We start from the raw sequence: 115,343 nt of genomic DNA on the forward strand, positions 1-115,343 counted from the left end.
TCGGCGGTGTCCACGACCACCTGCCACTGCCGCCCGTGGTCGACCGGCACCACGAACTCCAGCTCCTTGGGGGAGGCGTTGAACAGCAGCAGGAACGAGTCGTCGGTGATCCGCTCCCCGCGCGGGCCCGGCTCCGAGATCGCGTTGCCGTTGAGGAACACCGACAGCGCCGAGGCCTGCGCCCGCTCCCAGTCCCGCTGGGTCATCTCCCCGCCCTCCGGGGTGAACCAGGCGATGTCCGACAGCTCGTCGTGGGTGCCCTCCACGGGCCGCCCGTGGAAGAAGCGCCGCCGCCGGAAGACGGGGTGCTCGCGGCGCAGCCGGGTGAGCGCACGGGTGAAGTCCAGCAGCCCGCTGCCCTCCTCGGGCCAGTGCACCCACGCCAGCTCGCTGTCCTGGCAGTAGGCGTTGTTGTTGCCCCGCTGGGTCCGCCCGAACTCATCCCCGTGGCTGATCATCGGCACGCCCTGGGACAGCAGCAGCGTGGCGACGAAGTTGCGCATCTGCCGGGCCCGCAGCACCCGTACGCGCGCGTCCTCGGTCTCGCCCTCCGCGCCGCAGTTCCAGGACCGGTTGTGGCTCTCGCCGTCCCGGTTGTCCTCCCCGTTCGCCTGGTTGTGCTTGTCGTTGTACGCCACCAGGTCGTGCAGGGTGAACCCGTCGTGGCAGGTCACGAAGTTGATCGAGGCCAGCGGACGGCGGCCGTCGTCCTGGTAGAGGTCGGAGGAGCCGGTCAGCCGGGAGGCGAACTCCGCCAGGGTGCGCTGCTCGCCCCGCCACAGATCGCGCACGGTGTCCCGGTACTTGCCGTTCCACTCCGTCCACAGCGGCGGGAAGTTGCCCACCTGGTAGCCGCCCTCGCCCACGTCCCAGGGCTCCGCGATCAGCTTCACCTGGGAGACGACCGGGTCCTGCTGCACCAGGTCGAAGAACGACGACAGCCGGTCCACCTCGTGGAACTGCCGGGCGAGCGTCGCCGCGAGGTCGAAGCGGAAGCCGTCCACATGCATCTCGGTCACCCAGTACCGCAACGAGTCCATGATCATCTGGAGGACGTGCGGCGACCGCATGAGCAGCGAGTTCCCCGTGCCGGTCGTGTCCGTGTAGTAGCGGGCGTCCTCGGCCAGCCGGTAGTACTTCTGGTTGTCGATGCCGCGGAAGGACAGCGTCGGGCCCAGATGACTGCCCTCGGCGGTGTGGTTGTAGACCACGTCGAGGATCACCTCGATGCCCGCCTCGTGCAGTGCCCGCACCGCCGACTTGAACTCCAGCACCTGCTGGCCCCGGTCGCCCCAGGAGGCGTACGCGTTGTGCGGGGAGAAGAAGCCGATCGTGTTGTAGCCCCAGTAGTTGTTCAGGCCCATGTCGACCAGCCGGTGGTCGTTGACGAACTGGTGCACCGGCATCAGCTCCAGCGCCGTCACCCCGAGCCCGGTCAGATGCTCGATCACCGCCGGGTGCGCGAGGCCCGCGTAGGTGCCGCGCAGCTCCTCCGGCAGCCCCGGATGGAGCATCGTCAGCCCCTTCACATGGGCCTCGTAGATCACCGTGCGGTGGTACTCGGTGCGCGGCGGCCGGTCGTCGCCCCAGTCGAAGTACGGGTTGACCACCACCGACGTCATGGTGTGCGGCGCGGAGTCGAGGTCGTTGCGCTTCTCGGGGGAGCCGAAGGGATACCCGTACACCTCCTCGCCCCAGCGGACCGCGCCGGCGACCGCCTTCGCGTACGGGTCGAGCAGCAGCTTCGCCGAGTTGCAGCGCAGCCCGCGCGCGGGGTCGTACGGGCCGTGCACCCTGAAGCCGTAGCGCTGGCCGGGCATCACGCCCGGCAGATACGCGTGCCGGACGAACGCGTCGCTCTCCCGCAGTTCCACCGCCGTCTCCGAGCCGTCGTCGTGCAGCAGACACAGCTCTACTCGGTCCGCGGCCTCCGTGAAGACCGCGAAATTCGTGCCGGCGCCGTCGTACGTGGCACCGAGGGGGTACGCCTCTCCAGGCCAGACCTGCATGAACCGACTCTTTCAGGTGTGCCGCCGAGCCGGGGGCGCCTCGGCGCCCGAGTCTCGCGGAAACTGATGGAACCGCATTCGACTTACTGCCCTCTTACCTGTCGACCAGTGCATACGCCGGGCATACGGCGTACGCCGCATTCAGTGGGGCAGACAGACGTACTCCCGGCAGCAGGGGGAGTAGGGGGCAATTGTGCGCACGACAGTGCGCCGCCACCTGGGCAAGGTGGTGGCGGGTACGGCCATCGCAGTGGCTTCGACAGCCGTGATGGTCGCGATCACCCTGCCGGGCACGGCGGGGGCGGACGACAAGACAGGGCAGGGCGGGACCGGCCAGAGCGCCGGGCAGGCGGCCGCGGCAGGCGACAGCGCCGCGGTGGCGCCGGGCGTCGTCCAGGCCGCGCCCGACGAGGGCGAGAAGGGCAAGGGCAGCGACCCGCTCACGGACGACGAGATGAAGCGGGCCGAGAGCGTCGCGCTCAGCCGGCAGGCGTTCAACGCCGCGCAGAACGTCGAGGGCGAGCGCGGCCCGCAGCGCCTCGGCGTGGAACTCGCCGCGCCCGACGCCGACGAACTCGACGACCCGGACGCGCCCCGGCGCGCCGACGTCACGTTCTACGACTACAAGACCGACACGGTCGTCACCAAGACCGTCAACCTCGACACCGGCAAGGTGGAGAACACCGGCACCCAGCGCGGCGTCCAGCCGCCGCTGAGCCGCGACGAGCAGAACGAGGCGGCGCGGGTGCTCATCGCCGACCCGCTCGGCGCCGGCCTCAAGGCCGACTACAAGGACGCCACCGGCAAGGAGCTCACCTCCGCGGACCAGCTGGAGCTCTCCAGCATGATCTACCACTCGGTGCCCGGCGCCCAGCCGGCCGCACTCGACACCTGCGGTGAGCACCGCTGCGTCCGGCTGCTGCCGAAGGTGAAGAACGGTCCCTGGATCGACGCCCGGTCCCTGGTGATCGACCTCAGCGCCGGCAAGGTCACCAAGCTCAACGGCTGACACGGCCCGTATCTCCACTCTTCCCACCCGTCACCTCCTGTCAGGGAGTCATGTCCTCATGCGCGTCACCAGAATGAGCCGTACCCAGAAGGGGGCGGCCTTCGGCCTGTCCCTGGCCGCGCTGGCCGCCGGCGCGACCGCCGGGGCCGGCCCCGCCGTCGCCCAGGCGAAGGCCGCCCCCGCGGCGGCGGCCGCCGCCGACTGCAGCGCCGCCTACCGCATCGAACAGAAGCTCTCCACCGGCACCACCTGGCGCATGTGCTGGCGCTACGAGGCCAAGTCCGGGCTCGTCCTGGAGAAGGTCACCTACCAGCCGCCCGGCGAGCCCAAGCCGATCCGCGTCCTCACCAGCGCCAAGATCGCCCAGATCCATGTGCCCTACGACGACGGCAAGAACGAGTACAACGACGTCACCGACTTCAACTTCGGCTCCGGCCTGGTCAATCTGAAGCCCGCCGAGTGCCCCGGCGGCACCATCAAGACCATCAAGGTCCCGGAGACCGCCCCGGCCGACTCGAACGTCAAGGGCATGTGCACCACGACCCGTTCGCGCGGTCACGCCTACCGCATGCAGGCCGACAACAACAAGGTCTACCAGGCCCAGGGCAAGGACCTGCTGATCTACACGGTCAACAAGGTCGGCTGGTACGAGTACATGACCGAGTGGCGCTTCTCCGACGACGGCACCGTCAACATGAACGTCGGCGCCACCGGCAGCCTCTCGCCCTTCGACTACGACGCCGGCGACGGCCGCGGCTGGCCGATAGGCAACGGCGCCCAGGCCAAGGCCACCAGCCACAGCCACAACGTCTTCTGGCGGCTGGACTTCGGCCTCGACGGCTCCTCCGCCAACAAGATCGAGCAGTACGACTCGAAGGTCAGCGCCCCCGCGAGCGGCCAGCAGGGCCCGACCAACAAGACCACCCGCACCGCCGTCACCAAGGAACTCGCGGGCGACGCCAAGAACATGCGCTGGTGGCGCGTGGTCAGCAACATCGGCAAGAACAAGGACGGGCACGCGCGCAGCTACGAACTCGTCCCGGGCGCCACCACCAAGTACTCCGGACGCAGCTTCACCAAGCACGACGTCTACTTCACCGAGTACAACAAGTGCGAGATGTACGCGAGCAACAACCCCCTCAACTGCGGTACGGGACACCCGAAGGCCGTCGACGGCTGGGTGAACGGGCAGACCCTCAAGCACCCCGTGGTCTGGGTGAACGTGGGCTTCCACCACATCGCCCGCGACGAGGACCAGCAGCCCATGCCGGTCCACTGGCAGGGCTTCTCCATCGCCCCCCGGGACGTCACGGCCATGAATCCGCTCACACCGTCCGCGCTCCAGGACGAGAACGGCATCCCGCGTAACGGCGGTTGAGAAACGACCTGCCCATCCGGCTGCACCGCCGACCGGTCCCGGAGTACCCTTCCTTGATCGTTGAGACGGGGAGAGCTCGGGGGAGCGGAAGGCGGTGCTTGGGTGGGCTCGGGAGGGCTGGAGCTGCCCCCTGGTGACGAGGGTCACGAGGGGAACTCCACAGAGGTCCCGCCCGGAACGGTGTCCCTGGCCCGGCCGATGGAGACCAACGCCATCGGCCCGGAGCTGGACTGGGACGCCGACGCCTGGCGCGAGGTGCGCACCCGCGCCCAGCGGGCCGGCCGGGCCTACATATGGCTGAACCTCGTCGAACAGCGGCTGCGCGCCGTGGTGGCCGCCGTGCTGCGGCCCATCTACGAACCCGTCCACGGCGACGAATGGGTGGTCGCCGCGGCCGGCCCCGCCGGCCAGGAATGGGTGCAGCGCGCCGTCGCGGTCCGTGAAGTCAGCCGCCGCAAGGGCTACTTGCTCGACCCGGCCGACGACAACGTCATCTCCTTCCTGACGTTGCCCCAGCTGCGCGAGCTGATGGTGCAGCACTGGCCGTGCTTCGAGCCCTACCTCGACGACCGCCGGGACGTCGAACTCGCCCTGGACGAGCTGGAGGTGACCCGCAATGTCGTCTCCCGCAACCGGGCGCTCTCCGAGGCCGTCCTGGGCCAGGCCGAGCGGGCCTCGGCGCGGCTCCTGGAGATGCTCGGCACCGGCGGCGACGTGCCGTCCGCGCGCCGGCTGCCCGTGGACGCGGTCGAGGACCTCGTCGGCGACCGGTACGCGGACGTGGTCGCCGTCCACCCCGACCGGGTCCGGCTGCTGCGCCAGTTCCCGGCCGAGGACATCTTCGACGGCTCGCGCCGCATCGACGCCATCGGCATCGGGCTCAACCTGCTGGTGCAGAACTTCTCCGGCCGCCGTCTGGTCCGCCTCGCCGAGGCGGGCGCCCGGGTCCGGCTGCTCTTCCTCAACCCGGCCTCCAGCTCGGTCAAGCGCCGGGAGCGCGAACTCGGGATGAAACGGGGCGAACTCAGCCGCTCGGTGGAGATGAACATCCTCCACATGCGGCGCGTCCGCTCCCGGCTGCGCGACCCGGGCGCCTTCCAGATCCAGGTGTACGACGAGACGCCCCGCTTCACGGCCTACCTCGTGGACGGCGACGGCACCGACGGCGTCGCGGTCGTCCAGTCCTATCTGCGGCGCATGCGGGGCATGGAGGCGCCGGTGCTGGTGCTGCGCGGGGGCAACCGGGTGGTCAAGCCGGGCGAGGTGGACGAAGGGGGCCTTTTCGCCGCCTATCGCGAGGAGTTCGAACTGGCCTGGGCGGATTCGCGGCCTGTGTCCTGAATCATCCGACGGCCCGGCGCGGACGGCGGAACGCGGTCCCCTGATTGTCAGTGCCCCGTGCGAAGGTGGAGACCACAGGGGGAAAGCACCACCGAGAAGGGGGGCCGTCATGGCCTGGTACCGGGAGCTGCTCGTCGGCTTCGACCTGGAGACGACCGGGACGGATCCGCGCGAGGCGCGCATCGTCACGGGCGCCGTGATCGAGGTCGGGGACGGACAGGTCCTCGGGCGCAAGGAGTGGCTGGCGGACCCGGGCGTGGAGATCCCGGCCGACGCGGTCGCCGTGCACGGGATCAGCAATGAGCGGGCCGCCGCCGAGGGCAGCCCCGCCGACCGGGTCGCGGACGCGATCGCCGACGTCCTCACGGGCTACTGGCGCACCGGCGTCCCGGTCGTCGCCTACAACGCGACCTTCGACCTGACCCTGCTCTCCGCCGAACTGCGCCGCCATGGCCTGCCCTCCCTGCGCGACCGGCTCGGCGGACTCGACCCGGCGCCGGTCGTCGACCCGTACACCATCGACCGCTGGGCCGACCGCTACCGCCGCGGCAAGCGCAACCTCGAAGCGGTCTGCGCCGAGTACGGCGTCACCCTGGATTCCGCCCATGACGCCTCCGCCGACGCCCTCGCCGCCGCCCGGCTGGCCTGCGCGATAGCCGTCCGCCACCCCAAGGTCGGCGCCCTCGGCCCGGCGGAGCTGCACCGCCGCCAGATCGAGTGGTACGCGGACTGGGCGGCGGACTTCCAGAGCTTCCTGCGCCGCAAGGGCGAGACGGACGCGGTGGTGGACGCCTCCTGGCCGGTCCGCGAACCGGCCGACAGCGGCGCCAAGTAGGACCGGCTCAGAAGGGGTACCAGCGCACTGCCGCATCCCCGTCTCGCAGCGATGCCACCCTCCGCTCGAACTCCGTGAGCGCCTTGGGGTTGGCGGGCGCGTGCTGGGCGACCCAGGCGCAGCTCGCCGTCTCCCGGGCGCCCCGCAGCACCGCACAGCCCTCCCACTCCCGTACGTCCCAGCCGTAGGCGGCGGTGAAGGAGTCATAGGCGTCCGCGGGCAGGCCGTAGCGGTCGCGGGAGAGGGCCATCACCACCAGGTCGTGCTCCCGCAGGTCCGCCGAGACGGTCTCCAGATCGACCAGGACCGGACCGTCGGGGCCCACGTGCACATTGCGCGGCAGCGCGTCGCCGTGGATCGGGCCCGGCGGCAGCTGGGGGACCAGAGCGCCGGCGGCCGCCGCGAAGCCGTCGCGGCGCTCGCGCAGATACGCCGCGTCCGCCGGGTCGATCGCGTCACCGGCGAGCCGCAGCCAGCGCTCCACCCCGGACAGCAGATCCCGGGGCGGCAGACCGAAGGAGGGAGTGGGCAGGGCGTGCACCGACCGCAGCAGTTCGGCCAGATCCCGCGGCTCGGCAGGCCGTACGGCATCGGGCAGCCGGTGCCACACCGTCACCGGATGCCCCTCCACCAGCAGTGGCTCGGGCCCGGCCGCCCTTACGGCGGGGACACCGGCCTCGGCCAGCCAGGCGGCGATGTCCAGCTCGCGCCGCGCCCGGTCCAGCAGTTCGGCGTCCCGGCCCACCTTCACCACCAGGTCACCGGCGGCGAACACCGCGTTCTCCCCCAGGGCGAGGAGCCGAGCGTCCCGCGCCGGACCGGGCAGTACCTCCGCCCCGGCCAGTACGTCCCGCGCCCTTGCCTCGTCCACCGTCCGCCTCCTCGGTCGATTCCGGCCAGTCTCGCATTCCCCCAGGCCCCGGCCTTTCAGGAGTACTGCGGCGGAGCCGTCGACCTCGACGGACCGCGCACCCGGCCGCAGCGGGACGGCAACCTCGCGCTCGCCCGCTACCGGCGCTGACCCGCACTGTCGTAATCGAGGCCAGACCCCGCGCCCGCGACATGATCCGAACGACAGGCCCTGGTCCGCGCGGACACACGAGGAGGGCCCGTCGGTTCCCCTGTGACCGACGGGCCCCCGGATCGTGCAGCCGGGATCAGACGGGCAGCCGCTCGCCCTCGTCGTCGCGCGCGGCCCCGCCCGCGACGGCCTCCGCGGACTCGTCGTGCGTCATGTCCGGCAGCCAGCCCAGCCAGCCGGGCAGGTACCAGTTGCGCTCGCCGAGCAGGGCCATCACCGCCGGGAGCAGCACACCCCGGATGATCGTCGCGTCGATCAGCACGGCCGCCGCGAGGCCCACGCCCATCTGCTTCATGGACTGCATGGACAGCGTTCCGAAGATCGCGAACACGGCGACCATGATCACGGCGGCGCTGGTCACGACACCCGCCGTGGTGACGACACCGTGCTGGATGGCCTCGTTCGTGCTGCGCCCCCGCATCCGCGCCTCACGGATCCGCGACACCACGAACACGTGGTAGTCCATCGACAGACCGAAAAGGATCACGAAGAGGAACAGCGGCAGCCAGGTGATGATCGCGCCGACGCCCTCCGCGCCCACCAGCGAGGCACCCCAGCCGTGCTGGAAGACCGCGACCAGGATGCCGTAGGCGGCCCCCACCGACAGCAGGTTGAGCACGATCGAGGTGATCGCGACCGTCAGCGAGCGGAACGACAGCAGCATCAGCAGGAAGGCGAAGACCACCACGAACGCGAAGACCGGGACGACCGAGCCGATCAGCTGGTCGTTGAAGTCCTGGTTGCCCGCGACCTGACCGGTGATCGGCGCCTGCACCCCGTCGACCTTGCCGAGCGTGGCCGGCCGCACCTCGTCGCGCAGGATGTCCAGGCTCGCGCCCGCCTTGTCCTGGTCGGAGCCGCCGACCAGCGGGACGTAGACGAACGCGACGTTCTGCGCGTCGTGCAGCTTGATCTCCACCGGGCCGCGCGAGGCGCCCGAGCTGACCGCCTGCTCCTTGAACGCGGCGAGCGCGTCCTTCACCTCCGAGGAGTTGATGTCGTCGGCCTTCACCACGACCGTGGCCGGCTCGGAGCCGCCCGGGAAGGCCTCGTTGACCCGGTTGTACGTCTGCACGATCGGCAGCGAGTCGCCGAACTCCTGGTCCAGGGTGAGGTTCTGCGTCTTCATGCCGAGCGCCGGAGCCGCGACGGCCAGCAGCGCGCCGGCCGCGACCAGCACGGAGACGACGGGCTTGGCGAGCACCCCCTTGAGGACGGCCGACCAGAACCGGCTGCCCTGCTCGCCGGTCTGCGCGCGCCGCCGCTTCAGGAACGGCAGACGGCCCTTCTCCACCCGCTCGCCGAGCAGCGACAGCAGCGCGGGCAGCACGGTCACCGAACCGACCATCGCGACCGCCACCACCATCAGCGAGGCCAGTCCCATCGCCTCGAACGTGGCGAGCCCGGTGAACAGCATGCCCGCCATCGCCACACACACCGTGACACCGGAGACGATCACGGCCCGGCCGCTGGTCGCCGCCGCGATCCTGAGCGCGGTCCCCGCGTCCCGCCCCGCGGCCCGCTCCTCACGCTCCCGGCGCAGATAGAACAGGCAGTAGTCGACCCCCACGGCCAGACCCACCAGCAGCATCACCGAGCTGGCGGTGTCGTCCATCGGCTGGAAGTGACTGACGATCGCCATCAGACCGGTCGTCGCCATGATCGCGGTGAGCGCCAGCGCCACCGGCAGCAGCGCGGCCACCAGCGCGCCGAACGCGATCAGCAGAATGCCCAGCGCCACCGGCACCGCGGAGAGCTCGGCCTGCTGGAAGTCGTCGCCGAACGCGTCGTCGAACGTCTTCATCATGCTGGCGCCGCCGATCTCCTCGATCCGCAGCGAGGAGTGCTCCTTCTGCACCCCGGCGACCGCCTTCAGCACCGGCTCGACCCGCTCGCCGGCCGTGTCGGAGTCACCGCGCATGTCGAACTGCACGAGCGCGCTGCGTCCGTCCTTCGAGATCGTGTCCGTGTCGTACGGCGAAGTCACGTCGGTGACCTTCCCGGTCCCCTCCACTGCCGTGACGACCGCGGCGACCGCGGAGCGGAACTCGGCGTCGGTCGCCTTGAGCGACCCGCCCTTTGCCTGGACCAGCACGGTCTCGCCGGCCGGCTCCTCGATGCCCGCGTCCTCGATGATCTTCGCCGCGGTGTGGGTCTCGCCCCCGAGCTGGTCGCTCTCCTTGACGTCGACCGTGCCCACCGCCGACCCGATGCCCATGGCCAGGACGACGAACAGCACCCAGATGCCGACGGCGGCCCATCGGTGGCGTGCGCTCCAGCCGCCGGCCCGGGCCGCCAGGCCCCGTACCCGCGTATCTCCATGTGCCATGACGGGCCTGCCCCCTCGTGAGCGGTGGCAGCCCCCTGCCGCCACCTTTCGATTCGAAGGTATGGGCCGGATAAAGCCTTCTCGTCGTGCTCCCCGGTGAAGTGCGGGCGGGCGGGGTCCTCCCCTCGGAGCGGGCCGACTCACCGCAGGGGAGGAGGTGGCCCCCTACATCTATCTTGTGATCTCGGGGACGGGCACCAGGGTTCGGCTCCGCCGCCACCGCCTGCGGACCCTAGGGTGAGAGGCATGACGACGACGTACGCGGCCCTGCTGCGCGGGATCAACGTGGGCGGAGCCAGAAAGCTCCCGATGGCCGACCTCCGCACCCTCATGCAAGGGCTCGCATACGGCGACGTCCGCACCTATCTCCAGAGCGGCCAGGCCGTCTTCTCCTCGGCCCACGGCGACGAGGAGAGCCTCGCCGCCGAACTGGCCGCGGCGATCGCGCAGGAGTTCGGCTTCGACGTCGACGTCCTCGTCCGCGACCACGCGTACCTGAAGACGATCGCCGAGGCCTGCCCGTTCCCCGCCGCCGGCCTCCAGCCCAAGCAGCTCCACGTGACCTACTTCTCCGCGCCCGTCGACGCCGAGCGCTTCGCGGAGATCGACCGGGCCGCCCATCTGCCCGAGGAGTTCCGCCTCGGCGACCGCGCGCTGTACCTGTACGTCCCCGACGGCCTCGGCCGCTCCAAGCTCGCGGAGCTGCTGTCGAGGCCCCGCTTCACCAAGGGCCTGGTGGCGACCAGCCGGAACTGGAACACCGTGCTGAAACTGGTGGAGATGACGGAACCGTAGGCTCGTCCCATGCGCTACATCATCATCGGGGCAGGGGCGGTCGGCGGCACCGTCGGCGGACGGCTGGCGGAGGCCGGACAGGAGGTCGTCCTGGTCGCCCGGGGCGCCCACGCGGCGGCGCTGAAGGAGGGCGGGCTGCGGCTGAGGGTGCCGCAGGGTGAGCTGACACAGCGGCTGCCCGTCGTCGGCGGACCGCGGGAACTCGGCGTACTGCGCGCCGACGACGTCCTCGTCCTCGCCGTGAAGACCCAGGACAGCGAGGCGGCCCTCGGCACCTGGGGCCCGGCCCCGGTCGAGGGCGGCGGCACGGCCGCCGAGCGGCTGCCCCTGGTCTGCGCGCAGAACGGGGTCGAGAGCCAGCGCCTGGCCCTGCGCCGCTTCCGTCAGGTGTACGGCGTCTGCGTCTGGCTGCCCTCCACCCATGTCGAACCCGGCGTCGTCTCCGCCGCCGGCAGCCCGCTCACCGGCATCCTCCACCTCGGCCGCCACCCGCACGGCACCGACGACACCGCCCGCCGGATCGCCGCCGACCTGGAGAAGGCCCACTTCGAGGCCCCGGTCGTCGAGGACGTGGCCCGCTGGCAGTACGCCAAGCTGCTGTCCAACCTGGGCAACGCGCTGGAGGCGGTCGCCGGCGGTCTGGGCGGCGACCCGCTGGCCGAGGCGCTGTTCGCCCGGGTCCGGGCGGAGGGCGCGGCCGTGCTCGACGCGGCGGGCATCGCACACGCGAGCCCCGAGGAACAGCGCGCCGTGCGCGGCGACAAGGTCACCCTCGTCCCCCTCGACGGCGTCCCGCGCGGCGGCGGCTCCTCCTGGCAGTCCCTGAGCCGGGGCGCCGGCACCATCGAGGCCGACTACCTCAACGGCGAGATCGTCCTCCTCGGCCGGCTGCACGGCGTACCGACCCCGCTGAACGAACTCCTCCAGCGGCTGGCGAACGCATCCGCACGGGAGCGGAAGGCACCGGGGGCGCTGTCGGTGCAGGAGCTGGTACGCCTGGCCGACACCGTCAGCGGCTGAGCAGCGCCGCGCCCACGCTCGGATGCCGCAGATAGTCCAGGACGCCGTGCGGCCACCACGGCGCGATGCTGACGTCCGGCAACTGCTCCACCTCCGGGAAGACCCGGGCGAGTTCACCCTTCGGTACGGCGACGAAGTCCCCGACGTCGGCGAGGTTCACCCACCGCCGCACATTGCCGGGCTTCGCGCCGAACCCGCCCTGTGGCGCGGGGTCGAGCCGATGGAAGATCGCATGGGGGAGGGCGAGGGGCGAACCGAGGGTGAGCAGCAGCTGTACGTCGAGCGCTTCGCCGAGGCCGTGCAGTGCCTCGTAGGCCACGACACTGCCGAGCGAGTGGGCGACGACGACTTCGGGGCGGTGGCGCAGCAGGGCTTCCCGCACCCGCTCCAGCACGTGCGCCCGGCGGTCGGCGAAGTACCGGGCGACTTCCGGGAACACCAGCCGCACGCTCTTCTCGACCACCGCGGGCCTCTCCCCGCTGCGCCGGGCGACCTCCCCGCAGATCCACCGCAGCCAGCCGGTGGCCCGCCCCTGCACCCCGTCGGGCGCGACGCCCCAGGCGGCCGCCCAGTGCTCCACCAGCGCCACCTCGGCGTCGCTCAACTCCTCTCCCTGCCGCTCGCTGCGCAGCAGGTCGGCGTAGTAGGCGGCCTCCAGGTCGAGCGAGGGGACCGCGCCGCCGAGCGCACCCTGCCAGTCGGCACGCAGCCGGGCGGCGCCGAGGGCGGGGGTGAGGTCGGCGGCCTTGTAGGTGCGGACGCCGTGGATGCCTAGGGTGCGGGTCATGCGGGGGTGTCCTTCGGGGGGTTGGCGGTCAGGGAGTAGGTGGCCAGGGCGCCGTTCAGCACGACGTAGAGGTGGTCGGGGCCGGCGAATCCGTAGGCCTCGGGCTCATCGGCGAGGGGAACGCGTGAGCAGGGGCGCAGGGTCGAGGTGTCCCAGACCGTGAGGACGGGTGCGGTCTCGTCCCTGAACGCGAGGGCCATGAGCTTGCTGTCGGCGGAGAACATCAAGGGAAAACGGCGTCCGGGATCGCCGATGTGAACGGTCTCGGGTGAGGGAAGTTCATCGGCAGGCCCTCGGCGGAAGACGTACATCTCAGGGGATGCCATCGCTGCCAGGACACTGCCGTCGGGTGAGAAGACGAGCTCTTTCACACGGCGGTTCAGTCTCCCCTCGGTGAGCACTCGGCCGGTGGCGGGATCGCGGAGGGTGAGCCGTCCGCTCCCGCGTTCATGGACGGCGATGAACCGCCCCTTGGGGCAGCCGACGACGGTCTCCCCGTCGAAGTGCGGCAATCGCGGAGTCCGTGCTTCTCGGCCGAAGTCCTTCCACAGTTTCAGGCCCCGGTTCTGCTCGGCGCTGACGAGCACCCCGGTGGCCGGGTGGACGGCGATGGAGGTGAATTGGTTATCCGCCTCCAGCCGGTTGACCACCCGGGCTTCCTTCACGTCCACGATGTTCAGTGACCGCCAGCAGCCCAGGGCCAACAGAGAACCGTCGGGAGTGAAGGCGATGTCGATGTCGATGTCGCTGTCGGTACCGGTACCGATGTGCGCAACGATCTCCCGCGTGGCGACGGACCGCAGCGACACACTGCCGGGGGAGGCGGTGGCCAGGAAGCAGCCGTCCGGCGAGAACGCGACCGCGGAGGACGGCGTGCGCGTCAGAGGCGTCCACCGGTCCTGTGCGGGCTCCCACAGGGTGACTCCGGCGGTGCCGCACACGACCAGGAACGATCCGTCAGGGCTGAAGGCCACGTCGCGCACCTCCTCCACATCGTCGACCTCCTCGCCCGCCTCCCGGCGCGTGCGTTCCGTCGGCCGGCCGTCGACGATGTCCCACACCGATACGCCGTGCTCCTTGCTGCCCACTGCGAGCCGACGGCTGTCCGGCGAGAAGGCCAGCGCGGTGGCGGCGCCGGTTCTGCAGTCCCAGGGCGGTCCGGCGAACACCTGGTTGTGTACGTCCCAGAGCTGGATGCTCCGCCTGAACGACGGCCTGGCGAGGGCGATCAGCCGGCCGTCCGGAGAGAAGGCGACCCTGTTGACGATGTCGACTCCCGGCCGATTGAGCTGGGGGATGACCGGCTTCCAGGTCTCCGTCTCCAGCAGGCCGATCCCGCTCCAGGTGGCGAGGGCCAACAAGCCCCCGTCAGGCGAGAAGGCGAGGTGCTGAACACCGTTCCTGGCATCGACGAATCGACTCCCGGACACGGGCGGACCACCCTCGGCCCACCGGAGGGCGTGCCCCGCGGCCTCCGGTCGTACCGCCGACCGGCGGGCGATCCCGGTGAACTCCCGCCGGAGGTCGGCGAGTCCCAGCCGCTCGGCGTCGAAGGCGAACACGGCCGCCCTGTCGGACGCGCTGCGCAGCCGGGCGTGCGTGCGCCAGGAGGCGCTGAGCAATGTCAGACAGTTCGTCGCCTGTTCGGAACGGACGAGGTCCATCGCCCGGTGGTCCTCCCTGGGATCGAAGCGGACCAGGAAGCAGGGGTCGGTGAGGAGCGCCTCGGCATGGGCCACCGAGCCGGCCTGTGCGGCATGCCCCAGCGCGTGCCGCAGGACGTACGGCTCGTCCTCGGCCGCCTCCCAGAGATCCTCGCCCTGCTCCGTGCCTCCCGCGAAGGGGCCGACGAGCTCGGCGAGCAGCTGCCGCTCCAGGCCGGTCCCCTCCGCCTCGTCCAGGGGATCCTCGCTCACGGGGTGGTCCCGCAGATAGTCGACCAGCCCCTGGTGGAAGAGCCGGTACAGGGTCTCCCCGCTCTGCGGGTCGGTGCCGTAGCGCAGGAACGGCGAGGCCTCCCACAGCGTGTCGCGCAGACCCTCGTCGGCGATGTCCTGGGCGTCCAGGGCGCGCAGACAGCGGTGCAGCACCGTGCGGGGCATACCGGCGCCACGGGAGCGGGCCAGCACCGCGAGCACGGCTCGCAGGGCGGGAAAGTCCTGACGCCGGGTGGTCAGGATCGATTCGAGCAGGGAGGGCAGGTCGGCCGAGGCCGCCTTCGCGTAGGTGGCGGCGCCCGCCTCGTCCCGGGGCGGGTGCTTCAGCGTCAGCAGGAAGTGGACGTACAGACCGGCGAGGAGGAACGGCCCCCAGGGCCCGTTCGGGCGGCCGCCGCGGACGATGTACTGCGCGCCCCGCTTCGCCAGCACGTCGACGAAGTCCGCCGGGCCACCGGAGACGTAGGGCTCCCTGGCCCGGAGCATCGCGTGGATGTAGCGCTGCACGTCGTGCTCCACCATGACGGGGGCGGCCGTGTCGAGGTCGATGCGCTCGCTCGTGACGTCCGCCGTCTGTTCGAGCGCGTGCAGCGCGGTGACGACCTCCTGTCGGCCCCCGAGCAGGATCCTGCACGGCCTCGTCCCCTTGCCGCGGCCCGAGGACAGGAGGTCGGCCACCAGATGCAGCACCTCCTGGGGCTCGCTGCTCTCGTCGACCGCGTCGATCACGAGGAGACGGTCCTCGCCCTCCTCGGCGAGTGCTGTGCCCAGCCGCCGCGCGTTCCAGGGCAGCACCCCCGGTCCCCCCGCCGACCGGGGAGTGGCGATCAGCTTCCCGTCGCGCGTCGGCCGCTCCAGCCCCACGAGGGAGGCGACGGCCTCCACCACCTGCTGAGCCGTCCGCTGCCGCGCATGCACCGCCACCACCCCGGGTACCTCGGGCAGTTCCCGCCCCGCCGACTCCCACAGCTCCCGGTACCGCTGCCGCAGCGCCGGATCGGCGGCGCAGACGATCACCCCGAGCAGTCCGGACTTGCCCGCCCCCGCCGCGCCCGTCACCGTCAGCAGCCGGCCGTCCCCGGCCAGCCAGGTGGTGTACTGCTCCAGCTCCGCCGCCCGGCCGGAGAAGAACCCGGCACCGGTGTCGGTCGGGACGAGTCCACGTCCCGAGGCACGGTCGGCGAAGTAGGCCGAGTCGTCGACCTGTTGGTCCCCCGAGCCGGAGGGGTTCGTGACGCCTTCGCCGGGCACATGCCCCAACGACCGCTGCCGCAGCCGCCGTTGCTCATCCGTCAGCCCCACCAGCCGAGGGTTCGGCAGGAACGGCCAGTCCGCGTCGCCCTGTTCGAGGTGGAAGCCCAGCGACAGCCGCAGCCCCGCCGCGTCCTTGCGGTTGACCCGGATCACCTCGTGCACGAACCGGCCGAACGGGACCGACTCCTCGTCGAGGGCGAAGTCCCGGTCCGCCAGCCGGTGCAGCGCGGCGGCGACCCAGCCGCTGAACCGCCCCCGCTCGGTGGGGGTGTCGGCGACGCACGCCCCCAGCGCCCACACCCCCCGCTCCACGTCCAGCTCGGTGAACGGCTGGCGTCCCGTCGCCGTCCCCGCCGAGCAGGTGTCCACCAGGAAGACGACCCGCCGCCGGTTCCCGCCCCGCTCCACCTCCTGCTGGGCCTTCTCGATCCAGCGGTCGACGTCCACCTCACGGTCGTCCCGCGCGACGAACGACAGCCGCGCTCCACGGTCCACCCGTCCATGCCCCACGAGGTGGACGACGATCACCTCGGCGGGGGGCGGCTCCTTGACCAGACGTCCGCGCAGCAGCGTCTCGATCTCGTCCTCGTCCAGGTCGAGTGCGGTCTCCACCTCGGCGTTCAACCGCTCGAAGGCCTTGGCGACCTCCTCCACCCGTCCGGCGACGAAACCGAGCTCCTCCTCGGTGCCGCCCTCGTCGAAGCTCCCGACACCGATCGACAGCAAGAACACCCGGGGGGTACGGCGGTCCTCGGCCGTCCCGCCCACCGACTCGTCCACCACGTCTCCCCCGCGCACCGTACGGACCCACGACCGCCCGGAGGGTCACACCCCCCCGGCACGACCTCCCGACGCTATCGGATCGCGTGGCACCCCACACGCCGTCAGCCGGAATGCGCACCCTCAGGTGCCGGAACGCCCCGCGGCGGTCGTTCAGGCCCCGACCGCCGCGAGGGCCGGCCGCCGTGCCGCGTCGTACCGGTCCAGCAGCAGCCGCGCCACCTCGGGCGCCGGGCCCAGGACCTCGGCCAGGACGTCCGCGTCGGCCGCGCCGCGGGCGATGCGGTCCGGGAGGCGGCCGGGCGCCAGGACGTACGGCGCGACGGCGACGCGGGCGCAGCCCAGCTCGCGCAGTGCGCGCACCGCGTCCTCGGTGCGCGGCAGGGATGCGGAGGCGAACGCAGGCCGCACGGCGCACCAACCGGTGTGCCGCCACTCCCGCGCGATTGCTGCGATCACTGCGATCGCCTCCGGGTCCGTGGACCCCGCCGAGGCCAGCACGACCCCGGTCGAGGACTTGTCGGCGGGCGTCAGGCCCGCCTCGTACAGCCGCCGGTCCAGCGCCCGCAGCAGCAGCGGCGACGGACCGAGCACCTCGGCCTGCCGGATCCGCAGCCGCGGCGGCGCGTCCCGCAGGACCGCCGGGATGTCCGCCTTCGCGTGGAAGGCGCGGGTGAGCAGCAGCGGGAGGGCGACGACGTCGCGTACGCCCTCGGCCGCCAGGGACTCCAGCACCCCGTGCACGGAGGGGAGGGTGAAGTCCAGGAAGCCGGTCTCCACGCGCAGCCCCGGCCGCAGCGACCGTACCCGCCGCACGAGGGCGTGCACGGTCGCGGCGTGCCGCGGATCGCGGCTGCCGTGGGCGACGACGAGGAGGACCGGCCCGGTGCGCATCCTGAGGATCAGCCCTTCACCAGCAGGCCGCGGCTGCGCAGCACCCAGCGCTCCAGCGGGCTGAAGATCAGCAGGTCGATGGCGATGCCGACGAACAGGATGAGCAGGATCGCCTCGAACACCATGCCCATGTCGCTGGCGTTGCGGCCGTTCTCCAGGAGCTGGCCCAGGCCCACGCCGAGGTCGGGGAAGGAGGCGATGATCTCCGCCGCCATCAGCGACCGCCACGAGAACGCCCAGCCCTGCTTCAGACCGGCCACATAGCCCGGCAGCGCGGCCGGCAGCGTGATGTACACGGTGCCCTTGACGCCCGTCGCGCCCATGGTGCGGCCGGCCCGCAGGAACAGCGGCGGCACCTGGTCGACGCCGGACACCAGCCCGTTGGCGATCGAGGGGACCGCGCCCAGCAGGATCACCGCGTACATCATCGAGTTGTTCAGACCCAGCCACAGCACGGCCGGCGGCACCCACGCCACCGACGGCAGGGACTGGAGCCCGGACAGGATCGGACCGATCGCCGCCCGGACGAACTTCACCCGTGCCACCAGCAGCCCCAGCGGGGTGCCGATGGCGAGCGCGAAGAGGAAGCCGAGCAGACCGCGCGAGACGCTCGTCCAGATGTAGCCGAGCAGCGTGCCCTCGAGCCAGGCCGTCTTCAGCGTCTGCCAGACGTCCCCGGGCGCCACCAGCTTGGTCGGGTCGTCGACGACCTTGAACGCGATCTGCCAGACGACCAGCAGCAGCAGGGTCGCCAGGATCGGCGGCAGGATCTTGTCCACGAAGGTCCGCGCGAACGGCGTCCGGCCGGTGGCGGTGACCCCGTCCAGCGCGTCGAGACCGGCCTCGACGCTCCCGGAGTCGGCGGACTTCGTCTCAGTGCTGGCCATGACGGCGGATCTCCCCACGCAGGACATCGGTGATTTCCAGGGACAGTTCCGCCACGGGGGCGTCCTCGATACGGCGCGGCTGCGGGATGTCGACCACCCACTCGCGCGCGATCCGACCCGGCCGGGACGACAGCAGGATCACCCGCTGGGCGAGCCGCACCGCCTCGCGCACATTGTGCGTGACGAACAGGACCGACAGGCCCGTCTCCGTCCAGATCCGGGTCAGCTCGTCGTGCAGCACGTCCCGGGTGATGGCGTCCAGCGCCGCGAACGGCTCGTCCATCAGCAGCAGCTGGCTCTCCTGGGCGAGCGCCCGGGCCATCGCCACCCGCTGGCGCATACCGCCGGACAGCTCGTGCACCCGCTTGCCGTACGCGCCCTTCAGCCGGACCAGCTCGAGCAGCTCCTCGGCGCGGCCGCGCCGGTCGTTCTTGGCGACTCCCCTGAGCTTCAGGGCGAGTTCGATGTTCTTGCCGGCGGTGAGCCAGGGGAACAGGGCGTGCTCCTGGAACATCAGCGCCGGACGGCCGTCGGTCGTGATGGACCCGGCGGTGGGCTGGTCCAGCCCGGCCACCAGGTTCAGCAGCGTCGACTTGCCACAGCCCGAGGCCCCCAGGAGGGTGACGAACTCGCCCGGTGCGACATCGAGGGTGATGTCGTCCAGGACGAGCTGCTGCCCGCCCGGTCCCGCGAAGGACTTCGATACGTGATCGAGGCGTGCCGCGTACTCCACCGTTTCGGCGGCCTTGGCGAGGGTCGTGCTCATGGTCGTCACCTCCTGGGAACTCATCGGGACTTCGGTCAGCTGCCGCTCACGCCGAGACCGGCGTCGTCGACCGCGGTCTCACCCTCGGCCTTGAGGACCTTGTTCAGGATCGACAGGTCGTAGATGCCCTTGAGGTCGGGCTTCTCCAGCAGACCCGCCTTGACGGCGTGCTCCGCCTCGGTGTTGAGGGTGGAGGCCAGCGGGTCGTTGATGAACTGGATCGACTTCCACGCCGGGTCCAGGACGTCCGTCGGCAGCGCCTTGCCGGAGTCCGCCTCCAGCTGCTTGTTCGCCGCCGCCTTCGCCTCGTCCGGGTTGGCGTTGATCCACTTGTTGGTCTCGACCGAGCCCTTCAGCACGGCCTCGACGACCTTCGGGTGCTCGGTGAGGAACTTCTGCGACACGATGATGTTCGTGATCACGAACTTCTTCTCGGGCCACAGCGTCGACTCGTCGAGGAGCACCTTGCCGCCCTCGGCGACCAGCTTCGACGCGGTGGGCTCGGGCACCCACGCTCCGTCGATCGAGCCCGCCTTGAAGGCGTCCGGGGTCACCTTGTTGTCGCTGCGCACGACGGTGACGTCGCCCTTGCCGCTCTGCGCGTCGACCTTCCAGCCCTGGTCCGCGATCCAGTTGAGGAACGCCACGTCCTGCGTGTTGCCGAGCTGAGGCGTGGCGATCTTCTTGCCCTTGACGTCCTTGAGGGACTTGACCTTGTCCGGGTTGACGACGAGCTTCACGCCGCCGGAGGCCGAACCGCCGATGATCCGCAGGGACTTGCCGTCGGACTTGGCGTAGCCGTTGATCGCGGGGGAGGGGCCGATCCAGCCGATGTCGATGGACCCGGCGTTCAGCGCCTCGATCTCCGAGGGGCCGGCGTTGAAGGTGGCGTAGGAGGCCTTCGTGGCGCCGAGCGCCTTCTGGAAGATGCCCTGCTCACGGCCGACGAGCGCGGTCGCGTGGGTCAGGTTGCCGAAGTAACCGATCTTGACGGTGTCGAGCCCGTCGATCTTCTCCGCCCCGGCGGCGACCTTCTCGTTCTTGTTGGTGTCCTTGGCCTCGGACCCGTAGCCGCAGGCGGCGAGGGCGAGGAGGGGGAGTGCGGCTACGGCGGCGAGGCCGCGGCGAAGGGTCGTCGAGCGGGCTGAACGGCTGGCAGGCACGGGAGGGGTTCCTCTCGTTGGCCCGGCGGTCACGGTCTTTCAGGTCGTGGCCGGGTAATCGGCAAAGGGTCTTCGTCGCTTCCGGGACGTCGGGTGGGGGGACGGGGCGCGCAGGCAGTGCGCGTACGTCAGCGCACACATCGCGCCACTCCGCCCTGTCCGCTGCCGAGGGCGCCGCTGCCGACCCGGCCGCCCTCCTTCGCGAACGACCCGTAGAAATCCGTGGAGTTCATGCTCAGAAGTCCCAGCCGTCGTCGTCGGACTCGTCCTTGACGGGCTCGGGGGAGGCGAACGACTCGCCGACCATGCCGGCGGTCAGCGTGGTGCCGTCCGCCGGGTCGATCAGGATGAACGATCCTGTCCGGCGCGAATCCGCGTAGGAGTCCACCGGCAGGGGCTCCGCGGTGCGGATCTTCACCCGGCCGATGTCGTTGGCGGCGAGCTGTCCCGGGTGCGGGTGCAGGGACAGGTCGTCGAGGGTGAGCCGGGACGGGATGTCCTTGACGATCGCCTTGACCGTGCGGGTGCCGTGCTTGATCAGCACCCGGTGGCCGACGGTCAGCGGCTGGTCGGCCACATGGCAGACGGTCGCCTCCACGTCCTGCGTGGTCGGGGGCGCGTCCTTGCTGGGCACGATCAGATCGCCGCGCGAGACGTCGATGTCGTCGGCGAGCAGCACGGTCACCGACTGCGTCGTCCACGCCACGTCCACCGGCGCGCCCAGCAGGTCGATCCCGGAGATCGTGGAGGTGCGGCCGGACGGCAGGACCGTGACCGGGTCGCCCACCCGGAAGGTGCCGGCGGCGATCTGGCCCGCGTAGCCCCGGTAGTCGGGGTGCTCGGCGGTCTGCGGCCGGATCACGTACTGCACGGGCAGCCGGGCGTGGCAGTGCGCCAGGTCGTGGCTGACGGGGACGGTCTCCAGGTGCTCCAGGACCGTCGGGCCGCCGTACCAGTCCATGGTGGCGGAGGGCTCCACCACGTTGTCGCCAGCGAGTGCGGAGATCGGGATCGCGGTGACCTCCGGGACGCCCAGCTCGGTCGCGTACGCCGTGAACTCCTCGGCGATCGCGGCGAACACGGACTCCTTGTAGTCGACCAGGTCCATCTTGTTGACGGCGAGGACGACGTGCGGGACGCGCAGCAGGGCCGCGATCGCCGCGTGCCGGCGGGTCTGCTCGACGACGCCGTTGCGGGCGTCGACCAGGATCACCGTCAGCTCGGCCGTGGAGGCACCCGTCACCATGTTGCGGGTGTACTGCACATGGCCGGGCGTGTCGGCGAGGATGAACCGGCGCTTCGTCGTGGCGAAGTAGCGGTACGCCACGTCGATGGTGATGCCCTGCTCGCGCTCGGCGCGCAGCCCGTCGGTGAGGAGGGCGAGGTCCGGGCCCTCCTGGCCGCGGCCGGCCGAGGCGCGCTCCACGGCCTCCAGCTGGTCGGTGAGGACCGACTTGGAGTCGTGCAGCAGCCGGCCGACGAGGGTGGACTTGCCGTCGTCGACGGAGCCGGCGGTGGCGAACCGCAGCAGGGTGGTGGCCGAGAGCTCCTCGGCGGTGATCGTGCTCATGGCTAGAAGTACCCCTCGCGCTTGCGGTCTTCCATCGCGGCCTCGGACATCTTGTCGTCGGCGCGGGTGGCGCCGCGCTCGGTGAGCCGGGAGGCGGCGATCTCGGTGATGACCTGGTCCAGGGTCACCGCGTCGGAGTCGACGGCACCGGTGCAGGACATGTCACCGACGGTCCGGTAGCGCACGAGGCGCTTCTCGACGGTCTCGCCGTCCTTGGGCCCGCCCCACTCACCGGCGGTGAGCCACATCCCGGACCGCTGGAACACCTCCCGCTCGTGCGCGAAGTAGATGTCGGGCAGTTCGATGTCCTCGCGGGCGATGTACTGCCAGACGTCCAGCTCGGTCCAGTTGGACAGGGGGAAGACACGGACGTGTTCGCCGGGGGCGTGGCGGCCGTTGTACAGGTTCCACAGCTCGGGCCGCTGGCGGCGCGGGTCCCACTGCGAGAACTCGTCGCGCAGCGAGAACACCCGTTCCTTGGCGCGGGCCTTCTCCTCGTCGCGGCGGCCGCCGCCGAAGACGGCGTCGAACTTCTCCGCCTGGATCCTCTCGGTGAGCGGGAGGGTCTGGAGCGGGTTGCGGGTGCCGTCGGGCCGCTCGCGCAGCACCCCGCGGTCGATGTAGTCCTGTACGGAGGCGACGTGCAGCCGCAGTCCGTGCCGGGCGACGACGCGGTCGCGGTACTCGAGGACCTCGGGGAAGTTGTGCCCGGTGTCGACGTGGAGGAGGGAGAAGGGGATCGCGGCCGGGGCGAACGCCTTCAGCGCGAGGTGCAGCATGAGGATGGAGTCCTTGCCGCCGGAGAACAGGATCACCGGGTTCTCGAACTCGCCCGCGACCTCGCGGAAGATGTGCACCGCCTCGGACTCCAGCGCGTCCAGGTGGCTGAGGGCGTACGGACTGGCCGTGCCCTCCTCGGCCGTGGCGACGGTCGTCACACCAAACCCCTCTCGCTGAGCAGCGCGTACACCGACGCCGCGGACTCCTGCACGGTCTGGTTCTGGGACTCGATCCGCAGATCGGGCGACTCGGGCGACTCGTACGGGTCGTCGACACCGGTCAGCCCGCTCAGCTCGCCCGCCGCCTGCTTGGCGTACAGGCCCTTCACATCGCGTACGGAGCACACCTCGACCGGAGTCGCCACATGCACCTCCAGGTACGCTGCCCCACCCTTCTGGTGACGCCCCCGGACCGCCTCCCGGCTGTCCGCGTACGGCGCGATCACCGGCACGAGCGCCTTCACGCCGTTGCGGGCGAGCAGTTCGGCGAGGAAGCCGATGCGCTGCACGTTGGTGTGCCGGTCCTCGCGGCTGAAGCCGAGGCCCGCGGAGATGAACTCGCGGATCTCGTCGCCGTCGAGCACCTCGACGCGGTGGCCCTCCTCGCGCAGCCGGCCGGCCAGCTCGTACGCGATGGTGGTCTTGCCGGCACTCGGCAGACCCGTGAGCCAGACGGTGGCTCCGGTCGTCACGTGGTTCTCCAATGTCGTAGGCACAGTGGGCTCGGTCATGGGGGTCAGCCGTGCAGTCCGCACTCGGTCTTGGCGCGTCCCGCCCAGCGGCCGGAGCGTGCGTCCTCGCCCTCGAGGACCCGGCGGGTGCAGGGGGCGCAGCCGACGGAGGCGTAGCCGTCCATCAGCAGGGGGTTGGACAGTACGCCGTGCTCGGTGATGTACGCATCGACGTCGTCCTGCGTCCAGCGGGCGATTGGCGAGATCTTGACCTTCTGCCGCTTCTCGTCCCAGCCGACGACCGGGGTGTTCGCCCGGGTCGGGGACTCGTCGCGCCGCAGGCCGGTGGCCCAGGCCTGATATCCCGCGAGCCCCTCCTCCAACGGCCGCACCTTGCGCAGCTTGCAGCACAGGTCGGGGTCGCGGTCGTGCAACTTCGGCCCGTACTCGGCGTCCTGCTCGGCGACCGTCTGGCGCGGGGTGAGCGTGATGACGTTGACGTCCATCACGGCCTCGACCGCGTCGCGGGTGCCGATGGTCTCCGGGAAGTGGTAGCCGGTGTCGAGGAACACCACGTCCACGCCCTTGAGGACCCGGGACGCCAGATGGGCGACCACCGCGTCCTCCATGGAGGAGGTCACACAGAAGCCCTTGCCGAAGGTGTCCACCGCCCACTGGAGGATCTCCAGCGCGGAGGCGTCCTCCAGCTCACGGCCCGCCTGCTCGGCGAGCGCCTTCAACTCCTCGGTCGTACGGCCTTCCTGAACCGTCGTCATATCCGGTCCCCTCCCGTGTCGGTGCGCTGAACGCCCCGGGCCAGCAGCCCGAGGAACTTCAGCTGGAATGCGCGGTTGCATGCCGCGCATTCCCACGCGCCGTGGCCCTGTTCGTTCGGTCGCAGGTCCTCGTCGCCGCAGTAGGGGCAGTGGAAGGGGGCGGCCCGCTCGCTCATGAGAGGGCCTCCTCACCGGCGCGAGCGGCCCAGACGGCGAACCGCTCGCCGTCCTCGCGCTCCGCCTGGAAACGCTTGAGCACCCGCTCGACGTAGTCGGGCAGTTCCTCCGAGGTCACCTTCAGACCGCGGACCTTGCGGCCGAAGCCGGCCTCAAGGCCCAGGGCGCCGCCCAGGTGCACCTGGTAGCCCTCGACCTGTTCGCCTGCGTCGTTCAGGACCAGCTGACCCTTGAGACCGATGTCCGCGACCTGGATACGGGCGCAGGCGTTCGGGCAGCCGTTGAGGTTGATGGTCAGCGGCTCGTCGAACTCCGGGAGGCGGCGCTCCAGCTCGTCGATGAGCGTGCTGCCGCGCTGCTTGGTCTCGACGATGGCGAGCTTGCAGTACTCGATGCCGGTGCAGGCCATGGTGCCGCGCCGGAACGGGGACGGCTTCGCGGTCAGGTCCAGCGCCTCGAGCGCCTCGACCAGCGACTCGACCTGCGCCTCCTCGACATCGAGGACGATCATCTTCTGCTCGACCGTGGTACGGACCCGGCCGGAGCCGTGCGCCTCGGCGAGGTCGGCGATCTTCGACAGCGTGGAGCCGTCGACGCGGCCGACGCGCGGCGCGAAGCCGACGTAGAAGCGGCCGTCCTTCTGGCGGTGCACGCCGACGTGGTCGCGCCAGCGCTCGACGGGCTGGGCCGGGGCCGGGCCGTCGACCAGCTTGCGCTTGAGGTAGTCGTCCTCCAGGACCTGGCGGAACTTCTCCGCGCCCCAGTCGGCGACCAGGAACTTCAGCCGGGCGCGGGTGCGCAGGCGCCGGTAGCCGTAGTCGCGGAAGATCGAGATGACGCCCTCGTAGACGTCCGCGACCTCGTCCAGCGGGACCCAGGCGCCGAGCCGGACGCCGATCTTCGGGTTGGTGGACAGACCGCCGCCGACCCACAGGTCGAAGCCGGGGCCGTGCTCGGGGTGGTCGACGCCGACGAACGCGATGTCGTTGATCTCGTGCGCCACATCGAGGAGCGGCGAGCCGGAGATCGCGGACTTGAACTTGCGGGGCAGGTTCGAGAACGCCTTGTTGCCGATGATCCGGCGCTGGATCTCCTCGATGGCGGGGGAGCCGTCGAGGATCTCGTCCTCGGCGATGCCGGCCACCGGCGAGCCGATGACCACACGGGGGGTGTCGCCGCAGGCCTCGGTGGTCGACAGACCGACCGCCTCCAGCCGCTGCCAGATCTCGGGCACGTCCTCGATGCGGATCCAGTGGTACTGGACGTTCTGCCGGTCGGTGATGTCCGCCGTACCGCGCGCGAACTCCTGGGAGATCTCCCCGATCACCCGCAGCTGCTGCGTGGTCAGCCGGCCGCCGTCGATGCGCACCCGCAGCATGAAGTACTTGTCGTCCAGCTCCTCCGGCTCCAGGATCGCGGTCTTGCCGCCGTCGATCCCGGGCTTGCGCTGGGTGTACAGCCCCCACCAGCGCATCCGGCCGCGCAGGTCGTTGGGGTCGATCGAGTCGAAGCCGCGCTTGGAGTAGATCGTCTCAATGCGTGTCCGCACATTGAGACCGTCGTCGTCCTTCTTGAACTGCTCGTTGCCGTTGAGCGGGGTGTGGTGCCCCATGGCCCACTGCCCCTCGCCGCGGTGACGGCTCACCTTGCGGCGGGGCGCGGAGGCGGCAGGGTTCTGTGGGGTGGCGGCCATCGTGAATACGTCCTTCGGGACAGGCGGAAAGCGGCTCTGACCTGCGCGTACGGGCGCATGGGGGGATATGTGCGCGTCGTTGCGCGAGGGAAAGGCAGGGGAAAGCGGAGGGAAGGCTGGCTCAGGAGACGCGGCGGCGCTGTGCTGTCAGCCCGCCGGACAGATGGCGCTGGACATGCGGCCGAGGTCGACGTGCCGCCGACTCACCAAGGCAATTCCAGTTCCAGACATGACGGAAGCGTGGCACGGCGATCTGGACACAGTCCAGCTTTATCCGCCATGTGGACACCCTTGTCCCGAGATGTGAGACGCGGGTGTCCTCGATCACATGGCGCGCACGGCCCCTTGTCCCCGCAGGTCAGAACCGGTATGCACGGCCCGGTCAGCCGGCCTGCGCACCAGGCCAGGGGCCCGGCGCGGACACTTCGGGCTGCTCCTCCACCTTGGTGTCGAACAGCTGGAAACCCCGCCGCTGGTAGTTCGCCATGGCATGCTCGCCGTCCAGGCTGCAGGTGTGCAGCCACACCCGCTTGGTCTGCGGCAGGCCCGGCCAGCGGTCCCCGAGGTCCCAGGCGCGGGCGGCCCCGTACGACAGCAGGTGCCCGCCGATCCGCCGCCCCCGGAAGGCGGGGAGCAGCCCGAAGTACACGATCTCCACGACCCCGTCGTCCTGCGGCTCCAGCTCCACGTACCCGGCGGGCGTGCCGTGGTCGTGGGCGACCCAGGTCTCGACCCCCGGGCGCGCCAGATGCTCGGCCCAGCGCGCGTACGGCCAGCCCAGCCGGTCGATCCAGCGGATGTCGCCGCCGACGGAGGCGTAGAGGAACCGGCTGAACTCGGGTGAGGGCACCTCGGCGCGGACGATCCGGACGTCACCCTCCGGCGCGGCTGCCGGGAGGAGATCGGTCGGCGCGGTCTGCTCCAGGGACCAGGTGGTCACGGGGATGTTGGTCATGCGGCCAGGGAATCATCGCGGCCGAGGGTCTGTCGATCGCGGTCCACGGGCCGACCGCCCGACCACCGGCCCGCGGCGGTCCGCCCCGGCCGGGCCTGGGCCGACCGCTCCCGCCTCCTACTGGGCCGGCATGCCCGCAGGATGGTCCACGGCCGTGCTCGCGAGCGTGGACAGGGGTGTGGCGAACAGCACGCGGCCGGACTGGGTCCAGACCTCGCCGGTCTCCGCCCAGTAGGAGAGGGACTCCGTGCGGGTGCTCCAGCAGTGGTGCGACCCGTGGGCGCCGCACTCCGCGGCCCGCGCCCCGTCCTCCTCGGCGGTGGTCTGCCGCCACAGCACACCGTGCCGGTCCCCGGCCCCGGCCGCCCGGCTCACGTACCAGGCGCCGCCGTACGACAGCACGCCCCGCACTCCGGTGAGCTTCGTCTGGTACGCCTCCGACACCCGGGCGCGTCCGTCGGCGCCGTCGGCGAGCAGGCCCGTGCGTCCGGCGGCCGTGCTGAACGGATAGCGCCACAGCCGGGCGACCCGGTCACCGCCGTCGAGGGTCCACTCGCCGGCGACCAGCGTGTCCGGGGCGGTGCTGCGGTCGAGGGAGATCGTCGTGGGCCGTGGGGCGTCCGCGCCGTCGAGCCGGTAGGAGCCCACGGCCGGCAGGACGAACCGGTAGCCGTGCGCCGACCAGCCGCCGTCGATGCGGCCGACGGCCTCGCCGAGGACGTCGGCGCGCTGGACGCGGTTCATGTCGTACACGTACAGCGCGGCCGTGTCCCCGTCGTCGGCGGTGACCAGCAGCTTGTCCTGGTACCAGACCATCCCGGAGACATGGGAGACCAGCCCCCGGTAGTCCCGGCCGCCGTCCACCGGCACGGCCAGCAGCACCCAGGTGTACGAGAGGCGGCCGAGGTCGTTGGCGTCGACGAACGCGACCCGGGCCAGGCCCTGGTCGGCCGGGGTGCCGCCGGTGTCCGACCAGGCGGAGAGCACCACCCGGTTGCTGCCCCAGACGCCGTCGTCGTCCGCGTCGCCCGACGTGGTGACCGCGCCCGGCTCCCAGCCCTCGGTGTCGCCGCTGTTCCAGCAGTACGCCCGGGTGGCCGCGGGGGAGACCGGAAGGTCCGCGCGTTCGGCCGTGGAACAGTCGTCCGCGTCGCGCAGCGCGCCGTCGGCGTGGGCGAGCACGGCGCCCACCCCGACCGGCTCACCCATCGCGCCCGCCAGCCGGTTCAGATCGGCCTGCGGCACCATGTCCTGCGTCAGGCCCGGCCGCCCCGTCCCCGCGGCGGCCAGCGGCTTCAGGGCCCCGGGGCCCTCGTCGGTGACCGTGGCCTGGGAGGCGCTGATCATGGTGGCTGCGGCGGTGAGGGCGAGAGCCGTCCCGGCCAGGAACGCCCGTACCGCCCTGCCCCGCCTGCGCCGGCGATGTCGGCCGCGATGTCTCATTCGTCCTCCCGAGGCGGGCCAACTGCGCCTGATGATCCGTACGTTGACCGAGGAGCAGGTGGGGTGACCCGTAGAGGGATGCTACGGCAGAGGGGGGCCGTCCCGGACGAAGACCTCGCAAATATGCGGAAGATGCCACCGAGTGCAGCATTCTCGCTACAGTGAGCCATCACGGCGTGCCGGCCCGGTCCCGCAGGACCGCGGGCGCCGTCGAGTGCGGCAACAGCCCCGCCCGGTCGGCCGGAAGGAGCACCTCGACCTCCGCCTCCTCGCAGAAACGATACGGCCGGTGTTCCAGGAAACCCCCCAGATACCGCCGTACCCGCGACATCTCGGCCCGCACCGTCACCGTGCGCGCCGGATCGCCGAACATGTCCTCCGCCAGCCCCGACGCACTGCGCCCGCCCCGGTGCGCCGCCAGCACATACAGCAACTCCGCGTGCCGCGGACTGAGTTCGTGCGACCAGGTGCCCGCCCCGCCCGACACCGTCACCGACCAGCGCCGCGCCCGGCTCACATCCAGCACGATCCGGGTCGCGTCCCCCGGCGCCCGCCCGCCCGCCTCGTCCACCGGGCGCACCAACCAGCCCCCGGCCAGCGGCTCCAGCGTGCACAGCCCGAGCGCCGGCAGCCACCGCCGCCCCGCCGAGGGCGACTTCGGCAGCGCGATCCGGGCGGCGTACGGCATCCCGCTCACCGCCGCCGTCCAGCCGTCCCCGTCCACCACCACCGCCCGGCCGCCCAACCGGGCCAGCACCGGCGCCGCCACCGCCCGCAGCCGCTCCAGCGACCCCACGTGCACCTCCCGCAGCCGCGCCTCGGCGAGCTTGGCCACCGACTCCACCCACGCCAGCGTCGCCGGATGCATCGTCTCCAGCGGCCCGCTGACATCGACCACCCCGAGCAGCCGCCCGTCGCGCGGATCGCAGATCGGCGCCCCCGCACACGTCCAGCTCCCGTGCGACCGTACGAAATGCTCACCGGCGAACACCTGCACCGGCCGCCGCACCACCGCCGGCGTGCCCACCCCGTTGGTGCCGACCACGCCCTCGCCCCAGTCCGCGCCCGGCTCCAGCCCCAGCCCGTCCGCCCGGCGCAGCACCGGCGGACAGCCCTCCCGCCACAGCACCCGGCCCGCCCCGTCGGCGACCACCATGATGTGCTGCGCCACGTCCGCCACCGACAACAGCCCCTCGCGCAGCACCGGAAGCACCTCCCGCAGCGGCGACTCCTCCCGCAGCCGCCGCACTTCGTCCGCGCCCAGCGTCCCCGGCGGGAAACCGTGCTCCGGATCCACCCCGCCGCGCAGCACCCGCTCCCAGGACTGCTCGATCACCGGACGCGGCGCCACCCGCGCCCGCCGGCCGGCCAGCCGCGCGTCCCGCATCTCGTTGAGCACCCGCGCCGCCCGCGCGGCGTCGACGGCCGCCAGCCGGGACACGTTCATCGGCGAGTGGGCCACAGGAGCCTCCCGGGGGACACGGAGTGATGCAACCGACAGTTTCCGACCGGTCGTTTCCGGCCGATGGTCTCCGACCGACTGTTTCCAGTCGTGCCGAAGGCCCCCATCTTGCCGCCCGCCCCGCCCGGAGGGGTGCACTCCGGTCACAACCGCCCACAAGTTGCAACCCCTTGCAACCCTGGTGAACATCCACAGCGTGTCCGAAACTTGAGCCACGCCGTCCCGAGCGGCGATTCTGGCCTCGCAGGGCCAAAGCCGCGGGGGTGGTGCCGTGTCGGCGCAGCACCACCCCCGCACCTGTCCGCCCAGCTCAGACCCCGGGTGCGGCCCGCTCCACCAAGGCCCCCAGCGCAAGGCTGTGCGGCAGCGTGCCGAACGCCGCACCCCCGTCCCCGCCGAGCCGCGACGCACAGAACGCGTCGGCCACCTCCGGCGGCGCGAACCGCACCAGCAGCGCCCCCTGGAGCACCAGTGCGAACCGCTCCGCCAGCCGCCGCGCCCGCGCCTGGACCCCGTGCAGATCGGCCAACTCCGTCAGCAGCCCCCTGATCGCCCCGTCCAGCCGGTGATCCGCCCCGCGCGCCCGCCCCACCTCCCGCAGATACGCGTCCAGCGCCCCCGGCTCCCGCTGCAACGCCCGCAGCACATCGAGCGCCTGCACATTGCCCGCGCCCTCCCACACCGAGTTCAGCGGCGACTCGCGCACCAGCCGCGGCATCCCCGACTCCTCCACGTACCCGTTGCCGCCGAGGCACTCCGCCGCCTCCACCACCAGCGGCGCACAGCGCTTGGTCACCCAGTACTTCGCCGCCGGCACCGCGATCCGCAGGAACGCCCGCTCCTGCTCGCCCCCGTCGTCACAGGCCGCCGCCAGCCGCAGCCCCAGCGTCGTCGCCGCCTCCGACTCCACCGCCAGATCCGCCAGCACGTTGCGCATCAGCGGCTTGTCGAGCAGCCGCCCTCCGAACGCCTCGCGGTAGGTGCAGTGATGGACCGCCTGCGCCACCGCCTGCCGCATCAGCCCCGCCGACCCCAGCACACAGTCCACCCGGGTCGCCGCCACCATGTCGATGATCGTGCGCACCCCCCGCCCCTCCTCCCCGACCCGGCGCGCCCACGTCCCGTCGAACTCCACCTCCGCCGACGCGTTCGACCGGTTGCCCAGCTTGTCCTTCAGCCGCTGCAGCCGGAACACGTTGCGGTCCCCGTCCTGAAGCACCCGCGGCACCAGGAAGCACGTCAGACCCTCCGGAGCCTGCGCCAGCACCAGGAAACCGTCCGACATCGGCGCCGAACAGAACCACTTGTGCCCCGTCAGCGCATACGTCCCCGCCTCCGCCAGCGGCACCGCCCGCGTCGTGTTCGCCCGGACGTCGCTGCCCCCCTGCTTCTCCGTCATCCCCATCCCGAACAGCGCCCCCGCCTTCAGCCGCGCGGGCCGCAGACCGCGGTCGTAGACCTGGGACGTCAGCCGGGGCTCCCACTCCGCGGCCAGCTCCGGATCCGTCCGCAGCGCCGGCACCGCCGCGTGCGTCATCGACAGCGGACAGCAGGTGCCCGCGTCCACCTGCGTCCACACCACGAACGCCGCCGCCCGCCGCACCTGCCCGCCCGGCCGCGTCCACGCCGCCGTCAACCCGGCGCCCACCCCCTTGCCCAGCAGCCGGTGCCACGACGGATGGAAGTCCACCTCGTCCACCCGGTGCCCGAACCGGTCGTGCGTGCGCAGCCTCGGCGGATGCGTGTCCGCCTGCACCGCCCACTCCCGCAGCTGCTCCGACCCGGCGGCCCGCCCCAGCCCGGACAGCTCGCCGTGCGCCTCCTCCACCAGCGCGGGATCCAGATGCCGCTCCACGGCCGACACCAGGGCCCGGTCGGCGCCGTAGACGTCGTACCCGCTCAGTTCGGGGGGCTGGTTGGTCACCGTGTGCGTGCTGCCTGCCATACCGCGAACCTACCCCCGGGTACGCCCCCGACGCCGACCCGAGACCCGCGCGCCGCGCCCCGACCAGGCGATGTGGCCTTGCCGGAGGTGAGTGCAGACCCGAACGGCGGATACCTTTAGGGCGTGCAGCCAGCAAGTCAGTCACCCGAGCAACCCGGAGGCCCCACGGGACGCCTCCACCGGGCGCGTGCCCTCTACCGGAACGTCTCCAAGCGCCGGACCGCCTGGCTGCTGTTGAAGGACACCGTCAACTCCTGCATCGAGTACCGCATCCTCGGCCTCGCCGCCGAAGCCGCGTTCTTCACCCTGCTGTCCGTGCCGCCCCTGCTGCTCAGCCTCATCGGCCTGCTCGGCTACGTCGACGACTGGACCGGCACCGACTCCATCAGCAGCCTGGAGAGCAACCTCCTCGAAGCCTCCCGCACGGTCCTGTCCGACAAGGGCGTCGCACAGATCGCCCAGCCCATCCTCGACGACGTCATGAAGGGCGGCCGCCCCGACGTCATCTCCATAGGCTTCCTGTTCGCCCTGTGGTCCGGCTCCCGCGCCGTCAACGTCTTCATCGACACCATCACCGTCATGTACGGCCTCGACGGCGTCCGCGGCATCGTCAAGACCCGGCTGGTGGCGTTCCTGCTGTTCCTCGCCGCCCTGCTGATCGGCTCCGTCGCCCTGCCCCTCATGGTGGCCGGACCCGACGCCGTCGTGCGGATCGTGCCCTGGTCGACCACCCTCGTCCAGATCCTGTACTGGCCCGTGGTGATCGTCCTGTCCGTGGCCTTCCTGACCACCCTCTACCACGTGTCCGTGCCCGTGCGCTCCCCGTGGATCGAGGACGTCCCCGGCGCGCTCGTCGCCCTCGCCATGTGGGTCCTCGGCAGCTTCCTGCTGCGCATCTACCTCACCCACACCATCGAGGGCGCCTCCATCTACGGCTCCCTCGCCGCCGCGGTCGCCGTCATGCTGTGGATCGGCGTGTCCGCCTTCGCCGTACTGGTCGGCGCCGCCGTCAACGCCGCCATCGACCGGGTCTGGCCCGCCGCCGCGACCGCCGCCGCCCGCGCCGCCAACGAACGCGTCCGCGAGGAGGAGGCCGCCGAGTACGTCGCCCGCATGGCCGCCGCCCGCACCCACGACGACGACCCCGACGACCCCGACATGCCCTCCGAGTTCCCCGAACGCTGGTCCCGCTTCCTGCCCCCCGACGACGTCACCGCCCGGCTGCGCACCCACGCCAGGACCTCCCCGAAGCAGAACGGCACGACGGGGACCCACGGGGAGGAACCGGGGCCGGGGGAGAACGGGAAGTGAGCACGGGCGGCCCGGTGACGCCCCGCGACGACGCGTGACCTCGGGTGACCCCCGGCCGGGGCGGCGTAGCCTGGCACCCGTGTACCAGGAACGGCCCTCCCGGCTGGCCGGCGCGGTGGTCTGGACGAACGCACCCGTGCCCGGATCCCACGCGCTCCCCGTCCTGCCCGACGGCTGCATGGACCTGCTGTGGAACGACGGCCGCCTGCTGGTCGCCGGCCCCGACACCCGCGCCCATGTCCCCGACGGACCGCCCACGGCCTGGGCCGGCGTCCGCTTCTACCCCGGCACCGCGCCCGCCCTGCTCGGCGTACCGGCCCACGCGCTGCGCGACCGCCGCGTGGACCTGGCCGACCTGTGGCCGGCGGCCCGCGTACGGCGTCTGACCGCCCGCGTCGCCGCCGCCCCCGACCCCGCCACGGCCCTGGAGGACCTGGCCCTGGAGCGGGCCGCGCCGCCCGACCCCGAACTGCGCCGACTGGTCACCGCGCTCGCCGGGGGCAGCTCCGTCGCCGCCACCGCTGACGCACTCGGCCTGGGCGCCCGGCGGCTGCACCGCCGCTCCCTCGCCGCCTTCGGCTACGGCCCGAAGACCCTCGCCCGGATCCTGCGGCTGCGGCGCGCCCTCGACCTCGCCCGCGCCGGAGTGCCGTACGCGGACACCGCGGCCCGCGCCGGATACGCCGACCAGGCCCATCTCGCCCGTGACGTACGGGAGTTCACCGGCACCACACTGAGCGGCCTACTGAGGCCCTAGCGGCGCGAACAGATCGACGCCGTTGCCGTCCGGGTCGTGCACCACGGCGTACCGCTGGCCCCAGAACGCGTCCCAGGGCTTCAGCTCGCCGTGGTGGCCGGCGCCCACCAGCTCCTCGTACACCGCGTCGACCTCGGCCGGCCCGTCGCAGCGCAGCGCGAGCGAGGCCCGGCCGCCCCCGGACGGCGCACGCCAGCCCGGATGGAAGGACCGCACGGTCTCCTCGGTGTCCAGCAGCAGCCGCAGCCCGCCCGGCAGCTCCGCCTCGGTGTGCGGCTCCCGCTCGGCGCCGTCGGGGAACGCGAACCCCAGCCGGCGGTAGAAGGCGACGGCGGCGGCCATGTCGGAGACCACCAGCCCGATGGCATCGAATCGTGTACGCATACGGCCACCGTAGGCGCGGCGGGGTGGCCGGTCTTGAAGGAAACGGACAGCCCGGCCCGAACGGGCCGGTGCCCCCGTCAGCCGAAGCGCACCGGCCCGTTCGGGCTGTCCACCGTGAAGGAGAACGCCGCCGGGCCCTCCGTGAGGCGCAGGTCCGTGCCGAGGAGCGCCAGCAGCGGACGGAGCTCCTCGGGGTCGGGGGCCGTGGCGGTCAGCTCCCGCAGCGGGGTCACCGGCAGCCCGGACGCCGACGGGTGGGGCGCCGCACCCCAGTCGATGAGGAACGGCACCAGACCGGACGGGTGCGGGCGGCCGCCGTCGGTCAGCCGCCACCGCAGCAGCGTGCCGTCGGGCCGCCGCCGGCTCATCTCCCGTACGTCACCCGGGTCGTAGCCCCCGGCCCGGGCCGCCGCGACCGTCGCGTCCAGGTCCGCCGGGCCGATCGCCCAGGTGAGGACCCGCGCCCGGTCGAGACCGTCCACGCCGAACGGGCGCGGACCCGCCGGTGCGGGCCGCTCCGGATCGGGGCCGAGGATCTCCAGATACGCGCCACCGCCCAGCCCCACCAGATGGTTGCGGGTGCCGTGCTCCGGATGCACCCCGCCCGGCGCGGGCGCCACTCCCGTGCGCCGGGTGAACTCCGCGACCGTCGCCGTCAGTTCGGGGGTCGCGAGGACGATGTGGTCGAGACGTGCAGGAATGGTGTTCATCCCGGCCGAGCCTACGCGCCCCGCCGCAGGCAACGCCCGCGCCTGTGGAACGCCGGTGCGGCACGACGGCGCCGTGACCCCCACCCCGCGCCCCCTGCGCGGACCCCGCCGAACCGACCGCCCGGGCCCAGGCGTTGGGGATCGCCCCCCGAACTCGTCCGCACCACCGACGTCGACGGCCACACCCTCGCCCGGCAGTCCGTCGGCGTGTACGGCGACGACGGCTTCTCCGCCTCCTGGTTCTCCCGGAAGGCCGGCGCCTCCTTCCGGCTCGCCGTCGACCGCGCCACGTTCACCGCCGCCGACTGCCCCGACCAGCCGGTCCCCGGCACCGACGGCCCCTCCACCACCTGCGTCCGCGACGGTGACGCCTGGTACCGCACCACCGACGGACACAGCGAGTACGCCCTGCCGGAGAAGGGCCTGGTCGTCCGGGTCAGCGGCGACGGCGTACCGCGCGCCGACCTGCCCCCGGAGGGCGACGGCGCCCCCGACAACCACGTCGGCACGGGCGGCTGAAAGTTTCGCTCGACGATCTCTCTGGGACACCGCCGCCCACGGCCATAGGCTCGACGGCATGACCGCCCGCCTGCTCGTGTACACCCGCACCACCGCCTACCGCCACGACTCCATCCCGGACGCCGTCACCGCCGTACGGACCCTGGACGGCTTCACCGTCGACCACAGCGAGGACCCGGCGGCCCTGGAGGCCCCCCTGGACGCGTACGCGGCCGTGGTCTTCCTCTCCACCAGCGGCGAGGTCCTCACCCCCGCCGGACGCTCTCGCCTCACCGCGTACGTCGGCGCGGGCGGCGGCTTCGTCGGCGTGCACGCGGCGGCCTGCACCGAGTACGACTGGCCGTACTACGGCGAACTCCTCGGCGCCCGCTTCGATCGCCACCCCGCCCACCAGCCCGGCAAGGCGGTCGTCGAGGACCACGACCACCCCGCCACCCGGCACCTGCCCACCGTCTGGGACTTCACCGACGAGTGGTACGACTTCCGCACCAACCCCCGCGGCCGGGTCCGCGTCCTCGCCTGCGCCGACGAGTCCTCCTACGAGGGCGGCGGGATGGGCGCCGACCACCCCCTGGTCTGGTGCCGCGAGGAAGGCGCGGGCCGTGTCTTCTACACCGCTCTCGGACACGCCTCCGAGGCCTACCGCGACCCCGGCTTCCTGGCCCATCTGCGGGGCGGGATCGCCTGGGCGGCCCGGGTGGGCCAGGACGCCCAGTGACGTTTCTGCGGTGAACCGCTTCCGCCATCGGGGTGAGTGACCCCCGCGCCGGGAACGGTCCGCACCAGCCCGCCGGAGATCCTCCTGTCCGGTGGCAGGAACCGTCAGGAGGAGCCGGACGTTGACTTACGGGACCAAGCTGCGGGAGCGGATCGCCGCACCGGGGACCACCCCGCTGATCGGCGTGTACGACATGTACTCGGCGTCGATCGCCGCGCAGCACTACGACGGGATGTTCGTCTCCGGGTTCGGCTTCGCCGCCTCCTACTACGGACTGCCCGACATCGGCTTCATCGCCTGGCCCGACATGATGGCGTTCGTCCAGCGGCTGCGCGGCGCCTTCCCCGGCCACCATCTGCTGGTCGACATCGACGACGGCTATGTCGACCCCGAGGTCGCCTGCCACGTGGTGGAGGGCCTCGAACGGATCGGTGCCTCCGGTGTGGTCCTGGAGGACCAGAAACGGCCCCGCCGCTGCGGCCACGCCGACGGCAAACAGGTGCTGCCCCTGGAGGAGTACCTCGCCAAGCTGGAGATGGTCCTCGCCACCCGCCGGGACCTGCTCGTCGTGGCCCGCACGGACGCCACCGACGAGCACGACATCCTGCACCGCGCGGAGACGCTCGCCGCCACCGACGCGGACGTGGTCCTCGTCGACGGCGTCCGCAGCGTCGACTGGATCCGCCGCATCCGGGCCGTCACCGGCGGCAAGCCACTGCTGTTCAACCAGATCGCGGGCGGCAAGTCCCCCCGGCTCTCCCTCGGCGAACTCGACGCCCTCGGCGTGGACGTCGCGATCTACAGCACGCCCTGCCTGTTCGCCGCCCACGAGGCCATGCACGCCGCCCTCACCGAACTCCGCCGCGCGGACGGCCGGTTGCCCGAGAAGGGCAACGCCCCCGACGGGGTGGGCGTGGACACCGCGACCCGCCTCCTGGAACGCAACATCACCCGCAGCCGCGACCAACGGACGGCCACAGCCACCCCGGGCCCGCGCACCGGCACCCGACATCCGGCCGACCTGGAGGCCTGACCAGTCACCGCCCGACGACGAGCCCGGCCACTCCGGGCCCGTGTGCCGGTGCCGGGCAGCCGGTCGACCTGGAGGCCTGACGGGTCGCCGCCTGACGGCGAGCTCGGCCACTTCGGGCCCGTGTGCCGGTGCCGGGCAGCCGGTCGACCTGGAGGCCTGACGGGTCGCCGCCTGACGACGAGCCCGGCCACTTCGGGCCCGCGCACCGGCACCCGACAGACGGCCGACCTGGAGGCCTGACGGGTCGCCGCCCGACGACGAGCCCGGCCACTTCGGGCTCGTGTGCCGGTGCTGGGCAGCCGGTCGACCTGGAGGCATGACCGGTCGCCCCCTGACGACGAGCCCGACTCCTCCGGCTCCACGCGTCGGCGCCGAGCGGTCGGCCGAGTCTGTGGGGGGACCGCGCCGCCCCCTAACGGCGGGCACCGACTCCCTGGCATGCCCCGACTGATCGCAGCGCGACCCAAGGGCCGAGCCGCCTAAGGGAGTTACCCCGCATCCCGCCAGGCTGCTCGGCGACATCCTCCCGCCCGGTCCGACGTCGCACGTGCCGCCGACCGCGACCTGCTCCTCGTACGCGTCGGCGGCCGGTGAACCCCTGCCGCGCCGGACACCTCTCTCAACGCCGCGGCGGAGCCGTGCTCGCCCGCTCCACCAGACGGGTCGACAGCTCCGTCCGGGTGCCCTCCGGGCGCTCGCCGTCCATCATCCGCACCAGCAGTCGCAGCGCCGTCGCCGCCATCTCCGCCAGCGGCTGGCGGACGGTGGTCAGGCCGGGGGTCGTCCAGCGGGACTCCGGCAGATCGTCGAACCCGACCACGCTGATGTCGTACGGGATCCTCAACCCCCTTTCCAGCGCGGCCCGGTAGACCCCGAGGGCCATCGCGTCGGAGCACACGAACACCGCCGTCGGCGGCTCGGGCAGGTCGAGGAGCTCCCGCATCCGTCGGTGCGCGGTGGACTCGTCGAAACCACCGTTGCGCACATACTCGGCCCGCTGCGGCAGCCCCGCCGCCGCCAGCGCCGAACGGTACCCCGCCACCCGCGCGCTGCTGCACATCTTCCGGCGCGGCCCGGCGATCACGGCGATCCGCTCATGCCCGAGCGCCAGCAGATGCTCGGTCGCGGTCACCCCGCCCTGCCAGTTCGCCGCCCCCACCGACACCACGTCCGACGGCGGCTCCACCGCCGGATCGATCAGCACGAACGGCGTACGGTGCTGCGCCAGCCACGCGTACTGGGAGTCCGTCAACTCGGCCAGATTGAACAGGACTCCGGCCGAACCGCGCACGGTCAGCTTGTCCAGCCAGCCCCGCTGCGGACGGCCGGCCCGGGTCCGGGACAGCGCCGCCGAGACCACCACGTCCAGCCCCGCGTCGTGCGCCGCCTCCTCCACCCCGTGCAGCACCGCCCCCGACCAGGAACTCTCCAGCGAGTGCACGACCAGATCGACCAGCCGGGGCGGCTTCGAGGCGTCGAAGCGCGGTCTGCGCACATAACCGAGCCGGTCCAGCGCTTCGGTGACCCGGCGTCTGGTCTCGGGCGCGACGTCCTCCCGCCCGTTGACCACCTTGGACGCGGTGGGTACGGACACCCCCGCCTCGCGGGCCACGACCGCCAGCGTCGGCCCGGCCGTCGCACTCGCACCCGCCGTGCGCACCATGAGGAACCACCTCTCCGGCCCGCCCGAGGGCCAGCGAAAGCTCGACCAGCGCCCTTTCGGAGCCGATCCGAACAGGCGGCTCGCAGAAAGCGCTTGCTATCCTAGGGGCGGGGCGGCGAGAGGTGAAGACATCGGGGGCCGCGGGGTCCCGGCGGGCGGAACTTTCGAAAACCGGCGTCGACCGCGGAGTCAGCCGACCGCCGTGCACGTCAGCCGGAAGTCCCGGAAGTCCGCCGTGAACGCCGCGTCGACGAGATCCCGCACGTGCACACCGGCCAGCGTGCCCGTGAAGCGCAACCGTCCGCCATGATCGTCGGACAGCCGGGCGCAGTCCAGCGGCGGACCGACGGGCGTGCGCACCGTCTCCTGCGCCTCCCGGCTCTCCCGTGCGTACCAGAAGCGCGCTTCCGCCCCTTCCACGGTCACCCCCAGCGTGACCGGCGCGCTCGCGTCGATCTCCACGACCGCCGCCTGCCGCGTCCCCGTCTCGTCCCGCTCCACCAGGCTCAGCACGGTCCGGCCCCCGCCCTGCCACTGCTGGCCGCGCTGCGGCTCCCCCGGAGGCTCCGCCCAGGTCAGGTCGAGCGAGAGGTACGCCTCCGCGTCGTACCGCAGGATCAGACCCGCGGCCTGGGTGTAGGTGAACGGCCGTGCCTCGACCGTGACGTGGGCGGTCGCCCGGTGCTCCGTGAGGCGCTGGGCGAGCAGGCTCTGCGCCCAGCGGGACTCCGGTCCCTGACGGCCGCGGAGCCGGATCCAGCCGGGGCGGGAGACGACGTCCGCCCAGGAGGGGTCCGGGGGTTCCCGCAGAGTGCTCCAGGGCCAGCCCAACGGGGTTTTGGGGGAGGGGGGTTGGCTCTCCGGCCCGGAGACCGGCCGCTCGGTCGTCCGCACGGCTCGCGGGACGGCGACCTCGACCGCCGGGTGCCAACCGCCCTGCCGGAGCCGGGGTCTTCCCTCGTCGTCCCAGACCACCGCCTGGATCGCGGTCTCCCGGCCCAGGGTGCAGCGCGGGCCGTCCGGGGTGCGCAGCGGACGGGCCGTGAGATGGCTCAGGAACCACTCGCCCTCCGGCGTCCGGACCAGCTCGCCGTGCCCCGCCTTCTGCAACGGCAGTTCCGGGTCGTCGCGGGAGGTCAGCATCGGGCGGTCGTCGAGTGCGTACGGGCCGGTGAGCGTGCGGCTGCGGGCGGTGCGGACACCGTGCTCGAAACCGGTGCCGCCCTCGGCCAGCAGCAGGTGGTACCAGCCGTCGTGACGGAGCAGCTTCGGCCCCTCGATCAGCCGCTCGTGCTGGAGCAGCAGGTGGGTGCCGCCGAGCGGGGCGAGGGTGTCGCGGTCCAGTTCGGTGAGGACGATGCCGGCGAAACGCCGTCCGCCGGGGCGGTGGTCGTTCTGCAGATTGAGCAGCCAGAGCCGGCCGTCCTCGTGGAAGAGGGCGGGATCGAACCCATGACCCGGGACGCGGCGCGGCGGCGCCCAGGGCCCGCTCACCTCGGTCGCCGTGGTGACGTAGGTGTCCTGGTCGAAGTACGGCGTGCCGACCGACCGTACGACGGAGTACACCACCCAGAAACGTTCGCCGTCCCAGCTCAGCGACGGCGCCCAGATGCCGCCCGAGTCGGGGACACCGGCCAGCGTCCCACCGGGAGCCGCGCCCTCCACATGGCCCGCGTACTCCCAGTGCGCCAGATCGCGGGACCGGTGGACCGGGATCGTCGGGAACCATTCGAAGGAGCTGGTCGCCACGTAGTACCAGTCGCCGGCCCGGATGAGGGAGGGGTCGGGGGCGAAGCCGCGGAGGACGGGGTTGCGGGCGACGGTCGACTGTACGGGGGTGGCGGTCGACTGTATGCGGTCGCCGGTCGCCCGTAGAGGGTCAACGGTTGTCTGTATACCGTCGCCGCCGGCGTTCGGCACGGTGCTCACTTCAGCGCCCCCAGCGTCACTCCGGTCCGCCAGTACCGCCGCATCGCGACCATCACGACGGCCATCGGCACGATCGACAGCAGGGCCCCGGTCAGCACCAGCCCCGTCAGGTCGACACCGGACTCCATCCGCTTGCCGCTCCAGTTGTACAGGCCCAGGTTCAGGGTCCAGTTCTCCTCGCCGCGCAGGACCGTCAGCGGGAGGAAGAAGGCGTTCCAGGTGTTCACGAAGGCCAGCAGGAACACCGTGGCGCCGCCCGTGGTCATCATCCGCATCACGATGCTGAAGAAGATGCGCAGTTCGCCGGCGCCGTCGAGGCGGGCCGCCTCCAGCAGTTCGTAGGGGATCGTCGCCTCGGTGTAGACCTTGGCGAGATAGACGCTGAACGGGTTGATCAGACAGGGCACCAGCATCGCCCACGGGGTGTCGACCATGCCGATCGCCGAGAACAGCAGATAGAGCGGCAGGGTGAGCAGGGCGAGCGGGATCAGGAACGACCCCACCACGCAGGCGAAGACCAGATTGCGGCCCGGGAAGTCGAAGCGGGCGAGGCCGTAGCCGGTGGCCAGCGCGATGATCGTGCCGCCGAGGGAGCCGACACCGGCGTAGAGCAGGGAGTTGGCGGTCCAGCGCAGGAAGATGCCGTCCTCGTACGTGAACAGCTGGTGCAGGTTGTCCCACAGGTGCCAGCCGGAGAACCACAGGCCGTTGCTCTGGTAGAGCCCGATGCGGTCCTTCGTCGCGGCGATGATCAGCCAGTAGATGGGAAACAGACTGTAGACACTGGCCAGCACCAGGCCGATCAGCACGAACCGCTGGCCGCCCCGGCCGCGCGCGGCCGGATCGGGACGGTTGAACCTGCGCACGGCACGGGTCTTCGGGCGGTCCTCGGTGAGCGTCATCAGTCGGCCTCCTTCGAAGTGAGCCGGTAGAAGAGGAAGGAGGCGACACCGAGGATCAGGGCCAGCAGGACGGACAGGGCGGCGGCGTAGTGGTAGTTGCTCGCGTTGAACGCCTGGTTGTAGATGATCATGATGGGGGTGAAACTGTCGTTCACCGTCTGCGGGGTCACGTTCCGGAACAGCGCGGGCTCGTTGAAGATCTGCAGCATCTGGATGATGGAGAGCAGACCGGTCAGGACCAGCGCCCCGCGCACATACGGCACCTTGACGCTGCGCGCGATACGGATCTCGCCCGCCCCGTCCAGCCGGGCCGCCTCGAACAGCTCGCGCGGCACAGCCTGCAACGCGGAGTAGATGATCACCATGTTGTAGCCGATGCCGTGCCAGGTGAGCAGGTTGCCGATGGACGGCCACACCATGGACGGCGCGAAGAAGTTCCAGTCGAACCCGAAGGCCCTGCCCAGCGTGGTCAGCGGGCCGACCTCGGGGCTGTAGAGGTTGACCCACACGATCGCGGCGACCACACCGGGGATCATGTAGGGGACCAGCAGCATGATCCGGAAACGGCTCGCCGCACGGGACGCGAGCGTGTCGAGGAGCAGCGCCAGCACCAGGCTGATCAGCAGCATCAGCGGGATCTGCACACAGGCGAACAGCACCACGCGCAGGATCGAGCCGAGGAACGCGGTGTCCGTCAGCCCCTGCCGGTAGTTCGCCAGGCCGGCGAACTCGTCCGTGGAGCCGCCGAGCCCGAGCCCGGACTGCTGGGTGCGGTACAGCGACTGGTACACGGCGTAGCCGATCGGGACCAGGTACAGGAACACGAAGCCGAGCTGGAAGGGCACCGTGAACGCGGCACCCTTCCAGCGCAGTGAGCGAATCATCGGTCGGCGCCTCAGCCCTCGACGCTGATGCCGCGGGACTTCAGGTCGTCGACCGTCCACTGCTGCATGTGGGCGAGGAGGTCGGTGACCTTCTGCTGCTTGGCCACCACCTTGCCCCACTGGGCCTGCAACTCGGTGAACATCGCGGTCCAGTCGGGGCCGAAGGTCCAGTCGGTGGTGGCGGTGCCCAGGCTGTCCGTGACGATCTTCTTGGCGGGCTCGTAGTGGTCACCGAGCAGCTTCTCCGAGATCGCCTTGTCGACATAGTCCGCGCTGTCGGTCAGGCCCGGCATGACACCGCTGCCGGTCTCCGGGTTCGCCATGCTGTCCACCGCCCCCTTGTTGGTGGACAGCCACAGCGCCGCCTCGGCGGCCTGCTTCTTGTACTTGCACTGCGAGGTGACCAGATTGATGTTGGCGCTCTGGTTGGTGCCCGCGGGTGTCCTGGCCGCCTCGCCCTTGTACGTCGGCCACGGAGACAGCGCCCACTGACCGAAGGACTTGGTGAAGCTGTTCACCATGCCGCCCATCTGCCAGGTGGAGATCTGCCGGGTGACGGTGCCGGCGTCGTCGAAGTTGCGCTGCAGGGCGGCGTAGTCGGCGAACGACAGCTTCGAGTTGAGGTCGTTGTCGATGACCTGCTGGATCACGTCGGCGGCCTTCAGACTGCCCGCGTCCTGGAAGTCCACCTTCCAGGAGTTGCCGTCGATGGAGTACCAGTGGGCGCCCGCCTGCATGGCGAGCACCTCCAGGGTGCTGGGGTCCTCACCGGCGTAGTTCGTGACGTGGATGCCGTGCTTCTTCAGCACCTTGCCCGCGGCGATGAAGTCGTCCCAGGTCGCCGGCGGCTCCAGGCCGTACTTCTTGAAGATGTCGGTGCGGTAGATGGTGAAGGCCGGTGCCGCGCTGGTGGGCACGCCGTAGACCTTGCCCTGCACCTGGGCCCCCGCCCACGCGCCGGGCAGGAACTCGTCCTTGCTGGAACCGACGTACTCGCTGATGTCGGCCAGCGCGCCCTGCGAGACCCAGCTGGTCACGTACTCGGCGGTGTTCTGGAGCAGACACGGCGCGTTCTTCGCCTTGACGGCGTTCGCGAGCTGCTTCTGCATGGTCAGCTGGTCGGTGACCTTCGTGTACTTCAGCTGGATGTCCTTGTGGGACGCGTTGAACATCTTGACGACCGTCTCCTGGCCGTTCGCCCAGCCCCAGAAGGGGAGGGTGACCGGGCCGGAGGCCGAGGAGTCCCCGTCGTCGGAACCGCCGCAGGCGGTGAGCAGACCTGTCAGTGCGAGACCCGCGACGGCGGCGTGGGCGAACCTTCTCCGGGGGCTGGTGGAGTTCATCTGACCGTGATCCTTCGGGAAGTAGGCGTCTCGGAAGAGCCGAGAACGGCGGCTCGGTACTGGCCGGGAACGGCGGCCGGCACATCGGCTGCGGCAGCGGCTCGCGCTCGTGGGGGTTCGGCCGAAGCGGAAGGGCGAGAGATGTAGAAACCGGTTGCCGAGGACGGTAGGGCGTCTGGTCCGGGCTTATCAAGGGGCGTGCGGGAAAAAGTTGTCGAGAGGGAGATTGGGAGCATTATTTGTGCAGGTCAGAGTGGGGAAACCGTTTACGGTCAGCCGGAATCGATCGAGCTGCGCGCTCGGTACCCCCGGCCTCGGCGGGATGCGTGACGAGGCCGTCCTGACCGGTACCGGTGAGCGGGACCCCTCGCCGTGCCGGGCGCGCGACCTGGGTACGGGTCGGCGCCGGCGCCACGGCGCGGGGGCCGACAGGGCCGTGCTCCACCGCGCCCACGCGCGCGTGGCGAACGGCCCGCTTCCCCCGCTCCGTACGTGGGATCCCGGTCAGGCCACCCGGGCGAGGTCCGCGTGGCGTACTTCGTGGGCCAGGGGCAGGTCGTCGGCCAAGCGCTCCAGTTCCTCCACCACGATAAGCCCGAGCCGTTCCAGCTCATTGCCGAGGGAGCCGGCGATGTGAGGGGTCAGGAAGACGTTGGGGAGGCGGTACAGGGGTGAGTCGGCGGGCAGCGGCTCCGGATCGGTGACGTCGAGGACCGCGTGCAGCCGGCCGGAGACCAGTTCGTCGGTGAGTGCCACATGGTCGACGAGAGCGCCGCGGGAGGTGTTGATCAGCACACCTCCGTCGCGGATCAGGGCGAGACGGGGGCGGTCCAGCAGGTGATGGGTCTCGGGGATGTCGGGGGCGTGCAGGCTGACGATGTCGCTGTGCCGCAGCAGGTCCTCCAGCGAGACGAGCCGGGCGCCGAGCGCCGCGGCCTCGGACGCCTCCACGTACGGGTCGTGGAGGAGGACCTCGAGGTCGTACGGGCGCAGTAGTTCGAGCAGCCTGCGGCCCACCCGGGAGGCGCCGATGACGCCGATCCGGCGGCCGAGGTTGCCGGTGGCGGCCGTCTCGGCGGGGGTCGGCTGGGCATGGGTCCGGCGGTAGCGCTCACGGTGGGCGAAGGCGTCCTTCCCCGCGAGCAGGATCATCGCGAGCGTGTACTCGGCGACCGGTACGGCGTTGCCGGTGACCGCGCTGGAGACCTTCACCCCGCGTTCCCACAGGGCCTCGCCGACCAGTGAGCGCACGGAGCCCGCGGCGTGCAGGACCGAGCGCAGCCGGGGCAGCGCGGCGAGCGCCTCCGCGTCGAGATGGGGGCAGCCCCAGCCGGTGATCAGCACATCGGCGCCGCCCAGCGCCGACGCGGCGGCCGGGTCGGCGAAGTCCCGCACGACGAGGCCGGGATCGATCTCGGCCGTCCGCCGCAGCCGGGCCAGGAGTGGGGCGGGGAACAGCAGCGGGAGGTGCACCGGATCCATGGCGAACACGGCCCTGGGCAGCTGGGCGCTGGGCATGACTCTCCTGAGGTGCGTAGGAAACGTTTTCTGGAAGCGCTCCCTACGGTAGATCCGTCCTGGAGGCAGGGTCAATCGGTCGGACTGATCGCTCTGTCGTAAATATTTCGGGCTGTTTCTGCGGTAAAGCGCCATTTCAGAGAGGTTGTTGGCGGCTGGGGGAGGAGGTGTGCCGCTCGGTGGCGGGAGCGGCGGGAGCGGCGGGAGTGTGCGGCAGCGGCGCGACTTGTTTCCGGCCGTTTCCGGTGCAGGGGGTGCAGGGGGTGCAGGGGGTGAAGGGGAGGGTGCGGTGTCCGGCCGGATGGCCGCAGGGCGTGAGACGGGTGGCCGTACCCCGCCCGGCGGCGGCGTCCCCGAAAACGGTCCCGGGGACATGCGCCCGTGCCGGGCCGGGGTGGAGGGGGTCCGTCGAGCGCTCCGGCCTGCCCCGATCTCCGAATGTGTGCAGGTCGGGGACTTGTGCGGTGAGTCTGGCGGGCGACCGCGGGGCGAGGTGAGGTCGGCGGCGTGCCGTGCACAGGATTTTCGAAAGTCTGTGAGGACCCTTGACGTCCCCCGGAGAGCGGAACAAGCTCTGGCCACCTACTTATGGCAACCGGTTGCTATCCGTTGTCTCCCGCCGTTTCAGCCATTTCCGCCGTTTCAGCCGCCCCCGCTGTCCGGCCAGCCCTGCCCGTTCGGGATCAGCCTCCCCCCTGCCGCCGCGAGGAGCCCCGCTTGACTTCGTCCCCCGCCTGAGGGCGGGAGATTCCAGCGGTCGCCCGCTGGGTTTCCTGCTTCACCGACGACCGCCCCGTCCGGGAGGACTCCCGTTGAGGTCTTGCACCGTCTCCACAGGCAGACGTCGGCCCGCCCTGGCGGCGAACCGGCCTTCCCCGCCCTGCCCCGCAGGAGCTTCGTTTCCTCCCCGGCTGAAGCCGGGGGTATCCACGAAGGAGAGTCCTGATGGACACGCCCCTGTCCCGCCGTACCGCCCTCCAGGCCGTCGGCGCCACCGCGCTCGCCGCCGGACTGTCCGGCGGCCTGACGGCCACGGCGGCGCACGCGGACGACGACCACTCCGCCCCGAAGCTGCTCACCTACCCCCGCCCCGCCGCCGTGCCCACCAACACCAGCTTCAGGGTCCGCGTCCGCACCGCCCCCGACGGCGCGTGGCAGACCCTCGACGTCTACCGGCCGCAGCTCGAGGAGATCAACCCGACCACCGGCTCGGGCAAGGTCTACAACTCCTCCTTGGTCTACTTCGACTTCCAGGGCTCCGTGGAGATCGAGGTGACGTATCTCAAGGGCGGCACCACCAAGGCGCGGGTGAGACCGGACTCGTACGGCATCACGCCCGAACTCGGCGGTGACACCCTGGTGTTCACGCTCGACGAGCCGAAGGACCTGGTCGTCCAGATCAACGACGAGATCTTCGACTGTCTGCACGTCCTCACCAACCGCGTCGAACACCACCCGTGCGCCGCCGACGACCCGGACGTCATCTACTTCGGCCCCGGTGTGCAGACCGTCCCCGGCGGCACCCTCACCGTCCCCAGCGGCAAGACCGTGTATCTCGCCGGCGGCGCCGTCCTGAAGGCGACGGTCCTCTTCAGGGACGTGGAGAAGGCCGCCCTCAAGGGGCACGGAATGATCTGGGCGAGCCCCGGTCAGGGCGTGCTGTGCGAGGGCAGTACGAACATCCGGGTCGAGGACGTCATCATCATGAACCCGGGGAACTACATCACCACCCTCGGCGAGGCCCGCAACGTCCGGATGAGGAAGGTCCGCGGCTTCAGCTCCAAGGGCAACGGCGACGGCATCGACATCTTCTCCTCCAGCGACGTCGTCCTCGACGGCTGCTTCCTGCGCAACTCCGACGACTGCATCGCCGTCTACGCCCACCGCTGGGACTACTACGGCGACACCCGCGACATCACCGTCCAGAACTGCACCCTGTGGGCCGACGTCGCCCACCCGGTCAACATCGGCACGCACGGCAACACCGACGCCCCCGAGGTCATCGAGAACCTGCTGATCAGGAACATCGACATCCTCGACCACCGCGAACCCCAGATGAACTACCAGGGCTGCATCGCCCTCAACCCCGGCGACTCCAACCTGATCAGGAACGTCCGTATCGAGGACGTACGGATCGAGGACTTCCGCTGGGGCCAGGTCATCTACATGAAGGTCATGTACAACACGAAGTACAACACCTCGGCCGGCCGCGGTATCGAGGACGTCTACATCAAGAACCTCACCTACACCGGCACCCACGCCAACCCCTCGCTCTTCCTCGGGTACGACGCCGACCACGCCATCAAGAACGTCACCTTCGAGAACCTGGTGATCAACGGGGTCGTCATCGCCGACTCGATGAGGAAGCCGAGCTGGTACTACACCACCGACACCATCCAGTGGTTCGCCAACGAGCATGTGACGAACCTGAAGTTCCTCACGACCGCCGAGGCGGCCGCCCTGTGAGCCCGATCAGCCGCCGCGGTCTGCTGAAGTCCTCCACGGCGCTGCTCCTCGCCGGGGGCGCCGGCACCCTGTTCGTACCCGCCGCCCGGGCGGCGCAGGACGGGACCGGGAGCACGGCGGGGAGCGGGGCGGCGTTCGCCTTCGCCCACCCCGGGCTGCTGCACAGCGCCGCCGATCTGGCGCGGATGAGGTCGGCGGTCGACGGTATGCGGTCGCCTGTCTACGACGGATTCCTCGCGCTGACCGCACACAGTCGATCGAAGACCGCATACACCATCCAGAACACCGGCCAGATCACCTCCTGGGGCCGCGGACCCGCCAACTACCAGAACCAGGCCGTCGCCGACTGCGCCGCCGCCTACCAGAACGCCCTCGTCTGGGCCGTCACCGGCGACCGCGCCCACGCCGACAAGGCCCGCGACATCCTCAACGCCTGGTCCGCCTCCCTCACCATGGTCACCGGCGCCGACGGGCCCCTCGGCGCCGGCCTTCAGGCCTTCAAACTCGCCAACGCCGCCGAACTCCTGCGCCACACCGGCTACGACGGCTGGACCGACTCCGACATCGCCCGCTGCGAACGCTCCTTCCTCGACGTCTGGTATCCCGCGATCTCCGGCTACATGCTGTACGCCAACGGCAACTGGGACCTCACCGCCGTCCAGTCGATCCTCGCCATCGCCGTCTTCTGCGAGGAACGCACCCTCTTCGAGGACGCCCTGCGCTACGCCGCCGCCGGCACCGGGAACGGCAGCGTCCCCCACCGTGTCGTCGCCCCCGGCGGCCAGGGCCAGGAGTCCGGCCGCGACCAGGGCCACGAGCAGCTCGCCGTCGGCCTGATGGGCGACGCCGCCCAGGTCGCCTGGAACCAGGGCGTCGACCTGTGGGGCTTCGACGGCCACCGCATCCTCGCCAACGCGGAGTACGCCGCCCGCTACAACCTGGGCGGCGACGTCGATTTCACCCCCGACCTCGACCGCACCGGCAAGTACATCAAGACCGCCGTCTCCGCGACCGCCCGCGGCAGCCTCCCCCCGATCTACGAGATGTACTACGCCCACTACGCCGGAGTCCGCGGCCTCGACGCCCCGTACGCCGAGGCCGCGATCTTCCGCGGCACGGGCGGGACCCGGGTGGTCGAGGGCAGCAACGACGACCTGCCGGGCTTCGGCACCCTCACCTGGGCCGGGAGCACGGCTCCCGCGCCCACCGCCCCGACCGCGCCGGCGGGCGTCACCGCGGTGGGGGAGGGGAAAGCGGTTGCTGTGGCGTGGCTGCCGTCCGCCTGGGCCACCGCATACACCCTTCTGCGTGCCGACGACCCCGCGGGCCCCTACGAGGAGCTCGCCTCCGGGATCACGGATCCGGCGTACACCGACACCCGGGTCCGCGTGGGACGGACGTACCACTACACGGTCACCTCCTCCAACTCCCTCGGAGAAAGCGTGAGTTCGGCGATCGCCTCGGCGGCCGCCGGTCTGCCCTCGCCCTGGGCGACCGCCGACACCGGCGCGGTGCGTATCCCGGGGGCGGCCGCGTTCGACGGGGAACGGTTCGTGCTGGAGGCGTCCGGTACCGCCGACGCCTACCGCCTCGCCCATCTGCCCCTGCGCGGCGACGGCACCGTCACCGCCCGGATCGTCTGGCCGCTCGGCTCCCAGTACTCCAAGATCGGCGTCACCCTCCGCGCCTCCCTCGACGCCGACGCCCCGCACGCCTCGATGCTCCTCCAGGGGCTGCCCCTGCACACCTGGAGCGGTGTGTGGACCGTACGCCCGTCCGCCGGCGCGCAGACCTCGGCCACCGGCAGCACCCCCGTGCCCCCGTCCCAGCAGGAGGCGATCACCGCCAAGGCCTCGTTCCCGATCTCGAACCTCGGCGCGCTGCCCGAGTCGGCGACACCGCTGGAGGCGCCGTACGTCGAGGGCGCGGGGGACGGGTACCGGCTGCGGGCCCCTTACTGGGTGCGGGTGACCCGCGAAGGGCGGCGCTTCACCGGCTCGATCTCCGCGGACGGTGTGCGGTGGACCGTCGTCGGTACGACCGAGGTCGACGGTATGCCGCATATCGCATACGCCGGTCTCGCCCTCACCTCCTGCCTCGGCATCGACCAGGACTACGCCGAGACCGGCACCGGCGCCTTCGACAACGTCAGCGTGACCGGCCCCGCCGGCGACATCTGGCGCACCCCCCGCCCCACCCGCAGGGTCACCGACCTCCACGCGGCACCCGACCCCGACGGAATCCGCCTGACCTGGACCGATCCCGACCTCTCCGCCCGCTACACCGTCCGGCGGGCCTCCCGCCCGCACGGCCCGTACCGCACCCTCGCCACCGCCGTCGGCCCCGTCGGCTTCGGCGCCCGCATCCGCTACACCGACCCGACCGGCACACCCGGCACGACGTACCACTACACCGTGGCGAAGACCAACTGCACGGGACGAGGGCCGCGTTCGGAAGCGGTCGAGGCCGTCGCCCCGGCCGTCACCACCCCGTCGGACGCCTCGACCGCCACTGGCGACAACGCACGCGCGGCCCTCCCCGAGCCGTGGACGAACGGCGACCTCGGCGACGTCATCGGCGACCGCCGGGACCACGGCACCCTCGGCGTCGTCGCCGTCCTCACCCCCGGCAGCGCCACCTACGACGACGGCACCTTCGTCGTCAACGGCGCCGGCGTCGATCTCAACGTCAACTCACAAGGAATGACCGGCCAGTTCGTGCGGCGCACCGTCACCGGCGACTGTGAGATCACCGCCCGGCTGCTCTCCCGTGAAGGCGCGACCGCCGACCGGATCGGGCTGCTGATGACCAAGTCCCTGTCGCCCTTCGACCAGGCGGCCGGAGTGATCGTCACCGGCGGCACCGGCGCCCAGCTCATGCTGCGGCCGACGGTGGCCGGCGCCTCGGTCTTCTCCGGGACGACCACCGTCCCACAACTCCCCCTCCTCCTGCGGCTGAAGCGCACCGGGACCGCCTTCACCGCCTCCGTCTCCACCGACGACGGCGCCACCTGGACCCCCCTCGCCCAGGGAACGGTCCCCACCTTCGGTGACGCCCCCTACCACGTGGGCCTGGTGGTCTGCTCCCGCAACCAGACGGCCCTCGGCACCGCACGGTTCGGCGAGGTGATCGTCACCTCGCCCTAGAAACGGGGATCCCCCACGGATCCCCCCCCCACGATGGGAGCCCACACCCATGAGCCGCACCTCCCCCCACCACCCGCCTCACCACCGGCTTCACGATCCGGGCGACATGAGCCGCCGCGGTCTGCTCCGGACCGCCGGCGGTCTCACCGCGGCCCTCGCCCTCGGCGCGGGCGCCGCCTCGGCGGCCGGCACCGCCGACGCCGCGCCCGCCGCCTTCACCCACCCGGGCATGCTGCACAACGCGGGCGACATCAACCGGGCCAGGGTCCGGGTCGCCGCAGGCACCGACCCCTGGCTGTCCGGCTGGAACAGGCTGACCGCCAACTCCCACTCCCAGTCCACCTGGACGCCCCGCGCGACGGCCACCGTCGTCCGCGGCGGCACCGGCGAGAACTACGGCCTCCTCTACAACGACATCGCCGCCGCCTACCAGAACGCCCTGCGCTGGCGAGTCGCCGGCACCGAGGCCCATGCGCAGTGCGCCGTGAACATCCTCAACGCCTGGGCGACCACCCTGACGTCGATCACCGGCAACGCCGACCGCTTCCTCGCCGCCGGCATCTACGGCTGGCAGTTCGCCAACGCCGCCGAACTCATGCGGGACCACGACGACTTCGACCTCGCCGCGTTCCAGAGCATGATGGAATCCGTCTTCTACCCGCTCAACGACAGCTTCCTGACGCACCACAACGACGCCTGCATCACCAACTACTGGGCCAACTGGGACCTGTGCACCATGGCCTCCGTCCTGGCCATCGGCATCCTCAACGAGGACTCCGCCAAGTACGACCAGGCCGTCACGTACTTCAGGTCGGGCGCCGGAAACGGCTCGCTCGCGCACGCCGTGCCGTACCTGTACACCGACGACGACGGCTACGCGCTCGGCCAGTGGCAGGAGTCCGGCCGCGACCAGGGACACACCGTCATGGGCATGGGGCAGATGGGCGCGATCTGCGAGATGGCCTGGAACCAGGGCGACGACCTGTACTCCTACGACAGCCGCCGCTTCCTGAAGGCCGCCCAGTACGTCGCCAAGTACAACCTCGGCGACGACGTCCCCTTCACGACCTACACCTGGGGAACCGGGCAGAACTGCTCCCAGCAGTCCCAGACCGCGATCTCCGCCTCCTCCCGGGGCCAGGTCCGCCCCGTCTGGGCGATGCTCCACTACCACTACAACCGGCGCCTGTACCTCGACGACCCCTACCTCTCCCGGATGTGCCTGTCCGTCGCCCCCGAGGGCGGCGGCGGGGACTACGGATCCACCAGCGGCGGCTACGACCAGCTGGGTTTCGGCACCCTCATGTACGCCAAATAGCCCTGTCACAGGCTCGTGCACCGGAATACCCCGCACGGGTGTGGTGCTCTGGTAATACCGGGGCACGAGCGCTGCGAAGGGCTGGTGGGCAGATGACGGCAGACCGGACGACCCCCGCGGCGGAGGACCGGCAGTACCCCGACCCGGTCGTCACGACCCCCTACGGGGCCGTCCGCGGACGCTCCGAGCAGGGCATCGCCGTGTTCCGGGGCATCCCCTACGCGGCACCCCCCTTCGGCCCCCGCCGCTTCCGGCCGCCCGAGCCGCCCGAGCCCTGGGACGGGATCCGCGACGCGGGCGCCTTCGGACCGACGCCGCCGAAACCGCCGTACTCCGAGGCCTTCGCCCAGTACCTGTCCGACCCGGTCGTGCCCGGCGACGACTGCCTCAACCTCAACGTCTGGACGCCCGACCCCGGCCCCGGCGCCCGCCTGCCCGTCCTGGTGTGGCTGCACGGCGGGGCGCTGACCAGGGGTTCGTCCGCCGTGCCCGTGTACGACGGACGGCACTTCGCCCGCGACGGCATCGTCTTCGTCTCGGTCAACTACCGGCTCGGCGTCGAGGGCTACGGGCTGTTCCCGGACGCCCCCGCCAACCCCGGCCTGCGCGACCAGCTCGCCGCCCTGCAGTGGGTCCACCGGTCCATCAGGGCTTTTGGCGGCGACCCCGACAGGGTCACCCTGGCCGGACAGTCCGCCGGCGCCATCAGTGCCGGCGCGCTGATCGCCGCCCCCCAGGCCCAGGGACTGTTCCGGCGGGCCGTCCTGCAGAGCGGACCGCCGGAGGCCTCCGAACGCGACAAGGTACGCCGCATGGTGCGCCGTATGGCCACCCGGCTGAAGATCCCCGCCACCGCCGAGGCCTTCGCCGCCGTCGACCGCGACCTGCTGCTGCGCACCCAGGCCGACGTCGGCCGGCTCAGCAGCCCCGTCCTGGGCGGCCCCGCCTTCGGTATCGTCGTCGACGGCGACCTCGTCCCGCGCGACCCGCTCCAGGCCCTGGTCGAGGGCGACGCGGCCCCCGGATGCGATTTCCTCCTCGGCTGGACCCGTGACGAGTACCGGCTCTGGCTCGTCCCCGGCGGGCTCCTGGAACGCGTCGACCGGCTCGGCGCCGTCGCCCTCGCCGGCGCCATGGCCCGCTGCCACTGCGGCCACGAGGTCCCCCGCGGCTATCGCACCCTGAACCCCGAGGCCGGAACCGCCGAGATCGTCGGCCAGATGGTCACCGACCACCTGCTGCGCCGGCCCCTGCACCGCCTGGCCGACGCCCGCCCCGGAACCTCGTACGTCTACGAGTTCGCCTGGCCCTCCCTGCGCCCCGGCCTCGGCGCCTGCCACGCCCTCGAACTCGGCTTCGTCTTCGACACCGGCCACACACCCGAGACCGCGAAACTCGCCGGGGAGGACACCCCGCAGGAACTGGCCGACGCGATGCACTCGGCGTGGGTGCGGTTCGTGGCGACGGGCGATCCGGGGTGGGAGGCGTGGGACGAGCGGCATCCCGTACGGGTGCTCGGGTCGGGGGGCGGTGTGAGTGCGGCGGAGCCGGGTACGCCGCCGCATACGGGCGGTCGTGTACGGCGGTCGGGCGACGGGATTCCGTATGCAGAAACCGGTGGATCGCATACCGCCTACGGCCTACGCGACCACGAGCTGGCCCTGTGGACCACCCCTGCCGGACCCACCCCACCCCAGCCCCCCGGCCCGGCCACCTCACCGACCACGCCCCCGGCCCCGCTCAACGGCGGCCGGATCATCCGCACCACGGAACTCAGATCGGCCGTACGACGGCTGCGCCGCCCCGGCGGAGTCCAGCGCGACTGACCCCGCCGACCGCGCGCCGGCTCCCGCTCATCGAGCCGCGAGCGACCCCCCGCCCACGTCCGCCACCGAGTCCCTTACCACCACATGGGTCCCCAGCAGCAGGTGCTCGCCGGGCGCGTCGGGGGCGCGGCCGAGGACCGTACGGACGGCGAGACGGCCGAGTTCCTCGTAGGGGACATGGACCGTGGTCAGGGCGGGGTGCAGGTCGCGGGCGAACGGGATGTCGTCGTAGCCGGCCAGGGAGACGTCGCCCGGGACGTCGAGGCCTGCCTCGTGGAGGGCGGTCAGGGCGCCGGCCGCGACCATGTCGGTCGCCGCGACGACCGCCGTGAAGTCCAGGCGCCGTTCGAGGGCCCGGCGCAGCAGCCGGTAGCCGGTGTCCCGGGTGAAGTCGCCGTGCAGGATCAGCGCCGGGTCCACCTCGACGCCGCGGGCCCGGTGCGCCTGGCGGTAGCCGCGCTCACGGCCGAGCGCCGTCGTGTGGTCGGGCTTGCCGCCGAGGAACAGCACCCGGCGGTGGCCCTGGGTGAGGACGTGCGCGACCAGGGCGAAGGCGCCGCCCTCGTTGTCGTACTCGACGACCGTCACCGGCGCGCCCGGTCCCAGTGGCGGGCGGCCGCACAGCACCAGCCGGGATCCCGCCGACGCCAGTGAGTCGGCCATACGACGGGTGCGCTCGCGGTACTCCGGGGTGTCGGCGGCGCCGCCGACGAGGATCACCGCGGTGGCGCGCTGCGCCCGCATCGTCTCGACGAAGTCCAGCTCATGGCGTACGTCGCCCTCCGTGCTGCACACCAGGCACAGGTGACCGAGCCGGTGCGCCTCGCGTTCCACGCCGTGCGCCATGTGCGCGAACGACGGTCCCGTGATGTCCTCCAGTACGAACGCCAGGGTGGGCGTCCCGGCCCCCGCGATCGCCTTGGCGCGCGCGTCGGCGACGTAGTCCAGCTCGCCGACGGCCTGGAGCACCCGGGTGCGGGTCTCGGCGCTCACCGGATACACCCCGCCGAGCACCCGCGACACGGTCGACGCCGACACCCCCGCCCGGGCCGCCACGTCACGAATGGTGCTGCGTGCCGCGTCCGCGCTTTTTCTCGTCATCGCGCCCCTCCCCTTCGGAAACACCGGCAGCAACCGGTTTCCACCAGCGGAGGCTAGCAGTGTCGGCGGGTGCGGGCGGAGAAACTACGCCGTCGCCAGGGTCCGCGCGATCGATGCCACCGCCTCGGGGCCGACCCGGCAGCAGCCGCCGATCAGGCGCGCGCCCGCGTCCCTCCAGCCGAGGACCTGCTCGGGGGCGAAGGAGGAGCGGCCGTTCCAGGCGCGGGCCTGCGCGTCCCAGGACTCTCCGCTGTTGGGATAGACGACGACCGGCTTGCCCGTGACCCGGGCGGCCGTCGCCACGGCGGCGTCGACGTCCTCCGGGGCGCAGCAGTTGACGCCGACCGCGATCACCTCGTCGGCCTCGGCGGCCAGGGCGAACGCCTCGTCCAGCGGCTGGCCGGCCCGCGTCCGTACACCGTCGACGGTATACGAAAGCCAGGCGGGTACCCCCAGCCCCCGCACCGCCCGCAGCAGCGCCTCGGCCTCCTCGGCGTCGGGAACGGTCTCCAGTGCCAGCACATCGGGCGCGGCGGCGGCCAGGACCTCCAGCCGGGGCCGGTGGAAACGTTCCAGCTCCGCGACGCTCAGCCCGTAGCGGCCCCGGTACTCGGAGCCGTCCGCGAGCATCGCGCCGTACGGTCCCACCGACGCGGCCACCCACAGCGGCTGCGTGATCCCCTTGTCCCGGGCCTGACGGGCGGCCTCGCGGGCCAGTTCCACGCTCAGCGTCAGCAGCCGGGCGGACTCCTCGGGGGAGATGCCGCGCTTGGCGAAGCCCTCGAAGGTGGCCTGGTAGCTGGAGGTGATCGCCACGTTCGCGCCCGCCTCGAAGTAGGCGAGGTGTGCCTCGGTGATCGCCTCGGGCCGTTCGGCCAGCAGCCGCGCGGACCACAGCTCGTCGCTCAGGTCGTGTCCGGCGGACTCCAGCTGGTTGGACATGCCGCCGTCGAGGACGACGGTTCCTGCGGCGAGCGCCTCGGCGAGCGGGGTGCCGGAAGGGGAAGGGGTTTCGCTGGTCATGACCTGACGCTAGTCCAAGGCGCTGCGGAAGGCCCCTCCCGTCCGCCTCGTGAACACAACGCCCACCTTGTGGGAAGGGCCACCGCCGGCCTTGGCGGACGCCGTCCGACACCGACACGGACACCGACCTCGTCCACGCCGAAGCCGGATCGGCCCGCGGGGCGTGTCTCTCTGGCGGGGGTCGGCCCGCGGGGTGTGTCTCTCTGGCCGGGGTCGGCCCGCGGGGCGTGTCTCTCTGGCCGGGGTCGGCCCGCGGCATACGTTCCTCAGGCCCGGGTCGGCCCGCGGCACATGTCCCTCAGGTCCGGCTCGGCTCGCAGCATGTGCGTCCCTCAGGTCCGGCTCGGCTCGCAGCATGTGCGTCCCTCAGGTCCGGCTCGGCTCCCGGTGCGTGCTTCCTACGCCGCGTGGCGGCCGCCCCCGCGGTGGGGACGGGGCCGTCTCCGTAGGGTCATCGGCATCCCGAGGCCCGCGAGCAGGCCCGCGGCGAGCACGTACGGCCACCACCCCATCCCGCTGCTCATGCCACTGTTCGCGCTGCGGGTCTCCACCGACACCGCGTGGGAGGAGGCCGACTTGCCGACCGCCGAGGGGGAGGAGCCCGTGGCGTCGGCGGTGAGGACCACGTCGTTGCCGTCGCCGCCCCGGTAGCTGATCCGGTAGACGGCGTCGCCGAGCCGTACCTCGGCGCCCTCCCGTAGCCCGTCGAAGGTGCCGGAGACCGCACCGCGCCCGGTGTGGTCGAGAACGGTGATCTCCTTCGCGCCTTCCCCTTCCACCGCCTCCGAAAGATCGAGCCCCCCGCCCAGCCGCACCCGGCCGCCCACCTTCAACGGCGAGGGCCTCACGACGAGTTGACCCTCGGCGCTCTGGACGTAGTCACCACTCACCGTCAACCCGCCCGCGACCACACCCCGGTTGGTGACAGGCCCCTTCACCGTGCCCTTGCCGTCGAGGGCGCTCAGCACGCGCAGCGCCGCCCCGCCCGTGTCCAGTCGTGCCGAGGCCGAAGTCAGGTGTATCGCACGGCTGTTGGCGAGGCTCGCGCCGCCGCGCAGAGCGAGGGTGCCCTTGCTGACCGTCGTCGTGCCGGTGTACGTCACGGAGGGTCCGGTGAGCGTCGTGGTCGCCGCGCCGGACTGGACGAGCGCGCCGCTGCCGCCGATGCCCGACAGGGAGACGGGTGTGGTGGTGTTCCGCACGACGAGGGTCCCGTCGTTCACGATCCGCCGCCGCGCCGTGCCGGTGAGCAGCGAACCGTCGCCGCCCGCCGCCCCCGAGCCCAGCCGCAGCACCGCACCCCGCTGCACGGTGGTGGAGCCGTCGTAGTGCTGGGCGGCCGCGAAGGTGACGTCGTTGCCCTTGGTGCCGGCGATCACGACGTCCCCGGCGCCGGGTGCGGCGAGCGTGTCGTGGTACCGGCCGCCGCCGATGGGGGCGCCGAGCGTCACGGGCCCGTTGTAGTCGAACGTCAGCAGGGACCGGCGTCCGCTGCGTTCGTGCAGGTTGATGTAGACGGTGTCCTTGGTGCCGGGCATGAAGATCCGGTGCGTGGTGCCGTCGCCCCACCGGACGTCCGCGCCCTCGATGTTGGTGCCCCGCTTGTTCAACTGGTGTGGTATCGCACGCCAGTTGAGGTCCGGGTCGCTCAACGACGGGTGGGTGTCCCCGCCCCGGTCGCTGTAGCTGTACTGCCCGGTGAGGACGACCTTGCTGCCGGGCCGGCTGTGGACGTTGACGTCGCTGCCGTACTCCCGCTGGTAGAAGTCCTGGCGCAGGGTGATCGTCTGGTTCAGCGGGGTGTCGATGATCCAGGAGCCCTGGTTGAGGATGGCGCGGGCGGCGGGCAGGGCCACGGGGTACTCGGGGCGGCCGACGGCCATGCCGGTGCCGTTGTCGATCACCCCGGTGAAGGGGTGGGTGCCCGCCAGGTCGAGGGTGCCCCACATGCCGCGGGGCTGGGTGACCAGGCCGGAGCCGCTGATCGTGCCGATGTTGAAGGTGCGGGTGAGCGACAGACGGAGGGTGCCGTCGACGCGGATGTTGAGCTGGTTGAGCTGGTATCCGGGGGTGTCGTACGGGAAATGGCCGATCAGTCCGGTGCCGCCCCCGGTGCCGTACTGAAGGGTGGTGCCGCGGTCGACCGTGATCGCGGGCGGGTCGGGCCGGGTGACCGTCGTGTACGGGTGGTTGCCGCCCCGGGTGCGTACGGTCTGCCGCTGCCGGGCCTTCGGCAGGGTGAAGTCGCTGTCCTTGCTGAGGACCAGCGTGCCGCCGCCGCGGACGGTGAGCGTGCCCTCGCCGCGCAGGACGCCGTCGTACGTCGTCGTCCCGGAGGGCACGGTGATCACGGTGTCGCCGGTGAGGGTCACGTCCCGGTTCGCGAGCACGTCGGCGGTGACGTCCCGCGCGCCGGCGGCCACGGCCGGGGGAGCGGTGACCAGGAGGGCGGCGACGGCCGCGAGGGCGCCGACGGCCGCGCTGGAGATGTGGAGGGGGCTGCGCACAGGTCGGAGACGGCACGGGGTCATCGCCGATAACAGAAATTCGCCGCGCCGCTGGAAACCTCCGGGTCTCGCCGCACTTCTCCAGAAAAGGCTTTCTATCAAGTCCCGTCAGACCCGTTGACCTGCTGGTAACACACCCTTACCTTTTCGGCGTTCGTCATTCCACATGGCGTTCGCATCCTCGAACGCGCCCGCAGCTTCGAACACACCTGTAGTCCCGTGAAGGTGGTCGTTCCCCGAGAGGTATCCCCATGAGACGTGTGTACGCCACCCTGCTCGCCCTCTGTCTGGCGCTGATCGGCGCCCTCGCCACCGCCGGTCCCGCCCAGGCGGCGGCCGTGACCGTCCCCAACGGCGTCCAGTTCACCGACACTTCCGGCGCCGTGGTGCACGCGCACGGCGGCGGGGTCATCAAGGTCGGCAGTTACTACTACTGGTTCGGTGAGGACCGCAACGCGGACAACACCTTCCGGTACGTGGACGCCTACCGCTCCACCGACCTGAAGAACTGGGAGTTCAGGAACCATGTCCTGACCCAGTCCAGTGCCTCCGAGCTCGGCACCGCCTACATCGAGCGGCCGAAGGTCGTCTACAACGCCTCCACCGGCAAGTTCGTCATGTGGATGCACAAGGAGAACGGCACCGACTACAGCGAGGCCCGCGCGGCCGTCGCCGTCTCCGACACCGTCGACGGCACCTACACCTACCAGGGCAGCTTCCGCCCCCTCGGCTCCTACATGTCCCGGGACATCACCACCTTCGTCGACACCGACGGAACCGGTTACATGGTCTCCGCCGCGAACGAGAACTACGACCTGCACATCTACAAGCTCACCGCCGACTACACGGCGATCGACAGTCTGGTCGCCAACCCCTGGGCGGGCGGGCACCGCGAGGCGCCGGCCCTGTTCAAGCGGGGCGGCGTCTACTTCATGCTGACGTCGGGCGCCACCGGCTGGAGCGCCAACCAGCAGCAGTACGCCACCGCGACCAGCCTGGCCGGCCCCTGGACGTCGATGGCGAACGTCGGCGACTCCACCACCTACGGCTCGCAGACCGCGTACGTCCTTCCCGTCCAGGGCACTTCGGGGACGTCGTACCTGTACATGGGCGACCGCTGGGGCAACTCCTTCGGCGGCACGGTCAACGACTCCCGCTATGTGTGGCTGCCGCTGACCTTCCCGACCACCACGACCATGTCGATGTCCTGGTACCCGGAGGTCACCGTGGACACGGCGGCCGGGACGGTGACCGGCACCAGCGCCACCTACAACACGCTGGTCGCCCGGCACTCGTCCAAGTGCGCCGACGTGACCAGCCAGTCGCTCTGGCAGGGCGCCCAGATCAAGCAGTACACCTGCAACGGCGGCAACAACCAGAAGTACTGGTTCAAGTCCGTCGGCAGCGGCTACTACCAGCTGGTCACCCGCCAGAGCTCGCTGTGCGTGCAGGAGAACGCGAGCACCGTCACCCAGGAGAACTGCGACTCCTCGGCCACCACCCAGCAGTGGTCCGTGACCACCAGCGGCAGCTATGTGAACATCAAGTCCCGGGCGAGCGGCGAATGCCTCGACGTGAACGGCGCGTCCACCGCCGACTCGGCCGCGATCATCACATACACCTGCAACGGCGGTACGAACCAGCAGTGGACGCAGGGCTCATGACGTGACGTCAGGCGAGCAGGTCGATCGCGTCGATCGATGTGCCCGCGCTGAGGAAGGACGTCGTCCCCGAGCCGCTCGCCACGTAGATCTTCAGCTGGTTGTAGGCGCTGGTGTCCGTCAGCCAGGCGGACGCCGGCACGCTGTAGGTGAACGTGTAGTTGTTGCCCCGGTAGGAGCCCACGGTCAGCGACCGGGTGCTCGGCTGGGTGGGCGGGGAGGGGACGGCCGAGGTCCAGGTGTCGTTGACGGCGATCTGCGGCCGGCCGTTGGCGTAGGCCGTCGTCACGCCGATGCGCAGGGTGTGCGCGGCGGCGGCCTGGGCGGCGGTCAGCCGGAAGTGGACGATGATGCCGCTGTTGACGTCCTTCCACAGATAGCAGGGGAAGGCGGAGGTCTCGGTGCCGCTGCCGATGACCACGTTGCCCGTCCAGGAGGCGGCCCGTACGTCGGAGGGGTGCGCGTACGTCATCAGGTCGGCGTTCTTGAAGCCGCCGGGCGTGCCGTTCCAGTCCCCGATGCGCCAGATCGCGCTCGCGTTGCCCGGGTCGTTGGAGGACGGGATCGCGATCGTGTTGAGGGTGGTCGTCCCGCCGGCGGACACCGTCACCTGCGTACTGTATACAGCCAACTCGCCCTTGTAGACGGTCAGCGTGTACGTCCCCGGCAGCGCCCCGCCGATGGAGAAGTAGCCGTCCGAGGCCCGAGCCGACCCCCAGTACTGCGCGGCCGAGTTGGCGAGCCCGACGGTGTACGGGTACGCCGTGTTGCGCCCGCTGATGCCCACGCCGGCCACCCGGCCCCGGCCGCTCGCGGAGACGTACCCGGAGATGCCGAGGGAGTCCGCCCAGGACGTGGTCAGGGTGGCCGGGTAGAGGGACGAGGAGGGGGCTCCGCCGTCCGTGAAGGCGATGACGTACGGGCCCTGGAGGCCGAAGCGCTGGGCCTCGGTCTGGTTCTCGCCGTAGTAGAGGATCTCGTACAGGCCGCCGCCGTCGGCGCTCTGGTGGCGCAGCAGGGAGCGGTAGAAGGGTCCGCCGGAGGCCTTCTCGTGGTTGCTGCGGACGATCCACAGTCCGACGGATCCCGTGGACCATCCGATGTAGTCGTAGTCGATCACCCGCACCTTCGCGTAGTGCTTCGAGCGGGTCTGGCCGTCGGACTTCGCGAACACGTCCGAGGCCTCGATGGTGGAGGACGTGTAGGTGTAGGAGTCGGGCTCGTCGTTGAGGAACAGGCCCTTCTTCACGCGGACGATATAGCGGGTGGCCGAGACCGAGGTGTCGGCCTTGTTGGTCCAGAGGTAGACGTTGTTCACGCCGCTGCGGGCCGCGTAGTAGTGCTTGAGCGTGCCGTAGGCGACCGAGATCAGGATCGTCGAGCCGGACTGGGCGATCGTCACCGTCGAGGTGCCGAGGCCGGATTCGATGTGCGAGTTCTTGCCGTCGTAGCCCTGGTACTCGGTGCCCTTGTAGACCAGCGAGGTCAGGTCCCCGTTGGTCTTGCTGACCTTGAAGACGAGGCTCGCGCCGGTGTCGACGACGTAGTGGGAGCCGTCGTCGCTCCAGCCGAAGGCCGCCGCGGAGGCGGGGGAGGCGAGCGGGCCGGCGAGGGCCGCCGTGCCGGCGGCGGCCGCGGCGGAGAGGACGAAGGTGCGGCGTCGGACCGGGTGGCTGTCGGATCCGGACATGGGGGAGCCTCCTTCGGGAGGTGTGGGGTGTGCGGGTGTGGGAGAGAGTGACAGTTGAATCGATTTCGCGAAAGGGCTTTCGCCGGTGGGAGGTTGGCAATCTCGTGAAATCGGTTCAAGGTCTAGAAAGCGCTTGCCAATGGCGGTACGGTCCAGCCGCCAGGACTGCCGCCGTGACGGAGGAGCCCCAGTGAGACGTTTCACCATCGCCGTGCCGACCGCACTGGCCCTGACCGCCGTCCTCACGGCCCTCCCCGCCACCGCGCAGGCGCACGAGCACCGCCCCGCACCCCTCGGCATCGACCACTGCACCGCCGGCGCCTGCCACTTCGACGTCCCGCCCGGCACCTACGACGTCCGCGTCGTCCTCGGCGGCGACACCGACTCCAGCACCTCCGTCAGCGGGGAGACCCGGCGGGCGCTCCTCGCCGAGACCGCGGTCCCGGCCGGCGGACGCGCCGTCCGCAGCTTCACGGTGAACGTCCGTACGCCGGAGGGCGAACCGACCGGCGCCGAGGGAACTCCCGGACTGGACCTGGCACTCGGCGGCAGCGCACCCGCCCTCGCGGACATCCGGGTCACTCCCGCCCGGCACCCCCGGCAGGTCTTCCTGGTCGGCGACTCCACCGTCTGCGACCAGCCCGGCGACCCCTACACCGGCTGGGGCCAGGAACTGCCGCAGTACCTGCGCCGGGGCGTCTCCGTCGCCAACTACGCCGATTCCGGCGAGAGTACGGTCACCTACCTGCAGAACCCCCAGCTCTGGGCCACCGTCCAGCCGCTGATCCGCCCCGGCGACCTGGTCCTGGTCCAGCTCGCGCACAACGACAAGACGACCGACGAGGTGACGTACCGCGCGAACCTGGAGACACTGGTGGCGGGGGTCCGGGAGAAGGGCGGCCGGCCCGTCCTCGTCACCCCCGTCGTGCGCCGCTGGTTCAACGCCGACGGCACACTGAACAACGGAACGGCCCTGCTGGTCAACGGACTCGGCGTCGACCACCCGGCGGTGATCCGCTCGGTCGCCGCCGCCCAGGACGTACCGTTGATCGACCTCACCGCCAAGACCAAGGCGCTGGTGGAGTCTCTGGGCGTGGAGGGCTCCAAGGCGCTGTACCTGTACAACGAGAAACGCGACAACACACACACCTCCGTGCACGGAGCCACGGTCTACGCGGGCCTGGTCCGCGACGAGCTCGCCGCCCAGCACCTGGTGCCCCGGGGCACCGTACGGGTGGGATGAACTCCTGGGGGCGCCCCGACCGGAACCGGGACGCCCCCAGGGCCTGACCCGCCCCGCCCCCCCCGCGCCGAGAGAGAAACCGCCGATGCACCTGCCGCCTCCCGACCCCGCCCTCAGCCCCCGCACCGGCTTCACCCGCGCCCACTGGGAGGCCGCCGCCGACGCGCTGCTGGCCGCGGTGGAGCCGTACGCCACCGAGGACCGCGCCCTCTACCACTTCCCCGGCGACCGGCAGAGCTGGGCGGGCCGCCTCTCCGACGGACTGGAGGGGTACGCACGGACCCTGCTTCTCGCCGCGTTCCGCCGCGACGAGACAGCCCTGGAGCGGTACGCCGACGGACTCACGGCCGGCGTCTCGGGCGTCTGGCCCCGGATCGAGGACCGCAGCCAGCCGCTCGTCGAGGCCGCGTCCGTCGCCCTCGCGCTGCGGCTGACCCGCCCCCTCCTGTGGGACCGCCTCGACGACACCGTGCGGCAGCGCGCCGCGCACTGGCTCGGCGACGCGCTGACCGCCGAACCCTGGCCCTGCAACTGGGAGTTGTTCCCCGTCACGGTCGGCGGCTTCCTCCAGGAGATCGGCCACGAGAGCGAGGCGGCCGGCAAGGCGGTCGACCGCGGGCTGGAACGGATCGAGCAGTGGTACGTCGGCGGCGGCTGGTACACGGACGGCGACGGCCGGAAGTACGACTACTACAACGGCTGGGCCATGCACCTGTATCCGGTGCTGCACGCCTGGCTCGCCGACGACAGTCGACTGCTGGCGGTATACGGAAGCCGGCTCGAGACCCACCTCGCCGACTACGCGCGGCTGTTCGGCGGCGACGGCGCCCCGATGCACCAGGGCCGCTCCCTCACCTACCGCTTCGCGACCACCGCCCCGCTGTGGCTGGGCGCCCTCACCGGCCGCACCCCGCTGTCGCCCGGCGAGACCCGCCGACTGGCCTCGGGCGCCCTGAAGTACTTCCTGGAGCGGGACGCCGTGGACGAGCGCGGGCTGCTCACCCTCGGCTGGCACGGCCCCGACCCCGCCGTCCTCCAGGGCTACTCGGGCCCCGCCTCCCCCTACTGGGCGAGCAAGGGGTTCCTCGGCCTGCTGCTCCCGCCGGACCACGAGGTGTGGACGGCCGGGGAGGAGCCGGGCCCGGCGGAGCGCGAGGACGCGGTGACCCCGGTCGCCGCGCCCAACTGGCTGCTCCAGTCGACACGGGCGGACGGCGTGGTCCGGCTGCACAACCACGGCAGCGAGGACGTCCGCTACGACCCGTACTACACCCGGCTGGCGTACTCCACGGTGACGGCGCCCTCCCCCTCGTACGACAACAGTGTGATGGTCGGGGGAGACCCGGGGCGTACGGGTATCGAGCCGCTGGGCGCCGGCGACGGGTGGGTGGCCTCCCGGCACACCGCGGGCGGCGGGGCACGGGTGACGAGCGTGCTGCTGGCGCGCGGGGCGACGGAGGTGCGGGCCCATCTCGTGACGGGGGCGGCGCCGGGCACGCCGGTCCGGGTCACCGGATGGCACGCGGGGGACGGGCTGCGGGCGGACCTCGTCCCGGTCCACGGCCTGGAGGCCTCCGCCGAGGACGCCGCCGCCGACACCGAAGCCCCCGGCGACACCGCGACCCCGGCCGGCACCGACTCCCTCGCAGGTACTACGGGGGCCGGCGGCACCCTCTTCGTCGCGCTCGCCCGGCTCACCGCCGAGCCGGAAACCGTCCCCCTGGAGGAGACGGTTTCCGTGCGGGCGGACGGGCCGGACGGGATCCGGGTCCGCTGGAGCGACGGCCCGGAGGTCCGGGTGACCCTGTCGGGGGACGCCGTACGGGTCAGGGCTTGAGCCGGGCGATCCGCAGGGTCGTCGTGGTCGGCGAGGCCCCGGTCAGCGGCTTGGCGTAGGTCGGGGTCACGGGAGCGTACGCCCAGGTGAGCGTCCCGTCCTTGAGGACCGCGATGTCACCGCTGATCCGGGTGTTCACCACCTTGTCCGCGCTCTGGAACTTGCCGGTCCAGTCGATGAGACGCAGATGGGTGCCGGTGAAGGTGCCCGTGCAGGTGCCGGAGGCGCACTTGGCGTTCTTCAGGGACTCCCAGGACACCAGGAGCCGGTCCTTGCCGTACGGGGCGACATGGACGTTGACGTTCTCGGTGCCGGCCGCGCTGGTGAGGTAGACCGCCTTGCCGGGACCGGAGTTGCGGTTCTTCATGAAGGCCACGGCGACCTGGTGGGTGCTGGTCTTCGGCTTGACCGTCCAGCCCCGCCCGCTGGAGTCGTCCGGGTTCTTCTTCGCGGAGGCCGCCCCGCGCGAGGCGAACGCCGTGACGTACCGGCCGGTGGAGGACTTCACCAGATCACCCGTACGGCCCGGGAACGTGCCGCCGCAGTAGCCCGCCCAGCACTGCTCGCGCTGCACGACCGGGGCGACGTCCGGTGCGCCGATCTTCGTGGAGACGAACAGGCCCGAACGCCAGTCGTCGAAGCACAGGGAGGTGAACGCGCCGGTGGTCTCGGCGTGCAGCGCGATGCCCTCGTTGTGGCTGCACCCCCAGCCCCAGCCGCCGCCGAGCTTGGCGCCCTTGGCGCTGATGTACTGCAGCTTGTCGCCGTAGTGCCCGTCGGCGAAGCCGCCCGCGCCGTGCACGACGAAATAGGCGCCGTACTTGGTGCCGTTCCAGGTGAGCTGGCCGTCCAGCACCGGGGAGGTGTCGTTCGACGCGGTGCCGGTGAGCTTGGTGCGGAAGGTCTGCTTGCCGCCCGTGTACCGGATGATCGCGGCCGCCGTGTCCTTCCACTTGTTGGTGTCGGCGACCCGGGTGAGCAGCGCGAAGCCGTCGTTGTGCGCGACCAGGCCGCCGACCTCCTTGGCCCCCTTGACGACCGTGTCCGCGCCCGAGCGCTTCCCGGCGGCGGTCAGCGGGGTGACGTGGATGCCGTCCGCGGCGGGCCAGGCCACCCGCAGCGTCCCGTTCGGGGCCACCGCGGTCGTCGTCCGCGTCCACTCCCGCGTGTTGTTGTAACCGGCCGACAAGTAGGGGAACTTGGCGGTGAGGGCCACGGCGGTGGTGGTGGGAGCGAGGTTCGGGGCGGTGGCGGGCGCGGCCCCGGCGGTGGCGTACCACGCGCCGGCGAGCACCCCGGCGGCCGCCAGGGCGCCGATCGCGGGCTTGCGGGCCGCGCGGATGCGGCGGTGGCGCGTTGTGCGTCGAGCAGTTGTCATGGCCTGTTGTTGCCACCGGGGCGGAAAAGGGTTGCCGGGGCGGAAGAGAATTCCTGCGCCTGCCGCACCGGGTCCTTCGGGCGCACCGCGAGAGGCTCCCGCGGAGGCGTAATCGCGTTGCCGCGAGGCAGGCCCTGCACCACAATCCCCGCATGACTTCTGCCATCCGCCATGTGACGATCGACTGTTCCGACGCCTACGCCGTGGCCTCCTTCTGGTCCGAGGTGCTCGGTCTTCCCGTCCACGAGGACGACAAGCCCGGCGCCGAGGAGGTGTTGATCGAGGGCGCGGGACTGCTCTTCGTCACCGTGCCGGAGGCCAAGACGATCAAGAACCGTGTGCACCTCGACCTGGAGCCGCAGGACCGCACCCGGGACGAGGAGGTCGAGCGGCTGCTCGCCCTCGGCGCCACGCTGGTCGCCGACCGGCGCAGGCCCGACGGCACCGGGTGGGCCCTGCTCGCGGACCCGGAGGGCAACGAGTTCTGCGTGGAGCGCAGCCGGTCGGAGCGGGCGGCCCCCGCGGCGGGCTGACCGTCGGCCACGGTTCGGCCGGAGCCGAACCATCAGGCCCCTAACCTGCCCGTATGACCCCCTTCGCCGCACTCCATCGCGCCGACTCCCCGCTCCTGCTGCCCAACGCCTGGGACCACGCCTCCGCGCGGGCCCTGGCTGGACTGGGCTTCCCGGCGATCGGCACGACGAGTCTGGCCGTCGCCGCGGCCGCCGGTCTGCCCGACGGGGAGTCGGCGACCCGTGACGAGACCCTCCGCCTCGCCCTCGTCCTCGGCTCGCAGCCGTTCCTCCTCTCCGTGGACGCGGAGGGCGGTTTCGGCGAAGACCCGGACGAGGTGGGGGAGTTCGCCCGCCGCCTCGCCGCCGTGGGAGCGGTCGGCATCAACCTGGAGGACGCCCTCGGACCCGCCGGCCGGCACGCGGCGAAGATCGCCGCGGTCAAGCGGGCCGCGCCCGGTCTCTTCGTCAACGCCCGTACGGACACCTACTGGTTGGGCCAGGACGAGAAGGAGGCGGGTGAAGACGAGAAGTGGCGCGAGACCCTCTCCCGTCTCGACACCTACCAACAGGCGGGCGCCGACGGCGTGTTCGTCCCCGGGCTGACCGATCCGGCGCGGATCGCCGCACTCGTCGCCCGCCTCGACACCCCCCTCAACCTCCTCTTCTCCCCGGCCGGCCCGACCGTCCCGCAGCTAGCCGGACTCGGGGTGCGCCGGGTCAGCCTGGGTTCGCTGCTGTACCGGCGGGCACTCGGCGCCGCGCTGGAGGCGATGACCGGGATCCGTGACGGCCGTGCGCCCGAGGGGAGGACACCGTCGTACGGCGATGTCCAGGCCCTCGCCACCCCGGACCCATCGGCCTGAGCCCCTGGGGTCAGGCCGCCCCGTCGGCCTCCCTGGGCCAGTGCGTCAGCGCGGTGTGCAGCGCGTCGATCGCCTTCTCCCACGACCGCTGGACGTCCCGGGGCGCGCCGAACGATCCGCCGGCCTCCAGGGCGCAGTAGCCGTGGAAGGTGCTGCGCAACAGGCGGACGGCATCGGTGAGGTCGGGTTCGGCGAGGCCGTAGGCGCGGAGCATGCCATGGGTGATCTCGGCGGTGCGGCGCATCGCGGCGGAGTCGACCGCGGTGCCCTGGTCGATACGGATCTGCGCGGCCGCGTACCGTCCGGGGTGCTGGAGGGCGTACTCCCGGTAGGCCCCGGCGAACGCGGCGAGCGCGTCCTTGCCGGCGAGCCCGGCGACGGCCGGTGCGATCCGGTCGATCATCTCGCCGCCGACGAACAGCGCGAGCCGGGTCCGCAGGTCCTTGAGGTTCTTGACGTGGGAGTACAGGCTCGCGTCCTTGACGCCGAAGCGCCGGGCCAGCGCCGAGAGGGTGACGCCGTCGGGCCCGGCCTCGTCGGCCAGTTCGGCGGCGGCCGCGACCAGTCGGTCGGCGGTGAGGCCGGCTCGGGGCATGGGGACCGCCTTGGGTGTTCGGGCCTGGACAGTTCGGGAGCGATCCTAGAGGGGACCGGCCCGCTTTCCCCGGAGGCCGTCGACTCCCTGATCAACCACCCTTTTCCGTGGGCGAGTTGACTCCCGACCGGTATGAGACGACACTCTCACGCCATGGATGCGGGTAACCGATCGGGCGATGTCGAACTCACCGATCCCAAGGCCATGCGGGCGCTCGCGCACCCGGTGCGGCTGGCCGTGCTGGAACGGCTCCAGCGGTACGGGCCCGCCACGGCCACGCAGCTCTCCCCGCACGTCGGTGCGACGCCGTCCGTGACGAGCTGGCATCTGCGCCATCTCGCCGGCTTCGGGCTGGTCCGCGACGCCGAGGCCGGGACGGACCGGCGGGAGCGGCGCTGGGAGTCGGTGGGCCGGGGCTTCCGGTTCCGGGCGCCGGAGGACGCGGAGGGGCGCTCGGCCGCGCGGGTCCTGGTCGCGGAGATGTTCGCGCGGACCGCCGGACTGCCGGTGCGCTGGCTCACCGAGACCGAACCGGACCTGGAGCCGGAGTGGGTGGCCCGGGCCGGCGGGCTGAACAGCCGGATCGTCGTCACCGCCGAGGAACTGGCCGGGCTCCAGGAGGCCGTCGAGGAACTTCTCGCGCCGTATCTCGCCCGCAAGGGGGAGCCGTGGCCGCCCGGCAGCCGGGGCGTGCGCGTCCTCACGTACACACTTCCCGAGGGCGCCGCGGAGTGAGGGCGGGCCCGGGCTCGTTGTGGCGTGACGGCCGGTTCCTGCGGTTCTGGGCCGGGCAGACCGTCTCCCAGTGCGGCGACCGGGTCTCCGACCTCGCGCTGCCGCTGGTCGCGGTCGGGACCCTGCACGCCTCCGCCGCCGAGGTGGCATGGCTGACGGCACTCGTCTGGGTGCCGAACCTGTTCGGGCTGTTCCTCGGCGCCTGGGTCGACCGGCGCCCCGGCAAGCGCCGGCTCATGATCGGCACCGATCTGGTGCGCGCCGCCCTGCTGCTCACCCTGCCGGTCGCGGCGCTCCTGGGCGAGCTCACCCTGGCCCAGCTCTACGCGGTGGCGGCGCTGAGCGGGGCGGCGGCGGTGGTGTTCGGGTCGGCGTACCAGAGCTTCTTCGCCCACCTCGTGCCGCAGTCGTCGTACCTCGACGCCAACAGCAAGCTCGCCGCGAGCCGTTCGGTGTCCTTCGTGGCCGGTCCGGCCCTGGGCGGCGGCCTGGTCCAGCTGCTGACCGCGCCGGTCGCCGTCGCGGCCGACTGTCTGTCCTTCCTGGCGTCGGCGCTGCTGCTGCGCCCGGTCCGCGTCGACGAACCGGAGCCCGTCGGCCCCGACGGGCCGTCCCTGCCGCGGCTCGCCGGGGAAGGGCTCGCCTTCGTGCTGCGTCAGCCGGTGCTGCGGGCGAGCCTCGGCTGCTCGGCGACCGTCAACTTCTTCACCTTCCTGACCGGCACCGGGCTGCTGGTGCTGTTCGCCGACCGGGAACTCGGGCTGTCCCCGGCGGCGACCGGGCTGGCGTTCGGGGCGGGGGCGCTCGGGGCGCTCCTCGGGGCGGTGACCGCACCCGCGCTGTCCCGGCGGATCGGCCTCGGCCGCAGCATCGCGGTGGGCGCCGTCGTGTTCCCGGCGCCCCTCGCGCTGCTCTGGGCCGCCCAGGGGCCGTTCCTCGCCCGGGCCGCGGTGCTGGCGGCCGCCTGGTTCCTCTCCTGCTTCGGCGTCATGATCTTCGACGTCAACCTCAACTCGCTGGACACGGCGGTGACTCCGGACGGCCTCCGGGGCCGGGTGATCGGCGCGTACAGCACGGTCAACTACGGGGTACGGCCCCTGGGCGCCCTGGTCGGCGGCGGACTCGCCACCGCCGTGGGCCTGCGCGCGGCCTTCACCGTGGCCGCCGTGGGCGGCGCGCTGTCGGTGCTGTGGCTGCTGCGCTCACCGATCCCGGCCATCCGCGACCTGGACGACATCCCCCGGCCCGAACGGCCCGTCGAGGCCCCGGAGCCCGCGCCGGTCACGCGTGCGGATTGAGGCCGTTCGACAGGCCGGTGTACGCCGGCTTCGCCGTGTAGCCCTCGTTGTACGGCAGTGCCGCCCCGTAGCCGCTGAACGTGCCCGGCACCCACGAGTACTTGTCGGTGACGCCCCACAGGGTGACCCCGGCGCACCGGGCCACACCGAGGCAGTTCTCGCTCGCCTTCTTGTAGTCGGCGGACTGCTGGGCGAGTTCGGCGGCGGAGGCGGGCAGCGGGATACGGATGTCGAGCTCGGTGACCGACACCTCCAGGCCGAGGTCGGAGAACCGCTTCAGGTTCGCCTTCATCGACGCGGGCACCTTGCCCACCTCGAAGTGCGACTGGAAGCCGATGCCGTGCAACGGCACGCCCTGTGCGCGGAGTTGCTTCGCCAGCGCGTACAGGGCATCGCTCTTGGCGCCCGCCGCCTCGATGTTGTAGTCGTTGATGTACAGCTTCGCGGCGGGATCGGCGGCGTGCGCCCACTTCAGCGCGTTGGCGATGTATCCGGTGCCCAGCTTGTTCTGCCACAGCGAACCGCGCATCGAACCGTCCTCGTTGAACGCCTCGTTGACCACGTCCCAGGCGTACACCTTGCCCTTGTAGCGGCCGACCTCGGTGTCGATGTGGCTCTTGAGGAGAGAGTTCAGCTCGGTCGCGGAGAAGGTGCCGTTCTTCAGCCAGGACGGCAACTGCGCGTACCAGACGAGTGTGTGACCCCGCACCCCTTGGTGGTGCGCCGCGGCGTGCGCCACCAGCCGGTCCGCGGCGGCCCAGTTGAAGCTGCCCCGGCTCGGTTCGACCGCGTCCCACTTCATCGCGTTCTCCGCCGTCACCGAGTTGAACTCCCGGTCCAGGACGGTGGTGTACGAGGTGTCGGAGGTCAGCGGGGCGTCGCCGACCGCCGCGCCGATCCGCACCCCGCGCCCGTCGGCGTATCCGCGCAGGGTGGTGGCGGCCGAGGCCTCGGGCGTCAGATGCGGCAGCGCGACGGCGGTGGCGGCGACGAGCGCGCCCACGACGGCGAGCGGGACGGGACGCAGGAGGCGGCGCCGGCGGCGGTGGTTCACCGGGGTGTGGGGCACGATGGCTCCTCGGGGTGGGGCGTGGCGATGTGGGTGCTTCCCCTCCAGGTCGCCGCCGACGGCCCTAAGGTTGCCGGAGGGTACGGCAGGGGGAGGGGGGGACGGTTGGCGTACCGGGCGCGCGGCGGCCGCACGGGGCGGACCGCCCCCGAGAGCCGCGAGCAACCCCTGTGGCGGCAGCGGGACTTCGGGGTCTTCTGGGCCGCGCAGACCCTGTCCTTCCTCGGTGACTCCTTCGCGCTCGTCGCCCTGCCCCTGCTCGTCCTGCAGGCCACCGGCTCGCTCGCCCGGATGGGCCTGCTCACGGCGGTCGGCGGTGCCGCCTCGGTCGTCGCCGCCGTGTTCGCCGGGGCGGTGGTGGACCGGGTCGACCGGCGGCGCCTCCTCATCGGCTGCGACCTGGTGCGGATGGCGCTCTACGCGCTGATCCCGCTGGCGTGGCTCGCCGGACCGCAGGTCTGGCTGCTCTACACCGTGCTGCCGCTGTGCGAGGCCGTGGGCATGCTGTTCGCGGTCGGCTACGTCACCGTGGTCCGCGGCCTGGTCGGCACCGCGCAGCTCACGGAGGCCAACGGCCGCCTCAACGCGACCGCCGCCACGGCCGGCGTCCTGGGCCCGCTGTGCGCCGGTGTCCTCGCGGGCTGGGCGGGACCGGCCGCCGCGATCGGCGTCGACGCGGCCAGCTTCGGCGTCTCGGCCGCCTGTCTGGCCGTCGTACGGATCCGGCGGCGGCCGGCGGACGAGGAACCGGCCGAACGGGCCGGGCTGTGGCGGGACCTGCGGACCGGGGTGGCGTTCCTGTACGGCCATCCGGTGCTGCGTGCGCTGACCGCCCTCCTCTTCGTCCTCAGCTTCCTCACCCTCGGACTCAACGACCTGCTCGTCTACCACCTCAAGCACGACCTCGGCCATGACGACGGCACCGTCGGCACCGTCCTGGCGGTCGGCGCGCTCGGCACCGTCACCGGGTCCCTGCTGGTGGCGCGGGTGCGCCGCAGGCTGGGCTTCGGCCGGACCTGGACGGCGGCGGTCGCCGTGAGCGGCGCCGCCGTCGCGGGCCTGGGGCGGGCCCGGGACGTGCCCGTCGTCGGCGCCCTCGCCGCCGTCTTCCTGGCCTGCGTCGCCGTCGCCGGCACCTGCTCGATGTCCCTGCGCCAGGAGGTCACCCCCGAACCCCTGCTGGGCCGGGTCACCTCCGCCTTCTGGACCCTCCAGTACGCGGCGGCCCCCGTCGGCGCGGCCGTCCTGACGTGGACGGCGGAACACCACGGCACGGCCCCCGTGGCCCTGGCGGCGGGCGCGGCCTGCGTCCTGCTCGCCGGGGTCGCCCTGCTGACGCCGGTGCGGGGTGCCGGGCGGAGGTGACCGAGGTGACCCAGGCGACCGGGGTGATCGCGGTGACCGGTCACCCCCGCCCGGCGCCGTTCATTGCGTCCTCTTCCGGATGGGCAGCCCCGTCGCGGGGAGCAGCGCCAGCGCGAGCAGCGCGGCGGCCACCAGACAGGCGGTGCGGAAGCCCGCCGGATCCAGGCCCGCCGAGCCCAGCACCACCGACACCAGCGCGGTGCCGGCCGACGCGCTCACCTGGGCGTTGATGCTCAGCGCCGTGGTCGCCGCGGCCAGCCGCTCCTTCGGCAGGTCGCGGCTCGCCGTCGTCATCGTCGGCATCAGCACCATCCCGGCGCCCACCCCCAGCAACACCGTGGCGGCGACCGGCCGCCAGGCGGGCACGTCCGCCGTCCCGAGGGCCAGGCCCGTCAGCGCCATGCCGAGGGCGCCCACCGCGATCCCGGCCCGGATCAGCCGCCGCGGCGACACCTTGTCGACGTTGCGCGCCGCGATCTGCATGGTCGTACCGACCGCGAGCCCGACCGGCACCCCCAGCAGCCCCGTGGCCGTCGGGCTCCAGCCGCGCACCTGCTGCCAGTACACCGGCCCGAGCAGCATCGACCCGAAGTAGCCGCAGCTGAACAACGCCAGGGTGGCGATGCTCACGCCGAACGTGCGGTCCGTCAGCAGCCGCAGATCCAGCAGCGGGTGCCGTACCGACAGCGCCCGCCCCACGAATCCGGCGATCAGGGCCGCTCCGGCCAGCGCGGGCACCAGCGCGGCCGGTGCGGCGAACTCGCCCCGCTCGCCGCCGCGCGCCAGTCCGAACAGCAGCAGCGCGAGCCCCGGGGACAGCATCAGCAGACCGGGCACGTCGAGCCGGGGCGCGGGCGCCGTGCCACGGGGCGGGTCCGGGCGCAGCAGCTTCGCCGCGAGCACCGACGCCACCACTCCGACGGGCAGGTTGACCAGGAAGATCCAGCGCCAGGACAGCGCGTCGAGCAGCCAGCCGCCGAGCACCGGCCCGGCCACCGGGCCGACCAGGACCGGCAGTCCGAGCAGGGCCATCGTGCGGCCGTACCGCTCCCGGTCGGCGGCCCCCATCGCCATCGCCATGCCGACGGGCATCAACAGGCCGCCGCCGAGCCCCTGCAGCGCCCGGAACACGATCAGGCTCACGATGTCCCAGGCACAGGCCGCGAGCAGCGACCCGAGGGTGAACAGGACGAGCGCGACGAGATACGTGCGCCGGGTGCCGAGGCGTGCCATCGCCCAGGCGGCGGTCGGCACGACGGCGGCCAGTGCCAGCGTGTACGCGGTGACCGTCCACTGGGCCGTCTCCAGCGGGGCGCGGAACGCCTCCGACAGGCTGCGCAGCGCGACGTTGACGATCGTGACGTCCAGCACCGACATCACCGAGCCGATGACGACGACGAGGAGCGTGCGGTTCAGGACGGCGGCGTCGGTTCCCGGCGCCGTCTCCACGGCCCGTACCGTGGTCATGGCGGGCGCCCTCAGCCCTGGTAGGGGTGGACTCGGCGGGCCGCCCGCAAGGCCCGTCCCCACCAGGCGAGTTGGCCGAGCATGCCCTTGGCTGCGCCCTCGCACACGGCGGCGTCCCGGGGGCGGCCGTCCTCACCGAGCCCGGACCACGGACCGTGCAGACTGACCGCGTCGCGCATGGTCGTGGCGTGCAACTCCGCGAAGACCAGACGGAGTTGTTCCACCGCACGCACCCCGCCGGCGAGTCCGCCGTACGACACGAAACCGACCGGCTTGGCCTGCCACTGTGCGTGGTGCCAGTCGATGAAGTTCTTCAGCGAGGCCGGGAAGCTGTGGTTGTACTCGGGCGTGACGACCACGAACGCGTCGGCGGCGGCCAGGCGCGGTGACACGTCCGCGAGGGCGGCCACGGCCGCGGTGCTCGGCGCCGTCCCCCAGCCCGGCATGACCAGGGGCAGGTCGATGTCCGCGAGGTCGATAACGAACAGGTCCAGGCCGTCGTGGGCGGCCGCGGCGCCGAGGAACCACTCGGCCACCCCACGGCCCTGACGGCCCTCGCGGACACTGCCGACGACGACGGCGACCCGTAAGGGCGTCTCCTCCTGGGCGGCGGCAGCGGCGGCGGTGTTGACGGGCATGGGTGTCCCCCTTGTTCTCCCTGCGCCCCCTCAGGGGCGGGACGGCCGCTCCGTACGGCCTCACACCCGAGAAACTACAACGGCCGTTGTAGAAATTACAACGCTCGTTGTTATTCGCCGACGCGTACGTGAGGATGGGGGCAGGCGAGGACGGGAGGAGACGCGGTGGGCGGTACCAACGACGCGTGGATGGATGCGGCGCGACGGGACTACTCGCCCCGGAAGCTGGAGAAGTGGGTCGCCATGGCGGGCGCGGCCTGCACGGTCTTCGGGCGGGAGGGGTACGCGCGCGCCTCGGTCGACGCGCTCGCCGCCGAGGCCGGGGTGTCGACGCGCACCCTCTACAACCACTTCCCCGGCGGCAAGGCACAGCTCTTCCGCACGGTCGTCACCTGGACGTCCGGCGAGGTCAAGGACGCCCAGATCGCCCGGCTGCACGCCGTGCTGGCCCCCGGACGACCGCCCCGCCCGCAGGACCTGGAACGCGATCTCGTCGCGCTCGCCCGGAGCTTCGTCGGTCTCATGGACGACTACCCGAGCCACTTCGCGCTGGTCCGGCACATCCACGCCGAGGCCGACCATGTGCCGCCCGAGGTGCTCCAGGCCTGGCGGGACGCCGGCCCGGGCCCGGCCGGCGAGGCCCTCGCCGGGGCGTTCGAGACTCTGGCCGAGGCCGGTCTGCTCGACCTGCGCGGCGACGCCCCCCTCGCCGCCGCGCACTTCATGGCCCTGATCTCGCACACCCTCACCCAGCGGTCCCACTACGGGGTGCTGCCCGTGCCCCAGGAGGAGACGGAACGCCTGGTCGTCGGGGGCGTCGCGGCGTTCGTCCGGGCGTACCGGATGCCGTGAGGCGCTGCGTCAGCCGTTCACCCCGGTGTACTTCCCCAGGCTCCACCGCCACAGCAGCCGGGAGCCCAGATACGCCAGGACACCCAGCAGGGGGGAGGCCGCGGCCAGCCAGTAGGGGACGCCGGTGCCATGGCCGTGGCCGGTGAGGACGGCGGCCGGGAAGTAGGCGACGAACGCGAGCGGAAGGCCGTACGTCAGCAGACCGCCGACCGCCCGGGGCAGCACGTTCAGCGGGTAGCTGCCGAAAGTGCCGAGGAGTTCCTCCAGCCAGCCGCTCCAGTAGTCGGCGGCCGGGAAGCGCAGCGCGGCGCAGGCCACCGCCGTGAACAGCGCCGCCTCCAGCAGCATGCCGCCCACGACCGCGGCGACCAGGTACGAGATCCGGCCCGCCGTCCAGTCCAGCTGACTGCGGCCGAGCGCACCCGCCATCAGACCCGTCGCCACCGTGAGATCGCCGATGGCGTTGGTCGGGAAGTAGGCGAGCTGGACCTGGCGGTGCACCGGCATGGGGCGCAGCAGATAGACGTCGATCTTCCCTTCCTGGATCTGCCGGCCGATGAAGTGCACCCGTCCCAGCAGCAGCACCATCAGACCGTGGGCGAGCATCCGGATCGCCGGGATCAGCAGCACCTCCGAACTGTCCCAGCCGCCCATCCCGGTGAACCGGGACAGCAGCACGGTCGCGAACACGATCACCGACACCTGCCAGATCGCGCCGATCGCGATGTTCAGCAGGAACTCGCTGCGGTACTCCATCGAGGAACGGATGTTGAGCAGCGTGATGCGCCACACGATGCGCAGGGACTTCAGCGACATCTCAGCCTCCCTGCGAGATCACACGTCGTGCGGCCTGCCGCCACACCCACCGGGTGAACAGCGCCAGCACGACCACCCAGCCGGCCTGCACGGCCAACTGGACCACGGCGTCGGACAGGTGGATCCGTCCGATGTAGATCGACAGCGGCACGCTCAGCGTCGCCTGGAACGGCAGGAACCCGCTCAGCGTGAGGAACCAGTCCGGGAAGAACCACAGCGGCGCGTACACCCCGGACAGCAGGTTCTGCGCGAAGATCAGGATCAGCATCGCGGAGTTGTTGCGGATGGTGAAGAAGCACAGCTGGTCCAGGATCAGCATCACGTAGTACAGCACCAGCTGGCCGAGCAGCAGACTCACCGCGAACACCGCGGCCACGGCGGCCGATCCGGGCGGGTCGACCACCCCGGCCGCCAGGCACGCGGTGTACCCGGCCAGCGCCCAGGTGAAGCCGTACAGTTGCTCGCCGAACGCACGCAGGGCGTAGTAGCGCTGCGGCGGCAGCGGGCGCAGATACCAGTAGACGATGGTGCCGTAGTGCATGTGCTGGATCACGCTGTCGCGGCCGGTGTACTGGTCCAACTGCCGGATGCGGGAGGCGAGCACGGCCAGGACGGCGTACGTGACCGCCTGCCCCTCGTCGAGTCCGGCGGTGGTGCCGGTGCGGGAGTACAGGCCGTGCCACAGGGAGGCCACCAGCACCACCTGCACGGTCAGCCGGAGCAGCACGGCCGTCATCCGGGGCGGGGCGTGGAGCTCTCCCAGCGGGGTGACACGGGCGGTACGCCAGGCGGTCACGGTCGCCATCACACCGCCTCCGCGTGGATGTAGGCGGCCCGCATCACGTCCTCAAGATCGGCCTCGTCCAGCGCGATGTCCGTCACCTCGTACCGCTCGATGACCGACTTCAGCGCCTGGTGCACGGTCGGGGCGGCGGACCCGTCCGGACCGAACACCACCCGTGCCCCCTCGCGCCGGACCACCGCGATCCCCGGCAGCGCCCCGACCTCGGCGTGCGGATCGGTGAGCGTGGCCCGCACCTGCCAGGTGGAGCCGAACTTGCGGCGGATCTCGTCGAGGGTGCCGTCCAGCACGAGCCGGCCGTGGTTGACCAGCACCACCCGCTCGGCGAGCCGCTCGACCTCCGTCATGTCGTGCGTGGTCAACAGGACGGTGCGGCCCCGCTGGTCGACCTGGTACCGCAGGAACTCGCGGACCTGCTCCTTGACCACCACGTCCATGCCGATGGTCGGTTCGTCGAGGAACACGACCGGCGGATCGTGCAGCAGCGCCGCCGCCAGATCGCAGCGCACCCGCTGGCCGAGGGAGAGGTGCCGGACCCGGGTGTCCCAGAAGGAGGACAGCGCGAGGAGGTCGTCGAACTCCGCGAGCCGGGCGCTGTGCTCGGCCTGCGGCACCTCGTAGATGTCCCGCAGGATGGAGAAGGACTCGCGCACCGGCAGGTCCCACCACAGCTGGGTGCGCTGTCCGAACACCGCCCCGATGTTGCGGGCGTTGCGCTCACGGTCCTGGTACGGCACCACCCCCGCGACCCGGGCCTCGCCGGAGCTCGGGGTGAGGATGCCGGTGAGCATCTTGATGGTGGTCGACTTGCCGGCGCCGTTCGGGCCGAGCAGGGCGAGGAGTTCGCCCGAGTCCACGTCGAAGGTGATGTCGCTGACCGCGTGTTTGGCCACCCGTTCCGGGTTGACCAGGGACCGCAGGGCGCCGCCGAAGCCGGGGCGGCGGACAGTGGTGTGGAAGGTGCGGGACAGACCGCGCACCTGGATGGTGCCGCTCACTCAGTCAACCTCCAGTGAAGCGCGGCCGGCCGGCGGGAGGCCGGCACGGCCGCGGGAGAGGTCCTTACATTCTCGGAATGTCGATCAAAAGGTCAATCGATTAATCGACTGGGGTCCAGCTGTCCGGAGTCCGGTCATCCGGTGGCCGTGAACACGAACGAGAACTCGGCCGGTGCCGCGCCGAGGACGTACTGCGGCAGCGGACCGGGGCCGCACGACTGGGAGCCGAGGCCGTGCTGGCCGTGGTCGAGGTTGACCCAGACCGTGTCGCCCGGGGTGAGATCGGTGCGGTGCCGGGCGGCGTCCAGCTGCTCGCTCGTCCAGCGGCGGGCCGTGAACCAGAACTCCGGGTCGCCCTCGACACGCAGTCCGCCGAGCTCCGCCCAGCGGACGTCGGCGCGGGCGCCGTTCTCCTGCGGACGGACGTACGGCGTCTGCATACGGTCCACCGTCGACTGCCAACGGCCCAGCGCCGACGCCGTCCTGCTGTCCGGATACGCCTCACCGGGACCGCCGCCGAACCAGGTCACCGCGTCGGCCTCGGCCAGCCCGAAGCGCACGCCGAGCCGGGGCAGGGGCACGGTCCAGTCGCCCTCGGGGGTGACGGAGACGGTCAGCTGCAGGCGATCGCCGTCCGACCGCCAGGTGTATACCGTCGACAGTCCCACCTCGCGGGCCGCCGGCGCCACCCGTGTCCGCACCGTCAGCGCGTCGGCACCGAGTTCCACCGCGTCCAGGCGGTGCCGCATCCGGTGCAGGCCCAGCTCGCGCCAGAGCGTCGTGTAGCGGACGCCGGACTGCCAGGCCGTGCCGTCGTCGTTGTCGGTGGTGGCCCGCCACACGTCCAGGCGCAGACCGGTCACCGTCACCGGGCCGATGGCGCGCAGGGCGCCCGTGCGGGCGTCGAAGACGGCCGGACCCAGGGTGATCGGTCCGCCTTCCGCCACCGGGCCGGCGGTCGCGGCGACCGAGGGGACGGGCCGGGCCGCGGCGGGCAGTTCGCCCCAGGCGACCACATGGCCGGCGGTCGCCCAGGCGGTGTCCTCGGCGAGCACGGCGCGCACCGTCCAGCCGGTCTCCGCGCCGGCCGGCACGTCCGGCGGGGGCTGCGGCAGCTTCACCTCCGCCGACTCGCCCGCCGCGAGCGCGGGCACCGGCAGGCTCCCCGACGCGACGCTCTCGCCGTCGGCCTCGAACGACCAGGTGAAGGCCAGCGCCGACAGGTCGGCGAAGTCCTGCTTGTTGGTGACGCGGACCGTGCCGTCGCCGCAGCCCTCGACGGCGACCGGCTCGATCACCTTCTTGAACTCGGTGAGGCCGGGGGAGGGGGTGCGGTCGGGCAGCAGCAGGCCGTCGCAGACGAAGTTCCCGTCGTGCAGCTCCTCGCCGAAGTCGCCGCCGTAGGCGTAGCCGAGCGTGGAGTGCTCGATGCCGTGGTCGATCCACTCCCAGACGAAGCCGCCCTGGACCCGGTCGTGCGCCTCGAAGATCCGCTGGTAGTCGGCGAGTCCGCCCGGCCCGTTGCCCATGGCGTGGGCGTACTCGCACAGCAGGAAGGGCAGTCCGCGCCGCTTGCCGGTGCCGCCGTCCAGGTCCCGGCCGATCCGGTCGACCTCCTCGTACGAGGCGTACATCCGGGAGTACATGTCGGTGTCGCGGCAGTTCCAGTCGCCCTCGTATTGGACGAGGCGGGAGGTGTCGCGGGCGTGGATCCACTCGGCCATCGCGGTCAGACCGCGGCCGGTGCCGGCCTCGTTGCCGAGGGACCAGATCACCACCGACGGATGGTTCTTGTCGCGCTCGACCATACGCGCGGCGCGGTCCAGGAGGGCCGGGGTCCAGCGGTCGTCGTCGACGGGGTTGTCCCGCCAGTCCTGCTCGACGAAGCCGTGGGTCTCCAGGTCGCACTCGTCGACCACCCACAGCCCGTAGGTGTCGCACAGGTCGAGGAAGGCGGGGTGGGGCGGGTAGTGGGAGGTGCGGACGGCGTTGACGTTGTGCCGCTTCATCAGCAGCACGTCCTCGCGCATGGTCTCCAGGTCCAGGGCGCGGCCCCGCCTGGGGTGCCACTCGTGCCGGTTGACGCCCTTGAAGAGGACCGGCTTCCCGTTGACCTTGATCAGTCCGTCGGCCAGCTCCACCGTCCGGAAGCCGATCCGCAGCGGCACCCGTTCGCCCTCGGTCGCGAGCACGCCGTCGTACAGCCGGGGCGTCTCCGCCGTCCACGGTGCGACGGGGACGGTGACCGGCTCCCCGGTCGCGACATCGATGTCGAGAGCGGGCACGGTCACCCGCCCGTCGACGTCGGAGTCGACCCGCAGGGTGCCCTCGCCCGTGACATGGTCGTAGGAGGCGTGCACGAAGAAGTCGCGCACCGCGCCCGCCGGCCGGTGCAGCAGGGTCACGTCACGGAAGATGCCCGGGAGCCACCACTGGTCCTGGTCCTCGAGGTAGGAGCCGGACGACCACTGGTGGACGCGCACCGCCAGTACATTGTCGGCAGTCTTCAGCAGATCGCCGACCGCGAACTCGTGCGCCAGCCGCGACCCCTTGAACTCGCCGAGCTCGGTCCCGTTCAGCCACACCCGGGCGCAGGACTCGACCCCGTCGAACCGCAGGACCGCGCCGCCGTCCGACAGCCCGGGCCAGTCCGCCGGCAGGTCGAAGACCCGCAGATGGTCGCCGGTCGGGTTCTCGGTCGGGACGCGGGGCGGGTCCACCGGGAACGGGTAGAGATGGTTGGTGTAGATCGGCGCACCGAAGGCGCCCTCGCCCTGGAGGACCCAGTGGCCGGGGACCGAGACCTCGGCCCAGTCCCCGGCGTCGTATCCGTCCGCGGCGAACGAGGCGTCCTCGGCGTCCGCCGTCGGCGACAGACGGAAACGCCAACTACCGTTCAACGAAACCGACTTGGCGTCCGAGGACGCATACCAGGCGCGGGGCGCGAGCGCCCCGTCGCCCGGTGAGACGTCCTCGACGTAGTCGACGGACGCCGTGCTGTCGGTCGTGCCGGTGGTGGTGCCGGTGGTGCGGAAGGACATCGGTCTCCTAGGTCAGCCCTTGATGCCGGTCTGGGCGATCCCCTGCACCAGCCAGCGCTGGAGGAAGAGGAACACGAGCAGCAGGGGCAGGATGGAAATGGCCGTGGCCATGAAGATCAGGTGGTAGTTGACCGTCTGGTTCGTCATGTACGACGACAGCGCGACCTGCACCGTCCAGGCGCTCGGGTCCTGGCCGATGACCAGCGGCCACAGAAAGGAGTTCCATCCGTTGATGAAGGTGATCGTGGCGATCGCGGCGAAGAAGTTCAGCGAGTTCGGTACGACGACGCGCCAGTACGCGCCCCAGTAGCCGAGCCCGTCCACCCGCGCCGCCTCCTCCAGCTCCTTGGGGAACCCCAGGAAGTACTGCCGGAAGAGGAAGCAGGTGAAACCACTGAAGAGGCCCGGGATGATGAGACCTCGGTAACTGTCCACCCAGCCGAGGGACGACACCAGCACGAAACTCGGCACGAAGGTCACGGCCGTCGGCACCATCAGGGTGACCAGCACGGCGTAGAAGACCTTGTTGGCGTGCCGGTAGGGGATGCGGGCGAGGCCGTAGCCGGCCAGCGAGCACACCAGGAGGATGCCCGAGGTGTGCAGGACGGCCACGACCACGGAGTTCCACATGGCGTGCGCGAAGTCGACCGTGGTGTCGTCGAACGGCTCGCTGAGGTTGCCCCACTGGATGTCCGTGGGGAACCACTTCCAGCTCTCGCCCGTGATCTCCTGGTCCGTCATCAGCGCGTTGCGGACGATCAGGTAGAAGGGGATCAGGAAGAGCAGCCCGGCGATGCCGGTCGCGACGTACAGACCGGTGCTGCCGATGACCCCGCCGCCGCGCCTGGCCCTGGCCGGCGTGGTGGCCTTCTTGATGTCGGGTGCCGTGGTGGTCACTTGGACTCCTCACCCCTTCCGAAGCCCATGATCTTTCCTTGCAGCAGCGTGACGACGCAGATCAGCAGGGTCAGCACGACCGCGCCCGCGCTGCCCGCGCCGTAGTTCTGGTTCTCGCCCAGCGCCATCTTGTACAGCTCGACCAGCGGCGGCTGGCCCCACGTGGTCTTGGAGAGCAGGTTGTAGAACTCGTCGAAGGCCTGGTAGGCGGCGATGAGCAGGAGCAGGATCACCGCGGTGGAAGTGGCCCGCAGCTGGGGAAGCGTGATGTACCGGAAGGTCTGCCAGCCCGGCTTGGCGCCGTCGATGGCGGCGGCCTCGTACAGCTCCTGCGGGATGTTCTGCAGCGCCGCGAGGAACAGGATCATGTAGAAGCCGGACTGGAGCCACAGCCGGACGGTCACGATGACCAGCCAGTACCAGGGCGGATCGGGGTTGGCGAGCCAGGCGATGTTCTCGACGCCGAACCAGTCGAGGACGGTGTTGGCCAGGCCGAAGCGGACGCCGTTGAAGATGGACATCTTCCAGATCAGCGCGGCGGCGACATAGCTGCACGCGGTCGGCAGGAAGAACACCGACCGGAAGAACGCCCGCATGAACCGCAGCCGGTTGACCAGCAGTGCCAGGCCCAGCGAGAGCCCCCAGGTGGCGGGCACGATGAACGCGGCGAACACGGTGAAGGTGACGAGGGAGTTGCGGAAGTCGGTGTCGGTCAGGATCTGCTTGTAGTTGGCGAAACCGACGAACTCGCTCGGGGTGACCGTGAAGCGTGCCTCGAAGAAGCTGAGGTACATGCTCCAGACGATCGGCACGAAGACGAAGATCACCAGGCCGATGAGGAACGGCCCGGTGAAGAGCCAGAAGTTGAAGGTGCTGCTCGCCCGCAGGCCCCGCCGCGGCCGGGTCCTGGGGACCTCGGCCGGGGCGGGCTGGGCGACCTGCTGTGGGGTGGCGGTCGACATGGCGTGATCCGTCCGGCGGGCTCAGCCGAACAGCTTCGTCAGCTCGGCGTCGACCTTCTTCTCGGCGGCGGCGAGCTGGGCCTTCGGGTCGGCGTCCTTACGGACGGAGTTGGCCATCACGTCGTTGATCGCGGAGATCATCGCCTGGGTCCAGCCGATGTTGTCGAAGTGGCCGAACTCGTTGAAGAGCTTCACACCCTCGGCCGGGAGACCGGACTTCAGCTTGGTCGCGGACTGGGCGAGGGAGGTGCGCGGCGGGATGTGGAAGCCGTAGGAGGTGGCGAAGTCCTCCTGGTACTTCTTCTGCTCGATCCACAGCCACTTGACGTATTCCTTGGCCGCGTCGACGTTGTCGCCCTTGGCGTTGACGAACATCGACCAACCACCGTTGGTGACCGACTGCCTGCCCGCCGAACCGACCTTCGGGAAGGGGAAGATGCCGATGTCGTCGCCGAGCGCCTTCTGCATGGTCGGCATGGCCCACATACCGCACCACTGGATCGCGGTCAGGCCCTGGGTGAAGGCCGACGGGTCCCACCAGTCGGCGGGGGCGTCGAGGAGCAGGTTGCCGCTGGTGAACAGGGAGCGCAGCTGCTTGAGACCCTCGGCGACCGCGTCGGTGTTGAAGGCCACCTTGTGGTCCTCGGTGAGGGTGTCGGCGCCGGCCGACCAGATCAGCGGGTTCTGCACCGGGGTGATGTCGTTGCCGAGGAAGGCGCCCTTGACCTTGCTGGTCTTGAGCTTGGCCGCGGCCTCGATCAGCTCCTCCAGCGTCTGCGGCACCTCGATCTTCGCCTTCTCGAACAGCGAGGGCCGGTAGAAGAAGAACTGCGGGTCGTCGATCATCCGGACGCCGTAGATCTTGCCGTCGACCGTGTGCGACGTGATGTCGGCCGGGTTGAAGTCGTCCTTGACCGGCTCGATGATGTCGGTCAGATCCGCCACCTGACCGCTCTTGACGAGCTGGATCTGCGGGTGGAACTCGAACACGTCGGGCGCGTTCTTGGTGAGCAGGGCGGCGAACAGCTTCTGCTCGAACTGGGAGCCGGTGATCCACTGGGTGGTGACGTTCGCGCCCTTGTAGGCCTTGGCGTACCGCTTGACGGCCTGCTCGACGCCCGCCTCGCCGTACGCGTGGAAGTACTGCACGAGGTTCTTGCCCGAGCCGCTGCTCCCGCCGCGACCGTTGTTGCCACCGCATGCGGCCAGGGATCCGGCCGCGGCCATACCCGCCGCGGCCCGGAACAGGGAACGGCGGGACCAGTTGTTGTTGCTCATTGCCGACATGCTGACGTCCTTGTCTCGAAGTACGGCTACGGCTCGGTGCATCGGCGTCAGGTGGCTCAATTCCTGTCGCGGAGCGGGACGTTAACCTTCGGCTAAGGCTTCGGCAAGGGGTTGGACGAAGTCTGTTCGAAGCGTTGTGATCGGTTCGGGATGACGAACGGACGCCCCCGCGGGCATGCCGGAGGGCGGGGTGCAGGACGGGGTGTAGGACGACCGCGCATGGGTAACGCGGGCGCGGGGAGGGGGGGTGAGGGCCGCCGGTGTCAGGGGCCGGCGGCCCTCGGCTCACGAGGCGGGCGCGGTGCGGCTCCTGGCCGGGGCGGCGCGCTTGGTGCTCCGCTGCCCGACGCGCTGCAGCGCCCCTTCGAGTGCGAACGTCGCGGCTCCGAGGCAGACGGGGTCGGTGGGGATCGCGGAGAGGACGATCCGGCTGGCGGCCAGCGGCCGTTTCAGCGCGTGCCGGGCGACGGCCTCGCGCACCTCCTCCAGCAGGGGTTCGCCGAGCCGGGCCGCGACCCAGCTGCTCAGCACCACCACCTCGGGATTGAGCACATTGACCAGGACGGCGACGGCGGCGCCCAGGTAACGGGCCGTTTCCCGGACGACCTTGACGGCCACCTCGTCCCCCGCGGCGACCCCGGCCGCCAGCGCGTCGATGGTGGCGGTCTGGTCCCCCGGGTGCAACAGGGGGCTCTGCGGGCCGATCTCGCGCAGATTCTGCATGATCCCGAGCGCGCCGACGTACGTCTCCACACAGCCGTGATTGCCGCAGCGGCACAGTCGCCCGTCGAGCACGAGCGTGGTGTGGCCCCACTCGCCCGCGCTGTTGCTGACGCCCCGGTGCAGCCCGCCGCCCAGCACGAGACCGGCGCCCACGCCCGTGCCGAGGTTCACCACGACCGCGTCGCCATGGCCGCGCGCCGCCCCGAACCACAGCTCGGCGACCGCGCTGGCCCGCAGCGGATTGTCCAAGTACAGGGGATACGCGATGTGTTCGGAGAGCAGATCGAGCAACGGCACGTCGTGCCAGTCCCAGTTGGGCGCGTACTCGGCGATGCCGGTGTCGCGGTCCACCTGGCCCGGCACGCTCACCCCGACCCCGAGCACCCGCGCCGCGTCCACCCCGGCCTGCGCGACCACCGAGCCGACGGCCGCCGCGACATGACCGACCACCTGCTCCGGACGGCTCTCGCCGGGGCGCATGTTCTCCTCGGCGCGGGCCAGCACGTTCAGCGCCAGGTCGAACAGCTCGACATGGACGTACGTCTCCGCGATGTCGACACCGATCAACGCGCCCCCCGACGCGTTGACGGCCACGAGGCCCCGGGGGCGGCCGCCCGCCGAGTCCTCGAACCCGACCTCCGTGATCATGCGGAGGTCGAGCAGCTCGCCGACCAGCGTGGCGACCGTGGCGAGGGACAGTCCCGTCGCGGCCGCCAGCTCCTGCCGGGAGGTGGGCGAGGAGGCGATGATCTGGCGCAGCACCTCGTAGCGGTTCGCGGTGCGGATGTCCCGTGATGTGCCGCGCTTCATCGAGCTCCCTTCGCCGCCCCCGGCACCGAGGCCGGTAGCGGCGACGGCACCGGCGCGGCGACAGGCTATGGCGTGCCACGACGTTCGACAAGGGGTTAGGAAAGGGGCTTTATAAAGTCCGGCGCGCCCCGGTGCGCGGGTGGCGCGTTCAGGTCCCCAGGACGTCCCGTACGAAGGCGTTGGTGAACTTCCCGGCGGGGTCCAGCTCCCGGACCAGCGCCGCGAACTCCTCCATCCGGGGATAGCGTTCACGCAGCGCGGGAGCCGGGATCCCGAACACCTTCCCCCAGTGCGGCCGCGGGGAGAACGGCTCCAGAGCGGCCTCCACCTCCCGTACGACCGGCAGCACGGCCGGCGTGTCCGCGATCCAGGTGAAGTGCACGGCGACCGTGTCCCGGCCGTACGCCGGGCTGAGCCACTGGTCGTCCGCGGACACCGTCCGCACCTCGCAGATCTGCAGGACACGGGCGACCGTCTCCCGGATCCCGTCGATCGCATACAGTATTCCGTCGGCTGCCGACCGTGGCAGCAGATACTCGCTCTGCAGCTCCTCCCCGCTGCTCGGCGTGAACTCCGCCCGGAAGTGCGGCAACCGCTCGTGCCACGACCCCGGCACCCCGAGCTGCTCGGTGCAGTTGGCCGCGGGCATCCCCGGCACCGGGTGCAGGGCCTCGGTGGCGGGCGCGGCCCACGGGAACGGGGTCAGCGGCTCGTCGGTGCGCCGCTTCAGCCACACCTGCCGGAAACCGGGAGCATCCCAGTCGGTGAACAGGCTGACGCTGTACGCGGCCCCCGCCACCGTCTCGAAGTCCAGCCCGTCCAGCGGGAGTTCGGTGAACAGGTGCTGCTCCACCCGATAGTCCGGCTCCAGGTCCAGGGTGAGGGCGGTGACCACGCCGAGCGCGCCCAGGGAGGTCACGGCCCCGCCGAAGCGCGCGTCCTCGCGCCCGATCACCACGGTCGAGCCGTCCGCCGTGACGATCTCCACCTCGCGCACCGCCGAGGCGAGGGAGCCGTTGCGCACCCCCGACCCATGGGTGCCGGTGGCCACCGAGCCGGCCACGGAGATATGCGGCAGGGAGGCCATGTTCGGCAGGGCGAGCCCGTGCTCGTGCACCCGCCGGGCCAGGGCCGCGTACCGCACTCCGCCGCCCACCCGCACCGTGCGGGCCGCCGTGTCCACGTCGATCTCGGCCGGCAGCGCGTCCAGCGACAGCAGCACCCCGTCGGCGCCCGGCTCGGCGATCCGGTTGAAGGAATGCCCGCTGCCGAGCACCCGCACCCGGCCGGCGCCCGCCACGAGCGCCCGCAGCCCGTCCACGGACCCGGGCCGGTGCAGCCCGCCGGCGGCGAAGACGATGTTGCCCGCCCAGTTCCGCCACGACCGGCTCCCCGCCGCCGCGCCGCGCTCCGGCCCGTCCTGTCCTGCCCCGTCCTGCCCCGCCCCGTCCGTCACGGTCCCGCCCATACGACTGCCCGCCCTTTCGAGGTGATCGAGAACAAGGAATACCCAGGTCGAACCTACCTTGCCCGCAACACGAGACCCCCCGCCCCCGCCCCCGCGCCGCCGGGGGCATACCGTGAGGAGTCGTACGCCTGAGCCGGGAGGAGAGACGGATGGGCAGCCGTACCGCGCTGGTCGAGGATCTGATGGAGCGGTTTCCGCATGTGCCGCGGGAGGCCGTCTTCAAGGAGGACCTGCTGCGCGGGGGAGTGGCCTTCGACCCCTCCGCCCTCAGCGACAACGAGTCGGGCGAGGTCAAGCCGAAGTCGTACTTCATCTTCTCCTTCGACCACGGCACGCTGCCCGAGCTGGGTGAGGCCGCGCTGCGCCGGCCGCCCGAGGAGATCATCCTGACCGGCGGCCCGTACGACCTGCGGCGCACGGTCGTGTCCGTGCGGGTGAACCCGGCCTCGCCCTACCGGGTGGCGGCCGACGACGCGGGCCTGCTCGGGCTGTACCTCGACGGGAAGCGGATCGCGGACGTCGGCGTGCCGCCGATGCCCGAGTACTACCGGCACACGCTGTCCAACGGGAAGTCCGTGATGGAGGTCGCCCCGACCATCCAGTGGGGCTACCTCATCTATCTGACGGTCTTCCGGGTCTGCCAGTACTTCGGCGCCAAGGAGGAGTGCCAGTACTGCGACATCAACCACAACTGGCGACAGCACAAGGCCGCCGGTCGACCGTATACAGGGGTCAAGGACGTCGAGGAGGTGCTGGAGGCCCTCGAGATCATCGACAAGTACGACACCGCGAAGGCGTCCACCGCCTACACCCTCACCGGCGGCGCCATCACCAAGACGGTCGCCGGGCGCGACGAGGCCGACTTCTACGGCCACTACGCCAAGGCGATCGAGGAGCGCTTCCCGGGCCGCTGGATCGGCAAGGTCGTCGCCCAGGCGCTGCCGCGCGACGACGTGCAGCGCTTCAAGGACTACGGCGTGCAGATCTACCACCCCAACTACGAGGTGTGGGACCGCCGGCTGTTCGAGCTGTACTGCCCCGGCAAGGAGCGCTACGTCGGCCGCGACGAGTGGCACAAGCGGATCCTCGACTCCGCCGAGGTGTTCGGTGCGCGCAACGTCATCCCCAACTTCGTGGCGGGCGTGGAGATGGCCGAGCCGTTCGGCTTCACCACCGTCGACGAGGCGATCGCGTCGACCACCGAGGGGCTGCGCTTCTTCATGTCACAGGGCATCACCCCGCGCTTCACCACGTGGTGCCCGGAGCCGACCACCCCGCTCGGCAAGGCCAACCCGCAGGGCGCGCCGCTGGAGTACCACATCCGTCTGCTGGAGGCCTACCGGTCCACCATGGACGAGTTCGGGCTCTCCTCGCCCCCCGGCTACGGCCCGCCCGGACCGGGGCGCGCGGTGTTCTCCGTGAGTTCCTTCATGGACAGTCTTCCGGCGCAGGAGGAGACGGCCGTATAGTCCCGGCACCGCTGTTGGGCACAGAGGTGAACACAGAGCGGCCCGCGTCCGTACTCTCCGGCGGAGAAGTGGGCGCGGCCGCCTGCCGAGACCCTGTACGGACGTCCTTACATGACATCTGAACAGGGCGCTTGTCAGTTGTGTGAGAAACGTGAAATCCTCGGTGCCTGCCGCGAGGTTCCCCCCAACTCCATTGCCGTCATGGTGAGTTGACCTCGCATTTGTGGATGCAGGAGTCACATGCCCGACCTGCCGACCCCGAAGGACGCCGCGGAGGCCGCGCTGTTCTCCGAGTGCTGGGACGCCGTCCTGTCGTACGCGGACCTGTGCACGTCCGGCTCGACCGCGGCCAACCAGCTGGCCCGCGAGGCGTTCGCGCTCGGCATACACGAGGCCCGCGCCGCCGACGACGGTACCGCACGAGGTGCCGGCCGCCGCTCTTCCCGGCTGCCCCGGATCCCCCTGCTGCTGACCGCCGTACGCAACACGGCGGCCGCCTGGGAGACCGAGGGGCAGGGGCACAAACTCGATCCCGACCTGCGACTGTGGCTCAACTCGGACAAGGCCTGGCGCTACACCGGCCCGCCGCTGAGCCGCCCCATCGCCCTGCGCGGACTGCGCGACATGGGCGAGTCGGACGCCACCCTGCTGTGGCTGGCGGAGGTGGAGGCGCTTCCGCTGCGCTCCGTCGTCCGCCGCCAGGGCCTCGACCCGGACGCCTCCGTCGAGGAACTCAACGCGGTCCGCGGGCTGTTCCGCGACCGCTGCCACCGCAACCACCTCGACACGCCGATGAGCGCGGAGTGCCGCTCCTACGTCCGGCTGCTCGACGCCGTCACCCGCTCGCCCGGCGCCGACACCCCCGACGACCTCTCCCGGCACCTCGCCACCTGTGTCGAGTGCGCCGAGGCCGCCGCCTGTCTGCGGCTGCACGGCGGCGGACTGCCCGCCGCGCTCGCCGGCGGAGTCATCGGCTGGGGCGGTCTCGCCTACCTGGAGCGCCGCCGCCGCGCCGCCGAGGTCCGCCTCGGCGCCGGACGGGCCGACGGGCCGGACCCGGAGGGCCAGGCGGAGCGGGCCGCGGCCCACAAGGCCCGCCTGCGGCGCCACGGACTGCTCGCCGCCGCCGTCCTGGTCTCGGGGCTGGCGCTCGCCGCGTCGCTGATGCCGTTCGGCGGCGACAGCGGCACCGACGCGCAGACCGCCCCCACCGACACCACCCCGGTGGCCGGCCCCGGCTCCACCGTGCCGTCCTCCGGCGCGCCCGTGACCTCCGCCCGCCCGTCGTCGGCGTCCCCGGCGCCGTCCGCGAGCGACACGCCGGGCACCGGCGCGAACGGCGACGAGAAGCCCGACCCCGAACCGCAGGGCACCTCCTCCGCCACCGCCGGCACCGGCGGCGGCGAGACCGGGGAAGCGGCCGTCTGCGAGGTCCGCTACGAGCTCGTCAACCAGTGGCCCGACGGCTTCCAGGCCAGCGTCACCTTCACCTCGCCGACCGCCCTGGACTCCTGGCGGGTCGCCTGGTCCTTCGCGGACGGGCAGCACGTCGACCAGATGTGGGACGCGAGCGTCGCCCAGCAGGGCACCCGGGTCACCGCGACCGCCGCCGACTACAACCGCTCCGTCGCCGCGGGCTCCACCGTCACCTTCGGGTTCCTCGCCTCCTGGCAGGACACCAACACGGCACCGTCCGGCTTCACGCTCAACGGCCAGGAGTGCACGGACTCCTGAGCGCCCGTCCAGGAGAAAAAGAAGTGGCGTCCTCCGTCAGGTCCCCCTAGCCTGACGGAGTCGTACAGCGACACAGCAACAGCAGGGACACAGGAACAGGAGGTGGGACCGATGACTGTCACCGGCACCGGGGCCGCTCGACGCGGCCAGACGATCGTCCACCTCACCCCCGCGGTCTCCGGCTGACCGACCGAACCTCTCCGCGCGCCCGCGCGCGCCGCCGGGGCCGCCCTGTGAAGGGTCTCCCTTGCCTCTCTCTGTTTCTTCCGATGCTCCGTCCTGCTCCGACGCTTCGTCACACCCTCTCGCCGTCCTCGGCTGGGACGAGGGCTGGGCGGCCGCGTTCGCGCCCCACGCCGAGCACGGGCTGCTGCCCGGCCGGGTCGTCCGGGTCGACCGCGGTCTGTGCGACGTCGTCACGGCGGACGGCACGGTCCGGGCCGACACCGAGTTCGTCGTCCCCCACGACCCGACGAAGGTCGTCTGCACCGGCGACTGGGTCGCCCTCGACCCCGAGGGCGCCGATCCGCGGTACGTCCGCACGCTGCTGCCCCGCCGTACCGCGTTCGTCCGCTCCACCTCCTCCAAGCGGTCCGAGGGACAGATCCTCGCCGCGAACGTCGACCACGCCGTCGTCGCGATCTCCCTCGCCGTCGACCTCGACCTCGGCCGGATCGAACGGTTCCTGGCGCTGGCCTGGGAGTCCGGCGCGCAGCCCGTCGTCGTGCTCACCAAGGCCGACCTGGTGCCCGACCCGGTCGTGCTGGCGCATCTCGTCCAGGACGTGGAGACCAGCGCCCCCGGGGTGCCGGTGCTGCCCGTCCGCGCCCGCGACGGCGAGGGCGTCGAGGAGCTCGCCGCGCTCCTCGGACGGGGCACGTCCGTGCTGCTCGGCGCGTCCGGCGCCGGCAAGTCCACCCTCGCGAACGCGCTCGCCGGCGCCGATGTGATGGCCGTCCAGGCCACCCGTGACCTCGACGGCAAGGGCCGGCACACCACGACCACCCGCAATCTGCTGCCGCTGCCCGGCGGCGGTGTGCTCATCGACACCCCCGGACTGCGCGGGGTCGGCCTGTGGGACGCCGGGGGCGGGGTCGGGCAGGTCTTCGCGGAGATCGAGGAGCTGGCCCGCGGCTGCCGGTTCCACGACTGCGCGCACGACGCGGAACCGGGGTGCGCGGTGCGCGCCGCCGTCGACGACGGGGAGCTCGCCCCGCGCCGGCTGGACAGCTACCGCAAGCTCGTCCGGGAGAACCAGTGGATCGTCGCCAAGTCCGACGCCCGGGTCCGCGCCGACATCCGCCAGGACTGGAAGCGCAAGAAGGCGGAGGGCCGCGCGGCCGGGGACGCCAAGCGGGGCCGCGGCCCCTGGCAGCCCGCGCCGCCCCGGTGACCCCCACCCGGCCCCGACCACCACGTCCGATTTCCGCTGGCGCCCGCCCCGTCCCGCGCGAAGACTGGAGGGCATGAAAGGTCAGGACACCCCGTACGACACCCGGTACGAGGCGGTGCGCAGCCGGGACGGGCGGTTCGACGGGGAGTTCTTCTTCGCCGTCGAGACCACCGGCATCTACTGCCGGCCCAGCTGCCCCGCCGTCACCCCGAAGCGGCGCAACGTGCGCTTCTTCACCACGGCCGCCGCCGCGCAGGGCTCGGGGTTCCGGGCCTGCCGGCGGTGCCGCCCGGACGCCGTGCCGGGCTCCGCCGACTGGAACGTGCGCGCCGACGTCGTCGGCCGCGCGATGCGGCTGATCGGCGACGGGGTCGTGGACCGGGAGGGCGTCGCCGGGCTCGCCGTACGGCTCGGCTACAGCGCCCGGCAGGTGCAGCGGCAGCTCACCGCCGAGGTCGGCGCCGGCCCCGTCGCCCTCGCCCGCGTCCAGCGCGCCCACACCGCGCGCACGCTGCTCCAGACCACCGGGCTGCCGGTCACGGAGATCGCCTTCGCGTCCGGGTTCGCCAGCGTGCGCCAGTTCAACGACACGATCCGCGCCGTGTACGCGGCGACCCCGACCCAGCTGCGCGCCGCCGCCGCTCGCACCTCCCGCCGCACCGGCACCCCGGCCGTCGGCACCCCGGCCGCCGGGATCCCGCTGCGGCTCGCCCACCGGGGCCCCTACCGGGCGGGCCCGGTCTTCGATCTGCTGGAGCGGGAGGCCGTGCCCGGGGTGGAGGAGGTCGGCGGACCGGCCGGCGGACGGACGTACCGGCGTACGCTCGGCCTCCCGTACGGCACCGCGATCGTCGCCGTCGACGAGCGGCCGGGCGACCCGGGCCGCGCGGGCGCCCTCCACCCCGGCGGCTGGCTCGACGCCCGGCTGCACCTCACCGACCCGCGCGACCTCACCACCGCCGTCCAGCGGCTGCGCCGGCTCTTCGACCTCGACGCCGACCCGTACGCCGTCGACGAGCGCCTCGGCGCCGACCCCCGGCTCGCCCCGCTGGTCGCCGCCCGGCCGGGGCTGCGGGCCCCCGGGGCCGCCGACCCCGAGGAGTACGCCGTACGGGCCCTGGTCGGCCGTACGGAGTCCGAACGGCTGGTCCGCGCCCACGGCAAGGCCCTCGACGCGCCCTGCGGCACCCTCACCCATCTCTTCCCGGAACCGGCCGCCCTGACGGAGGCCGTGGGCCCGCTCGCCGTCGCCCTCGCCGACGGCCGGGTCCGCCTCGACCCCGGCGCCGACCGGGACGACGCCGAGGCCGCCCTGCTCGCCGTACCCGGGCTGGACGCCCGTACCGTGGCGGCGATCAGGGCCCGCGCCCTCGGCGACCCCGATGTCGCGCCGCCCGGCGCCGACGCACCCGACACCTGGCGTCCCTGGCGGACCTACGCCCTTCACCATCTGCGCGCAGCGGAGGAGACCCCATGACGACCGGCAACGCGCCCGTGTACTGGACCAGCGCCGACGGCCCGCTCGGCCCCCTGCTGCTGACCGCCGCCCCCGACGGCGCCCTGACCTCGCTCTCCGTCGAGGGGCAGAAGGGCGGACGCACCGTCCAGGACGGCTGGCGGCACGACCCGGGCCCCTTCCGCGCCGCCGAGGAGCAGCTCGCCGCCTACTTCGCCGGAGAGCTGAAGGAGTTCCGGCTGGAGCTGCGCGCCGAGGGCACGGAGTTCCGCGCGCGGGTGTGGGCGGCCCTCGACGCCGTCCCCTACGGGGCGACCACGACGTACGGCGAGATCGCCGCCCGGATCGGGGCCTCCCGCATGGCCGTGCGGGCCGTCGGCGGGGCGATCGGCGCCAATCCGCTGCTGATCCTGCGGCCCTGCCACCGGGTGATCGGCGCGGACGGTTCCCTCACGGGGTACGCGGGCGGTCTGGAGCGCAAGATCCGGCTGCTGGAACTTGAGGGCGTGCGGTCCTGAAAAATCAGAGGGCGGCTCCGTCCGGCAGGGCCCCGTGGCAGCCGTCCAGGGGGTGCGCGGGCGCATACCGCGGTACGTCGCGGGAGTCGCCCGTCCACCGGCTCGCGCGTCCGTCACACGACGCTCCAGGAGCGCTCCCCATACCGTCTGAGCTGGTCTTTCACTCCCTCCGCGCCTATGTTTCCCCCTGTCGGGAACAAGCCCGGGGGGAAGGAAACCGATGGACCGTCATATCCGCACGGTGGACGATGTGCTGGAACTTCTGGACGGCCTGTTCGCGCCGGAGGCCGACCGCTGGACGGCCGACGGGGCCGGCTGGTGGGACGGCTTCTACACCGACCGGTCCAGGCCGGTGCCGTTCTTCGCCGCGAAGCCGGACGAGAACCTCGTCTCGTACCTCGACCGAGGGCTGATCGCCCCGGGCCGCGCCCTCGACCTGGGCTGCGGGCCCGGCCGCAACGCCCTGCACCTCGCCGCCCGGGGCTTCGAGGTGGACGCGGTCGACCTCTCCCCGACGGCCGTCGCCTGGGCCGAGGAACGGGCCCGGGAGGCGGGAGCCGACATCCGGTTCCACTGCGGCGACGCCTTCGCCCCCGGCGCCACGGCCCTCGACGGGCCGTACGACCTCGTCCACGACTCCGGCTGCTTCCACCATCTGCCGCCGCACCGCCGCGTCAGCCATCTCGCCCTCCTCGACCGCGTCCTGGCCCCCGGCGGCCACCTCTCCCTCACCTGCTTCGCCGCCGGGCGGATGGGCTCGGAACTCCCCGACGAGGCCTTCTACCACCGCTCCCGACTCGAGGGCGGCCTCGCCTACACCCCCGAGTCCCTGCGCGCGATCTTCGGCGACCTCACCGAGGTCGAGCTGCGGGGCATGCGGCAGCAGGGGCCCGAGTCGCCGCTGTTCGGCGAGTCCTTCCTCTGGACGGCGCTCTTCCGGCGTGAGGGGTAGGGGCCATGGGCGCCACGAGCGGACGGCTGCGGATCACCCCCACAGCACCGCCCCCAGCCACGCCCCCGTGATCAGCAGGCAGGTGAACAGCTCCGTGAGCACGCTGGAGCCGCCCGAGCGCATGGCCGTGCGCAGGGCCGCGCGGGCCTCGCCGTGCCCGCCCAGCCGGAGCCGCTCACAGAGGTAGATGCCGCCCATGAAACCGGGGATCGCGCCCAGCACGGGCACCAGGAAGAAGCCGAGAAGCGCCCCGACCCCGGCGTACACCGCCATCCGGGGGGTCGCGCCGCTCTCCCGCAGCCGGCGCGGTGGCAGCGCCCAGCGGACCACCTGGCTCAGGAACAGCGCGACGGTGGCGCCCACGAGCACCCACCAGGCGACCGGCTGCGGATCCTTCAGCGCCCACCACAGGACCGCGGACCACACGAACCACGAGCCCGGCACCCCCGGCACCAGCACTCCGCACAGGCCGAGCAGGATCACCAGGCCGACCAGCAGGAGTTCCCACGGTCCCATCTGCCCAGAGTGCCGGAATCACGGGGAACCCGCAGGTCAAGACGGGGCCCGCTCGTGGGCGACCCGGCCGGGCCGCCAAGGCCCGGTGCACACTTCGGCATCGAGAACGTGGTGCGGGCTCATGAGGCGCAGGGGCGCACAGGGGATTTGAGCCGGGGTCACTCCCGAGGTCGCCGGGTGGTTCTCCCGTGGGGGGTGGGACCGCCCGTCGACCGTCGTCCGCGTAGGGCCGTACTGACATTCGACGGTGACGCATTTTCCGGATGCCCCGTTTTCATCCGGGCCGTGCGGTGGACAATTGGGGGCATGAGCCAGCAGGGGGGAAGGCCCACCGGTCCCGAGGACGACTGGTGGGGGCAGCTGTACGACGACTCCACCGCGGACACGGGCCCCGCGCCCACCGCGGACTCCCTGGACGACCGCTTCGCCTCGGCGGCGGGGACGGTGCGTCCCACGGGTCCGGCGAACCAGGTCCCGCCCCCACGCACGCCGACGGAACAGGCGGTGGCGGACGCCCAGACCGACTGGTGGCTGGCCCCGGACGCGGCAACGGCCCCCACGCCGTCGTCCACCGGGTCCGTGCCGTCGTCGTCCGACGGGTCCGTGGCGTCGTCGTCCACCGGGTCCGTGGCGTCGTCGTCCGACGGGTCCGTGCCGTCGTCGTCCACCCGATCCGCACCGTCGTCATCCGCCGGTGCCGCACCGAGCCCGGACGCGGGTGCCGGGCAGATCCCCGACCCTGGTGCCGGGCCGACCCCGGACGTCGGCGCCGGGCCGACCCCGGACGCACTGTCGGCTTCCCGGTCCATGCCGCCTCCGCCCGACCTGCCCCCCGCCCCCATGGCTCTCCCTCCGGGCCCGCCGCCTCCCGGCTTCACCCACCCCTCGCCTGCCGCCCGGTCGACCGGTACGCCCCCGCCCCCGTCCGTCGGCACCCCCACCACCTCCACCAGCGGTCTCGTCGCCCGGACCCCCACCGCCGTCGACCTGCCTCTGATGCCCGACGAGCTCACGGCGTACGTCGGGTCGCGGCCGCCGACCTACGACGCCGAGCCCACCGCGCTGCCGACCGCCGATCCGGACGCGCTGGACGACCTGGTGGCCGACACCGTGCTGGACGGGGCCTTCTACGGGAACTGTGCGCTCAGGGCCGTGTCGGTGCGCGGGGACTCGGCGCGGTACCGGGGCGAGCCGCGCCGGGACGCGCTGCTCGTCGCCCGGTTCGGCACCGGCGAGCACGCGCTGGTGCTGGTGGCGATGGCGACCGGCGCGCGGGCCACGCCGGGCGCGCACCGGGCGGCCGCCGAGGCCTGCCGGTGGATCGGCCGGGCCGTGGGCCGCAGCCATGTCCGGCTGGCGCAGGACATGAGGGCCGCCCGGCGCGGCGACCTGAAGTCCGGACTGCACCGCCTCACCGACCGCAGCCTCGGCCGGCTCAGGGCCGCAGCCGCCGAACAGGGCCTGGAGCCCGACGCGTACACGGCCACCCTGCGCTGTCTGCTGCTGCCCGCCGACCCCGAGTGCCGTACCCGGGTCTTCTTCGGCGTCGGCGACGGCGGTCTGTTCCGGCTGCGCGGCGGGGAGTGGCAGGACCTGGAGCCGGGGGTCGGCGAGGTCGCCGGGGAGCCCGTCGTCGGGTTCGGCGCGCTGCCCGCGGAGACGCCCGAGGGCGACCGGCTCACCATGGACCTCGGCATCCCGACCCCGCCGAGCCCCTACGACCCGCCCCCCGAGCCGCCCCGCGACCCCTTCCGCTTCCGTGCCTCCGTAGCCCGGCCGGGTGACACCCTGCTGATGTGCACGAGCGGCCTCGCCGACCCCCTGCGCGGTGAGCCCGCACTCCCCGCCCACCTCACGGAACGCTGGTCGCGGCAGCCCCCGCCCGGCCTCGCCGCGTTCCTCGCCGACACCCAGGTCCGGGTCAAGGGCTACGCGGACGACCGTACGGCGGCGGCCGTCTGGGAGGCGTGAGCGTCCCGGCCCGGCCACTGTGGAGGGAGGTACCCGAGGTTCCGAGAAGGGGTGCGTCCGGCCATGGCCAAGCAGAACGTCGCCGAGCAGTTCGTGGACATCCTCGCCCGCGCCGGGGTCAGACGCGGGGCTACTTCTCGTGTTGGGTTAACTGCGCACCGTGATGGGCTGATTGCCGTGTGGAGCGACGGGTGACTCCGGAAGCTCCAAGCAGCCGGGACAGATACAACCCGGTGGTCGCCGCCGGGCGGGCGGAGACGGAAAACGCCGGTGGAGGCCTGATAAGACCGAGACTCGTCTCGGCTCGGGCCTGTGAAGCGGGAACCCACCGAAGCTCTCCGAGGCATCCGGAAGGTGCCGCGTTGGGGCCGCCCGCACTAGATGTGCGGGCGGCCCCAATGCTGTCTCCCTCCTGGTGACATCGCCGCCGCGCCCGCCCCCGAGAAGGCCGCCGGGACCGCCCTCGTCACCAGCCGTCCCACGGTCCGCCCCGGGGACGCCGAGATCGACGCCCTGGTCCGGATGATCGACGCGGCCGGCCGGGTCACCCTGTTCTGCGGCAGCGGCACGGCCGGCGCGCACGCCGAGGTCATGGAACTCGCGGGGAAGATCAAGTCCCCGGTGGGCCACGCCCTGCGCGGCAAGGAGCACATCCAGTACGACGTCGGGATGAGCGGTCTCACGATGTCCAGATCGCCCAGGTCGACGTCCGCCCCGAACACCTCGGCCGCTGCTCCCGGCTGGACCTCGCCGTGTGGGGCGACGTGGGCGAGACGCTGCGCTGCCTGATCCCCCGGGTGCGGCCCAAGGACGACCGGCGGTTCCTGGACCGCATGCTGAAGAAGCACGCGGACGCGCTGGAGGGGGTCGTCAGGGCGTACACCCGGAAGGTGGAGAAGCACGTCCCGCTGCACCCCGAGTACGTCGCCTCCGTCCTCGACGAACTCGCCGACGACGAAGCCGTGTTCACCGTGGACACCGGTATGTGCAATGTCTGGGCGGCCCGCTATCTCACCCCCAACGGCCGCCGTCGGGTGATCGGTTCCTTCTCCCACGGCTCGATGGCGAACGCGCTGCCCATGGCGGTCGGGGCGCAGTTCACCGACCGCCGCCGCCAGGTCGTCTCGATGTCCGGCGACGGCGGATTCACCATGCTGATGGGCGACTTCCTGACGCTGGTGCAGTACGACCTGCCGGTGAAGGTCGTACTGTTCAACAACTCCTCTCTCGGCATGGTCGAGTTGGAGATGCTGGTCGCCGGACTTCCCTCGTACGGCACCACCAACAAGAACCCCGACTTCGCCCTGGTCGCCCGCTCCTGCGGGGCCTACGGCGTCCGCGTGGAGAAGCCCAAGCAGCTCGCCGGCGCCCTCAGGGACGCCTTCCGGCACAAGGGTCCCGCCCTCGTCGACGTCGTCACCGACCCCCACGCGCTGTCCATCCCGCCGAAGATCAGCGCCGAGATGGTGACCGGGTTCGCCCTGTCCGCCTCGAAGATCGTGCTGGACGGCGGGGTCGGCCGGATGCTCCAGATGGCCCGCTCCAACCTCCGTACCATGCCCCGTCCTTGAGACGCCCCTGAAACGCGCCGTCTGGTCATCGTCGAACTGCCCGGCACGGCTGCAGCGAAGGGCCGGGTCGTACGGCTGGACCAGGACGTCGGACGCTCCACTGAGCGACGCATTCCGGCCAACTTCGGCGGGGGTGGCCGCCCGGGCCCGCGGGGGGACGGCTCGCAGGCCGCGCGGGCGTACGCCCTTCGGGGGCGGGCCCGTGCCGTCGTACCGCGTCACCCCCGCACGGAAACCGGGTCCGTACGGTGGCGAAACCGGTCTCGTCCCCGGTGATCCGGCCGGACCGCGCACCGGGGGGCGCGGTCCGGCCGACCGCTTGTGCGCCCCCTCGAACATGGCCGAACACCCGGGCGTGGACGATTCGACATGACTGGCGCCGTGCCGACCGGGCATGGATCCCGTGAACGTGTTCGAGCAGGAGGGGAACCGACATCGGCACGCGGGCGGGGGTCATGGTGAGGCAGGCACGGGGCAGCGGTCGGACGGCGATCGCGGGCACCTCGGCGGCACAGCGGGAAACGGAGATCGCGGAGGGGGACGACACCGTAGACGCGCAGCTCAATCGCAGACTCGGGCCGGCCGACCTGCGGGCGGTGCCCGAGGCGCGCCGCGCGCTGCGCGAGCTGTTGCGGGGCTGGGGCAAGCCCGGCCGCTCGGAGACGGCGGAACTGCTGACCAGCGAACTCGTCACCAACGCACTGGTGCACACCGACGACGAGGCGGTCCTGACGGCCACCGTGTCACCGGCCGGTCTGCGGGTGGAGGTGCGGGACTCCGTGCCGGGCCGCCCCCGGCCCACCGTGCCGGCCGCCGACGACGGCACGCACGGCCGGGGCCTGGTCCTGGTGCAGTCCCTCGCGGACTCCTGGGGCGTCCGGGCGCAGGGCGCCGGGAAGGTCGTCTGGTTCGAACTGACCGCCGGGGCGGCCTGAGACCCGGACAGGGCACGGGAAGGGGGCGCGACCGTGGCGGTCGCGCCCCCTTCCCAAGGTGTCACCGGTCGGCCGTCAGCCGGACCGGGAGGTCAGCCGAACTGCTGCTCCAGGTCCTTGAGCTTGCGCTCCAGGGAGTCCAGGCGCGGCAGGGCCATGGTGTCGTCCTCCGCCGTGAGGTCGACGGAGTACCCGTCGGAGGACTGGCGCACCGGCTGGAGGGAGGGCCGCTGGCGGACCGGCAGCTGCTCCGGCGCACCGGATATGCCGCTCTCCGCGGAGACCCGCTCGGCCGAGGCCGCGGCGGTCGCGGGCTCCAGGGCCGCGGCCTGGCCGGGCTCCAGCTGACGGCCACCGCCACCGCCGCCGCCCCGCCCGGGCCAGCGGCCGTGACCCCGGCTGATCGCCTTGAGCTGGGCCCGCTCCAGGCGCTGCTCCTCGCGACGGCGCAGCTTGGCCTCTTCCTTGCGGGCCTTGTCGTCGCGGACCTCCTCGACGGCCTCGTCCAGGCTGCGCACGTTCTCCAGCAGCATCAGGGACCACGCCTTGTAGGTCTCACGGGGGGCCCGCACCCAGCGCACCACACGGATCTGCGGCAGCGGACGGGGCACCAGACCCTGCTCGCGCAGCGCGGCGCGACGGGTCTGCTTCAGCGCCCGGTCGAACAGCACGGCCGCGGACAGCGACATGCCGGCGAAGAAGTGCGGGGCGCCCGCGTGGCTCAGACCCCTGGGCGCGTGCACCCAGTTGAACCAGGCCGCTGCGCCGGCGAACGTCCACACGAGTATCCGGGAGCCGAGCGCCGCGTCACCGTGGGAGGCCTCGCGGACCGCGAGGACGGAGCAGAACATCGCCGCGCCGTCCAGGCCGAACGGCACCAGGTACTCCCAGCCGCCGGACAGTCCGAGGTTCTGCTCGCCGAAGCCGACCAGGCCGTGGAAGGAGAGCGCGGCGGCGACGGCCGCACAGCAGAACAGAAGGACATAGGAGGCGGTGCCGTATATGGCCTCCTTGCGCCTGCGGCGCTCCTCGCTGCGTTCCCACGAGTCGTCGGTTTTGGCGTGCTCCCCGGACCGCTTGCTCCGCGCGAGCACCGCCACCGCCGCCAGCATGCCCAGGAGCAGTACGGCGCCCGGAAGCAGCCAGTTCAGCGATATGTCGGTCAGTCTCATCTGGGGTCCCTTGCATTGGGATAGGGCGTAACGCCCGCCATAGTGACCCAATCCCGCCGTCCCTCAGGGGGTTTCGGGGCAAGAGGCCGCCAAGGAGGTGCAAGGGGATGCCCAGGGCGACGTTCCAGCTCGAACTGCCGCTTGAGGGGCGGGAGTTGAGTTCGAACAAGACTACCCGTACGGGTGGTTCCACGGAAAGTTCCCGCGGCAGGTGAGGAAATTGTGAATCAGCTGTAACCATAGGGGCGTCTCGTCCGGGTGATCTTACGTCAAGCCCGTGGCGGCCGTACCCCCGGGGGTGCCTGAGGACGCCTCAGCCGGCGGCGGCCGCGGTGAGCCTGCCGATCCGGTCCGCGTCGCAGGTGCGCGGGCAGGTGGCGCAGGTGTCCTCGGGGCGCACCGTGTAGAACATGCAGCAGCTCGCCCGGTCCCGGGTGGGCAGCGACTCCCCGTCCGGACCGGTCAGTTCACGGAAGGCCGCGGAGCCGACGTACGGCTTGGTGGCGCCCGGCAGCAGCAGCTCCAGCTCGTGCCGCGCCCGCTGCTGCTCACCGTCGCCGAACAGATGGGCGACGTACCACAGGCCCTCGACGATCTCGTCCGTCACCATGCCCCACAGCGCGCGCCCGCGCCGCCGGGTCCGCGGCCCGAACCCGGCGAGCACCGGCTCGTGGTGCTCGGCCACCGCCGCCCGCACCTGCGCCCGCAGCGCCTCCTCGTCCGGCACCACCCGTGCGCCGGGCAGCGCCGCCGCCGGGTCCCCCGGCAGGCAGGCGAACGACGGCGGCGGGCGTACGGCCATCCGCATGCCGTCGCCGGTGCGGTCGTACGAGACGTGCGTCACGGGGTAGCGAGGAACCCGGCGGTGCAGGAACCAGGGCACGGTGATCAGCAGACAGGCCGGCCAGGCGTACCGGTGCAGTCCGAAGCTCGCCGTCACGTCGGGGCGGGCCCGCTGCCCGTAGTCCCGCACCACCTGGGCGTCGTCCCAGGCCAGGAAGGCGTCCAGGGCGGCGCCGCCCGCGGCGAGGTCCGCCGCCGCGACCCAGCCGCCGCCCCGGGGCGCCGCCGCGCCGGGGTCCAGCTCGGTGACGGTCAGACCCGGATAGACCTCGGTGAGACGGGCGTAGGACTCCGCTGTGACCGACGGGGCTGAGGGCATGCCGGGGACCACCGTTCCGGAAGGCGGGATGGGTGAAAGCAGGGGCTTTCGAAGGTAAGCCTAACCTTATCCAGTGTCCTCGGGATTTGAACTGACGGCCAGTACGCCTAAGGTGCTTGACGGGCGAGTAACAACCCGCCGTAATGACCCCAAGTACCGACACGTCCGCCAGGAGGACCCGTGAAGCAGGGCACGCAGGGCTCCGCCGGGACGGGGATCGGGCAGGACGACCCGGCCCGCGCCCGGGTGCCGGCCCAGCAGCGGGCGGTCCCCTCCCAGGAACTGGACGGGGAGCGCTGCGGGCCGCGGGGCGCCGCGCGCGGGGAGCACACGCACAGCGAGCCGCCGATCCCGCAGCCCCGGCCGGTCGTCCAGCGGGCCTCCGTGCGCGGGCAGATCCTGGACGCGCTGCGCACCGCGCTGGTCTCCGGGGAGCTCAGGCCGGGCGAGGTGTACTCGGCTCCGGTCCTCGGCGACCGCTTCGGGGTCTCGGCGACCCCGGTGCGCGAGGCGATGCAGCAGCTCGCGATGGAGGGCACCGTCGAGGTCGTGCCCAACCGGGGGTTCCGCGTCGTCGAGCGCGGCGCACGGGAACTCGCCGAGCTGGCCGAGGTGCGGGCGCTGATCGAGGTGCCGGTCATGCAGCGGCTGGCCCGTACGGTGCCGGCCGAGCGGTGGGCCGAGCTCAGGCCCCTCGCCGAGGCGACGGTCCGTGCCGCGGGCTCCGGGTGCCGGGTGACGTACGGCGAGGCGGACCGCGTCTTCCACCGGGCGCTGCTCGCCCCCGCCGGGAACGAACAGCTCGTCGCCATCGCGGAGGATCTCCATCGCCGTGCCCAGTGGCCCCTGGTCGGCGGGCCCGGGCCGCGCGTGCGGGCCGAGTTGCTTGCCGACGCGGCGGAGCATCTCGCTCTGCTCGATGCGTTGTGCGCGGGGGAGTCGGAGGCCGTTCAGGTTCTGGTCCGTAACCACTTCGCGGGCGTTGCCTGAGGCTGTGGTTCGGTGCGGCGCCGTTGTGGCCGGTCGCGCAGTTCCCCGCGCCCCTACGGGCGCTGACGCGCCCCCTGACTACGCCGTCGCCGCCGGTGGTGGTGCCAACTGGGCCGCCAGCCAGGTCGGTACGCCGCCCAGCAGGCGGAACAGGCGGCGGGCCTCCTCCCTGAGCCGGGAGGCCTCCGGTTCGGTCTCGGTGTCCGCGAGGGAGACGAGCGCCGGAGCGGTTCCGACCAGGTAGCCCAACTCCTCCCGGATGCGCAGGGATTCGGCGAAGCCGTGGCGTGCCTCCGCCAGCTCCCCGTCCCGCAGGGCCAGTCCGGCCAGATGCCGCCAGGTGAACGACAGCAGCAGCTCGTCCGAGTGCGCCGCCGCCGCCGTGTGGGCGCGCCGGTACGCGGCCCGCGCGGCCTGCGGGGAGCGCGAGATGTTCTCCGCGAGCAGCCCGCGCCGGAAGTCCAGCAGCGCCCGCCCCACCGCGTCCGGCGGGATCAGCGCCGCCGCCCGGCCGAGCGCCGCCCGCGCCTCGTCCACCCGGTCGCGCACCGCGTGCAGGGTGGCGGCGTAGGCGAGATAGCCCCGTTCGCAGGCGGCCGCGCCCCGCTCCTCGTCGTCGTGCGCGAGCGCCTCCGCCGTGCGCAGCGCGTCCTCGGCGTCCTGCCAGCCCTGTTCGGTGTACAGACACCGCTCGACGAGCAGCGCCGCCCGCTGGATCGCGCCCGGCGCGGTGTCCGCCGGCAGCAGGGCCGCGGCGTCGACCCAGCAGGCCCGCGAGCGCAACCGCCACACGGCGATCTGGACGGGATCGTCATCTGCGGTCGTTCCGGTACCAGACATGGCGGAGTACGCCACGTTGCCCTCCCCGAGCGCGCCGTCGAGCCTTGAGTAGGTGGTTGCGGCATCTCAGCACGAATCCCGGCGCCGGGCCAAGGGGGCGGGTGAAGGATTTCACAAAGTCGTGGGACTGTCCGCCCCCGAGGTTTCGACGGGGGGCGGCCCGAACTCAGCTCATCCGCAGCGCCAGGAAGAAATCCAGCTTGTCCTCCAGCCGCGACAGATCACGGCTCGTCAACTGCTCGATCCGGCCGACCCGGTAGCGCAGGGTGTTGACGTGGAGATGCAGTCGGGACGCGCACCGAGTCCAGGAGCCGTCGCACTCCAGGAACGCCTCCAGCGTCGGGATCAGCTCGGCCCGGTGGCGCCGGTCGTACTCGCGCAGCGGGTCCAGCAGCCGCGCCGTGAACGCCCGGCGCACGTCGTCCGGGACGAACGGCAGCAGCAGCACGTGCGAGGCGAGCTCCTGGTGCCCGGCCGCGCAGACCCGGCCGGGCCGGGCCGCCGCGACCCGCCGTGCGTGCCGCGCCTCCTCCAGCGCCCCGCGCAGCCCCTCCGCCGAGTGCACGGCCGCGCTCACCCCGAGCGTGAGGCGCCCGTCACCGTCCAGCCCCGCCGACAGCGGCTCCCGTACGGCGGCCAGCAGCGCCTCGGCGAGGATGCCCGCCTCGGAGCCGTCGTGCTCGGTGGAGACCGCCGGCAGGGGCACCAGGGCGACGGCCTCGTCACCGGTGTGGGCGACGGCGATCCGGTCGGACGGCTCGGTCCCGGTCGCCAGCGGGTCCACCAGGATCTCCTCCAGCAGCGACTGGGTCACCGGACCCGTCTGCGGGCCCTCGCCCTCGGGACGGTCCCACTCCACGCGCGCCACGACCACCTGCCAGTGCGGGGCGGCGCCCAGGCCCGGCAGCAGCACCGGCGCGGCCACTCGCAGCCGCGCCGCGATCTCCGCCGGGGCCGCGCCGGTCTGCACCAGCTCCAGCACCTCCTGCGCGAGCCGCCGGCGCACCGTGCGCGCCGCGTCCCGCCGGTCCCGCTCGACCGCGATCAGCTGGGTGACGCCGTACAGCAGGTCCAGCCGCTCCTCCTGCCACTCCCCGGCGTCCGCCTCCACGGCCAGCAGCCATTCCGACAGCACGCTCTCGCGCACGTCCCGCCCGCCCTGCGCGCCGCGGCCGCCGCCGCTGCGGACCGGGAACAGCGAGTACGTCGTGGGGCCCACCATCGTCCGGTGCGGCCCGCGCCGCCCGCCGCGCACCGCCGCGAGCTGCTCCCCGGCCAGCCGGGCGCACACCTCGGCCGGCAGCGCCGGGCCAGCCGTCTTCGGGCCCGCGATCAGCCGCCCGGTGGGGGACAGCACCCAGGCCCGCAGGTCCAGATCGGAGCCGAGCAGATCCAGGACCACGTCCGGGCCGCCGCCCGCCGGACCCGAGGTCATCATCCGCCGGTGCCGGTCCACCACCGCCGCGAGATCCCCGGCACGCTCCCCGCTGACCTGCCGGACGACATGCTCGGTGATCGTCGCGAAGGCCACCGACTCGTGCACCGCGAACACCGGCAGCCGGTGCCGGGCGCAGGCCTCGACGAGATCGTCCGGCACGTACCCCAGCTCGGCCGTGCCCGCCGCCAGCCCGGCCACCTGGGCCTGCACCAGGATCCGTACGAACGACTCGGAGTCCGCGGGCCCCCGGCGCCAGGCCAGGCCCGTCAGCACCAGCTCGCCGCCGGAGAGATAGCGGCTCGGGTCCCGCAGGTCGGTGGTCATCACCCCGCGCACCGCGCGGTCGAGCTCGTCCTCGCCGCCGAGCAGCCGCAGCCCCAGCGCATCGGTGTCCAGAAGTGCGCGCAGCCGCATCTCGTCGCCGCCGTTCCTTGTCTCTTGTCTCGAAGACTGTCTCGAAAACTACGATGAAAAGTGAAGGGATCCGTGGGACGGGGGCCCGGTGGTGTTTCCCGGAGGGAACCCAGCGGATACGGAGAGGTTTCCGATGGCCTCCGTTCATACGAATCTACAAGATGCCTGTCGCGACCAGCCAACTCCTTCATGGTTTCCGTGACTGACACGGTCGGAGTACGGCGCTGTGTACTGAGCCCACTGCGCGTGAACAGCACATGAACGAGCCGGGCCCGCCGCACACGATCTGGCTCGATCCGTACGACCCACGAGACGAAGAAGAGAGCCGGTCATGGACTTCCTTCGCCCCGCAAGCTGGGAGGAGGCGCTCGCCGCGAAGGCCGAGCACCCCAGCGCGGTGCCGATCGCCGGGGGCACCGATGTGATGGTCGAGATCAACTTCGACCACCGGCGGCCCGAGTACCTCCTGGACCTGAACCGCGTCGCCGACCTCTACGAGTGGGAGACCGGCGAGGACTCCGTGCGGCTGGGCGCCTCCGTGCCGTACACGCAGATCATGGAGAACCTGCGGTCCGAACTGCCGGGCCTGGCCCTCGCCTCGCACACCGTGGCCTCCCCGCAGATCCGCAACCGCGGCGGCGTCGGCGGCAACCTCGGCACCGCCTCCCCGGCCGGGGACGCCCACCCCGCCCTGCTGGCGGCCGGCGCCGAGGTCGAGGCCGAGTCGGTGCGCGGCAGCCGCCGTATCCCCATCGACGCCTTCTACACCGGCGTCAAGCGCAACGCGCTCGCCCCCGACGAACTGATCCGCGCGATCCACATCAAGAAGGCCGACGGCCCGCAGCAGTACTCCAAGGTCGGCACCCGCAACGCCATGGTCATCGCCGTCTGCGCCTTCGGCCTCGCCCTGCACCCCGACACCCGCACGGTCCGCACCGGCATCGGATCCGCCGCCCCCACCCCCGTCCGGGCGAAGGCCGCCGAGGACTTCCTGAACGCGGCTCTGGAGGAGGGCGGCTTCTGGGACAACGGGAAGATCGTCACCCCGTCGGTCGCCAAGGAGTTCGCCACGCTCTGCGCCGCCGCCTGCAACCCCATCGACGACGTCCGCGGCACCGCGAGCTACCGCCGGCACGCGGTCGGCGTCATGGCCCGCCGCACCCTGACCTGGACCTGGGAGTCGTACCGCGGCACCCGCCGCACCTCGGAAGGAGCCGCGTGATGCGCGTCAACCTCACCGTCAACGGACGCCCCCAGGAGGCCGACGACGTCTGGGAGGGCGAGAGCCTGCTCTACGTCCTGCGCGAGCGCCTCGGCCTGCCCGGCTCCAAGAACGCCTGCGAACAGGGCGAATGCGGATCCTGCACGGTCCGCCTGGACGGGGTGCCGGTCTGCGCCTGCCTGGTCGCGGCCGGCCAGGCCGAGGGCCGCGAGGTCGTCACCGTCGAGGGCCTCGCCGAGTACGCCCGGCAGCGCTCGTCCGGCGACGCGGGCGACACCCCGGACCTCGCCCCGATCCAGCAGGCGTTCATCGACGCCGGCGCCGTCCAGTGCGGCTTCTGCACCCCCGGTCTGCTGGTCGCCGCCGACGAGATGCTGGAGCGCAACCCCGACCCGAGCGACGCGGACATCCGCGAGGCCCTCTCGGGCAACCTGTGCCGCTGCACCGGCTACGAGAAGATCATGGACGCGGTCCGCCTCGCGGCCGCCCGGCAGTCAGAGGCGGTCTGAGCCCATGCCGACCAACGGCGTTCCCACGAAGATCACCCAGGGGTCGCACACCAAGGGCGGCATCGGCGAGTCGACGCTCCGCCCGGACGGCACCCTCAAGGTCACCGGAGAGTTCGCCTACTCCTCCGACCTGTGGCACGAGGACATGCTCTGGGGCCAGATCCTGCGCTCCACCGTCGCCCACGCCGAGATCGTCTCCCTCGACACGAGCGAGGCCCTCGCCACGCCCGGCGTGTACGCCGTGATGACGTACGACGACCTGCCCACCGAGGTGAAGAACTACGGCCTGGAGATCCAGGACACCCCCGTCCTGGCGCACGGCAAGGTACGCCACCACGGAGAGCCCGTCGCGATCGTCGCCGCCGACCACCCGGAGACCGCCCGCCGCGCCGCCGCCAAGATCAGGGTCGAGTACCGCGAGCTGCCGGTGATCACCGACGAGGCCTCGGCGACCGCCCCGGACGCGGTCCTCGTCCACGAGCACCGCACCGACCACCACATCGGCCATGTCGCGCACCCGAACATCGTCCACCGCCAGCCCATCGTCCGCGGCGACGCGGCCGCGGCCGCCGCGCGGGCCGACGTGATCGTCCGGGGCGAGTACACCTTCGGCATGCAGGACCAGGCCTTCCTCGGCCCCGAGTCCGGCCTCGCCGTCCCCGAGGAGGACGGCGGCGTCCACCTCTACATCGCCACCCAGTGGCTCCACTCCGACCTGCGCCAGATCGCCCCCGTCCTCGGCCTCCCGCCGGAGAAGGTGCGGATGACGCTGGCCGGCGTCGGCGGCGCCTTCGGCGGCCGCGAGGACCTGTCGATGCAGATCCACGCCTGTCTGCTGGCCCTGCGCACCGGCAAACCCGTCAAGATCGTCTACAACCGGTTCGAGTCCTTCTTCGGACACGTCCACCGCCACCCCGCCAAGCTCACCTACGAGCACGGCGCGACCCGCGACGGCAAGCTCACCCACGTCAGGTGCCGGATCGTCCTCGACGGCGGCGCGTACGCCTCCGCCTCCCCGGCGGTCGTCGGCAACGCCGCCTCCCTGGGCATCGGTCCGTACGTCGTCGACGACGTCGACATCGAGGCGATCGCCCTCTACACCAACAACCCGCCCTGCGGCGCGATGCGCGGCTTCGGCGCGGTCCAGGCCTGCTTCGCCTACGAGGCGCAGATGGACAAGGTGGCGAAGGAACTCGGCCTGGACCCGGTGGAGTTCCGGCAGCGCAACGCCATGGAGCAGGGCACGCTCCTGCCCACCGGCCAGCCGGTCGACTCCCCGGCGCCGGTCGCCGAACTCCTGCGCCGCGTCAAGGCGATGCCGATGCCGCCGGAGCGCCAGTGGGAGTCCAGCGAGGGCGCGGACGTACGGCAGCTCCCCGGCGGTCTGTCCAACACCACCCACGGCGAGGGCGTGGTCCGGGGCGTCGGCTACGCGGTCGGCATCAAGAACGTCGGCTTCTCCGAGGGCTTCGACGACTACTCCACCGCCCGCGTCCGGCTGGAGGCCGTGGCCGGCGAGCCCGTCGTCACCGTGCACACGGCGATGGCGGAGGTCGGCCAGGGCGGGGTCACCGTCCACGCCCAGATCGCCCGCACCGAGCTGGGCGTGGCCCAGGTCACCATCCACCCCGCCAACACCGAGGTGGGGAGCGCCGGTTCCACCTCGGCGTCCCGGCAGACGTACGTCACCGGCGGCGCCGTGAAGAACGCCTGCGAGCTGGTCCGCGAGCAGGTCCTGGAGCTGGGGCGCCGCAGGTTCGGCACCTACCACCCCGCCTGGGCCACCGCCGAACTGCTCCTGGAGGGCGGCAAGGTCGTCACCGACGGCGGCGAGGTCCTCGCCGACCTGGTGGACGTCCTGGGCGAGGAGGCCGTGGAGGTCGAGGAGGAGTGGCGGCACCGGCCCACCGAGCCCTTCGACCTGCGCACCGGACAGGGCAACGGCCATGTCCAGTACAGCTTCGCCGCGCACCGGGCGGTCGTCGAGGTCGACACCGAGCTGGGCCTGGTCAAGGTGATCGAACTGGCCTGCGCCCAGGACGTCGGCAAGGCGCTCAACCCGCTGTCCGTGCTCGGCCAGATCCAGGGCGGCACCATCCAGGGCCTGGGCGTCGCCGTCATGGAGGAGATCATCGTCGACCCGAAGACGGCGAAGGTGAAGAACCCCTCCTTCACGGACTACCTCATCCCCACCATCCTCGACACGCCGACCATCCCCGTCGACGTCCTCGAACTCGCCGACGACCACGCCCCGTACGGCCTGCGCGGCATCGGCGAGGCCCCCACCCTGTCCTCCACCCCGGCGGTGCTCGCGGCCGTGCGCGCCGCGACGGGCCTGGAGCTGAACAGGACGCCGGTCCGCCCGGAACACCTCACCGGCACGGCGTAGCAACCCACCCCCGTTCCGCCCCGGGCCGTCCCCAGGTCGCACCGTCCCAACCCCCTTCCGAGACTTGGGAGACGGCACCATGGCCCAGCAGTCCCTGGCGCCCGCAAGCGTGGGACGCGGAAGCCGTCTCCCTACTCGATCACCGCGGGCGTGGCCGCCGGCGTCGTCTCCCACACGGCCGTCAAGGCGGCTCAGGGCAGGGCGCGGGAGATCGGTGCGTTTCTGTGGGGCCTCACAGGCATCTTCCTGCTCTCTTTCGCCCTCCATCCCTTTGAGGACTGGCTGGGCGTGCGCCGGCCGGCCGTCGCCGCACCCTCCCCACCCCGACCGCCAAGGAGACAGGACATGCTGGACATCGCCGAGGAACTCGACCGGTGGGTCGAGCAGGGACGTGACTTCGCCGTCGCCACCGTGGTGGCCGTCGGCGGCAGCGCGCCCCGCCGGCCCGGCGCCGCCCTCGCGGTGGACGCCGACGGCACGGCGATCGGCTCGGTCTCCGGGGGCTGTGTCGAGGGCGCGGTGTACGAGCTGTGCCGCGAGGCCCTCGCCGACGGCCGGACGGTCCTCGAACGCTTCGGGTACAGCGACGACGACGCCTTCGCCGTGGGCCTCACCTGCGGCGGTGTCATCGACATCCTGGTCATGCCGGTGCGGGCCGGCGACCCCGTCCGCGCGGTGGCCGGGGCCGCGCTCGCCACCGCCGCGGCCGGCGGCACGGCGGCACTGGCCCGGGTCGTCACCGGCCCGGCGGACCTCGTCGGCCGCGCGCTCCTCGTCCGCCCCGACGGGTCGTACGACGGCGGCCTCGGCGACCGCCCCGCACTGGACCGCACGGTGGCCGCCGAGGCCGGCGCTTTCCTCGACGCCGGCCGCACCGGCACCGTGGAGATCGGCGCCCAGGGCTCCCGCTGCGGAACCCCGCTCACCGTCCTCGTGGAGTCCTCGGTGCCGCCGCCCCGGATGATCGTGTTCGGCGCGATCGACTTCGCCTCGGCGCTCGTCCGGGTCGGCAAGTTCCTGGGCCACCGTGTCACGGTGTGCGACGCCCGCCCCGTCTTCGCGACCCGGGCCCGCTTCCCCGAGGCCGACGAGATCGTCGTCGAGTGGCCGCACCGGTATCTGGAGCGTACGGAGGTGGACGCCAGGACCGTGCTGTGCGTGCTGACCCACGACGCCAAGTTCGACGTGCCCCTGCTCCGGCTGGCGCTGCGGCTGCCCGTGGCGTACGTCGGCGCGATGGGCTCCCGCCGCACCCACCTGGAGCGCAACGAACGCCTGCGCGAGGTCGGCGTCACGGAACTGGAACTGGCCCGGCTGCGCTCACCCATCGGCCTCGACCTGGGCGCCCGCACCCCCGAGGAGACGGCCCTGTCGATCGCCGCCGAGATCGTCGCCGCCCGCCGCGGCGGCACCGGCGTCCCGCTCACCGGCGCCCACACCCCGATCCACCACGACCTGCCCACCCGCCCGCCGACCCGGATCGGCTCAGTGGCCTGACGCCGGGGGCCTCACGCCTGGCCGCTCACGCCCGCCGCAGCAGCCCCTCCACCGCCCGTCCGAACATCCGGCGGCCCGCCGTCCGCAGCAGTGGGTCGAACGGGGTGGGAAGGAAGCGGACGCCGAGTTCCTCGCGCCACACGACCCGGGTCAGGCCGTCCGGGTCCGGCCGTACCTCGATCTCTGCCCAGCCCCGGACCACCCGGCCGCGTTTGACGAGCCGGCACCGGCCCGGCCCGTCGCCGGACGGCGGCTGCCACTCGGTGACCTCCATCCGGTCGTCGAAGGACAGCGGGCCGAGCCCCGAACGGGCCACGATCACCGTGCCCTCGCCGTCCGGCGGGGGAGTGACCACGGTGACGCGGGTGAGCGGGACCACCTCGCCGTGCCGCCGCCACTCGGTGAGCCGGCGCCAGGCCTCCGCGACGGGGAGCGGCGCGGTGCGTTCGAGCTGGAAGATGACCACACGACGATCGTAGGCAGTCCGCGCCGCCCCCTGTCGGGGCGTACGCCCGTACGGCACCATGAGGGCCGACCTCGCACGCACCCCGCACCACCACCGGCACGGGAGGACGTCACGTGGACCGCACAGGGCTCGGCGCACTGGACGACTTGCAGCGGGACCCCTACCCGCTCTACGCACGGGCCCGGGCGGCCGGGGGCCTGCTCCACGTCCCCGAGCTGGACGCCTGGCTGGTCGCCCGCGACCACGACGTACGCGAAGTGCTGCGCAGGCCCGAGGACTTCTCGTCCGCGGGGGCGCTGCGCCCCGACGTGATGCCCTCGCCGGCCGCGCTCGCGGTGCTCGGCACCGGCTTCGGCGGGCGGCCCGTGGTCGTCGGCGCCGACGGCGAGGAGCACCAGCGGCTGCGCGCGCCCCTGGTCCGCGGACTGTCCCCCGCACGGGTCGCCGCAGTCCTGCCGTACGCCGCGGAGCGCGCCGCCGCCCTGGTAGAGGAGTTCGCCGGGGACGGGCGGGTGGAGCTGATGGCGGCGTACGCGCGCCGGCTGCCCGGCGAGGTCGTCGGGCGGATCGTCGGGCTGGACCCGGCCGATGTGCCGGCCGTCGTGCACGGCGGTCACCGGGCGGAGGAGCTGCTGTTCCGGCCGCTGACGGAGAAGGAGCAGATCGCCGCCGCCGAGGACACGGTCGCCGGGCAGCGCCTGCTGGACCGGTACGCCCGGGAGCGGCACGCCGATCCCCGCCCCGACCTGTGCTCGGAGATCGTCGCCTCCGTCGCCTCCGCCGGTTCCCCGGAGCCGGCGCGGGGCGAACTCACCCTGGACGAACGGCACGAGGTGGTCTCCCACCTCCAGAACCTGGTGATCGCGGGCCACTTGACCACCACCGCGCTGATCGGCACCAGCGTGCTGCACCTGCTGCGGCACCCCGCCCAGTGGGACCTGCTGTGCGCGGAGCCGGAGCGGATCCCCGCGGCCGTCGAGGAGGCCGCCCGCTACGACACCGCGCTCCAGGGCTTCCGCCGGGTCACCACCCGCCCGCTCACCCTCGCCGGCACCGAACTCCCTGCCGGAGCCTCCCTGTTCGTCGCCTTCGGCGCGACGGGCCGGGACGGGGCGCGGCATCCGCGGCCGGACGCGTTCGACATCACCCGCCCGCCCGGCCGCCACCTCGCCTTCGGCCACGGCCCGCACACCTGCCCCGGCGCCCAGCTGGCCCGCGAGCAACTCCGCCTGACGCTCACCGAGTTGACCCGCCGCCTGCCGGGCCTGCGGCTGGACGCGGACCGCCCCGTCGTCATGCGTCCGACGCTGATCCACCGCTCCCCGCAGGAGCTGCACCTGACCTGGTGAGGGTCAGCGGTAGACCTTCCCCGGCTCCGCCTCGCCCGGCGCGAGGAGCTGGGGCACGGTGACGAACACGAACCCCCGTTCCTTCAGGGCGTCGATGATGCCGGGCACGGCCGGGACGGTCCCGTCGTAGAGGTCGTGCAGCAGGATGATGCCGTCGCGGTCGGCCTGGGCGAGGACGCGCTTCGTGATGAGCGCGGAGTCCGTCGTCCGATAGTCCTTGGCCGTCACCGTCCACAGGATCTCCGCGAGGCCCTCCTCGCGGCAGATCTCGTGCACGGTCTCGTTCGTGCGGCCCTGTGGCGGGCGCATCAGCGTGGGCCGGCGTCCGGTGAGGCGCTCTATCGCGTCGTCGGGGCGCCGGAGTTCCTCGCGTATCTCGTCCGGCTCGATCCGCGTGAGTATCTTGTGGTCCCAGGTGTGACTGGCCACCTCGTGGCCCTCGGCGGCCATGCGCCGGACGAGGTCCGGGTACTTCTCGATGTGCCGCTTCCCCAGGAGGAAGAAGGTCGCGTGGACCTGTTTCTCCTCGAGGATGTCCAGCAGCCTGGCCGAGTGCTCGCTGGGGCCCGCGTCGAAGGTGAGCGCTATGCACTTCACCTCGCGGCAGTCGACGGCACCCAGGCGGGCTGCCGCCTGCGCGGTGGACGCGGGGCGGGCGCGGGCGGCGCTGGGGGGCGTGGTCTCCAAGCCACCGCAGCCGGTGAGTGCGACCGCCAGGCAGGCGGCCGCCGCCGAGACGGCGACGGCACGCAACCCGGCCCCCGTTTTCTTCATCTTCCTGGTCAGAGAAGGCATGCCGAGACTATACAGAGCGTGTATACACCCTATGTATAGTCTCCGCGTCATGCGCTCACTGGGCGTAGAAGGTGGCGTCCCCCTTGTCCGTCGTGGTGCTCGGGGTCTGCACGTACAGCAGGTAGTTGTAGTGCCGGATGTAGCGGCCCGCGTAGTTGTAGGACTCGTACGAGATCCCCGCCGAGTCGGCGAGCCCGGACCGCTGGTAGAAGCTGGCGTCGGAGGCGAAGGCCGAGGTGCCGTCGTTCTTCTCCACCCACACCTCGAAGTTCTTGTGCCGCAGGTAGTAGCCGGGGAAGTTCGTCGACTCCAGCGACACCGTGCCGGTGCCGGCCAGCCCCGTCACGACCCGGAACTGCGAGTCCGCCAGCGGGCTGACGTTCGCCTCGATCCTCCCCCGGTACTCCCAGTGCCGGATGAACCGGTCCGGGTAGTTGTAGGAGGAGAACCGCTGCGGGGTGACCCCGTCGGCCACCGGGATGCCGAAGTCCGGCGTGCCGTCCGCCTTCCAGTACACCTTCTGCACCCGGGTGCGCCGGTTGGGGTCGTTCAGCGGGTCGCCGGAGATGTCCTTGTAGCTGCGGTCGTGGTAGACGAGGATGTCCGACTTGCCGTCCTCGGACACGGTGAAGGAGTTGTGCCCCGGCCCGTACTGCGAGGTCGCCGCGCTCGACGTGAACACCGGCGACGAACCCTTCGTCCAGGACGCCGCGTTGGTCAGGTCCGCCGTCGCGGACGCGGTCAGCATCCCCAGGCAGTAGTTGGCGTCCGTGGCGCTCGC

Annotated in this window: 92 protein-coding genes and 2 pseudogenes (2 of these 94 only partly in view); 39 read left to right on the forward strand and 55 right to left on the reverse strand. The window is 72.0% G+C overall.

What is annotated here, in order from left to right; genetic code table 11:
- Window positions 1-2,009, reverse strand: the 5' portion of a protein-coding gene (gene glgX / locus ACYQ8Q_RS34950) for a glycogen debranching protein GlgX (protein WP_460070637.1). Its footprint begins 100 nt before the window's first position; 2,009 of the gene's 2,109 nt are visible here — the first part of the coding sequence; the start codon lies at window positions 2,007-2,009; its stop codon lies beyond the left edge, outside the window.
- Window positions 2,010-2,202: 193 nt separating this feature from the next.
- On the opposite strand from glgX, the gene ACYQ8Q_RS34955 reads away from it, so the two are divergent.
- From ACYQ8Q_RS34955 to ACYQ8Q_RS34970, 4 genes are all read left to right on the forward strand, one after another.
- Window positions 2,203-3,018 carry a Tat pathway signal sequence domain protein gene (locus ACYQ8Q_RS34955; RefSeq protein WP_460070638.1) on the forward strand — a complete coding sequence of 272 codons (816 nt, stop codon included), beginning with the start codon at window positions 2,203-2,205 and terminating at the stop codon, window positions 3,016-3,018.
- Window positions 3,019-3,076: 58 nt separating this feature from the next.
- Complete coding sequence (locus ACYQ8Q_RS34960) at window positions 3,077-4,396, forward strand: copper amine oxidase (protein ID WP_460070639.1); 1,320 nt, start codon at window positions 3,077-3,079, stop codon at window positions 4,394-4,396.
- 102 nt (window positions 4,397-4,498) lie between these two features.
- Window positions 4,499-5,737, forward strand: coding sequence for an SAV2148 family HEPN domain-containing protein (locus ACYQ8Q_RS34965; protein WP_460070640.1), 1,239 nt, complete (start codon window positions 4,499-4,501; stop codon window positions 5,735-5,737).
- Between the two features lie 109 nt (window positions 5,738-5,846).
- Complete coding sequence (locus tag ACYQ8Q_RS34970; RefSeq protein ID WP_460070641.1) at window positions 5,847-6,572, forward strand: exonuclease domain-containing protein; 726 nt, start codon at window positions 5,847-5,849, stop codon at window positions 6,570-6,572.
- Window positions 6,573-6,579: 7 nt separating this feature from the next.
- Here the strand turns inward: ACYQ8Q_RS34970 and ACYQ8Q_RS34975 are convergent, their stop codons facing one another.
- Together ACYQ8Q_RS34975 and ACYQ8Q_RS34980 are read right to left on the reverse strand one after the other, a co-directional pair.
- Window positions 6,580-7,443, reverse strand: coding sequence for a phosphotransferase enzyme family protein (locus ACYQ8Q_RS34975; protein WP_460070642.1), 864 nt, complete (start codon window positions 7,441-7,443; stop codon window positions 6,580-6,582).
- A 286-nt stretch (window positions 7,444-7,729) separates the two neighbouring features.
- Window positions 7,730-9,982: an MMPL family transporter gene (locus ACYQ8Q_RS34980; protein WP_460070643.1), complete on the reverse strand. Its 2,253-nt coding sequence runs from the start codon at window positions 9,980-9,982 to the stop codon at window positions 7,730-7,732.
- Between the two features lie 246 nt (window positions 9,983-10,228).
- On the opposite strand from ACYQ8Q_RS34980, the gene ACYQ8Q_RS34985 reads away from it, so the two are divergent.
- Window positions 10,229-10,777, forward strand: coding sequence for a DUF1697 domain-containing protein (locus tag ACYQ8Q_RS34985; RefSeq protein ID WP_460070644.1), 549 nt, complete (start codon window positions 10,229-10,231; stop codon window positions 10,775-10,777).
- Between the two features lie 9 nt (window positions 10,778-10,786).
- Complete coding sequence (locus tag ACYQ8Q_RS34990) at window positions 10,787-11,797, forward strand: ketopantoate reductase family protein (RefSeq protein ID WP_460070645.1); 1,011 nt, start codon at window positions 10,787-10,789, stop codon at window positions 11,795-11,797.
- Here the strand turns inward: ACYQ8Q_RS34990 and ACYQ8Q_RS34995 are convergent.
- The 17 genes from ACYQ8Q_RS34995 to ACYQ8Q_RS35075 form a co-directional block, all read right to left on the reverse strand.
- The gene (locus ACYQ8Q_RS34995) at window positions 11,787-12,584 is read right to left on the reverse strand and encodes a serine peptidase (RefSeq protein ID WP_460070646.1); all 798 of its coding nucleotides are present in this window, start codon (window positions 12,582-12,584) and stop codon (window positions 11,787-11,789) included. The genes ACYQ8Q_RS34990 and ACYQ8Q_RS34995 overlap by 11 nt on opposite strands.
- Window positions 12,581-16,555 carry a P-loop domain-containing protein gene (locus tag ACYQ8Q_RS35000; RefSeq protein ID WP_460070647.1) on the reverse strand — a complete coding sequence of 1,325 codons (3,975 nt, stop codon included), beginning with the start codon at window positions 16,553-16,555 and terminating at the stop codon, window positions 12,581-12,583. The genes ACYQ8Q_RS34995 and ACYQ8Q_RS35000 overlap by 4 nt, the downstream gene beginning before the upstream one ends.
- A 153-nt stretch (window positions 16,556-16,708) precedes the next feature.
- Window positions 16,709-17,449 carry a sirohydrochlorin chelatase gene (locus ACYQ8Q_RS35005; protein ID WP_460070649.1) on the reverse strand — a complete coding sequence of 247 codons (741 nt, stop codon included), beginning with the start codon at window positions 17,447-17,449 and terminating at the stop codon, window positions 16,709-16,711.
- An 8-nt stretch (window positions 17,450-17,457) separates the two neighbouring features.
- Window positions 17,458-18,336: an ABC transporter permease gene (locus tag ACYQ8Q_RS35010; protein ID WP_460070650.1), complete on the reverse strand. Its 879-nt coding sequence runs from the start codon at window positions 18,334-18,336 to the stop codon at window positions 17,458-17,460.
- Window positions 18,323-19,126, reverse strand: coding sequence for an ABC transporter ATP-binding protein (locus tag ACYQ8Q_RS35015; protein ID WP_460070651.1), 804 nt, complete (start codon window positions 19,124-19,126; stop codon window positions 18,323-18,325). Before ACYQ8Q_RS35015 ends, ACYQ8Q_RS35010 begins: the two co-directional genes overlap by 14 nt.
- An 11-nt stretch (window positions 19,127-19,137) precedes the next feature.
- Window positions 19,138-20,265, reverse strand: a complete 1,128-nt coding sequence (locus tag ACYQ8Q_RS35020; protein ID WP_460070652.1) for an aliphatic sulfonate ABC transporter substrate-binding protein — start codon at window positions 20,263-20,265, stop codon at window positions 19,138-19,140.
- A gap of 235 nt (window positions 20,266-20,500) precedes the next feature.
- Entirely contained in the window at window positions 20,501-21,835 is a 1,335-nt protein-coding gene (locus tag ACYQ8Q_RS35025) for a sulfate adenylyltransferase subunit 1 (protein WP_460070653.1), read from the reverse strand.
- 2 nt (window positions 21,836-21,837) lie between these two features.
- Window positions 21,838-22,773 carry a sulfate adenylyltransferase subunit CysD gene (gene cysD / locus ACYQ8Q_RS35030; RefSeq protein ID WP_460070654.1) on the reverse strand — a complete coding sequence of 312 codons (936 nt, stop codon included), beginning with the start codon at window positions 22,771-22,773 and terminating at the stop codon, window positions 21,838-21,840.
- Window positions 22,770-23,306, reverse strand: a complete 537-nt coding sequence (cysC, locus tag ACYQ8Q_RS35035) for an adenylyl-sulfate kinase (protein ID WP_460070655.1) — start codon at window positions 23,304-23,306, stop codon at window positions 22,770-22,772. Before cysC ends, cysD begins: the two co-directional genes overlap by 4 nt.
- A 44-nt stretch (window positions 23,307-23,350) precedes the next feature.
- Complete coding sequence (locus ACYQ8Q_RS35040; protein WP_460070656.1) at window positions 23,351-24,061, reverse strand: phosphoadenylyl-sulfate reductase; 711 nt, start codon at window positions 24,059-24,061, stop codon at window positions 23,351-23,353.
- The gene (locus ACYQ8Q_RS35045) at window positions 24,058-24,237 is read right to left on the reverse strand and encodes a hypothetical protein (RefSeq protein WP_055637400.1); all 180 of its coding nucleotides are present in this window, start codon (window positions 24,235-24,237) and stop codon (window positions 24,058-24,060) included. The genes ACYQ8Q_RS35040 and ACYQ8Q_RS35045 overlap by 4 nt, the downstream gene beginning before the upstream one ends.
- The gene (locus ACYQ8Q_RS35050) at window positions 24,234-25,931 is read right to left on the reverse strand and encodes a nitrite/sulfite reductase (protein WP_460070657.1); all 1,698 of its coding nucleotides are present in this window, start codon (window positions 25,929-25,931) and stop codon (window positions 24,234-24,236) included. The genes ACYQ8Q_RS35045 and ACYQ8Q_RS35050 overlap by 4 nt, the downstream gene beginning before the upstream one ends.
- A 147-nt stretch (window positions 25,932-26,078) precedes the next feature.
- Window positions 26,079-26,162 (reverse strand): putative leader peptide, encoded by an 84-nt coding sequence (locus tag ACYQ8Q_RS35055; RefSeq protein ID WP_309500612.1) that lies wholly within the window; start codon window positions 26,160-26,162, stop codon window positions 26,079-26,081.
- Between the two features lie 151 nt (window positions 26,163-26,313).
- Window positions 26,314-26,886, reverse strand: a complete 573-nt coding sequence (locus ACYQ8Q_RS35060) for a GNAT family N-acetyltransferase (RefSeq protein WP_460070658.1) — start codon at window positions 26,884-26,886, stop codon at window positions 26,314-26,316.
- Between the two features lie 117 nt (window positions 26,887-27,003).
- The gene (locus ACYQ8Q_RS35065) at window positions 27,004-28,329 is read right to left on the reverse strand and encodes a hypothetical protein (protein WP_460070660.1); all 1,326 of its coding nucleotides are present in this window, start codon (window positions 28,327-28,329) and stop codon (window positions 27,004-27,006) included.
- A 169-nt stretch (window positions 28,330-28,498) separates the two neighbouring features.
- Window positions 28,499-29,791, reverse strand: a complete 1,293-nt coding sequence (locus ACYQ8Q_RS35070) for a GAF domain-containing protein (protein ID WP_460070661.1) — start codon at window positions 29,789-29,791, stop codon at window positions 28,499-28,501.
- A 310-nt stretch (window positions 29,792-30,101) separates the two neighbouring features.
- Window positions 30,102-31,736, reverse strand: coding sequence for an acyl-CoA dehydrogenase family protein (locus ACYQ8Q_RS35075; protein WP_460070662.1), 1,635 nt, complete (start codon window positions 31,734-31,736; stop codon window positions 30,102-30,104).
- 123 nt (window positions 31,737-31,859) lie between these two features.
- Between ACYQ8Q_RS35075 and ACYQ8Q_RS35080 the strand changes: the two genes are divergently transcribed.
- Together ACYQ8Q_RS35080 and ACYQ8Q_RS35085 are read left to right on the forward strand one after the other, a co-directional pair.
- Window positions 31,860-33,047 carry a YihY/virulence factor BrkB family protein gene (locus ACYQ8Q_RS35080; RefSeq protein WP_460070663.1) on the forward strand — a complete coding sequence of 396 codons (1,188 nt, stop codon included), beginning with the start codon at window positions 31,860-31,862 and terminating at the stop codon, window positions 33,045-33,047.
- 79 nt (window positions 33,048-33,126) lie between these two features.
- Window positions 33,127-33,804, forward strand: coding sequence for a helix-turn-helix domain-containing protein (locus ACYQ8Q_RS35085; protein WP_460070664.1), 678 nt, complete (start codon window positions 33,127-33,129; stop codon window positions 33,802-33,804).
- Here ACYQ8Q_RS35085 and ACYQ8Q_RS35090 read toward each other — a convergent pair.
- Window positions 33,790-34,188, reverse strand: a complete 399-nt coding sequence (locus tag ACYQ8Q_RS35090) for a VOC family protein (RefSeq protein WP_460070665.1) — start codon at window positions 34,186-34,188, stop codon at window positions 33,790-33,792. The genes ACYQ8Q_RS35085 and ACYQ8Q_RS35090 overlap by 15 nt on opposite strands.
- 77 nt (window positions 34,189-34,265) lie before the next feature.
- A complete protein-coding gene (locus tag ACYQ8Q_RS35095; protein WP_460070666.1) occupies window positions 34,266-34,898 on the reverse strand; it encodes a VOC family protein in 633 nt (210 codons plus the stop codon).
- 207 nt (window positions 34,899-35,105) lie between these two features.
- Here ACYQ8Q_RS35095 and ACYQ8Q_RS35100 point away from each other — a divergent pair, with 207 nt between their 5' ends.
- From ACYQ8Q_RS35100 to ACYQ8Q_RS35110, 3 genes are all read left to right on the forward strand, one after another.
- Window positions 35,106-35,417: a hypothetical protein gene (locus tag ACYQ8Q_RS35100; protein WP_460070667.1), complete on the forward strand. Its 312-nt coding sequence runs from the start codon at window positions 35,106-35,108 to the stop codon at window positions 35,415-35,417.
- Between the two features lie 58 nt (window positions 35,418-35,475).
- On the forward strand, window positions 35,476-36,135 hold the full coding sequence (locus ACYQ8Q_RS35105; RefSeq protein ID WP_460070668.1) for a ThuA domain-containing protein: 660 nt from the start codon (window positions 35,476-35,478) through the stop codon (window positions 36,133-36,135).
- 121 nt (window positions 36,136-36,256) lie between these two features.
- Window positions 36,257-37,168 (forward strand): isocitrate lyase/PEP mutase family protein, encoded by a 912-nt coding sequence (locus ACYQ8Q_RS35110; RefSeq protein WP_460070669.1) that lies wholly within the window; start codon window positions 36,257-36,259, stop codon window positions 37,166-37,168.
- 619 nt (window positions 37,169-37,787) lie between these two features.
- On the opposite strand, the gene ACYQ8Q_RS35115 is transcribed toward ACYQ8Q_RS35110, so the two are convergent.
- From ACYQ8Q_RS35115 to ACYQ8Q_RS35145, 7 genes and pseudogenes are all read right to left on the reverse strand, one after another.
- Window positions 37,788-38,831, reverse strand: coding sequence for a LacI family DNA-binding transcriptional regulator (locus tag ACYQ8Q_RS35115; protein ID WP_460070670.1), 1,044 nt, complete (start codon window positions 38,829-38,831; stop codon window positions 37,788-37,790).
- 189 nt (window positions 38,832-39,020) lie between these two features.
- Complete coding sequence (locus ACYQ8Q_RS35120) at window positions 39,021-40,685, reverse strand: family 43 glycosylhydrolase (protein WP_460073616.1); 1,665 nt, start codon at window positions 40,683-40,685, stop codon at window positions 39,021-39,023.
- 71 nt (window positions 40,686-40,756) lie between these two features.
- The gene (locus tag ACYQ8Q_RS35125; RefSeq protein WP_460070671.1) at window positions 40,757-41,662 is read right to left on the reverse strand and encodes a carbohydrate ABC transporter permease; all 906 of its coding nucleotides are present in this window, start codon (window positions 41,660-41,662) and stop codon (window positions 40,757-40,759) included.
- On the reverse strand, window positions 41,662-42,546 hold the full coding sequence (locus ACYQ8Q_RS35130) for a carbohydrate ABC transporter permease (protein ID WP_460070672.1): 885 nt from the start codon (window positions 42,544-42,546) through the stop codon (window positions 41,662-41,664). The genes ACYQ8Q_RS35125 and ACYQ8Q_RS35130 overlap by 1 nt, the downstream gene beginning before the upstream one ends.
- An 11-nt stretch (window positions 42,547-42,557) precedes the next feature.
- Complete coding sequence (locus ACYQ8Q_RS35135) at window positions 42,558-43,889, reverse strand: ABC transporter substrate-binding protein (protein ID WP_460070673.1); 1,332 nt, start codon at window positions 43,887-43,889, stop codon at window positions 42,558-42,560.
- A gap of 504 nt (window positions 43,890-44,393) precedes the next feature.
- Window positions 44,394-45,407 (reverse strand): hydroxyacid dehydrogenase, encoded by a 1,014-nt coding sequence (locus ACYQ8Q_RS35140; RefSeq protein ID WP_460070674.1) that lies wholly within the window; start codon window positions 45,405-45,407, stop codon window positions 44,394-44,396.
- A gap of 683 nt (window positions 45,408-46,090) precedes the next feature.
- A pseudogene (locus ACYQ8Q_RS35145) lies at window positions 46,091-46,297 on the reverse strand (hypothetical protein); the annotation flags it as partial.
- A gap of 55 nt (window positions 46,298-46,352) precedes the next feature.
- On the opposite strand from ACYQ8Q_RS35145, the gene ACYQ8Q_RS35150 reads away from it, so the two are divergent.
- The 4 genes from ACYQ8Q_RS35150 (at window position 46,353) to ACYQ8Q_RS35165 (ending at window position 54,163) form a co-directional block, all read left to right on the forward strand.
- A complete protein-coding gene (locus tag ACYQ8Q_RS35150) occupies window positions 46,353-47,873 on the forward strand; it encodes a glycosyl hydrolase family 28 protein (RefSeq protein ID WP_460070675.1) in 1,521 nt (506 codons plus the stop codon).
- On the forward strand, window positions 47,870-51,019 hold the full coding sequence (locus ACYQ8Q_RS35155) for an alginate lyase family protein (protein ID WP_460070676.1): 3,150 nt from the start codon (window positions 47,870-47,872) through the stop codon (window positions 51,017-51,019). Before ACYQ8Q_RS35150 ends, ACYQ8Q_RS35155 begins: the two co-directional genes overlap by 4 nt.
- A 106-nt stretch (window positions 51,020-51,125) precedes the next feature.
- Window positions 51,126-52,337, forward strand: a complete 1,212-nt coding sequence (locus ACYQ8Q_RS35160; protein ID WP_460070677.1) for an alginate lyase family protein — start codon at window positions 51,126-51,128, stop codon at window positions 52,335-52,337.
- Window positions 52,338-52,429: 92 nt separating this feature from the next.
- Window positions 52,430-54,163, forward strand: a complete 1,734-nt coding sequence (locus ACYQ8Q_RS35165; protein WP_460070678.1) for a carboxylesterase/lipase family protein — start codon at window positions 52,430-52,432, stop codon at window positions 54,161-54,163.
- Window positions 54,164-54,190: 27 nt separating this feature from the next.
- On the opposite strand, the gene ACYQ8Q_RS35170 is transcribed toward ACYQ8Q_RS35165, so the two are convergent.
- The 3 genes from ACYQ8Q_RS35170 to ACYQ8Q_RS35180 all read right to left on the reverse strand — a co-directional run bounded on the left by ACYQ8Q_RS35170 (window position 54,191) and on the right by ACYQ8Q_RS35180 (window position 58,794).
- Complete coding sequence (locus ACYQ8Q_RS35170; protein WP_460070679.1) at window positions 54,191-55,264, reverse strand: LacI family DNA-binding transcriptional regulator; 1,074 nt, start codon at window positions 55,262-55,264, stop codon at window positions 54,191-54,193.
- Window positions 55,265-55,348: 84 nt separating this feature from the next.
- Window positions 55,349-56,287, reverse strand: a complete 939-nt coding sequence (mmuM, locus tag ACYQ8Q_RS35175; RefSeq protein WP_460070680.1) for a homocysteine S-methyltransferase — start codon at window positions 56,285-56,287, stop codon at window positions 55,349-55,351.
- Between the two features lie 398 nt (window positions 56,288-56,685).
- Window positions 56,686-58,794, reverse strand: a complete 2,109-nt coding sequence (locus ACYQ8Q_RS35180) for an autotransporter-associated beta strand repeat-containing protein (RefSeq protein ID WP_460070681.1) — start codon at window positions 58,792-58,794, stop codon at window positions 56,686-56,688.
- Between the two features lie 251 nt (window positions 58,795-59,045).
- Between ACYQ8Q_RS35180 and ACYQ8Q_RS35185 the strand changes: the two genes are divergently transcribed.
- Window positions 59,046-60,458, forward strand: coding sequence for an RICIN domain-containing protein (locus tag ACYQ8Q_RS35185; protein ID WP_460070682.1), 1,413 nt, complete (start codon window positions 59,046-59,048; stop codon window positions 60,456-60,458).
- A 7-nt stretch (window positions 60,459-60,465) separates the two neighbouring features.
- Here the strand turns inward: ACYQ8Q_RS35185 and ACYQ8Q_RS35190 are convergent, their stop codons facing one another.
- Window positions 60,466-62,145 carry a rhamnogalacturonan lyase B N-terminal domain-containing protein gene (locus ACYQ8Q_RS35190; protein ID WP_460070683.1) on the reverse strand — a complete coding sequence of 560 codons (1,680 nt, stop codon included), beginning with the start codon at window positions 62,143-62,145 and terminating at the stop codon, window positions 60,466-60,468.
- A gap of 190 nt (window positions 62,146-62,335) precedes the next feature.
- On the opposite strand from ACYQ8Q_RS35190, the gene ACYQ8Q_RS35195 reads away from it, so the two are divergent.
- Both ACYQ8Q_RS35195 and ACYQ8Q_RS35200 read left to right on the forward strand, forming a co-directional pair.
- Window positions 62,336-63,388, forward strand: coding sequence for a rhamnogalacturonan acetylesterase (locus tag ACYQ8Q_RS35195; RefSeq protein ID WP_460070684.1), 1,053 nt, complete (start codon window positions 62,336-62,338; stop codon window positions 63,386-63,388).
- 85 nt (window positions 63,389-63,473) lie between these two features.
- On the forward strand, window positions 63,474-65,225 hold the full coding sequence (locus ACYQ8Q_RS35200) for a DUF2264 domain-containing protein (RefSeq protein ID WP_460070685.1): 1,752 nt from the start codon (window positions 63,474-63,476) through the stop codon (window positions 65,223-65,225).
- Here the strand turns inward: ACYQ8Q_RS35200 and ACYQ8Q_RS35205 are convergent.
- Window positions 65,215-66,603: a hypothetical protein gene (locus ACYQ8Q_RS35205; RefSeq protein ID WP_460070686.1), complete on the reverse strand. Its 1,389-nt coding sequence runs from the start codon at window positions 66,601-66,603 to the stop codon at window positions 65,215-65,217. The two genes, ACYQ8Q_RS35200 and ACYQ8Q_RS35205, sit on opposite strands and share 11 nt — an antisense overlap.
- Before the next feature lie 152 nt (window positions 66,604-66,755).
- On the opposite strand from ACYQ8Q_RS35205, the gene ACYQ8Q_RS35210 reads away from it, so the two are divergent.
- Window positions 66,756-67,136, forward strand: a complete 381-nt coding sequence (locus ACYQ8Q_RS35210; protein ID WP_460070687.1) for a VOC family protein — start codon at window positions 66,756-66,758, stop codon at window positions 67,134-67,136.
- 53 nt (window positions 67,137-67,189) lie between these two features.
- Complete coding sequence (locus tag ACYQ8Q_RS35215; protein WP_460070688.1) at window positions 67,190-67,981, forward strand: isocitrate lyase/PEP mutase family protein; 792 nt, start codon at window positions 67,190-67,192, stop codon at window positions 67,979-67,981.
- Window positions 67,982-67,991: 10 nt separating this feature from the next.
- Here the strand turns inward: ACYQ8Q_RS35215 and ACYQ8Q_RS35220 are convergent, their stop codons facing one another.
- Window positions 67,992-68,576, reverse strand: coding sequence for a TetR/AcrR family transcriptional regulator (locus tag ACYQ8Q_RS35220; RefSeq protein WP_460070689.1), 585 nt, complete (start codon window positions 68,574-68,576; stop codon window positions 67,992-67,994).
- A gap of 153 nt (window positions 68,577-68,729) precedes the next feature.
- Between ACYQ8Q_RS35220 and ACYQ8Q_RS35225 the strand changes: the two genes are divergently transcribed.
- Window positions 68,730-69,311 (forward strand): ArsR/SmtB family transcription factor, encoded by a 582-nt coding sequence (locus ACYQ8Q_RS35225; RefSeq protein WP_460070690.1) that lies wholly within the window; start codon window positions 68,730-68,732, stop codon window positions 69,309-69,311.
- Window positions 69,308-70,609 (forward strand): MFS transporter, encoded by a 1,302-nt coding sequence (locus tag ACYQ8Q_RS35230; protein ID WP_460070691.1) that lies wholly within the window; start codon window positions 69,308-69,310, stop codon window positions 70,607-70,609. The genes ACYQ8Q_RS35225 and ACYQ8Q_RS35230 overlap by 4 nt, the downstream gene beginning before the upstream one ends.
- Here ACYQ8Q_RS35230 and ACYQ8Q_RS35235 read toward each other — a convergent pair.
- Window positions 70,593-71,678 carry an endo-1,4-beta-xylanase gene (locus ACYQ8Q_RS35235; RefSeq protein ID WP_460070692.1) on the reverse strand — a complete coding sequence of 362 codons (1,086 nt, stop codon included), beginning with the start codon at window positions 71,676-71,678 and terminating at the stop codon, window positions 70,593-70,595. The genes ACYQ8Q_RS35230 and ACYQ8Q_RS35235 overlap by 17 nt on opposite strands.
- A 105-nt stretch (window positions 71,679-71,783) precedes the next feature.
- Between ACYQ8Q_RS35235 and ACYQ8Q_RS35240 the strand changes: the two genes are divergently transcribed.
- Window positions 71,784-73,043: an MFS transporter gene (locus tag ACYQ8Q_RS35240; protein ID WP_460070694.1), complete on the forward strand. Its 1,260-nt coding sequence runs from the start codon at window positions 71,784-71,786 to the stop codon at window positions 73,041-73,043.
- A gap of 60 nt (window positions 73,044-73,103) precedes the next feature.
- Here the strand turns inward: ACYQ8Q_RS35240 and ACYQ8Q_RS35245 are convergent, their stop codons facing one another.
- Window positions 73,104-74,510, reverse strand: coding sequence for a DHA2 family efflux MFS transporter permease subunit (locus ACYQ8Q_RS35245; RefSeq protein WP_460070695.1), 1,407 nt, complete (start codon window positions 74,508-74,510; stop codon window positions 73,104-73,106).
- Between the two features lie 11 nt (window positions 74,511-74,521).
- Window positions 74,522-75,148, reverse strand: a complete 627-nt coding sequence (locus ACYQ8Q_RS35250; RefSeq protein ID WP_460070696.1) for an NADPH-dependent FMN reductase — start codon at window positions 75,146-75,148, stop codon at window positions 74,522-74,524.
- A 165-nt stretch (window positions 75,149-75,313) separates the two neighbouring features.
- On the opposite strand from ACYQ8Q_RS35250, the gene ACYQ8Q_RS35255 reads away from it, so the two are divergent.
- The gene (locus ACYQ8Q_RS35255) at window positions 75,314-76,000 is read left to right on the forward strand and encodes a TetR/AcrR family transcriptional regulator (protein ID WP_460070698.1); all 687 of its coding nucleotides are present in this window, start codon (window positions 75,314-75,316) and stop codon (window positions 75,998-76,000) included.
- Between the two features lie 9 nt (window positions 76,001-76,009).
- On the opposite strand, the gene ACYQ8Q_RS35260 is transcribed toward ACYQ8Q_RS35255, so the two are convergent.
- From ACYQ8Q_RS35260 to ACYQ8Q_RS35300, 9 genes are all read right to left on the reverse strand, one after another.
- Window positions 76,010-76,816 carry an ABC transporter permease gene (locus ACYQ8Q_RS35260; RefSeq protein ID WP_460070699.1) on the reverse strand — a complete coding sequence of 269 codons (807 nt, stop codon included), beginning with the start codon at window positions 76,814-76,816 and terminating at the stop codon, window positions 76,010-76,012.
- 1 nt (window position 76,817) lies between these two features.
- Window positions 76,818-77,621, reverse strand: a complete 804-nt coding sequence (locus tag ACYQ8Q_RS35265; RefSeq protein ID WP_460070700.1) for an ABC transporter permease — start codon at window positions 77,619-77,621, stop codon at window positions 76,818-76,820.
- Window positions 77,621-78,616: an ABC transporter ATP-binding protein gene (locus ACYQ8Q_RS35270; protein ID WP_460070701.1), complete on the reverse strand. Its 996-nt coding sequence runs from the start codon at window positions 78,614-78,616 to the stop codon at window positions 77,621-77,623. Before ACYQ8Q_RS35270 ends, ACYQ8Q_RS35265 begins: the two co-directional genes overlap by 1 nt.
- Window positions 78,617-78,750: 134 nt before the next feature.
- The gene (locus tag ACYQ8Q_RS35275; RefSeq protein WP_460070702.1) at window positions 78,751-81,657 is read right to left on the reverse strand and encodes a glycoside hydrolase family 2 TIM barrel-domain containing protein; all 2,907 of its coding nucleotides are present in this window, start codon (window positions 81,655-81,657) and stop codon (window positions 78,751-78,753) included.
- Window positions 81,658-81,669: 12 nt separating this feature from the next.
- Window positions 81,670-82,554 (reverse strand): carbohydrate ABC transporter permease, encoded by an 885-nt coding sequence (locus tag ACYQ8Q_RS35280; RefSeq protein ID WP_460070703.1) that lies wholly within the window; start codon window positions 82,552-82,554, stop codon window positions 81,670-81,672.
- Window positions 82,551-83,516, reverse strand: a complete 966-nt coding sequence (locus ACYQ8Q_RS35285) for a carbohydrate ABC transporter permease (RefSeq protein WP_460070704.1) — start codon at window positions 83,514-83,516, stop codon at window positions 82,551-82,553. The genes ACYQ8Q_RS35280 and ACYQ8Q_RS35285 overlap by 4 nt, the downstream gene beginning before the upstream one ends.
- A gap of 21 nt (window positions 83,517-83,537) precedes the next feature.
- Window positions 83,538-84,803: an ABC transporter substrate-binding protein gene (locus ACYQ8Q_RS35290; protein WP_460070705.1), complete on the reverse strand. Its 1,266-nt coding sequence runs from the start codon at window positions 84,801-84,803 to the stop codon at window positions 83,538-83,540.
- Between the two features lie 285 nt (window positions 84,804-85,088).
- A complete protein-coding gene (locus ACYQ8Q_RS35295) occupies window positions 85,089-86,336 on the reverse strand; it encodes an ROK family protein (RefSeq protein ID WP_460070706.1) in 1,248 nt (415 codons plus the stop codon).
- A gap of 148 nt (window positions 86,337-86,484) precedes the next feature.
- Window positions 86,485-87,804, reverse strand: a complete 1,320-nt coding sequence (locus ACYQ8Q_RS35300; protein WP_460070707.1) for an FAD-binding protein — start codon at window positions 87,802-87,804, stop codon at window positions 86,485-86,487.
- Window positions 87,805-87,953: 149 nt separating this feature from the next.
- Here ACYQ8Q_RS35300 and ACYQ8Q_RS35305 point away from each other — a divergent pair, with 149 nt between their 5' ends.
- From ACYQ8Q_RS35305 to ACYQ8Q_RS35330, 6 genes are all read left to right on the forward strand, one after another.
- Complete coding sequence (locus tag ACYQ8Q_RS35305; RefSeq protein WP_460070708.1) at window positions 87,954-89,273, forward strand: radical SAM protein; 1,320 nt, start codon at window positions 87,954-87,956, stop codon at window positions 89,271-89,273.
- A 240-nt stretch (window positions 89,274-89,513) separates the two neighbouring features.
- Window positions 89,514-91,007, forward strand: a complete 1,494-nt coding sequence (locus tag ACYQ8Q_RS35310) for a cellulose binding domain-containing protein (RefSeq protein ID WP_460070709.1) — start codon at window positions 89,514-89,516, stop codon at window positions 91,005-91,007.
- A 247-nt stretch (window positions 91,008-91,254) separates the two neighbouring features.
- Window positions 91,255-92,400 (forward strand): ribosome small subunit-dependent GTPase A, encoded by a 1,146-nt coding sequence (gene rsgA, locus ACYQ8Q_RS35315; RefSeq protein WP_460070710.1) that lies wholly within the window; start codon window positions 91,255-91,257, stop codon window positions 92,398-92,400.
- Between the two features lie 73 nt (window positions 92,401-92,473).
- Window positions 92,474-93,877, forward strand: coding sequence for a DNA-3-methyladenine glycosylase 2 family protein (locus ACYQ8Q_RS35320; RefSeq protein WP_460070711.1), 1,404 nt, complete (start codon window positions 92,474-92,476; stop codon window positions 93,875-93,877).
- Window positions 93,874-94,374: a methylated-DNA--[protein]-cysteine S-methyltransferase gene (locus tag ACYQ8Q_RS35325; protein ID WP_460070712.1), complete on the forward strand. Its 501-nt coding sequence runs from the start codon at window positions 93,874-93,876 to the stop codon at window positions 94,372-94,374. Before ACYQ8Q_RS35320 ends, ACYQ8Q_RS35325 begins: the two co-directional genes overlap by 4 nt.
- A gap of 220 nt (window positions 94,375-94,594) precedes the next feature.
- Window positions 94,595-95,326: a class I SAM-dependent methyltransferase gene (locus ACYQ8Q_RS35330; RefSeq protein WP_460070713.1), complete on the forward strand. Its 732-nt coding sequence runs from the start codon at window positions 94,595-94,597 to the stop codon at window positions 95,324-95,326.
- Between the two features lie 33 nt (window positions 95,327-95,359).
- On the opposite strand, the gene ACYQ8Q_RS35335 is transcribed toward ACYQ8Q_RS35330, so the two are convergent.
- Window positions 95,360-95,842 (reverse strand): DUF456 domain-containing protein, encoded by a 483-nt coding sequence (locus tag ACYQ8Q_RS35335; RefSeq protein ID WP_460070714.1) that lies wholly within the window; start codon window positions 95,840-95,842, stop codon window positions 95,360-95,362.
- 306 nt (window positions 95,843-96,148) lie between these two features.
- Here ACYQ8Q_RS35335 and ACYQ8Q_RS35340 point away from each other — a divergent pair, with 306 nt between their 5' ends.
- The 3 genes and pseudogenes from ACYQ8Q_RS35340 (at window position 96,149) to ACYQ8Q_RS35350 (ending at window position 100,319) form a co-directional block, all read left to right on the forward strand.
- The gene (locus ACYQ8Q_RS35340) at window positions 96,149-97,813 is read left to right on the forward strand and encodes a PP2C family serine/threonine-protein phosphatase (protein WP_460070715.1); all 1,665 of its coding nucleotides are present in this window, start codon (window positions 96,149-96,151) and stop codon (window positions 97,811-97,813) included.
- A gap of 411 nt (window positions 97,814-98,224) precedes the next feature.
- Window positions 98,225-99,384, forward strand: a pseudogene (locus tag ACYQ8Q_RS35345) (thiamine pyrophosphate-dependent enzyme); the annotation flags it as partial.
- 455 nt (window positions 99,385-99,839) lie between these two features.
- A complete protein-coding gene (locus ACYQ8Q_RS35350) occupies window positions 99,840-100,319 on the forward strand; it encodes an ATP-binding protein (protein ID WP_460070716.1) in 480 nt (159 codons plus the stop codon).
- A gap of 92 nt (window positions 100,320-100,411) precedes the next feature.
- Here ACYQ8Q_RS35350 and ACYQ8Q_RS35355 read toward each other — a convergent pair whose 3' ends face one another.
- Window positions 100,412-101,491: a DUF2637 domain-containing protein gene (locus tag ACYQ8Q_RS35355; protein ID WP_460070717.1), complete on the reverse strand. Its 1,080-nt coding sequence runs from the start codon at window positions 101,489-101,491 to the stop codon at window positions 100,412-100,414.
- 313 nt (window positions 101,492-101,804) lie between these two features.
- A complete protein-coding gene (locus ACYQ8Q_RS35360) occupies window positions 101,805-102,653 on the reverse strand; it encodes a (2Fe-2S)-binding protein (protein ID WP_460070718.1) in 849 nt (282 codons plus the stop codon).
- A gap of 180 nt (window positions 102,654-102,833) precedes the next feature.
- On the opposite strand from ACYQ8Q_RS35360, the gene ACYQ8Q_RS35365 reads away from it, so the two are divergent.
- Window positions 102,834-103,643, forward strand: a complete 810-nt coding sequence (locus tag ACYQ8Q_RS35365) for a GntR family transcriptional regulator (RefSeq protein ID WP_460070719.1) — start codon at window positions 102,834-102,836, stop codon at window positions 103,641-103,643.
- A gap of 78 nt (window positions 103,644-103,721) precedes the next feature.
- Here ACYQ8Q_RS35365 and ACYQ8Q_RS35370 read toward each other — a convergent pair whose 3' ends face one another.
- A complete protein-coding gene (locus ACYQ8Q_RS35370; RefSeq protein WP_460070720.1) occupies window positions 103,722-104,483 on the reverse strand; it encodes a hypothetical protein in 762 nt (253 codons plus the stop codon).
- Between the two features lie 166 nt (window positions 104,484-104,649).
- On the reverse strand, window positions 104,650-106,335 hold the full coding sequence (locus ACYQ8Q_RS35375; RefSeq protein WP_460070721.1) for a PucR family transcriptional regulator: 1,686 nt from the start codon (window positions 106,333-106,335) through the stop codon (window positions 104,650-104,652).
- 331 nt (window positions 106,336-106,666) lie between these two features.
- Here ACYQ8Q_RS35375 and ACYQ8Q_RS35380 point away from each other — a divergent pair, with 331 nt between their 5' ends.
- The 4 genes from ACYQ8Q_RS35380 to ACYQ8Q_RS35395 all read left to right on the forward strand — a co-directional run bounded on the left by ACYQ8Q_RS35380 (window position 106,667) and on the right by ACYQ8Q_RS35395 (window position 111,952).
- Complete coding sequence (locus ACYQ8Q_RS35380) at window positions 106,667-107,557, forward strand: FAD binding domain-containing protein (protein WP_460070722.1); 891 nt, start codon at window positions 106,667-106,669, stop codon at window positions 107,555-107,557.
- Window positions 107,557-108,066 (forward strand): (2Fe-2S)-binding protein, encoded by a 510-nt coding sequence (locus ACYQ8Q_RS35385; protein ID WP_460070723.1) that lies wholly within the window; start codon window positions 107,557-107,559, stop codon window positions 108,064-108,066. The genes ACYQ8Q_RS35380 and ACYQ8Q_RS35385 overlap by 1 nt, the downstream gene beginning before the upstream one ends.
- Window positions 108,067-108,070: 4 nt before the next feature.
- Window positions 108,071-110,455, forward strand: coding sequence for a xanthine dehydrogenase family protein molybdopterin-binding subunit (locus ACYQ8Q_RS35390; protein ID WP_460070724.1), 2,385 nt, complete (start codon window positions 108,071-108,073; stop codon window positions 110,453-110,455).
- Between the two features lie 345 nt (window positions 110,456-110,800).
- Window positions 110,801-111,952 (forward strand): XdhC family protein, encoded by a 1,152-nt coding sequence (locus ACYQ8Q_RS35395; RefSeq protein WP_460070725.1) that lies wholly within the window; start codon window positions 110,801-110,803, stop codon window positions 111,950-111,952.
- Between the two features lie 25 nt (window positions 111,953-111,977).
- Here ACYQ8Q_RS35395 and ACYQ8Q_RS35400 read toward each other — a convergent pair whose 3' ends face one another.
- The gene (locus tag ACYQ8Q_RS35400) at window positions 111,978-112,418 is read right to left on the reverse strand and encodes an SRPBCC family protein (RefSeq protein ID WP_460070726.1); all 441 of its coding nucleotides are present in this window, start codon (window positions 112,416-112,418) and stop codon (window positions 111,978-111,980) included.
- 113 nt (window positions 112,419-112,531) lie between these two features.
- On the opposite strand from ACYQ8Q_RS35400, the gene ACYQ8Q_RS35405 reads away from it, so the two are divergent.
- Complete coding sequence (locus ACYQ8Q_RS35405; protein WP_460070727.1) at window positions 112,532-113,767, forward strand: cytochrome P450; 1,236 nt, start codon at window positions 112,532-112,534, stop codon at window positions 113,765-113,767.
- A gap of 3 nt (window positions 113,768-113,770) precedes the next feature.
- On the opposite strand, the gene ACYQ8Q_RS35410 is transcribed toward ACYQ8Q_RS35405, so the two are convergent.
- On the reverse strand, window positions 113,771-114,562 hold the full coding sequence (locus tag ACYQ8Q_RS35410) for a polysaccharide deacetylase family protein (protein ID WP_460070728.1): 792 nt from the start codon (window positions 114,560-114,562) through the stop codon (window positions 113,771-113,773).
- Between the two features lie 55 nt (window positions 114,563-114,617).
- A protein-coding gene (locus ACYQ8Q_RS35415) for a family 43 glycosylhydrolase (protein WP_460070729.1) crosses the window boundary here: on the reverse strand, window positions 114,618-115,343 show its 3' portion. Its footprint extends 723 nt past the window's final position; 726 of the gene's 1,449 nt are visible here — the last part of the coding sequence; the start codon falls outside the window, past its right edge; the stop codon is at window positions 114,618-114,620.

It is taken from the genome of Streptomyces sp. YKOK-I1, assembly GCF_054660435.1.

Excerpts from the sequence above, each read along its gene's own strand:
- ACYQ8Q_RS34960 (WP_460070639.1), top strand. The coding sequence starts at position 3,077 with ATGCGCGTCACCAGAATGAGCCGTACCCAGAAGGGGGCGGCCTTCGGC.
- ACYQ8Q_RS34970 (WP_460070641.1), top strand. The coding sequence starts at position 5,847 with ATGGCCTGGTACCGGGAGCTGCTCGTCGGCTTCGACCTGGAGACGACC.
- ACYQ8Q_RS34980 (WP_460070643.1), bottom strand. The coding sequence starts at position 9,982 with ATGGCACATGGAGATACGCGGGTACGGGGCCTGGCGGCCCGGGCCGGC.
- ACYQ8Q_RS34985 (WP_460070644.1), top strand. The coding sequence starts at position 10,229 with ATGACGACGACGTACGCGGCCCTGCTGCGCGGGATCAACGTGGGCGGA.
- ACYQ8Q_RS34990 (WP_460070645.1), top strand. The coding sequence starts at position 10,787 with ATGCGCTACATCATCATCGGGGCAGGGGCGGTCGGCGGCACCGTCGGC.
- ACYQ8Q_RS34995 (WP_460070646.1), bottom strand. The coding sequence starts at position 12,584 with ATGACCCGCACCCTAGGCATCCACGGCGTCCGCACCTACAAGGCCGCC.
- ACYQ8Q_RS35005 (WP_460070649.1), bottom strand. The coding sequence starts at position 17,449 with ATGCGCACCGGGCCGGTCCTCCTCGTCGTCGCCCACGGCAGCCGCGAT.
- ACYQ8Q_RS35010 (WP_460070650.1), bottom strand. The coding sequence starts at position 18,336 with ATGGCCAGCACTGAGACGAAGTCCGCCGACTCCGGGAGCGTCGAGGCC.
- ACYQ8Q_RS35015 (WP_460070651.1), bottom strand. The coding sequence starts at position 19,126 with ATGAGTTCCCAGGAGGTGACGACCATGAGCACGACCCTCGCCAAGGCC.
- ACYQ8Q_RS35025 (WP_460070653.1), bottom strand. The coding sequence starts at position 21,835 with ATGAGCACGATCACCGCCGAGGAGCTCTCGGCCACCACCCTGCTGCGG.
- ACYQ8Q_RS35040 (WP_460070656.1), bottom strand. The coding sequence starts at position 24,061 with ATGACGACGGTTCAGGAAGGCCGTACGACCGAGGAGTTGAAGGCGCTC.
- ACYQ8Q_RS35045 (WP_055637400.1), bottom strand. The coding sequence starts at position 24,237 with ATGAGCGAGCGGGCCGCCCCCTTCCACTGCCCCTACTGCGGCGACGAG.
- ACYQ8Q_RS35050 (WP_460070657.1), bottom strand. The coding sequence starts at position 25,931 with ATGGCCGCCACCCCACAGAACCCTGCCGCCTCCGCGCCCCGCCGCAAG.
- ACYQ8Q_RS35055 (WP_309500612.1), bottom strand. The coding sequence starts at position 26,162 with ATGTCTGGAACTGGAATTGCCTTGGTGAGTCGGCGGCACGTCGACCTC.
- ACYQ8Q_RS35060 (WP_460070658.1), bottom strand. The coding sequence starts at position 26,886 with ATGACCAACATCCCCGTGACCACCTGGTCCCTGGAGCAGACCGCGCCG.
- ACYQ8Q_RS35065 (WP_460070660.1), bottom strand. The coding sequence starts at position 28,329 with ATGAGACATCGCGGCCGACATCGCCGGCGCAGGCGGGGCAGGGCGGTA.
- ACYQ8Q_RS35075 (WP_460070662.1), bottom strand. The coding sequence starts at position 31,736 with ATGGCAGGCAGCACGCACACGGTGACCAACCAGCCCCCCGAACTGAGC.
- ACYQ8Q_RS35090 (WP_460070665.1), bottom strand. The coding sequence starts at position 34,188 with ATGCGTACACGATTCGATGCCATCGGGCTGGTGGTCTCCGACATGGCC.
- ACYQ8Q_RS35095 (WP_460070666.1), bottom strand. The coding sequence starts at position 34,898 with ATGAACACCATTCCTGCACGTCTCGACCACATCGTCCTCGCGACCCCC.
- ACYQ8Q_RS35105 (WP_460070668.1), top strand. The coding sequence starts at position 35,476 with ATGACCGCCCGCCTGCTCGTGTACACCCGCACCACCGCCTACCGCCAC.
- ACYQ8Q_RS35115 (WP_460070670.1), bottom strand. The coding sequence starts at position 38,831 with ATGGTGCGCACGGCGGGTGCGAGTGCGACGGCCGGGCCGACGCTGGCG.
- ACYQ8Q_RS35125 (WP_460070671.1), bottom strand. The coding sequence starts at position 41,662 with ATGACGCTCACCGAGGACCGCCCGAAGACCCGTGCCGTGCGCAGGTTC.
- ACYQ8Q_RS35130 (WP_460070672.1), bottom strand. The coding sequence starts at position 42,546 with ATGATTCGCTCACTGCGCTGGAAGGGTGCCGCGTTCACGGTGCCCTTC.
- ACYQ8Q_RS35135 (WP_460070673.1), bottom strand. The coding sequence starts at position 43,889 with ATGAACTCCACCAGCCCCCGGAGAAGGTTCGCCCACGCCGCCGTCGCG.
- ACYQ8Q_RS35140 (WP_460070674.1), bottom strand. The coding sequence starts at position 45,407 with ATGCCCAGCGCCCAGCTGCCCAGGGCCGTGTTCGCCATGGATCCGGTG.
- ACYQ8Q_RS35150 (WP_460070675.1), top strand. The coding sequence starts at position 46,353 with ATGGACACGCCCCTGTCCCGCCGTACCGCCCTCCAGGCCGTCGGCGCC.
- ACYQ8Q_RS35160 (WP_460070677.1), top strand. The coding sequence starts at position 51,126 with ATGAGCCGCCGCGGTCTGCTCCGGACCGCCGGCGGTCTCACCGCGGCC.
- ACYQ8Q_RS35165 (WP_460070678.1), top strand. The coding sequence starts at position 52,430 with ATGACGGCAGACCGGACGACCCCCGCGGCGGAGGACCGGCAGTACCCC.
- ACYQ8Q_RS35170 (WP_460070679.1), bottom strand. The coding sequence starts at position 55,264 with ATGACGAGAAAAAGCGCGGACGCGGCACGCAGCACCATTCGTGACGTG.
- mmuM (WP_460070680.1), bottom strand. The coding sequence starts at position 56,287 with ATGACCAGCGAAACCCCTTCCCCTTCCGGCACCCCGCTCGCCGAGGCG.
- ACYQ8Q_RS35185 (WP_460070682.1), top strand. The coding sequence starts at position 59,046 with ATGAGACGTGTGTACGCCACCCTGCTCGCCCTCTGTCTGGCGCTGATC.
- ACYQ8Q_RS35190 (WP_460070683.1), bottom strand. The coding sequence starts at position 62,145 with ATGTCCGGATCCGACAGCCACCCGGTCCGACGCCGCACCTTCGTCCTC.
- ACYQ8Q_RS35200 (WP_460070685.1), top strand. The coding sequence starts at position 63,474 with ATGCACCTGCCGCCTCCCGACCCCGCCCTCAGCCCCCGCACCGGCTTC.
- ACYQ8Q_RS35205 (WP_460070686.1), bottom strand. The coding sequence starts at position 66,603 with ATGACAACTGCTCGACGCACAACGCGCCACCGCCGCATCCGCGCGGCC.
- ACYQ8Q_RS35210 (WP_460070687.1), top strand. The coding sequence starts at position 66,756 with ATGACTTCTGCCATCCGCCATGTGACGATCGACTGTTCCGACGCCTAC.
- ACYQ8Q_RS35215 (WP_460070688.1), top strand. The coding sequence starts at position 67,190 with ATGACCCCCTTCGCCGCACTCCATCGCGCCGACTCCCCGCTCCTGCTG.
- ACYQ8Q_RS35220 (WP_460070689.1), bottom strand. The coding sequence starts at position 68,576 with ATGCCCCGAGCCGGCCTCACCGCCGACCGACTGGTCGCGGCCGCCGCC.
- ACYQ8Q_RS35225 (WP_460070690.1), top strand. The coding sequence starts at position 68,730 with ATGGATGCGGGTAACCGATCGGGCGATGTCGAACTCACCGATCCCAAG.
- ACYQ8Q_RS35245 (WP_460070695.1), bottom strand. The coding sequence starts at position 74,510 with ATGACCACGGTACGGGCCGTGGAGACGGCGCCGGGAACCGACGCCGCC.
- ACYQ8Q_RS35250 (WP_460070696.1), bottom strand. The coding sequence starts at position 75,148 with ATGCCCGTCAACACCGCCGCCGCTGCCGCCGCCCAGGAGGAGACGCCC.
- ACYQ8Q_RS35260 (WP_460070699.1), bottom strand. The coding sequence starts at position 76,816 with ATGTCGCTGAAGTCCCTGCGCATCGTGTGGCGCATCACGCTGCTCAAC.
- ACYQ8Q_RS35265 (WP_460070700.1), bottom strand. The coding sequence starts at position 77,621 with ATGGCGACCGTGACCGCCTGGCGTACCGCCCGTGTCACCCCGCTGGGA.
- ACYQ8Q_RS35275 (WP_460070702.1), bottom strand. The coding sequence starts at position 81,657 with ATGTCCTTCCGCACCACCGGCACCACCACCGGCACGACCGACAGCACG.
- ACYQ8Q_RS35285 (WP_460070704.1), bottom strand. The coding sequence starts at position 83,516 with ATGTCGACCGCCACCCCACAGCAGGTCGCCCAGCCCGCCCCGGCCGAG.
- ACYQ8Q_RS35290 (WP_460070705.1), bottom strand. The coding sequence starts at position 84,803 with ATGTCGGCAATGAGCAACAACAACTGGTCCCGCCGTTCCCTGTTCCGG.
- ACYQ8Q_RS35295 (WP_460070706.1), bottom strand. The coding sequence starts at position 86,336 with ATGAAGCGCGGCACATCACGGGACATCCGCACCGCGAACCGCTACGAG.
- ACYQ8Q_RS35300 (WP_460070707.1), bottom strand. The coding sequence starts at position 87,804 with ATGGGCGGGACCGTGACGGACGGGGCGGGGCAGGACGGGGCAGGACAG.
- ACYQ8Q_RS35305 (WP_460070708.1), top strand. The coding sequence starts at position 87,954 with ATGGGCAGCCGTACCGCGCTGGTCGAGGATCTGATGGAGCGGTTTCCG.
- ACYQ8Q_RS35310 (WP_460070709.1), top strand. The coding sequence starts at position 89,514 with ATGCCCGACCTGCCGACCCCGAAGGACGCCGCGGAGGCCGCGCTGTTC.
- ACYQ8Q_RS35320 (WP_460070711.1), top strand. The coding sequence starts at position 92,474 with ATGAAAGGTCAGGACACCCCGTACGACACCCGGTACGAGGCGGTGCGC.
- ACYQ8Q_RS35325 (WP_460070712.1), top strand. The coding sequence starts at position 93,874 with ATGACGACCGGCAACGCGCCCGTGTACTGGACCAGCGCCGACGGCCCG.
- ACYQ8Q_RS35330 (WP_460070713.1), top strand. The coding sequence starts at position 94,595 with ATGGACCGTCATATCCGCACGGTGGACGATGTGCTGGAACTTCTGGAC.
- ACYQ8Q_RS35335 (WP_460070714.1), bottom strand. The coding sequence starts at position 95,842 with ATGGGACCGTGGGAACTCCTGCTGGTCGGCCTGGTGATCCTGCTCGGC.
- ACYQ8Q_RS35340 (WP_460070715.1), top strand. The coding sequence starts at position 96,149 with ATGAGCCAGCAGGGGGGAAGGCCCACCGGTCCCGAGGACGACTGGTGG.
- ACYQ8Q_RS35350 (WP_460070716.1), top strand. The coding sequence starts at position 99,840 with ATGGTGAGGCAGGCACGGGGCAGCGGTCGGACGGCGATCGCGGGCACC.
- ACYQ8Q_RS35355 (WP_460070717.1), bottom strand. The coding sequence starts at position 101,491 with ATGAGACTGACCGACATATCGCTGAACTGGCTGCTTCCGGGCGCCGTA.
- ACYQ8Q_RS35360 (WP_460070718.1), bottom strand. The coding sequence starts at position 102,653 with ATGCCCTCAGCCCCGTCGGTCACAGCGGAGTCCTACGCCCGTCTCACC.
- ACYQ8Q_RS35370 (WP_460070720.1), bottom strand. The coding sequence starts at position 104,483 with ATGTCTGGTACCGGAACGACCGCAGATGACGATCCCGTCCAGATCGCC.
- ACYQ8Q_RS35375 (WP_460070721.1), bottom strand. The coding sequence starts at position 106,335 with ATGCGGCTGCGCGCACTTCTGGACACCGATGCGCTGGGGCTGCGGCTG.
- ACYQ8Q_RS35380 (WP_460070722.1), top strand. The coding sequence starts at position 106,667 with ATGGACTTCCTTCGCCCCGCAAGCTGGGAGGAGGCGCTCGCCGCGAAG.
- ACYQ8Q_RS35385 (WP_460070723.1), top strand. The coding sequence starts at position 107,557 with ATGCGCGTCAACCTCACCGTCAACGGACGCCCCCAGGAGGCCGACGAC.
- ACYQ8Q_RS35390 (WP_460070724.1), top strand. The coding sequence starts at position 108,071 with ATGCCGACCAACGGCGTTCCCACGAAGATCACCCAGGGGTCGCACACC.
- ACYQ8Q_RS35395 (WP_460070725.1), top strand. The coding sequence starts at position 110,801 with ATGCTGGACATCGCCGAGGAACTCGACCGGTGGGTCGAGCAGGGACGT.
- ACYQ8Q_RS35410 (WP_460070728.1), bottom strand. The coding sequence starts at position 114,562 with ATGCCTTCTCTGACCAGGAAGATGAAGAAAACGGGGGCCGGGTTGCGT.